This is a genomic window from Herbihabitans rhizosphaerae (assembly GCF_004216555.1).
Lineage (GTDB): Bacteria > Actinomycetota > Actinomycetes > Mycobacteriales > Pseudonocardiaceae > Herbihabitans > Herbihabitans rhizosphaerae.
Window position 1 is genome coordinate 1 of the sequence record NZ_SGWQ01000016.1, and the last position, 111722, is coordinate 111722.

Below are 111722 nucleotides of genomic sequence, written 5' to 3' on the forward strand. Positions count from 1 at the left end.
CGCGGCGTGTTCAACATTCCATGGAACCAACAAAGCTTAACTTAGTGGTATTGACCAGAATGGACCGACGCACACCACATCATCCACTGGATCGAAGGCGGAATAACCTCGGCAGAACTCATGACACTGCTCTGCCGATTCCATCACACCACCATCCACCAACAAGACTGGGAAATCATCATGCAAGACGGGATTCCCTACTACATCCCGCCCGCGTGGATCGACCCGGCACGCAAAGCCATCCGCAACACCATGCACCACGTCGGCGTGGCCTGATTCGACGTCAGGGCTTGCCGGGAAACGCCGTGAACGTCGGCGCGATCCTGCCGGTCTTGCGCCACCGCGTGCCGCGCACGGCCGCGTTGGTCAACGCCTCCAGTGCGGCGCGGCGCAGCTCGGCGTCGTCGGTGCGCTCCAGCACCGCGCGCCAGGCGACCGTCGCGTCCGTCTCCGCCGCGACCACCGACGTGATCGCCGTCGCCTGGTCGGTCACCGGCTGCGGCAACCGGTACCCGGGCTCGGCCGGCCTCGGGGTCGCACCCGACGCGGCGAGCGCGCGCTCCGTGGCGTCCCTCCGCGCGCGGTGCGCCGTCGTCCCTTCGCGCAACGGAGCGTCGAACGACGGCGGAAGGAACGCGCTCACCAGGCTGTACACCCACAACGCGGCATGCTCCGCACCGAGCGCGCGCTGCACAGCCTCCACGCTGTCGGCCGGCAACGGCTTGGGCTGCCCGCTCACGCGAACACCTCCCGCAACCCCGCGCACCCGGCCACGACCGACCCGAGCAGCCCGGCGCGATGCCTCGGCACGGTCGGCACCAGCGCGGCCGCCTGCTCCTCGGCAATCCGCAGCGACTCCAGCAGGTGCGCCCGCCCGTTCGGGGGCGCGGCGACAGGCGGCGCCGGCGATGGCGCCGACGACGGCGGGCGCGCCCGATCGACTTCGGCTTGCAGTGCCACCGCGTGCTCTGTGCGCAGCCGCGCGATCTCGCCGGCCGGCGCCGCCAGTTCCGGCGCGGCACCGGCGACCGCCTGCGCCGCCGCCGCGTCCGCACGGGCCCGTGCGGCCAGGTCGGCGAGCGGATCCGGTGGCGGGGGAGCCGCCGGCTCGTCGGTACACCCGCTCGCGATCAGCGGTGCCGCGACCGCGGCGAGTGCCCCCGCGCGCAGCACCGATCTCCTGTCGTGCGGTCGACCCCGCTGAACTGGCACGGTTCGCCATCCTGCCAAACGGCCGGCGACACAGCCCGACACGGTCGTCGTTGCTGATCTCCCGTGCCGCCGGGGTCCTCCCGAGGGGATACGCTGAGCCACCACACTCGATGAGTGCAGCGCGAGCGTGGTGGTTGTCCTCTGCACCAGACCATCCACGGAGCGTTGAGTTGTCCAGCCAGGAGCGCGCCCGCGCGGCGCTCGAGCCGGTGGTGGCCGAGGCCGTCGCCGGCGCCGGTTTCGAGCTGGAATCGCTCGACGTACGCCAGGCCGGTCGCAAGCGCGTGGTCAAGATCGTCGTCGATAACGACGCCGGCATCGGCCTCGACGAAGTGGCCGAGGCCAGCCGCGCCATCTCCGCCGCCCTGGACAGCGACGACACGGTGGACGGCCCGAATGACGCTTTCGGCGGTCCGTACACTCTCGAGGTCACCTCGCCAGGCGTGGATCGCCCGCTGACCAAACCCCGGCACTGGCGCCGGGCCCGGTCGCGGCTGGTCGCCGTCAAGGGCACCGACGGCACGTCGTTCACCGGCAGGGTCGGGCGCGTGGACGACGACCCGGCCGGCGGCGTGCGGATGCTCGTCGACGGCTCGGTGCGCACGGTGCGTTACGACTCTGTCGAGCACGCCGTGGTCGAGGTGGAGTTCAAGCAGGCACCCGATGAGGAACTCGCCCTCTTGCGGGAGGATTCGGACACCGAGGAGGGGTCAGGGTGAACGTCGACATCGCCGCACTCCGGGCGATCGAACGCGACAAGGACATCCCCTTCGACACGGTGATCGAGGCGATCGAGTCCGCATTGCTCACCGCGTACAAGCACACCGACGGCCACCAGTCGCACGCCAAGATCGACATCGACCGGCGGACCGGCATCGTGCGCGTCATCGCCTACGAGATCGGCGCGGACGGCGACGTCACCCAGGAATGGGACGACACTCCCGAGGGCTTCGGCAGGATCGCCGCCACCACCGCCCGCCAGGTCATCCTCCAGCGCCTGCGCGACGCGGAGCACGAGAAGACCTTCGGCGAGTTCTCCGCCAAGGAGGGCGAGATCGTGGCCGGCGTCGTGCAGCGCGACGCGCGGGCCAACTCGCGCGGCATGGTCGTCGTCGGCGTCGGCGACACCGAGGGCGTGCTGCCGCAGGGCGAGCAGGTCCCCGGCGAGCGCTACGAGCACGGCACCCGCCTCAAGTGCTACGTGGTCACCGTCGCCAGGGGAGCGCGCGGAACCCAGATCACTCTCTCGCGCACCCACCCGAACCTGGTGCGCAGGCTGTTCGCGCTCGAGGTCCCGGAGATCGCCGACGGCACCGTCGAGATCCCCGCGGTCGCGCGCGAGGGCGGGCACCGCACCAAGATCGCCGTGCGGTCCACCGTGCAGGGCGTGAACGCCAAGGGCGCCTGCATCGGCCCGATGGGCGCCCGGGTGCGCAACGTGATGAGCGAGTTGCACGGCGAGAAGATCGACATCATCGACTACTCCGACGATCCGGCCACGTTCGTCGGGAATGCGCTGTCCCCGGCCAAGGTTGTGTCGGTCAGGGTCATCGACGAGCGGGCCAAGACCGCGCGGGTGATCGTTCCGGACTTCCAGCTGTCCCTCGCCATCGGCAAGGAGGGCCAGAACGCCCGGCTCGCGGCCCGGCTGACCGGCTGGCGGATCGACATCCGCAGCGACGCGGCCCCCGACGAGAACCCGCAGACGGCCGCACCGACATCCGGTTCGGCCGACTGAGCCGCACAAGATAGACTCGGTAGTGGTTCAGCGCCAGGAACCGGTTTCCGCACGTCTCCAGGGTGAAGGCCCCGTGAGGACATGCGTCGGATGCCGGCGACGATCGCTGGCCGGCGAGCTGGTGCGTGTGGTCATCGTGGATTCGCGGCTTCAGGTGGATCCACGGCGGCGGTTGCCGGGGCGCGGGGCGTGGATTCACCCCGATCCCGACTGCCTCCGCTTGGCCGAGCGGCGGCGAGCGTTTCCGAGGGCCCTACGGGTCCAGGGGCCGCTCGAGATCGACGCCGTGCGCACGTGGCTCGAACAGGCGACGCGGGAGGCTCCCGCGTCCGGAAAGACAGGAAAGCAGGTCGACCCGTCATGAGTCAGCCGTGAAGCTGAAGACATGAACGCGCGACAATAGACGAGGTCGAGCGGGGATCTTGCCCGGCCCGGCCTCATCAGACGAGGAGAGCAGTGGCAGGCAAGGCCCGCGTGCACGAGCTGGCTAAAGAGCTCGGTATCACAAGTAAGGAAGTACTCGCCAAGCTGAAGGAGCAGGGCGAGTTCGTCAAGTCCGCGTCCTCGACGGTCGAGGCGCCGGTGGCCCGCAGGTTGCGGGACGCGTACCCCAAGTCGAACGGTGACGCTCCGGCGAAGTCGAAGCCGAGGAGCGCCCCGAAACCGGCCGCGAAGGCTCCGGCGGCGGCCCCCGAGGCACCGGCGGCGGCCCCCGAGGCACCGGCGGCAAAGCCCGCGCCCAAGCCGGTCGAGCAGGCGCCCGCGCCGGCCGCGGCCAGCAAGCCCGGCCCGAAGCCGGGTCCCAAGGCGCCCGCGAAGCCCGAACCTGAGCCCGAGCCCGCGCCCGAGCAGGAGAAGCCCGCCGCGGCGAAGGGCGCTCCGGCGCCCGGCCAGTCGGTCGTCCCGCCGAAGCCGCAGACCAAGCCGCACTCGCCGAAGCCGCGCGCGCCGCGGGTCGGCAACAACCCGTTCGGCGTCGGCGGCGGTGGCGCACCCAGCCCGGCTCCGCGCCCGAGCGGCCCCCGTCCCGGCGCGCCCGGTGGCGGTGGCGGCGAGCGTCCGGCACGGCCCGGTGAGGGTCGCCCGTCCGGCACGCCTCGTGGCGAGCGCGCACCCGGCGGTCCCCGTCCGAGCCCCGGCAACATGCCGCCTCGGCCGAACCCCGGCATGATGCCGCCTCGGCCTGCCCGTCCCGCCGGTGGCGGACGCGGCGGACCTGGCGGTGGCCCCGGTGGCGGTCGTGGTGGACCTGGCGGTGGCCCCGGTGGCGGTCGTGGTGGACCTGGCGGCGGTCCCGGTGGCGGTCGTGGTGGACCCGGTGGCGGCGGTGGCGGCGGCTTCCGCGGCGGTGGCGGCGGTGGCGGAGGCGGCGGCTTCCGTCCCGGTGGCGGCGGCGGTGGCGCACCGGCCGGCGGTGGCGGTTTCCGCGGTGGCGGCGGTCGTCCCGGTGGTGGCGGCGGCCGTGGTGGCGCGGCCGGCGCGTTCGGCCGGCCCGGCGGACCGTCCCGCAAGGGGCGCAAGTCCAAGCGCCAGAAGCGCCAGGAGTACATGGAGAACATGCAGGCGCCCAGCGTCGGCGGTGTTCGCCTGCCCAAGGGCAACGGCGAGTCGATCCGGCTGCCGCGTGGTGCCTCGCTGACCGACTTCGCGGACAAGATCAACGCCAACCCGGCCTCGCTGGTGCAGGTGCTGTTCCACCTCGGCGAGATGGTCACCGCGACGCAGTCCGTCTCCGACGAGATCCTCGAGCTTCTCGGCACCGAGATGAACTACGCGGTCCAGGTCGTCAGCCCGGAGGAGGAGGACCGCGAGCTGCTCGAGTCCTTCGACATCACCTACGGCGAGAACGAGGGTGGCGACGAGGAACTGGCGGCCCGTCCGCCGGTGGTGACCGTCATGGGTCACGTCGACCACGGTAAGACCCGCCTGCTGGACACGATCCGCAAGACCAACGTCCACGAGGGCGAGGCTGGCGGCATCACCCAGCACATCGGTGCCTACCAGGTGGCGACCTCGCTCGAGGGCAACGACCGGCTGGTCACCTTCATCGACACCCCGGGTCACGAGGCGTTCACCGCCATGCGTGCCCGTGGTGCGCAGGCCACCGACATCGCGGTGATCGTGGTCGCCGCGGACGACGGTGTCATGCCGCAGACGGTGGAGGCGATCAACCACGCGCAGGCGGCCCAGGTGCCGGTCGTGGTGGCGGTGAACAAGATCGACAAGGAAGGGGCCAACCCGACCAAGATCCGCCAGCAGATGTCCGAGTACAACGTGGTGCCCGAGGAGTACGGCGGCGAAACGATGTTCGTCGACATCTCCGCGAAGAAGGGCGTCAACATCGAGGGTCTGCTCGAGGCGATCCTGCTCACCGCGGACGCGGCGCTGGACCTGCGGGCGAACCCGAACATGGAGGCGCAGGGCGTCGCCGTGGAGGCGCACCTGGACCGCGGTCGCGGCCCGGTGGCCACGGTGCTGGTGCAACGCGGCACGCTGCGGGTCGGCGACTCGGTGGTCGCCGGCGACGCGTACGGCCGCGTGCGCCGGATGCTGGACGAGCACAACGAGGACATCAAAGAGGCAACGCCGTCCCGGCCCGTCCAGGTCATCGGGTTCACCTCGGTGCCGGGCGCCGGTGACACGTTCCTGGTCGTCGACGAGGACCGGATCGCGCGGCAGATCGCCGAGCGGCGCAACGCCCGTGCGCGCAACGCCCAGTTCGCGCAGTCCCGCAAGCGGATCAGCCTCGAGGACCTGGACACGGCCCTCAAGGAGACCAACGAGCTGAACCTGATCATCAAGGGTGACAACTCGGGTACCGTCGAGGCACTCGAGGACGCGCTCACGAAGATCGACGTCGGCGAGGAGGTCGACCTGCGGGTGATCCACCGCGGTGTCGGCGGCATCACCGAAGGCGACGTCAACCTGGCGACCGCGTCGGACGCCGTCGTGATCGGGTTCAACGTCCGGGCCGAGGGCAAGGCCACCGAGCTGGCCAACCGCGAGGGCATCGACCTGCGGTACTACTCGGTGATCTACCAGGCGATCGACGAGATCGAGCAGGCGCTCAAGGGCATGCTCAAGCCGATCTACGAGGAGGTCGGGCTCGGCCGCGCGGAGGTTCGCGACGTGTTCAAGTCCTCCAAGGTCGGCACGATCGCCGGTTGTCTGGTCACGTCCGGCGTGATCACCCGCAACTCGAAGGCTCGCCTGCTCCGCGACAACGTCGTGGTCCAGGAGAACCTGTCGGTGGGCACGCTGCGCCGGTTCAAGGACGACGTCACCGAGGTCCGCGACGGCTTCGAGTGTGGTCTGACGCTCGGCAACTACTCCGATCTCAAGGTCGACGACGTGATCGAGACCTACGAGATGCGGGAGAAGCCGCGCAGCTGATCGATCCGCCCGGCGGGGGTTTGCCGGTCTTCAAGACCAGCAAACCCCCGCCCGGTGAGTCTTCAACGACGACAAACCCGGTGGTGCCCGTTGTACGTCGGTGCGCTCGAGTTGGACGTGTTGCTCGGTGACGTCCACTCGTTGAAGCAGAAGCGGTCCGCGGTGCGGCCGGTGGTGGCCGAGCTGCGACGGCGGTTCGAGGTGGCGGTCGCCGAGGCCGGTCACCGCGACCTGCACCGGCGCGCCCTCATCGGGGTGTCCGCGGTGGCCGCCGACGCGGCTCATGTGCAGGACGTGCTCGACGCCTGCGAGCGGCTCGTCGCGGGTCGCCCGGAGTTGGAGCTGCTGTCTGCTCGCCGTCGCTGGCTGGGCCCCGACGACGATTAGTGCCCGCGTGAAGGTGAACGAGGTGGACGCGAGAATGGTTCAGCCGCGAAACACCGGTCGAACACGTTCTGCAGCACACTGCTGACCTGCGCCTTTTGTGCGGCCTGTGGACTTTAGCGGGCTAAAGTACGCAGGCAGGCACGGGTGCGTTTGTCAAGCTAGGAACACGAAGAAGGAGGAGCGCCGTGGCCGACCCGGCCCGCGCGAAGAGGTTGGCGAAGCGCATCGCGCAGATCGTGGCGTCGTCGCTGGAGCACGAGGTGAAGGACCCTCGCCTGGCGCGTGTGACGATCACCGACGCGAAGGTGACCGCCGACCTCCGTGACGCCACCGTCTACTACACGGTCCTCGGCGACCGCATCGACACCGCGCCGGACACCGCCGGCGTGGCCGCTGCGCTGGAGTCCGCGAAGGGCGTGCTGCGCACGACCGTCGGCCAGCGCACCGGCGTGCGGTTCACCCCGACGCTGACGTTCGTCGCCGACACCGTGCCCGAGGACGCCCGCCGCGTCGAGGACCTGCTGGCCAGGGCGCGCGAGGCCGACGCCGAGGTGGCCCGCCAGGCCGCCGGCGCCCGCCCCGCCGGCGAGCCGGACCCGTACCGTGAGCCGCGCGCGAGCGAGGACGATGAGGTCTGACCCGGCCGTCTCGCGGCGGACAGTGCTCGGCGGAGCGCTGTCCGGCGCGCTGACCATGGCCGGCTGCGGCGGTTCCGATCAACCGACGCGGCAACCCGTTGCGGCGCAAGGGAAGACGTCGCAGGATCTGCCTCCGCCGGGCTCCCCGCCGCCCCCGCCCTCGGTCACCGCGGAGCGGGTGCGCTCCGCGGCGCGCGGCACCGACGTCGGGCTGGTGATCGTGCGCCCGGAGGGTGTGCCGGCCGCGAACCTGCCGGTGTGTCTCGCCCTGCACGGCCGGGGCGGCAACGCGCGAATGTTCCACGACCTCGGGCTGCCCCGGATGCTGACCGAGGCGGTGCGCGCGGGTGTCCCGCCGTTCGCCGTGGCCGGGCTGGACGGGGGAGACGGCTATTGGGTCGGGCGCGACCGGCGCGACGATCCGCAGCGGATGTTGTCCGAGGAGGTGCCGCGCTGGCTCGCCGAGCGCGGCCTGCGCCCCGAGCCGTTCGCCGCGATGGGCATCTCGATGGGCGCGTTCGGCGCGCTGAACTACGCGCGATCGCACCGCACGGCGGCGGTGGCGGCGATCAGCCCGGCGTTGTTCGCCAGCTGGCCGGAGGCCAGGACGCGCAACGTGTTCGGCACCCAGGCGCGCTGGGAGGCCGTCGAGCCGCTTCGGCACACCGGGGAGCTGGACCCGAGCCGGCTCGGAATCTTTTGTGGCACAAAGGATCCGTTCATCCCGGGTGCGCGGGCCCTGGCCGAGCGCACGCGGCCGAAGGTGGCCAGCATGACCGCCGGGGCGCACGACGTCGGCTACTGGCGGCGCGTGCTGCCCGAGGTGTTGCGCTTCCTCGGCGGCTATCGCTGATCGGGCGGTTCGATCTCGTCGGACAGCACCGCCTCGGCGGCGTCGAGCAGCATGAGGTTCTGTTGCCGCGCCCGCTCCCGCAGTGTCGCGAACGCGTCGTCCACCGTGGTCTGCATGCGCTCCGCCAGCACGCCCTTGGCCTGCTCGATCCGGATCTTGCTGCTCAGCGTGCCCTTCAACTGCTCAGCGGTCGCCGCCTGGCCGCGCAGCGCGCGATGGTGCAGCAGGCCCAGCGTCGCCGCGGTGGCCAGCGCCCCGCCCAACTCCGTCATCGACGCGGTCAGCTCACCGGGACGGTTGTCGAACGCGAGGAGCGCGCCGACCTTCTGCTCGCGCAGCCGCATCGGGAACGCGTGCGCCGCCGAGTAGTCGAACTCCCTGGCCGTCGGCGCGAAGGTCGCCCACCGCTCCGGTGCGTCGGCCAGATCCGAGCACGTCACGGGCGCGCCGCGGTCGAACGCCTCGATTCCCGGTCCCTCCGAGTACCGCACCTGGAGCAGAGCGGTCAGCCGTGCCGCCTCGGAGCTGCCGACGGCCAGCTCGACCGTCGCCGTCTCCCCGGTCGCGATCACCGCGGCCGCCGTGACCTCGAGGAATTCGGCCGCACGGCTCGCGAGCATGCCGAGAAACTCCTCCCGGTCGAAACGATCGACGAGTGTGTCGGTCAGTTCGAGGAACGTCTCGCGAATTCGTTGCTCTGAAGCTGGAATGATGACCTCCCGCCGCCCCTGGGACTGGTCGCCCCGATTCTTTCCCGCCGAACACGCTCTGGAAAGGCCCGAACGCAGTCAGCGGTGTCAGCCCAGTCGGACGCGCCTGGCTACGACGTCCTCGGCCACCGCGGTGACCGGCATGTCGGTCGAGAACGCGTGCGCGCGAATCAGCGCGAGCGCGTCGGACGCGCCACACCCATTCTGCTCGGCCACCATGCCGACCGCCTGGTGCACGGTGGGCCGGACGTCGACCTGGCCGTACAGCACCATCGATTCCGGGATCGCCGAATCCATCAGCAGTGTGTCGGCCAGCGCGTCGGCGAGCCGCTCGAGTCCGCTCAGCTCCGTGGGTGCCTCGGTGGAGGAGTCGAACACGGTCAGTGCTCCGATCGGGCGGTCGACGACCAACAGCGGGGTGGCGGCCACCGACCGCACGCCCAGCTCGGCGATCGCCGGCCCGTAGTTGGGCCACCGCCGGCATAACGCCTGCCCGTGTCCGGCCATGGTCAGTCCGAAGCGGACGGCGTCGCGGCCTGGGCCCTCGCCGTAGGTGTACTCCAGGTCCTGGGCCGCCCCGGCGGTCGTGTCCGAGGTCGCGAACACGGACGCCTCGGGGGTCTCCCCGACGAGGGTGACCGCCGCGCCGGTCGAGCCGAGAGCGGTCGCGACGGACGCCATGAAGGACGGGATCGCACAGGACCGCGAACTCTGATCGGCCTTGTCGCACAGCGCGAGCCGGTCGGCGTACGTCTGGTGCAGTGTGGCGGTCACGGTGTGCCGCTCCTCGATCCTGCGATGCGTCGCGGCGATCGCGGCGTGGAACGAGCGCAGCGTGTCGTTGTCCGTGGTGGCGGCCAGATTCTCGTGTCGCGCGGCGAGAGCGGCCGCCCGCTGCGCCCGCTCCACCTCGGCTCGACCGCGTGCGCGGCTCAGTCGTGCCTCGATCGGCCACGTCACAATTCGACCCTACGCCCGTCGCGGTCTTATGCCACCGATTAATTCGCTGATCACCGATTGGTGATGTCCTCCATCAGGAGCACCACGCCGTCGGTCGAGCCGTCGAGCGGTGAGCAGACCACCGTGCAGGTGATCGTCCGGCCGATCCGGTTGACGGCCCGCAATTCGACCGGCCCGGTCCGGCTCTTGACGGCGACGCATTCGCGGACCAACTCCCGGAGATCCGAGGTGGGTAGTCCGAAGTCGAGCGAGAAGAAGTCCTCGAGACGCACCTCGTGCTGGCGCAGCCCCCACAGCTCCTCCGCGCCACGGTTCCAACTGCGCACCTGGGTGTCCGCGTCGAGCACGACGACACCGGCGCCGACACTGGACAGCACGCCCTCGAGGAACGCGCGCGCCTCGTCCAACTCGGCGGTCTGGATGCGCATCTCCTCGTTGGTCGTCTCCAGTTCCTCGTTGCCGGACTGGAGTTCTTCGTTGGTTGTTTCGAGTTCTTCGTTGGTCGTCTCCAGTTCCTCGATGCTGGACTGGAGTTCTTCGTTGGTTGTTTCGAGTTCTTCGTTGGTGGACTGCAGCTCTTCGTACGCCGTTTCCAGGTCCTGCCTGCTGCGTTTGACCTCGATCTGCAGGCGGGTGGCGAGTGTCGTGTCCACGAATACGACCGCGAAACCGGCGACCAGATCGTTCTCGGTGGTGAGCGGCTGAATGATGATGTCGAAATACTGCACGTTTTCGTCGGAGACCCGCCGCGCTGACCTGGACATTGCGTTGCTCGGAGTGCGCCTGTTCGATCAGCGAGCGCAGTTCGATGGGGCGGTAGGAGACCTCGAGGTCGCGGAACGGACGGCCGATGTCGTGTGTTGTGAGGTTGAACTGGGCGCGGGCCTGCGAGTTGATCAGGATGACCTTGCCGTCGGTGTCGACGCAGAGCACCGCGTTGGGCGAGGTCTCGAATACCAGGTCGCGGAGCAGGTGCCGGCTGTCGCTGTCCCGCAATTCCGGGCCGCCATTCGAGTCGAGCTTAAAGGTGCTCGGCTTGCGGGTGGCACCGTTGTTGTCGCCGTGGCGGCGAATGAAGATTCGTTGCCGCTTGTTCGCGATCTCGAAACGCTGGCTGTCGGACAGCAGCATCTCGGCTTTGCCGAGGAAGAGGTGACCGCCGCTTCGGAGGGCATAATGAAATCTGTCGATGATGTGCGACTGGGTCTCGACGTTGAAGTACATCAGCGTATTCCTGCACACCAGCAGGTCGAGCCTGGATATGGGAGCGTCCCGCGTGATGTCGTGCCTGCCGAAGATCACCCGGCGGCGAAGGTCGGTGCGGAAGCTGAATTGTCGCCCGCTCGGCTCGAAATACTTGGCGCGCATCGCCTCGGGCACGGCCTCGATGGCGCGGGTGGAATAGGTCGCCGTTCTGGCTTCCCGCAGTGCCTCCTCGTCGACGTCGGTGCCGTAGATCTTGACCCGCGCGGCGCACTCCGGTTCGCCGATCACCTCGGCGAACGTCATCGCCAGTGAGTACGCCTCCTCGCCGCTGGAGCAGCCGGCGCTCCATACTCGGATCTCGCCGTCGTCGCGGTCGGCGAGCAGCGCCGGCAGGATGACCTCCCGGAGATGCGTCCAGGTCTCCTCGTCGCGGAAGAAGCTGGTGACGTTGATCAGGATCGTGTTGAACAGCTGCACGAACTCCTCGGCGCTGGTCTCCAGCAGGTCCCGGTAGTCGCGGTAGGAGTCGGTCCGCACGTTGGACATCCGCTTGCGGACCCGCCTGGCGAGCGAGGAGCGCTTGTATCCGGTGAAGTCGAACCCACGCGCGTCCCTGATGAACTCGAGCAGTTCCTCGAGGTCGGTGTCGTCGGATCTGTCGGATGTCATTCGGGTGCCCCCTGCTTCTCCACGAGTGTCAGAAGGACCGCGGCGATTTCGTCACCGGGCACCCGGAAGTCCACCGAGCCGGTTTTCACCGCCGCCTGGGGCATGCCCGTGAACTGTGCGGTGTCCGGATCTTCGACGATCACCGTGCCGCCGCACGCCTTGATCGCGCTGACACCCTGCGCGCCGTCGCTGCCCGACCCGGTCAGCACGCAGGCGATGACCCTCGGCCCGAGCGCACGTGCCACCGACTCGAACAGCATGTCGGCCGAGGGCCGCACGAAGTGGACACGCTCGCCGTGCGACAGCGTGAGACGGCCGCCCGGCCGCATGACCAGGTGCTGATCAGGGGGCGCGACGTAGACCACGCCGGCCTCCGGCTTGGCGCCGGCTTGTCCGAAGCGAACCTCGAGCTCGCACCGCCTGGCGAGTACGTCCACGAGCGTCGTGTCGTGCTTGGGGTCCAGGTGCTGCACGACGAGGACGGGCACCGGGAACGTCGCGGGAAGCCCGCCGAGCAGCGTCGTGAGCGCGCGGATGCCGCCGGCCGACGACGCGACGGCCACGATGTCGAACTGTTGCCCGCGGTCGTCGGTCCGGTCGTCGTCGTGCCGCGCGGTCATCGTCACTCGCAGTCGGTTCGTGGAGAGCTGTGTACATCGGAGCCTAGTCCTCGCGGCCGTTCACGCTGTGACACGCGACCGATGGGTGTCGTGCCGGGCCCGGAAAATGCGAGGCTGTAGCCGTGACCGGTGTGGATGCGCGCGAGGCGGCCGAGCTGCTGCGCGCCGCGACCGACGTGACCCTGATCGCGCACGTGAACCCGGACGCCGACGCGCTCGGCAGCGCGCTGGCCCTGGGGCTGGGGCTGCACCGGCGCGGTGTGCGGGTGCGGGTGTCCTTCGGCGCGCCGCGGGAGGCGCCGAACTCGTTGCGCGCCTTGGATTTCGAGGGCCTCATCGTGCCGGTGGAGGAGGTGCCGCACGCGCCGGAGCTGCTCGTCGCGGTGGACTGCGGATCGGTGGACCGGCTCGGCGGGCTGGCCGACCGGGTGGCGGCCGGCGGCCCGGTGCTGGTGATCGATCACCACGCGTCGAACACCCGGTTCGGCACGCACAATCTCGTGGACGAGCACGCGGAGGCGACCGTGGTGCTGGTGCTGGACGTGCTCGACGAGTTGGGTGTGGTGATCGACGAGCCGATCGCGCGGTGCCTGTACGCGGGGCTGGTCACCGACACCAGCTCGTTCCGCCGCGCGCGGCCGCGCACGCACGAGATCGCCGCGCGGTTGCTGGAGTCCGGCGTGGACAGTGACGCGGTGTCGCGGGAGCTGATGGACACGCACTCGTTCGCCTGGCTGCGCATGCTGTCCGCGGTGCTCGGGCGGGCGGAGTTCGAGCCGGACGCGGTCGGCGGTCTCGGCTGGGCGCACGCGGTGGTGCGGCTGTCGGACATGGACGGCGTGCGCTGGGAAGAGGTGGAGAGCGTCGTCGACGTGGTGCGCACCGCGGCGGAGGCGGAGGTGACCTCGGTGCTCAAGCAGGTCGCCGAGCGGCGGTGGTCGGTGTCGCTGCGGGCCACCAGCAGGGTCGACGTGCGGATGGTCGCCAACAGCCTCGGCGGTGGCGGGCACCGGCTGGCCGCCGGCTTCACCACGGACGGGAGCGAGCAGGACGTGCTCGCCGCGATCCGGGCCGAGCTGCGCGACCCGACGTTGATCTGAACGCGCGCGGGGACTACTCCTTTTGCCGGATTACGGCTGCATGAAAGTGTGCGACCGTGCTTGAAGTTTGTCAGTTTCGAGCACGATCTGTCGGGAGAGCGCATGACAACGCAGTCAAACGAACCCTCCGGCCTGTCCCGTCGAGCCATCCTGCGCGGTACCGCGGCCGCTGGTATCGGCGCCGCGGCACTCGGCGCCGGCACACCCGCCTCGGCCGATCCGCGGGCCGTGGACGAGGACACTCGGGTGCCGCGCAGGCGTGGCGACACCATGATCGGCGTGCCGTTCGAGAAGCGCGCGAACCCGAGGTTCGCGCTGATCGGCCTGGGCAACCGGGGCGCCAGCATGCTGCCGCTGTTCCTGGCCGTGCCCGGCGCGAAGGTCACCGCGCTGTGCGACGTGGATCCGGCCAGGGTGGCCGAGGCGGCGAAGGTGGTCACCGACGCCGGGCAGCCGGAGCCCGCGCGGTTCTCCGGCAGCGAGCACGCCTTCGAGCAACTCCTCGCACGCGAGGACATCGACCTCGTCTACATCGCGACGCCGTGGGAATGGCACCACCCGATGGGAATCGCCGCGATGAAGGCCGGCAAGCACGTCGGCCTCGAGACACCGTTCGCCACCACGATCAAGGAACTCTGGGATCTGGTGGACACCTCCGAGCAGACTCGCAGGCACTGCATCCAGCTGGAGAACTGCAACTACGGGCGCAACGAGCTGCGGGCGCTGCGCGTGGTGCACGCCGGCAAGTTCGGCGAGGTGCTGCAGGGTTCCGGCGCGTACGTGCACGACCTGCGCGAGTTGCTGTTCTCCAAGACGTACTACGCCGGCCAGTGGCGGCGGGCGTGGCACACGAAGGTCAACGGTGACCTGTACCCGACGCACGGGCTCGGCCCGGTCGCCGCGTACATGGACATCAACCGGGGCGACCGGCTGGTGTCGATCACCTCGACCAGCACGCCGGCGCGCGGGCTCGCCGAGTACCGCGCGGCGCACATGCCGCCGGGCGATCCGACCTTTGGCGAGACGTATGTCAAAGGTGACACCACGACCAGCCTGATCCGGACCGAGAAGGGCCGGGTCATCCACCTCGTGCACAACGTGTCATCGCCGCACCCGTACTCGCGGCTGAACCACATCATCGGCACCAAGGGCACGTTCGAGGACTACACACCGAGGGTGTACCTGGAGCCGGAGCACACCGACCACAAGTGGCGGAACTGGGACGACTACAAGTCGTTCGATCACTGGCTGTGGACCGATGTCGGCCCTGGCCCCGGCGGGCACGGCGGCATGGACTACATCATGCTGTGGCGGCTCAACCAGTGCATGCAGCTCGGGCTGCCGCCGGACATCGACGTGTACGACTCGGCGGCGTGGAGCGCGCCGTTCCCGTTGAGCGCCAAGTCGATCGGCCGCAAGGCGTCCACTGTGGACATTCCGGACTTCACGCGCGGCAAGTGGACTGTCCCGCACCCGGGAACCGATTCACCCAAACCGTCCTAAGTAGACGGAGTCCAGTTCGGGTCCCGCCCGGTGAGCGCGATGGTGCGATCGAGCAGCGGCGCGTCGTCCGCCACCGGGACCGGGGCCTTGAACAGGCCGGGCACGTCCTCGCCGGTGACGAACGGGGCCACGGCGGAGTGCAGCACCTCCACGGTGAGCGCGTCGGGCGTGAACGGTTGACCGGTGGCGCGGGCGAGGTCCCACCCGTGCACCGTCAGCTCCTGCAGCGCGACGCCGGCGAGCATCTCGGCGGGCAGGCGCACGCCGCCGGCCTCCGACTCGCCCTCCCAGGCGGCGGGTTCGCGCCACGCCGGCACCAGCTCGTCGAGATGGCGGGGGATCAGCTCGCGCCAGCCGTCGACCGGGCCGGACCTGCTGATGGCTTACTCGAACCGTTCTGACCTGCTGGTTGACCTGCTCAAGGCGGTGGATCGGTTGCAGCGGGCGGGCGCTGCTCCGGTCAGTGAGCGTCGAAGCGTCCGATGTGAGCGTGTTCCGCGGGTCTGGCGGGTCCGTGATCGGTTGAGCGAGGCGGACGTGCGGGAGCTGGTGTCGGCCTACCTGTCAGGGGTGACGGCGCGAGAGCTTGCCGACCGGTTCGCGATCGGTCTATCGAGCGTCAAGCGGTTGCTGCGTGAGCATGGCGCGCGACGAACCGCCACAGCGTAAACACCGAGCTTCCCCCGTAGCTCGGACACCGACGCAGTCAACCGCCGCTATGCCTGTTTCTTTGGTCTGCCTCGCGGCGCGGGACCGGTCAGGAACGGCCCGACTCTCCGAAGCGCGCCCTTGGGGTCTTCGGCAAGCCACCGAACACAGGCCACGAGGTACGTGTTCATGTCGAGATCACGTGCTGTGGCGTGTGTGGCGGCTTGTTCCCATATCGGCGGTGGTGGACGTAGGGCACGGGCCGGATACCGGTGTTGATTAGCCATAGCCCACAGCCTCCCACAAATGGTTGACCACTTCACAATTCAGTGCCACAATAAAGTGGTCAACCACTTATGGTGGTGGCACCTCGGGGACGGCAAACCCTCGGGACAAATCACGATTCACACAGGAAGTGTTTTTCCATGACCATCTACATGAATGATTTGGCGCGGCAATTGCCGCCACTGCCGTACGACGACTCGGGCGGAGACGGTTACGACTGGATGGACCAACTACCTCACTACGGGTGGTGCGAGATTCCGTTGTGGGGTGCGCATGGTTGGGATCTCGGAGACTGGCCCTACGTCATCGTCGCCATTTGCCGCGAGAGCGATGACTTGTGGGGACTGGTCACCTACGTCGAGCAAGACCTCACTCTGTGGGGATTCTCCAGCAGACGCGAACTCTACGCCCAAATCGACACCATCGCTGAGTTTTACTGGCGCTTGTGCGACAACGACGGGCCGTCGGACCTTCCACCCGAGGGGCTCGAACAACACCACCAAGGCCCACCCCGACGTCTCAACCCTGTCACATAAGACAGTGGGGGCGCGCAGAAATCCTGCGCGCCCCCACTATGGCTAGAGCGACGGCCGACCGGACCCGCACACGGCGGGGGCAAACCCGGCCGGCCGTCTCAGCCCCCAACCCTCAACAGGTCCACGATTCACCACAAACCCGCGCAAGCCAGGAACCTACACAGAAGCCTAGAACCACCCAGGGCGGCCACGGAGAGGGGGAGCGGCAGGGGAGGGCAAACACGCGCACCGCAGAGCAGAGAGAGCACGTGACCGGTCGAAGCCGCGCGGCGACCGGTCACGTGCTCTCTCTTGATTCATGTCACATCGAGGGTGCTGTCGGTTACAGGGGTAAGTCAGCGCCCCACAGCACCGCCACGCACCCGCTCACCAGCGACAACACCAGGCCGTGCTCGACGCGACCGGACAGCCGAACGGACACCCGTGGCCCGGCTGACCGGTTCGTTCGCAGCAGCAGTCAATGACCGGCAGGGCCACCGCTTCGAAGCTCGTCGTGGAGTGTCCAGGTGTAGGTGATGCCGGTCTTGGGGAGTATCCAGCCGTCGTGGCTGAGACTGATCACTGAGGTCGACGAGGTCTCCGGGCTGCGGTGCACCCAGGGATCACGAGGGCTGCCGAGGAAATCGGGAACGTTGACGTACCGAATACCGCAGTCATGGTGGGTGAAGTCGGCGCGGATGCCGTGGGTGGGTCTGTCGATATCAATGTAGAACAGGTGCCCGTGCCGCGGCGTCAACGCCCGATACGTGTAGCTGACATGACGTTCCCCACCGCCCACGTCCGGGCTCTCAGCCGAGAAGACCTGCCCGCCGTCGCGCCGCCGATGCTCGATCCGTTGCGAGACACCATTGATCGTGAACTCCACCAACTCGAACACATCCGCAGCGCCGGGGTCCAAGCCTGTTCGCGGGTCCATGTGAACGACCTTGGTGACAGTCGGATCACGCAAAAGCTGCCTGTATTCGCCTGCGTCTCCGACGCAGGCGAACCGGTGTACACCGGTTCGCCCGGTCACGCGGTAATCCCATCGCACGGTGGCAACGAACATCGCGCCCTCACCCTCGGCGGGACCGTTCTGCCAGGGTGTCAGCGTGATTGACACGTGGGTGTCATACCGGCGCTCGTCGACATCGATGACGTGCTCTCGCAGATCGGTGTAGAGATCGCGAGCCAGAACGGGATCGTTCAGGCGAGAATCAAGACCGCTTTCGATGATCCGGTCCACCATGTCTGGTGACGCTATACGGTTCATCGCATCGGGATCGGCAAGAAAAGCCATGATCAGGTTCCGCGATATGAGGTAATCGACAACCAGAATGACAAGCCCTGTCGTGAACAAACCACCGCCGATGTCCTTGACCGGCAGCACCGCGACATCTTTCACCCCAGGTAGTTGCGAGACCGCCGACAGCCCCAACCCTACCGCAGCCATAATCGTGGCGAATAACGCCAACCTCGCACGATACAAGCGATTCACTAACGTCCGGCGATCCACACGAAAGCACGATACCGGTAAACACTATTCAGAATCGACCAGGCCAGCCATCGAGAAAACGAAAAGGAACGCGAGGGCCACAAAGAGGGCGGGGTGGGCTCCAACCTCGGAGCCCACCCCGCTACACGGTCGAGTGATGATCTGCTACTTCTTCTTCGGATCGGCGCCCGTGCCACCGACCCCATCGAAGCGTCGCGTCATCCGCCGTGACCTCCTCCCGACCTGCCGAAACCTGTCTCACACACCCCGACCAGACGGGCCGAAGCCCGACCACCATAGGACGTATCGTCATGCAACGTAAAGTCATGGGATGTATCGTCTCTGGATCTATACGCATGGGACGTATGGGGTTGAGCCGTCATGGCAGCCCCACTCTCACCAGCAACCCGCGAGCTCGGCGAACGAGTCCGTAACCGTCGTCACGAACTTGAGCTATCCCAAGAACGCCTCGCCGAACACGCCGGTCTGCACTGGAGCTTCCTCGGCCAGGTCGAACGCGGACAACGCAACCTCACCCTCCACAACATCCTCAAAATCGCCGCCGCCCTCGACATCGACCCCGGCGAGCTGGTCCGCGGCCTGCACGCACCCACACCCTGATCAGCAAGTCGGCCTGAGAGGCTGCTTGGCCGTCGCCTGACAGCGAAACGCGCTGATGGTTCGGTGCGACCTGGAGGGCATGACCGAGGACATCAGGGTGCCGATCACGCCCGGGGACACCATGGACGACGTCATGCGCCGGTTTGTTGGTGCTCCTGCCGGGGTGGCGGTCCCGATCGTGCCCGGTTGGGACTGGCACCTGGTCCTCGACGGACTCGCCGGAGCCCGTCACCGCTATCTACAAGCCCTCGGGACCGAGAACGGCATGGCCGCCCGCCGCGCCGTCGGCGAAGCCCTGTGGTGGGTCAGCGCCGCAGACGAATATCTGCGCGAACGTATCTCAGGCATGAAAAACAGCGACTATTACCGCGAACTCGTAAAAACCGTCGGCGGTGCACGCCTAGCCGGGTTGGTGTACGCACGCAACCGCGCCGGCCACCAACTCGCCCGTTTACTGCTGTTGCGCCTCACTCACGTTGAGCCGATCACCGTCGTCGCGACCGACGGCAGCCAACGCCAGGTCCACACCCAAGTTCAGGTGCACTACGGCCTACGGCCCTTCGACCCCGCACCCCAGGACGGCTACTACTTCGCCGACAACAACAACCTTCCCTCAGCGAGCGCCGCTCACCGGGAACGATTCGACCGAAACACCTGCTACATCAACCACGTCGCTCTGCAACCAGTCAACGACATACTGGAGAAAACAGAAACCGCCCTCCGCAAAACCCTCCAATGGAACCAAACAGGCCCCGACCGCTACAACATCGCGATCAACACCACCATCTCACCACTAACCTGACACATCAGCGATCCGGTAGCCTTTTAGGCACGCCACTCGCAGGAAGTCCAGGCGGTTCTCTTGATACGAATCGCCGGGAGTTTATTCGTCGTCTTCACCGATCACTGCGGGCGCGACGGGTGGGTTGTCGTCCCACAGGTCGTCATCGCGGCGTTTGAGGAACGACGGCATCTCGTGCTCAGTGTCGTCCTCACCTGACCGGCCAGCGCCCGCGCCAACGGGCATGCCACCCACCGGGCCAGCGCCGCCGCGGCCGGCCACACCGGACCGGCCAGCAGCATGGCCCTCGGTTGCGGCCGTACCGGGCACACCGGCACCAACACCGGGACCGCCACGCACACCACCCTTACCGGGCTCCGCACCAGGCGTGCCCAAGGCACCACGACCACCAGAGCCCGCGGGGCCGCGGCCATCGGAGTTGCCAGATCCGTAGGGGCCGGTGGGCAGCAACCCGAGGCCGGTGCGCGGCTGATCGCCACCACCAACCGGCACACCGCCCTGCACAGGGTTAACCACCTGACTCGGTGGCGTGCCCACCGGATTCGGGCTCAGACCCTCCGGCGTCGTCGTTCCGGCCCCGCCCACACCAGGCACCGGGCTCACGGCAGAACCAGGCACACCGCCCGGCGGTGGCGGTGTGCCCGTAGTGGGGTTGACCGTCGGCGTCGGTGCCACCGACCCGCCGGTGGGGGTGCTGCTGCTGCGGCTGCCCGTCGTGCTGCTACCCGTTGGCGTGGTCACGCCGGGAGATGAGTAACCCACGTCGCCGGTGCGCGGTGGCTGTGCGCTGACGTCAACGGTCACCACTGGTGTGTCGGCGTACTGCGGCATCCCGGACGACGCTTGCGTTACTCCGTTCCAGTAGGTCTTCCCGAGTTCTCGAGCCCGCTGTTCGGCTTCCCGTGCCGCTGCGGCCTGTGCCTGCATATCCGGCGTCGCGAGCACGTCGGTGCTGCGCCCTGTTGGGTTCACCACGTTTGGTGCGGTGGTCTTCGGTGGTGGTTTCTCGATCCGGTGGGAGGTGTCCACGGCCATCTGCTGCTGCGCCTGCACACCCTGCGCGATCGCTGTTGCGGCGTCACGGGCACCGACCGCATGCGTGGCGAGCGGAGCGGCGCTGCCTTTGGCTCCGTCGGCGGCCATGCCCTGCCACGACGCGCCGATCTCCCGCATCCCATTCGAGATCAGATCAGCCGCCTTCTGACAATGAGCCGCGACCTCACCAGTCCACGTTTGGTGGGCGGTGCCCAGCCCTTCAGCTTGTGCGACTGAGAGCTTGCCATAGAGCCATTCGTGGGTGGCGGTATCCCAGTTGACATCGATCTCGCCCGAACTCGGGTCGGCCTCGTGGCCCATCTGTTCCCCTCCAGTAGTCGTTAGGCCGGCGGCAGGTTTTGCAGCACCATGCCCACGATCTTCTCGACATATCCACAGGCGTCGGTGAACTCAGGTTTCTTACCGGAGAATGAGACGGTAAAAGCCTGATCGTCGGCCACACCGACCGTGGCTGTACAGGACCGGATCTGCGGGGTCTCTTCCGTGCGGACGGCTGGGTAGCCGTGTAGCTGCATCGGTTGGAACTTCTTCACCGTGCTCTGTGCCCGGTAGATGCCGTCCAGCCCGTTGAACTTCGTATACGGCGACAGGTCAAAGATCACGTTGGAACTGGTCCAGGCGCACGCTGGCTCACCCCACGGACTCGGCGCGGTTCCGAACACCCTAGGCGACGTGAGTTCAGCCAACTGCTGCGGCGTCAGCATCTGGCACGGGTCCAGTCCACGGACGCGTTTCGGGTCCTTCTCTACCGGTGGCGATAGCCGAGGTGGCCCGGTGGACGTCGACGCCGACGTGGTGGACGTGCCGGTAGATGACGCGTTGTCCGAGCCTGAGTTACACCCGGCAAGACCAGCCACAATCATCACAGCAGCCGCACCAGCGATCAGGGAACGTAGCACCGGATTGGTCACCCGACGGCCCCGTACGTCTTGGCGTGGGCGCGATCGCGGTTGGCGTAATCAGCCATCGACCGGTCAATCTGGGCAATCAACCCATCGAGTTGGACGATCATGCTGTCGGCAAACCTCTCGAACGAGCCGACAGTGATCGCCCCGGTGGCCTTACTGTGCTGCCAGTTTACGGCCACTATCATTCCCGGGTTCGTGTCGGGAACCGGGATTTCTCCGATCTTCAACGCTGCGCGCTTCGCCGCCCACATCTCGTCACGGGCTTGTTCGAAGGTGGCTTTGAGTTTGGGTGCGTTCTCGGGTGTGACGTGAATGTTCGTCCCACTGCCGGGGGCGGGCGGGCCGACAGGCGGTGGTGGCATGGCTGGTGTCCCCCTTGTCACTTCGTGTTCGACGTAACCTCAGGTTCGTCGTTGTCACTACGCGTGTGCGTTTGAACGTAGCAGGTCACTGCGGCGGTGGTCTACAGGTCGGTCAGCTACCCGGTCCGAGTGGTCGTGTGTTGTCGAGGAGTTCGTGGACCATAGTGATGATCCGGCTGGTGTCGGCGGGTGCGACGGTGGTGTAGCCGGCGCGCTGGTGGATGGTGTAGCGGCCGAGATCGGTGTCGAGGACGGTGATGGTCCACGGGCCGCGGGCCGAGCGGCCGAGCCGGTCGTTGATGGTGACGCCGACCTGACCTCCCCGGTGGCGGGGTGCTTCTACGACAGTGCGCAGTTGCCCGGCGTCCTCGCTGGAAACTCTGTTGCGGCGCAACGAGTTCTCAAACGCGCGGCCACTGCCCGTTTGGGTGTGGCGTGCTTGGTCGAGGAGGTCGGTGGGCAGGCTCACCGACGAGCCTTCCCCGCGTGGGTGGTCGCCGAGGACGGCGACGAGTTCGGTGATGTGGCCGCTGGGCCGCAACGTATACAAGGTGACCGTGTCGCCGTCGTAGACGCCGCCCACTGCGCGTTCACCGCGCCGTACAGCCAGCGCACCGATGTCGAGACCGTCGCCGGCCCACCGCAGATCGACAGCGACCTCTGGTCGCGCCAACAGGCGTAGTGCCTTGGCGATGTCGTCGGCGACGGTGGTGCCCAGCAGCAGCCCGCGATCAAGCAACGCCTCCGTGGCCCGCTCCCGCGCAGCAGCGACCTCGGACCGAGTAACGCCTTGCTCGGGCGGGTCAAGCGGCAGCGGCTTCTCATCGAGCCCAGCCAGCCGCCACAACACGTTGAACTCGTCGGCCTGTAGCACCGTGTTCATGCACTCCCCAGTGGATGCCCCAGTCAGCGAAGCAGGCTAGCACCAGCCTGGCTCACCGTCGGGGGTTGTGGTGTCGTTCACGCGGTGGTTACGCCAACCAGGTGACGCCCATCGTTCCCGTGATGTCGGTGGTGGGTTCGTGTCAGGATGAGGCCGCCATTGAACGAACCGGGGGGTGGCTGTGGCTGGCGACGAAATCGAGGACCTGTTGCAGGAGCTGGAGGGGCTGCGGCAGCACCTGCCGGAGGTCCCTGCCGATCCGCAACGCCTCACCGGTTTACGGGAGCAGCTCGCCGAGCTGCGCGCCACTGCGGTGTCGCCTGATGGCGGGGTGAGGGTGGTGGCTGGTCCGGGTGGGTCGATCATCGACATCCAGGTCACCGACACGGCGTTGAAGAAGGGCGCGGCAGCATTGTCGAGCACGATCATGGTGACCCTGCGGAACGCTGTGGCGCAGAGTGCGCGTGATCAGGCGATGTTGGTTGAGGAGGTCACCGGCCGCAATACCGGCGTGCTTGATGAGGTCCTACAAACCCAGGCGGAAGCCCTCGGCGTCTCCGTAGAGGAACTTCGCGCCGATCATGACGAGCGCCAAGCGGGCGGCCTCCAGGCCGGCGAGGTGGTTGAGGAGGATTTGGGTGAGCGCGGGGTGTTGCGGACGCGTCCCCGCCACGACCCGTCTGCGGAGGCACCGCCCTCGCCACCTCCACCACTGTCGCGCCCGGCCCGTCGCCAACGGCCGGTTGAGGTGGATGAGGTTGAGGATTTCAGTGAGCATGATCCGCTGCGTAAGCGCAGGACCTAACCACCACGGCGTCAAGGAACAGGGCTATGGCTGAGGGATATCACGCAGACGGCGGTCGGCTCGCAGCGACCGGGAAGCTTGTGGGCGACTTCTCGCGGGTCGCCACAGCGACACGGGAACGCACCGCGGCCGCTGACGTTCCGGCCGATGCGTTCGGGGTGATCGGCGCCGGCCTCTACAACGACTACACAGCAACGAGGGATGACCTCACCAGGCTGTTGGACAAGCTGGCTGGCAGTGTCGGGTCGCTCGGGGACGCCCTCGCGGTGACGGGGGTTGAGTACGGCCGTACCGAGGACGAGCACACAGCGAAGTACACGAGCATCGGCCGGGACCTGGACCGGGTCGCCGAGAACATGCGCTCTAGCTACGGCGGCTGGGAACCCGGGAAGTCGTGGGGTGAGGGCGGCTACGCCAAAGCCGCCGGCGGCGCACTGCCCGGCCCCGCCGGTCCGTTCGCGAAACTCGTCTATCACGGTAAGGACGCCGCCTCCGCCGATGGCACGGCGTTCGATGTCGCCGCCGTCACCGGCGATGCCGTCAGTCTGGGTTACTCGTGCACCTCGACGGCGGCGACGATCATCGCCGACCCCCTCGGCTGGTTGCTGAGTCAGGGCATCAACTTCGCCATGACCGCGATCCCACCCTTGAAGGATTTGATCAACGTGGTGTCCGGGAACGGGGACGTCCTGGCGGCTGCGGCGAAGGAATACGGCGGTGTCGCCACAGACCTCGACACCATGGGCCGCGACCTCGTAGACACGTGTCGGAAGGGTGTGCCCGAGTGGGACGGGCAGGCTGCCGAAGCCGCCGAGCAGCGGGTTGCGCGGTTCGCGACCGGCACGGGTGGGATCGCGGGGAAGGCCGGCAACGTCGGCCAGCTCTTGCAGATGTACTCGATCGTGATGAAGCTCGTCGAGGACTTCATCAAAGGCATCCTGTCCGACCTTGCTGAGTGGATGGCGCTGACCTGGATTCCCGCCCTGGTGGCGGGGCCGTTCACCCTCGGCGGCTCGATCGCCGCAGCAGCCAGCGCCACCGTCATCAAAGCCACCACCGCCATCAGACGCGCACTGGAAAAAGTCACCGTTCTGAAGAAACTGATCGACAAAGTCCGCAAGATCCTGGGCCGGTTGAAAGAGGCGCTCAAGCGCGGTGGCGAGAAGTTCACCAGTGAGGCCGGCAAAGGCGGCCAGGCCGCCACCAAAGCACAACAAGCCCTCCACGACCGCATGAAGAAAGACCTCGCCACGCCCGAGGCGGACAAACCTTCGCAGGTGGCGCAGTCGCTGGAGACCGCGGGGACGATGCTGAAAGACGCCTCCGTCAACTCGGCAAAGAAGATGACCGGTCTGGACAAGACGAAAATCCCCGGCGCGGCCGCGGACGGTGGGACGGCTGAGGTCTACGACCCGGGAAAAATCACGTCGAAGCTCGCCGGCTACGGCAAGGACGCGCACAACGCCACCAAATACGGGACTCCAGGCGAGGAACGCTCCAGTGAGCAGATCGAACGAGACCTGGACACCTAACCCATGAGCTGGCTCACCTGGATCATCTCCACCCTCGCCATCTGGGCGATCACCCGCTACCTCATACGTCCCTGGCTACGAGCCAAAATCCTCCTGCCCCGCACCATCACACGCCACAACTGGAGGCTGGAAACCGGGCGGTTCGGGCCAACCGGGACCGGGCGGCAGATCACCGGAACCATCCACGGTCACCGGTTCACCGCCCGCGAAACCACCGGCACCACCCTCCTCACGGTCCACGGATTCACCCTCACCGACGCCCCACCCCACGTCATCGACATCGACGCCCTCAGAACCAAGGTCACGGTTCACGGACCCTCTCGCGCACAACACGCCATCGATAACGCGTCGACGAAGCACTGGTTCACGTGGACCACGCTCACCAGCGCCACCGAATACGCCATCGACGGTGACTCAATCTCGATCATCTGTGACAGCACGCTTCCACAACTGCCCATCGAACGCAGAGTCCACACCATCATCGACATCGGGCGAGAACTCGAACACCTCGACTGGAACCCACCCACCACCAACGAAGACAACGATGAGGCTGGCGGTTCCCCGGAGCCCGATGAGGCACCCGAGCGTGTCCTACGCACAGTGCACCTCGGCAAGCACAGCGGCGCGGAATCATGCCTTGGGTGCGGCTGGGTCATCGGGTTCTTCGGCCTCCTCGCCATCGGGCTCGTGCTGTTCGGGCTTCAATTCACCATTAACGCCACCGGAGCCCTTCTCGGGCTCGGCGAACCCGTCACCCTCGAAATCACCAGCCCACCCGACCCCGACGGAAACGTCCAAGCCGCCTACCAACACGACGGGCAACGACACACAACAGAACTAGAGGCCAACGCCAATGTTGGCGACCGGATTCAAGCCCACATGCCCCTCTGGCCCGGAGACCTCTGGATCAGCCTCCCCTGGACCCAACCCATCCCCACCGGCACACCAGGAATGCTCAACACAATCCTCGCCCTCACCGCCGGCCTCACCGCACTCACCATCCCCACCGGGATCTACCTCCACCTACGGAAACGCTCACAAGACCTCCATACACGTGATCGTGATTGAACACGAAGAGCGCCTGATTAAGAGAACCGAGCAGCTACTCGGTCAACAAGTGGAGCTAGTCGCTAACCTCTCATTCAGCAGCAGAGCTACGGTATTGAGGCTACGCGTCGCAGGCGGCAGCACAGTTATCGTCAAACAGCACGTTTCAGAGGCCCGGTTTCATAACGAGAAGTTGGCACTAACTTCACTACCAACATCCATATCACCGGAGTTGATCACAGCTTCCAACGGCATCGTCATCATGGAAGATGTTGGCGATGGCCCATCGGTAGCTAACCTACTTCTCGCGAACGACGCCGCCGCTGCACGAAATGCACTTCAGTCTTGGGCAAGTAGTCTCGGAAAAATCGCTTCACACACTGCGGATGAGCCCTTTGGCAGCGCCGTTAGCAAAGACTTCGAACACTGTATGAGAGCACACGCAGACTTATCGAAATTGTGGGAGGTTCCACTTGCTGGTGCGCAAATCAACGAGCTTCGGAGAATAGTGACCTCGCTCAAAACGCCGGGCCCGTACCACATACTGACCGTATCCGACGCCGCTTGCCCCGACAACAACCGAGTCACAGCCGATGGAACTGTTCGACTATTTGACTTTGAATACGCGCAAAGGGGACATGCAGCAGTTGACGCTGCCTACATCCTTGCACCTTTCTGTAGCTGTTGGTGCGTAGCACCAATGCCGAGCCCTGTCACAGATCACATGTACGCGGCGTACAGCGCAGAGTACCCCAAGGCGCAATCACAAGAATTTCGCAACTTGTCAATAGCAGCTGCGGTCGTGCTGATCTTGCCTGGCCTGTTGCGCTCGTCGATAAAGGCCCTTGAGGGTGTGACTACTCCGCAAAGCCAGCCGCCGTACTCTGCCCTACAGCGGTGCTACTTGCGGCTTGATTGGCTTAGCAACCAGGATGCTGTTGCACCCGAGTTCGCCTACTTCGCCAGAAGATTGCAGGAAAGAGTCGCGCATCGAATTGCAATACCAGACATTTCGACCTATCCCGCGTTTGTTGATTGCTAATCTCATTGAATAGCCACAACCCCAGCATTCAACAAGGTATAGACGACGTCCGCAGCTTGCTCGGGACCAAGATGTGGCGATGACTCGACTACTTGCTGCACCGTAACGCCATCGCCAGATATGAGCATATCGATGATTGGTCGAGCCGCTTCAGCAAACATCCATCGCCGCCCTAGGGCGGTAAGCACAAACCCATCGCCGTCACGATTCGGCCGAGATGTTGCCTTTGGCGCCAGCAACACCACCTCTGCGGTAAGGTTCTCAAGGATAGTATTCTGTTCGCCAATATCTGGCAGTTTGAAGAGTGGGCGACCAGGACTAACACCGTCCGAATACTCAACAAATCGATCCAAGACACTGTCCGAATTCATTAATTCATTCAATTGACCACGGATGGACGCAAGGTACTTGTTTCGTGCCGAATCTCCGCCAAGTAGGGGAACTCGTTGACGGAAGATTTCGTAATCTCTCGCGATACCTGTAAGCCATTTGACAAAGTCGATACCGTTTTGATGCGCAACACCGACGCTCAGATGTAGAGAAGGCTGGCCGCATGGGCTCGCCGCATGCCACCAGCCATGCGGGAGATAGAGGACATCCCCGGCCATGAGATCAAACTCGGCAATCGGGGGAGACTGCGGTTTCGGCGTTTCTGCTGTTTCGTCACGCAGCGGCCACATACGCGTTGGCTCGAATATTTTCCACCGTTTATGCCCATCGAGTTGCAACACAAAAACATCGTGATCATCCCAGTGCGTGCCGAAGCCCTCGGCAGCTCCCCAACTAGCGTAGAGATTAACAAACACCCGTGCACGCATTTCCGATTCCAGCGTCGAAGCTAACTGGGCAAGTGGTTGATGCGCCTGATCTACGCGGTCAATTACGAGAGTTGCCCCGTCACGAAGCTGCTTGACCAACTGTCCTGTTAGGATTCGCCTGTAGAAGGCATGACCGCTGGTATCAACTTGTTCGGTGTACAGCTCCTCCGGGACAATATCTCCTTGCTTGGCAAGTCGAAGTCTAGGAAATGCAAAGCGTTGCGTTGCAAGCAGGTTATTCAGGGCCCCCCAATCGGCCAGCGAAGCAAATCGACCAGCTTCACCGGAAAAATGTGCATAATTACGACCGTAGATGGTGCGGATAAACTCAACGGCCGACTGGGGGGCAAGCAAATGAGCGAGCCGAACTACCATCCTATTTTGATCACTTCAAGTCACTTATCTCCGTTCTCTGCAAGCGAAGACGACCTAGCTGACGTCAGCTCAATCGGATCAATCTCGAAAATTAGCTCATCTTTGCCGATGTTAGTTTCGCAAACTTCGACATCACTCATGGTCTATCCTTTCGTTTGTGCATCCTCGTTCGTTCGACACGCGATGTCGCGGATCAGTACGTGCCTGACTTTTCCGTCCTTCCTTGACGTCGTAGTACCGACTTTCTGATACCCCCAATGTCGCCAGATCGGGTATGCGGGATAACGTTCGTTCGAACACTGCAACGTCACTCGTGCTTCGATACGCCCGCGCAATAGACTCGCATGGAGTAGGCTAGCTAGCCCACGTCCCCTTGCATCTGCCTTGACACAGATGTCAAACAAGGCCAGCGTGCGCCGCCCGTCCTCCTGCGTAAATTCGGCGGATAGGCTCTCATGGATATTGGCCCACCAACGGGTCGTATACGACAATGCTGCGCCGTATACGAAGCCGAGGATCTCGTCTTGATCTGACCAGACAGTCACAATACGAAACGTTGGATCTGGGACATTCTCTCCTTTGAAGCGCGGGTCCGTCGAGTAGTCATCAAGCAGCTTCTTTCGAATACGCTCTTCGTTGGCAGAATATTCTTGTAGCGATTCTGAAGCGGAAAAGTCACTAGCGTAGAGGGCTGCTACCCGATCCACGTAGGATGGCAAGCTGCTTGCTCCATCAACCCTGACACGGACCGCATTGGCGACCACTGATTGTCCGGAGAAATCCGAATTGTCCATTTCTACGCACCTAGTCTTGGAAACTCGTCTGATGCAGTCCGCTGGAAAAATTCCTCTATATTTGAAGCTAATTGCCTGCCCTGACTAGAAACTGCGAGATGGTTATTTCGCCGTAACGTTGCACTAAAATCCTTCAGTCTGAGGCCGACCCATTCGAGCCTTCGAGCTGGTTCAAGCTCGAATACCGGGTACAGTGCGTTCCGTGCACCATCGAGGTCCCCCTCGAGTAGCCGAGCATGTCCCAGGTCGATTCTTGCCGATGTTTCGTTACCTAGCGCGCGCCGCTCCGACGGACCACTTTCATACATCTCTATTGAGGTCACCGCGCATTCTTGCGCTGAGCGAGGGTCGCTAAGTCGGATGTACGTTTCGGTAGCCACTTGCAAGAGCTTGGCGCGCGAATAACTGAAGGCCCCGCCTAGGTGATCAAAGAGTTCACTATCGCCTGGCGATGACTCATGCTCCCGAAAGGCACGTACGAGCGATTCTCGCGCCGCATCGTATCGAGACGTACGTGCTGAGTACGCTGCGATAGCGTTGTTGAGTTGCGCTTTAGCGATCGGCTCTGTAGCCCACTGCCCAGCAGAGATGGCAAGGTCTAACGCCTGCTGTGGACGATCATCCCAATCAACGAGAGTCGCTTGACGCATTCTCGCCTTAAACCTCAACGAATTGTGTCCGATTATCTCGGCGTAGGTCCAACTTGCACGCGCCTGCTCCATTGCTGCGCGTGGAAAGCCGACGCTGGCGCTCGAGCCCGCAAGCAGCGCACACACCACTGACGCAAGGAAATACAGCTGCTCTTGTTGCCGCGGATATTGCCGATACTCAAGGAGTCGATAGATGCGATCTCGAACATTGACAAGGTCTGGAAACAGGCTTAGTGAGCTGGTGTGGAGCTTCGCCTTCACGAGTCTCTCAACTTCAGCGGTTAGCTCGTCGATAGTCATATCCGACATCAAACCTACCTGCGCATTCTCGGCATGTCGCCGTGATTCGAATGCAGCTACCTTGATCAAATCGAAGACCGCTTGCGTTTCACCGTACCTGTTCGATGCAGTGCCATCATTGATGTGAGCAACCGGCTCACTGCGTGCCGGCACCGCAAGTTGTCCAAGTTGTGTAATTTCATACTCAGACGACTCAAGGGCAGCCCGTTCTTGTCTGCTGAACCGCTCGCGATCATATTGGTCAATAAGCTTCACAGGCTGTGTGTCGTAAATACGTGCAAGAACCAAAAGTGCAGTGAGGCTCGGCTTGTTTCCACCTTTGGGCCAAGCTTCGTAGCCACTGATGCGTTTACCGGTCATGGCGGCGCTGGAGTCGCCAACGACTTGGCTGTAACGCGCGGCTACTTCGTCTTGGGTCCATCCGTGGGCGTGCCGCCATGCCGGCCGCGGCCGGTACCCCCAGCGCGTCGCCATCTCAATGGCGATCTCCTCGACCGTGTGACCTTGCTCCAGCATGGCACGGCGCAACCGGTCACGCTGGGGCTTGCTGCCACGAGCCTCACGTCGCGCCACGTCCTGTCACCACCCCGCTCCGCCTGGTGATCGCCTGAGTATAGGTACGACCTGAGACGTCACACCACCCCATCCGGCTGGAGTTTTGACCGGAAAATTCGCTATTTGGCCTGGTCAGAGCTGGGAGAACAGTTAGTGTAAGTCTCCCAAGTTCTGACCGGGAGTTCTGTGACCTTCGCTGCCATGCTTGATCTTGGGAGCGCTCCCTTCCCCGGATGGTCGGTGAAGGGACCTGGTGATGGAGCCGTTGTTGTTGATCTTTCTGATCGTGGCGGGCGGTACGTTCGCTGTCGGTGCCTGTGTTGGTGCCGAGTTGCATGGGTATGTGGTTCGTCGGCAGGAGGCGCGGCATGTGCGGGAGCGGCGGGCACTCAATGAGGCGTGGCGTCGGGTTCACCGTGACCTTGGTGTTGAGCGGACCCCGCAGCTGGTGAGTGCGCGTGACGACGAACTGCACGGGAGCCGGCAACGGCTTCCTGAGGAGGTGTCGCTTCGTCGGATCGGGCCGCGGCCGGAGGCTGAGGGGAATCGGTTCCTCGACTGAGGCCGGCGGGTCTGGATTGTGACCTGTTTCATTTAGGCCATGCGTGTGGTTAAGGGGCGAGACGCCTTGCCTTTGTTGTTTTGCGTCTCTTAGTGTTTCGGGCGCACGGAACCGCATGTTTGTGTCGGGGCGTGTCGCACGGTGTCGGGGAATGTCAAGATCTTTGAAAGGAAAGGTCGTGCCCTATGGATCGACCCCAAGGTATGTGGAGGTTCAGGGTTCGATGAGAGGTTTCGGCGATGACGGACAAGGATCAGCTCGACGTCAGTACCGACAATAAACCGCATGCCGATGATGATGTGGTGCGGGCGTGGGCGCGGTTGACGGTGACTCGTCTGGAGCAGGTTAGCCATGCTGTGAACGATTTGACCGAGCGGGCTCGCGTGTACGAGGGTTCATGATTTTTTGGAGGTCTCGTACGGTTTTTTCGAGTGTGTCGATGCGTCGATTGAGGTCGGTGAACATGCCCACAACGTCGGTGTGGTTGTGGGGTGTGGTGGCGATGACGTAGGTGGCTTGGCCGTTGATCGATTGGACGAGTCCTTCGTCGCGGAGGACTCCGATGGCTTTTTGCGCGGTGGACAGGGCAACGTCGTGGATGCGGGCGATTTTGTTGTAGGACGGCATTTTCTGTCCCACTCGTAGTTGTCCGCGGGTGATGCGTTGCCGTAGTTCGTCAGCGATACGTCGGTAGGGCGGTATTCGTTCGTCGGCTCCTGTTTCATCGGACATTCCTCGACCTTACGAGCCTAACGCCCGTTAGGTCCATAGACTTTATGTCTTGAGCTGGGGTTTTCACCCGCTTAGACGGCTCACCTAATGCGTCGTGTGCGTAACGTCCGAGACACGGGTCATTCGCCAACAGGGGCGAGGGCCAGGTCTTGGAAGAGGTGAACCAGTGATGTCGGTGTCTCGATATGTGGTGGTGGAGCTTGCCGCCCAGGTGCGTCATTTGTTGACGAATGTTCCTGCTGCGGCGGCGCCGGAGGCGCAATGGGCGGACTGGCACGTGCGCAAAGCGGCGCTGTTGGAGATGCTTGGTGCGGTGGAACCGTCCCTAGCGATCCACACCAAGGATCAAGCATCCTCGGCCCGCTACGAAGCCAGTCGCCTGTCGCGCACGACCACCAGCCCGTACTAGGCGGGGTGATCGGTGATGAGCAGGTGTTATCGAATTCGAGTGTGGGGCCGTCAGCGGAGAGAGATTGATGCGCACGTGCTGGCCCATGTCGTGATCAGGGTGAGTCGGCGGTTGGCGCGGCAACGCGCAGAGATCGATGCGGCGCGCATCAAGGCCGCTCGTGGCAGGATGCGTCGTGAGTCCATTGTGGACTCGATTCCGCAGCCGCGTAAACCCGAGCCGGATTCTGGCGCTGGGCCGGGAATCGACGGGTGATCGTGGTGGATCGGGTGTGGTTCTGGCCGGTGCTGATTCTCGCCGGGTGGCTGTTGCTGGTGTCCATTGTGCACAGTGCCGCCTCGTGGTGGTGGCAACGGACGTTGGTGGCCTACCGGTTGGACACGCCGGCCAGAACCAGCCCGGTCGAGGTCGCCGCATGGGTTGGGGCGCTGCGATCGCTGCTACGCCCCACCCGGGCCGGTGGCCTGGTTCCAGGGTGGCCGATCGGGGTAGAGATCACCGGCACCCATTCCGGGATTGAGCGGGTCGTGGTGGTTCCTCGCCGCTGGTGGCCGGACGTGCAGGCCGCCGTGACCGCAACACTCCCGGGAACCCGCGTCACGGAGCTGCCCGGCTACCCACGCGCCCGGTTCGCGCGGTGCCGTCTCGCGGGTGAGGCCCGGAACCGGGCCGGCGGGAACATGCTCGCAACCCAGCGGGCACAGGAGGCGAGCCGCTATCTGCTGGCCGCGTTGCAGCCCCTGGGACCGGGTGAGATGGTCCGGGTGCAGTGGCTGCTGTCTGGTGCGCGTGCTCCGCGTGCCGCGTTCCGCACCACCCCGCCCGCGGACGTGCGGCGGGCGTTGGGGCCGCGCTGGAGCGGCACAGATCCGGTGCTGCACGGCGTCTGTCGTGTTGGTGTCGCGGCCGGGTCGTGGCGACGGCGCCGGAACCTGTTTCGGCGGGCGTGGTCAGCGCTACGCGGGTTGAACACCCCGGGCGCGGTGGTGCGTCGCCGCTGGTGGCTGCCCAGCCTCCTGGTAGCGCATCGCCTCCGACGCAGGCGAACACCGTGGTGGCGGTGGCCGTTGACGGTGACTAACCGCGAGGTCGCTGGGCTCCTCGGCCTGACCACCGGGGCGAGCGGGTTACCCGGTTTGCCGGCCGGTGTCACGAGGTCGCTTCCCCCACCGGTTCGGCTTCCTCGCACGGGTGTCGTTCTCGGTGAGAGCACGTATCCGGGTACGCGGACGCTGTTGCGGTTGCGGGCGGAGGATCGGTTGCGGCACGTGTGGGCGGTCGGGCCGACCGGTGTCGGCAAATCCACGCTGTTGGGCAACATGATCATCCCCGGAGCGCGCGGGTGACGGGGTGATCGTGATCGACGCTCGCGGCGATCTGGCCACTGACGTTCTTGACCGGATACCGGATCATCGTCGTGAGGATGTGGTGGTGATCGATCCGGCCGCGCCCGGCCCGGTGGTCGGATTCAACCCACTGCACGCGGCCGGATCCCCGGAGCGCGCGGCGGGGTTCGTGTTCCATGTGCTGCACTCGATCTACGCGCCCTCGTGGGGTCCCCGGACGGCGGACCTGTTGCGCGCCAGCCTGTTGACCCTCGCCTCGAGCCGTCCCGTAGACGGCGTGGGCTCGGGGTTCACGGTGTGCGAGGTGCCAGAGCTACTCACTAATCCGGGGTTTCGCCGATCGGTGACCGGTCAGCCGTTGCCGCATGGGCTTGCGGGGTTCTGGCGGTGGTACGAGGCGCTGTCGAATCCCGAACGGGTGCACGTCATCGGGCCGGTCCTCAACAAGCTGCGCCCCTTCATCTTGTCGACCCCGCTGCGGCTCATCCTCGGCCAACCAACCGGTGTCGATCTAGCAGGCGCGTTGACTCACCGGCGGATTGTGGTCGTGACCTTGAAACGCGGCCTCCTCGGGGCTGAGGCGGCGATGCTGTTGGGGTCGCTGGTGATGTCCAGCGTGTGGCACGCCGTCCTGACCCGCGCGGCACTGCCGCCGTCGGCGCGGCGACCGGCGTGGTTGTACGTGGACGAGTTCCACGACATCGTGCGGCTGCCGATCGATCTGGCGGACATGCTCGCCCAAGCCCGCGGGCTCGGTCTCGGGTTGACGTTGGCACACCAATACCTGAACCAGCTCGCCCCAGCGGTGCGCTCGGCGGTGCTGTCCACCGCACGAACACAGGTCGCGTTCCAGCCCGACTACGCCGACGCTCGCGAACTCGCGCACCGATTCGGTCCACTGTCCACAGAGGACCTCATGGGGTTGGGCGCGTTCGAGATCGCCGCCCGCCTCTGCCTACACGGCACCACCCTCACCCCCGTCACCGGACGCACCCTCCCACTCCCCGACGCGACGACCGACGGCAGCCAGCTCGCGAAAAACAGCCGCGCCCGCTACGGCCTCCCCGCAGCGGAGATTGACAAGCAGCTCATCGCCCGCACCACCCCAACACCCACCGGCGACGGTCGGCATAACCGGATGCGCAACACCGCGAGCCAGCCATGACCACCAACACCAATCCGGCGCGCTGCCGGTTGACGAGTGTGTATCTGCGGGAGCTCGCCACGACGCTGCCCGGCCGCTACACGGCTGTCCTGCCACATCTTGAGCGGGTGCCGATGCTCACCGGCGCACAGCTCGACCGACTCCTTGCAACCACCGCCACGGATCGACAGACGACGGCGCGGGTGAGGCGGCGGATCATGGCCCGCCTGGGCCGGCTCGGGCTCGTGGCGACGCTGGATCGCCGTGTCGGGGGCGCTCGGGCCGGCTCGGCCGGACACGTCTACACCCTCACGACAGGCGGGCACCGGTTCCTCGCCATCAGCCGCAACCAACCTCCACCTGGGCGTGTCCGCCGTTCGCGGGCTCCCGGCGTGATGTTTCTTGATCACACCCTCGCGATCAGCGACCTCTATGTTGATCTTGTCTGCGCCAGCCGCACCACCGAGGTCACAGTGCGACAGTTCGCGACTGAACCCGACTGCTGGCACCCGACCACCAGCGGCGGATGGTTGCGCCCGGACGCCTACACCGTCCTCGCGGCGAACGCGTACGCGGATTGCTGGTGGCTGGAGATCGACCGCGCGACCGAACCGTTGCCCCGCATCCGGACCATGTGCCACGCCTACCTTGACCACGCCACCAGCGGCGGCACCGGCCCCGATCAGGTTCTGCCGCGTGTCCTGATCACCACCCCCGACCAACGCCGAGCCGACGCCATCGATACGGGTGTGCTCACCAGACTCCGCGCGGACGCGACACACCCGGATACGGGGTTGATCACCGCCGTGACACACCACGAGGCGGCAGAATTCCTCATCACAGAACTCCACACACACAACCCCCAAAGTGATGCGCAGACGCATCACTTTGGGTAGGATACGAAGGAGAACAGAACACATGAAGCGACCAGCAACGTTCGGCGAGTACGTCACCATGACCAGGCAGCAACGCGGCTACTCAGAACGGCACGTGGCCCGACAAGTGGGCGTGGCGAACACGACTATTAGCCGCATCGTCAACGGCAGCGTCCCGCACCCCGAGTTGTTTCTCGCACTGGTGGACACGCTCGACCTTGACATCGTGCTCGCCGTCACTCTGGTCGAACCCTATAGGCGCATCGTAGACCGCGTCATGGTGGCACAGAAAGGAAAACCCGGCCATGCCCCCGACCAAGGACCCTAGCCCTGACACGGTGAAACGGGCCGTGTATCTGTTGCGGGTCTCCACACCTAGGCAGATGCGCACGGCGACCGATATCGACCCCGAGGGCAACTCGATCCCCACACAACGCGAATCCTGCGACAGCAAATGCAAAGACCTGCGCGCGGTGAAGGTGGACGAATACGTCGAACCGGGATACTCCGCCCAGTCGATCGAGAAACGCCCCATCTTCAAAGACATGCTCCGGCGGATTGATGAACAAGGCGACGTCGATTACGTCATCATCTACGCACGGTCCCGTGTGTTCCGCAACTACATCGAAGCCGCCGTTGTCAAGCAACAACTCGACAAGCGTGGCGTCAAACTCGTCTCCGCGAACGCCAACGAAGACTTCGGCGAGGGCTACATGGCCGAAGCGATGGAAGCTATCGTGGACGTGTTCAACTGGGTTCAGATCCGCCAAAGCGGCGACGACATCAGCAAGAAAATGCTCAACAAAGCCCGAAACGGCGGCACCAACGGCGTCGCGAAACTCGGCTACCTCAACACCACAACCACGATCGACGGATACAAGGTCAACACCGTCACCACAGACCCCGAACGCAGCCACCTCATCACGATGGCGTTCGAACTGGTCGCCACCGGCGAATACCCCAACGTCGAACAGATCCGCGACATCCTCACCGACGCTGGACTACGCATGCCCCGCACCGGCCGCCCTGTCTCCGTTCAAACCCTCTGGCTCCGCCTGAGGGACCGCTACTACTGCGGCTACGTCACCTTCAAAGGCATCGAATACCCCGGCCGGCACCAACCGCTCATCAGCGAAGAGCTATTCGACCGCGTTCAACGCGTCCTCGATACCCACAGCGGCAGCGGCACCCGACAGGGCACGCACCCCCATTACCTCAAAGGCACCATCTGGTGTCGCCGCTGCACACAACGGTTCATGGTCCAACGCGCCCAAGGAAACGGCGGAACCTACTACTACTTCTTCTGCGGCGGACGCCAAGACCGCGTCTGCGACCAGCCCTACATCCCCGTCGACGTCATCGAAGACGCCGTTACCCGCCACTACGCAACCATCACCCTGCCCGACGATGTTCAGACCCAGATGCGTGAAGCGATCAACGACGCGGCCGCAACCGCCACGACCCTGCCCGAGCAGATGCGCACCGAATACGCGAAACGACTCGACAAACTCGACGCCAAAGAACGCTACCTACTCGACCTTGCCGCCGAGGAAGGCTGGCCCAAAGACACGCTCCGCGACAAGATCGCCGACATCCGAACCGAACGCACCCGCATCACCAGCACACTCCGCAAGGCCGACACCCAACTCGACGACGGCAAACAGATCCTCACCCTTGCCCTCGACATACTCGCAGACCCCCACACCATCTACCTGCACGCCACCGACACCGACAGGGCCATCCTCAACAAAACGATCTTCAGCAAGATCTACATCGACGGCGGCACCATCACCGGCCACGAACTCAACGAACCCTTCAACCACCTCATGTCCACCACCAGCAGCAGCCCGGTACCCCAACCCCGGACAGGCCAAGAAGACGACGATGACGCCGCACCCCCACAAGGGCACGACGCCACCAACACGTCACAGCCACCCGAACCGACCCTTTCGGGCCAAGGTTCGAGTAAGACTCACGTGGTGGGCTCGGGCGGGGTGGAACCGGTGACCTTGTGCGCCGTCTTGGTGAACGCGCTGGTCAGGACGGTGATGTGGCCGAGAAGATCGGCGACGGTCATCCCGTCGCACGGTGTCGGGTGAGAGAGCTGGCCGTCGTCGACCCTCGCGACGAGTGCGCGCATCTGGTCGGCGGGCGGCTGAAGATCGAACTTGATCGTCATGGCCGGCACGGTACTCCCGGCGGGCGCACGGCGACCACTTGTCCTCTGTGGACGGTGCGAGGAGTAGCCTCACGGGCCTTCACGTGCGATCGGTTGGAGGTCTCTCGATGGACGGCCCTGATCTTCCCGAGGCCGATCAGCCGTTCACGGTCGAGGTGTATCTGCACCGGTGGCCGAGCGGCGCGGAGAAGGTCGAGCTGATCGAGGGGGCGCTGTGCTTCCAGGGCAGCTTCGATCAACGTGACGTGGAGATCGCGGAGCGCGCGTATCCGGGGCGGATCGTGTTGCTGGACGAGTCCGGCAGCCTCGAAGTGCACCCGAACGACGGCGGCCCACCGCGCACGAGCTACCAGAAACTCCTCGACCGCCGCGGCGGCTGACTGTTCTACTTGAACAGCTGCAGCGCGTCGAGATCGATGGTCAGCGGGCACGGTTCGGTGACCGTGAACGAATGCTCGGCTCGCTGTGATTCCTCGTACTCGCCGTCCACCAGCGTGAGGATGGTCGCGGTGACCGGCGGCTCCGGGTCGATCAGCCAGTACTGGGGTACGCCGGCCTCGGCGTACTCGCTGGCCTTGTGCTCAGTGTCGTCACGGGCCGACCCCGGTGACAGGATCTCGACTACGACGAGCAAGTCGGATGCCGCTTGCAGACCAGGCTGCTTGATCTTGTCGAACGGAATAATTACCAGATCGGGAACCCGCGTTCGCGCCCTGCTCAGTTGAAGGTCGACGTCGACCTCCTGGAAGGCGGCAAGCTGTGCGGGCAGCTGCCCACGAACTTGCACATATAGCTCAGCCAGTGCGTACTGGTGCCTGGGGACGGGGCGAGGGCTCACGACGATGACACCGTCCTGCAGTTCGTACCGGAAGGAGTTGTCTTCCGGCAGCCGCGCGAACTCCTCCACCGTGTAGTGGCGACGAGGATCGAACGGCAGGGTGACCGTATACCTCGGCCCTGGCTCGTTCGATGCTGCGGTCACTGGGATCCCCTCAAGCTTGCGCGTTAGTTGAGACGTGCGCACAAGCATACTGCCGGGGGAACGAGGGCGGCTCGGACACGCCGTCAGTCGCGGTGGCGGGCTCGGTGGGCGGCGACGTGCATCCGGTTCGCACAGCGCGGGGAGCAGAATCGCTTCGTGCGCGTGGTCGACGTGTCCAGGTAGTAGTTCTCGCATTCCGTTGCGGCACAACGGCCCCAGCGGTCCAGTCCATAGTGGACAATGCCGTGCGCCATGCCCCAGGCCGCGGCGGCGGCGACCTCGGTGGCGGGTGGCGCGTCGGTGTCGGCGACGTGGATGTGCCAGTTCGGCTCGGCGCCGTCGTGCTCGTGCGCGTGACCGGCGGACAGTGTCGGCCGCAGCGGGTGCTTGGCCAGCAGCGAGTTCACGGCCCCCTTGGCCGCCCGCGCGTCGGACTTCATCGCCGCGTCGAGTACGTCCGCGATGCCGGCGCCGACCGGACGCAGTGCCCGCACGTCCCTCTCGGTGAGCCGGTCGGCCCACCACGGCTCCTCGTGCAGTGCCGCGCGCACGGTCTCGACCTCGGAGAAGTCGGCGTTGGCGAGCCGCAGCGCCACGTCGAGGTAATCAGCGTTGTCCATTGTCGGTCCTTACCCGTATGGTGACGGCTGTCAGGGGCGTGAAGAAAGTATGCACCTTACCGAGAGGAGTGGCCATGCCGGACACGCCGGAGCGCACGCAGGCCAGACGGTTCGTCAGGCTCGCGTTGCCCGCGCTGGGCGTGCTCGCCGCCGAGCCGCTCTACCTGCTGGTCGACACGGCCGTGGTCGGACACCTCGGCGCGATCCCGCTGGCCGGCCTGTCCGTCGGCGCGATCGTGCTGGCGCAGATCTCCACGAACCTCACCTTCCTGTCCTACGGCACCACGGCGCGCGCCGCCCGCCTGCACGGCGCCGGCCGCACGCGGGACGCGGTGGCCGAGGGTGTGCAGGCCACCTGGCTCGCGCTGGCCGTCGGCACGGTGCTGCTCGTCGCCGGCCAGATCTTCGCCGAACCGATCGCGCGCCTGCTTTCCGGTGACGCCGTGGTGGCCCGGGCTGCCGTCGACTGGCTGCGGGTCGCACTGCTCGGCGTGCCGTTCATCCTCGTCACGATGGCCGGCAACGGCTGGATGCGCGGCGTGCAGGACGGTGTGCGTCCACTGCGATTCGTGTTGGCCGGCAACGGAATCTCCGCGATCCTGTGCCCGATCCTGGTGCATGTCGTGCACATGGGGCTGGTCGGCTCGGCCATCGCGAACGTGATCGCGCAGGTGATCTCGGCGAGCCTGTTCCTGCGCGCGCTGGCCGTCGAGCGGGTGCCGTTGCGTCCACAGTGGACACTCATGCGCGCACAGCTCGGAGTCGGCCGCGACCTGGTGGTGCGCAGTCTGGCGTTCCAGATCTCCGCGCTGTCGGCCACCGCCGTCGCCGCGCACACGTCCACCCACGCGGTCGGTGCGCACCAGATCGTGCTGCAACTGTGGATCTTCATCGCGCTGGTGCTCGACGCGATCGCGATCGCCGCGCAGTCGCTGGTCGGCGAGGCGCTCGGCGCGCACGACGAGCGCAGGGCGCACGCGCTTGCCCGGCAGGTCGCCTGGTACGGGCTGGTGTTCGGCACGGCGCTCGGCGTGGTGTTCGGCGCGCTCGCCTCGGTGATCCCCGGCCTGTTCACCACGGACGGCGGGGTGCTCGCGGAGATCCCGAACGCCTGGTGGTTCTTCGTTGTGCTGCAACCGATCGGCGGCGTGGTGTTCGCGCTGGACGGCGTGCTGCTCGGCGCGGGCGACTCCAAGTTCATGCGCAATGTCACGATCGCCGGCGTGATCGGCGGGTACCTGCCGCTGATCTGGGCGTCACTCGCGTTCGGCTGGGGGCTGGTCGGGATCTGGACCGGCTTGGCACTGTCGATCGTGATCAGGTTGGTCGGCATGGTGGCGCGCACGCGGTCCGGCAGATGGGCGGTGGTGGGCGCGGTCCGGGCTTGAGACACATCGGCCAGGGCCGACATATCCGCCCGTTAGCGTCGCGGTATGCGCATCACCGAACGCGACGACGTGCTCGCCATCCTCTCCGACCCGCGGTTCATGCCGCCGCCACCGGAAAGGGCGGGACCGGTCGGCACGATGACCTGGCTGCGCGCGACGGTCGCGCGGTTCAGCGCGGGGGAGACGCACGAGCGGCGGCGCGCCATCGCGGAGTCCACTGTGGACGGTCTGGATCCGGCCGAGCTGCGGTACCGGGCGGCCGCGTGGACCGATCCGGCGGTCGAGCCGCGGTACGTTCCGGTCGCCGTACTCGCGGGCGCGCTCGGCATCACCGACGTCCCGCGTGCGGTGGCCGCCGTGCGCGAGGTTTCCGTTGCCTACCAAGGAGTCTACGACGTCGCTCCGGACGAGGCGGTCGCGACGCTGGTGTCGATGCTGCCCGGTGAACCGGAGGTCACCGCGAACCGGATCGGCCTGCTCGTGCAGGCCTGCGACGCGACCGCCGCCCTCATCGAGGGGGCGGACCCGCCGGTACGGATCACCCGCCGGACAGCGCTCGTCGACGCCCGGGGAGTGAGCCAGGGGGAGACGGTCGAACTGGACATCGGCACGCTTCCGTTCGGCGCCGAGCTGCGTGCCTGCCCGGGGCGCGACCTGGCGCTCGCGCTCGCCGAGGGAGTGCGGAAACCGTTCCACAGCCTGCATTCCGGGCCGGCGCCGCTGTTGTTGCCGAACGCGTGGGACTTCGCGTCGGCCGCCATGCTGGTGGACGCCGGGTTCCCCGCGATCGGCACGACGAGCCTCGGTGTGGCGGCCGCCGCCGGCCTGCCGGACGGCACGGGGGTGGCGCGGGCGGAGACGGTGGAGCTGGCGCGGCGGCTGGTTCGCCTGCCGAGGCCGATCACCGTGGACATCGAGGGCGGGTTCAGCGACGATCCCGCCGAGGTCGCCGCGCTGGTCGAGGAGTTGGCCGAGATGGGTGTCGCCGGCGTCAACATCGAGGACGGCCGCGCGGACGGATCCCTTGTGCCGCAAGAACATCAGCGACGAGTGATCAAGGCCGTGAAGCACGCGGCACCCGATCTGTTCGTGAACGCGCGCACCGACACGCACTGGCTCGGCGCCGCCGGGATCGACGAGACGCTGCGCCGCGTGCGGGCGTTCGCCGACGCGGGCGCGGACGGCGTGTTCGTGCCGCTGCTGAACGATCCGCAGGAGATCACGGCCGTGGTGCGGGCGGTCGACGTGCCGCTGAACACGCTGCTGTGCGCCGCCGCGCCGACGGTGGATCAGTTGGGCGAGCTGGGAGTGCGCCGGGTCAGCACCGGTTCACGGCTGTTCCGCGCGGCACTCGGCGCGATGCTCGCCGCCGCGCGCACCCCGGACCAGGACCCGGCCGACATCCCGAGCTACGCCGAGGTGGTGCGGCAAGGCGACATGTTTCGCGCCGCCAGAACTTGACAACCGCACGGGCGCCCGTTCGCGTACTTTAGCCCGCGAAAGTACGCGAAAGAAGACGAAAGACCAGGTCACACAAGATCAACAGGCGGCGGGCAACGTGAAGGTTATTGCACGCAGAGACGTGCGCGCCGGCGAGTCACACTCACAACCCCAGCCGCGTCACCCGAAGGGGCGCTATGCGGAAGTCCAGCGGTTGAACGACGTGTAGCCCGAGGCGGGAACCATCAGCAACGGGCCGCTTGGGTTCTTGGAGTCGCGCAGGGCGGTCATGTCGCCGGCAACGGCGACCTCGACGCAGTCGTGGTTGCTGCCGTCGCTGCTGCGGCTGCTCTTGCGCCACCGGAGGTCGGTGAGATCCATCGCGGGCATGCGGGTCGCCTCTCGTCGCGTCTCAGAGGTCGGCCGCCAAGTCCTCGATGAGGTCCAACGAATCGTCCGGGGGCAACGCGAGCTTGGCGAGGCCGTCCAATCGAAGCTTAGCAAGCGCGACCTCCGCCACGCCCCGCACCGGCACGGTGGCGAAGGCGTGCTCGGCGTAGAGCATTTCCGGATAGCGCTCGTCGGGAACGTTGAGGATGAGAAAACTGCCGTTCTGGCCGTCGTTCAGTCCCGCTGATTCGGGCAGGACCTGCAGGACGACATTGTCGAGCACTGCGGTTTCGATGAGCCGGTTCAATTGGTCGCGCATGATTTCCGGCGCTATCTTCTGGCGCAGGATCGGCTCGTTGACGACGGCATGCAGCTCCAAAGGAACGGCGGAGCGCAGCCGCTCCTGGCGGCGTAGCCGCACCTCGATGTCGTCCTCGATTCTCTTTTCTCTACGCAGGATCCACGAGTTGGCGAAGACGGCCCGGGTGTAGGCGGCGGTCTGTAGCAGACCAGGTACGTATCCGAGGCAGAACTGCCGGACGTGGGTTGCTTCGACCTCATGCGCGATATAGCTGTAGTCGTCCAGGTCGTATTCGTCCCACCAGCCTCGTTCCTGGCCGACTTCCCACAGCTCCAGATACGGCTCCCAATTGTTGACGGCCACACCATAGAGGTCGAGCATGGCGCGCAGCTCGTGCCAACCGGGTATTTGATTCTCGCTTTCGATTCGATTCATCTTGTTCTTGCCGAATCGGAGGTGTTCGCCGGCCGCTCCTTGCGTGAGGCCGGCCTCTTGTCGCAGCCGGCGCAGTTCCCGCAGAAGCTGCCGCCCGTGGAAGTTCAGTCTCCTTGACATCCCCAGTGCCTCTCGTAACGGATCAGGCACACAGCGTACGAGTGGTGGCACCGCGAGCGGGTTTCCCGATCGGTGGATCGCACGCGGTCGGGAAGATCGCTACGATGGGGAGCACGGCGTACGCGGTACGTGGTAACGGCCTTGGGGGGTTGATGACGCACACACTGCCGACCGCTCGTGACTGTCCCTTCGATCCGCCCGTCGAGCTGCGAGAACGCGCCGAGCGTCCGATCAGCCGGCTGCGGTTCGCCGACGGTTCGCTCGGCTGGCTGGTGACCGACTACGCCGCGGCTCGCCACGTGCTGAGCGATTCCCGGTTCAGCACGGACCCGGCGCGCACGCGTTCACCTCTTCGTATCGATCACCAGGCGGCGCCTCCCGGCATGTTCCTGTTCATGGACCCGCCGGACCACACGCGCTACCGGCGGCTGCTGATGGGCTTCTTCACCTTGCGGCGCGCCAGGGACATGGAGCCTCGCATCACGGCGATCGCCGAGGAGTTGGCCGACGATCTCACCTCGCCGGCCGATCTGGTGGAGTCCTTCGCGCTCCCGCTGGCGTCGCGCGTCGTGTGCGGCCTGCTCGGCGTCCCGTACACCGATCACGAGTTCTTCGAGTACCAGACGCGGAACATGGTCGACCCGGCCCGGTCCTTCGAGGAGCGGCAGGCCGACAACGGCGTGATGTTCGAGTATCTCGGGAAACTGGTGCGGCACAAGCGAACCGAGCCGGCCGACGATCTGCTGAGCGGCCTGCTGGAGCTGACCGACGATGAGCTCGTCGGCATCGGCCTGCTGCTGTTGTTCGCGGGGCACGAGACGACCGCGAACATGCTCGGGCTCGGGACGTTCGCGTTGTTGCAGCACCCTGATCAGTGGGCCGCCCTGCGCGCCGATCCGGGCCGCCTGGACGGCGCGATCGAGGAGCTGCTCCGGTACCTGAGCATCGTGCAGTACGAGGTGAACCGGGCCGCCCTGGAGGACGTCGAGGTGGCGGGGCAGGTGATCGCGGCGGGCGAGCCCGTGCTGGTGTCCCTGCCGCTGGCCAACCGCGATTCGGCGCACTTTCCCGACGGCGAATCGTTGGACGTCGGCCGATCCGCCTCCGGGCACCTCGCGTTCGGGTTCGGCGTGCACCAGTGCCTCGGGCAGCACCTCGCGCGGATCGAGATGCGGGTCGGGTTCTCCACCCTGCTGCGACGATTCCCCGACCTGCGGCTGACCGTCCCCGCCGACGAGGTGCCACTGCGGGCCGGGCGCGGGATCTACGGCGTCGACCGGCTCCCGGTGGCCTGGTAGGTGCCGCGCGCGGTGTGCGCGCCGAGCCAGTAGCTGCCGGCCGAGCGGTCCAGCTGTCGGCTGAGCGGATCGCGCACCGCCCGGATGATCAGCCCGACCGGGACGATCACCACGACGTACACGATCGCCAGCAACACGTTCCTGAGCACCGCGACACCTCTCTCAGTCCAGCGGAATGGCCGCACGCCAGTCCTCGTCGTCCGACCACTCGGGCTGGTCCGATTTTCGCAACAGGAAGTCGCCGAGCACGAGAATGTCGATGTTCGTGCGCATGAAACACCGGTAGGCGTCCTCCGGTGTGGCCACGATCGGCTCGCCGCGCACATTGAACGACGTGTTCACCAGAACCGGGCAACCGGTGCGTGATTCGAATTCCTTCAACAGTTCGTAGGATCGCGGATCGTCGTCGCGGGACACCGTCTGCACCCGCGCGGAATAGTCGACGTGGGTCACCGCGGGAATGGTCGACCGGCCGACCTGCAGCAGATCGAGGCCGCGCAGTCCGGCTTCGGAGATCTCGTGCCGCTGCTTGTCGGTCAACTGCGCGACGATCAACATGTACGGGCTGGCCTGCCCCAGCCGGAAGTACTCCTCAGCCGCTTCGGCGAGCACCATCGGCGCGAACGGGCGGAACGACTCGCGGAACTTGATCTTCTGGTTCATCGTCGACTGCATCGCGGGATCACGCGCGTCGCCGAGGATCGATCGCGACCCGAGTGCACGCGGCCCGAACTCCATGCGCCCCTGGAACCAGCCGACCACCTTGCCGTCCTCGAGTTCGGCGGCGACCCGGGGTGCCACCTCGTCAGCGGCCAGGTATTCGTGCGGAAGTCCTTTCGTGTCAACGAATTCCTGGATCTGATGCTCGTCGTAGCCCGGGCCGAGGCGCGCGCCGGACATCGCGTCCCGGCCGGTGCCGACCTGCGGGCGATCAGTGCCGGCGGCCAGCAGCGCGGCGCCGAGCGCGCCGCCGGCGTCACCCGCGGCCGGCTGCACCCACAGCTCGTCCACGATCCCGGTGTCCACGATCCGTCCGTTCGCGACGCAGTTCAGCGCGACACCGCCGGCCAGGCACAGGCGTCGCTCGTCGGTCCGCTCGCAGGCGAACGCGGCCAGCCGCAGCATGATCTCCTCGGTCACCTGCTGCACCGAGGCGGCGAGATCGAATTCGCGCTGGGTCAGTTCGCCTTCCGGTTCCCGCCGAGGGCCGCCGAACAGCTCCTCGAATCGCCGGCCGGTCATCACCTGGCCGTAGAGGAATTCGAAGTATCGCGTGTCCAGCCGGAACGATCCGTCCGGCTTGATGTCGACCAGCTTGTCCCGGATCGTCGAGGCGAATCGCGGCTCGCCGTAGGGTGCGAGGCCCATCACTTTGTATTCACCGGAATCGACCTTGAACCCGCAGAAATACGTGAACGCCGAGTAGAGCAGTCCGAGAGAATGCGGGAATCGAAGCTCCGTGACCGGCTCGATCCGATTGCCGACGCCGTGCCAGATCGACGTGGTGGTCCATTCGCCGACACCGTCGACGCAGAGCACGGCGGCCGATTCGTACGGGCTGGGCAGGAACGCCGACGCGGCGTGCGACTCGTGGTGCCCGAAGCATTCCACCGCCGGCACCGCGCCGAGATCCAACTCGCCGAGCCGCTCGCGCACGGTGTCGGCCGTGCGCCGCTTCCAGCTCAGCCACTGCGGCACGACCTGGCGAAACGACGTCCAGCCGCGCGGCGCGACGCTCGCGTAGGTGGCCAGGATTCTGCGGAACTTCAACTTCGGCTGTTCGTAGTAGGCCACGACGTCCAGGTCGTCCAGCCGCGCGCCGGCCTCGTCCAGGCAGTACCGGACGGCGTGACCGGGGAACGACGGATCGTGCCGGCGCCGGCTGAACCGCTCCTCCTGCGCGGCCGCCACGATGCCGTGCTCACCGACCAGGGCGGCGGCACTGTCGTGGTAGTACGCCGAAATACCCAGAACGGTCATGAGCGTCGACTCCTCGGAACGCGGGTGCGCAGCGCGGCGTAGGTCCGCGCGGCCGCACCGGTCGGTGGGCGCAGCGACCGGTAGCCGACTCTGATCCGCTCCCAGATGTCGCACCGCTGGTCGGATCCGCCGAGGCCGGCCAGATGGCTGTCGATCGCGTCCACCGCCCACGCCGAATGCCCGGTCGCCACGTTATCGATCGTGTTGTGCAGGTCGACGAACTGCGTGCTGAACCCGTAGTGCTTCAACGCGATCCGCGCGCTGCGATACCCACCGCCGACGCCGGACAGCTCCATCGCCAGGTTCAGCCCGAGGATCTCCGGCATGAACGTCTGCGGGAACCGCGAGATCGACAGCCAGTAGACCGGCAGCGCGAACGACTCGGCGCGGAAGCCGGCGTACTCGGCGAAACTCGGCGACACCGTCGGCGGCAGGTCGATTCCCATGTCCCGCAACAGGTTCCGGTAGATCCGGGGATGGTTGATGTCCATCTCGCCGTTGCCCAGCTCGTCCCAGTAGGTCTGGAACAGGAAGTGCCCGGCGGCCGAGGAGGCGAGTCGATAATCGGTGAAACCCTGCAGCCAGCCGCCGTCGATCATGATCAGCGGAGCCAGTTGCAGGGTCGAGTCGATCAGCTCGTCGCGGGTCGGCAGCGGAGTGTCGCTCTCGTCGAACTCCCGTCCGTGGCGATCGTGCTCCTGCTCCAGCCAGGTACGCAGTCCGCTGTCGCGGTCCCACTCGCGCGGGAGCTGGTGCGCGTGGTCGAGCCGGTAGCGGGAGCGGGCCAGCCAGCGGGCGACGTAGCCGCGCGCGAACCGGCGCAGCGGCTCGGAACCGTCGCGGCTGAGCAGCGCGGTGTAGGCGGCGCGGAGGTTCGCCGGCTGCTGTCCGGTGGCCGGCGCGGGGGCATGGCCGGCCACCGGACGATCACCATGGCGGTGCCACGAGCGCTGGGCTTCCCGCAACGGTTCCGCTTCGCCGTCCGCGCGCGGCAGGGCGCTGATCCACCGGCGGATGACGGCGAGCTCGTCGTCGGTGAAGATCCGGAACATCGGGCCTTTCGGGCCGATCAACCCGCGCAGCAGCGGGCTCCGGTCCGGCTCTCCCGGGCGCACCAGCGGGCTGTTGGCCAACGCGGCGAGGAACTGGCTGGGGCCAGAATCCACGTTGGCGAACCATTCGGCGAGTGGGCGACCGTCGAGTTTGTATCGGGCGTGGTAGACCGCCGCCTGGCGCGCCCGCGCGTAGATCAGGCGCCACATGTCGTAGTCGGGGGAGGTGCTCAGCCCGGCCTCGCGCAGCAGGCTCGCGCACCATCGGCGCAGTTCGCCGGCGGCCCAGTGGAATCCGGTGCGCACGGTCGTCTCGTCGAACGCGCGCACGGCGTCCCGCGCCCGGTCCAGCGCGGGCCGCGGGTCACCCTCGCGTGCCGCGCCGAGGTCCAGGTCGCGGCGCACGTCCTCGCCGAGTTCGATCGCGGCGAGTGGTGGCGGCAGGCCGACCGCGCGCAAGCACAGGTCGGCACCGAGCAGTTCGCCGGAGAACCGGTCGGGCAGGCGGCTCATCGCGAGCAGCAGTCCGGGGAACCGGAAACTGAAACCCTCGATCCGCTCGTGTCCGGTGAGCTGGAGATCCGTCTCGTGGTCGCCGATCCGGTGCCGCCGCAGCACTTCGCGGAACACGCTGCCGCGGTCGGCGAACGCGTGACCGACGCCGATGTCGGACGCGTACAGCGACAGCACGTGCAGCGCCGGCTCGGTCTCCGCGTTGCCGGCACTGGACATCCACTGCAGCCACGCGCCGGCCGACAGCGCCAGCGGCGAGCAGTTGAGCAGCGTGTAGCGGACGGTCGGGTCGCCGCCGTCACGCAGAACCTCGGCGAACCGTGCTGTTTCGTCGGTGCACCAGGACCGGACTTCGGCGATCAGGTCGTCGATGTCGGCCGGCTCGTCGGCCGCGTCGGCGAGTGCGGCCGCGACGTCGGCGGCCGATGGCGGACTCTCCGGGTCCAGCGCCCGCAGATATCTGGTCCGATCGTCGAGAATCGGTTCGGCCGTGGTCGACATCGGTCAGAACATCGGATAGATCGAGCTTTCCTTGCCGCGCTTCTTCTTCTTTTTGCGCCCCTTGAAGAAGGCGATCAGCTTACGGAACATCGTTCCACCCCCTACAAATCGAGCTCGGCCGTGATGATCGCCGCGACGAGTTCGTTGCCGTCGTCGGTGAGGTGCACCTTGTCGAAGAAGATCCACTGTTCGGCGGTCACCTTCTCCGCGACCGCCTTGTTCGTGTCGATGAACGGGATATCGCGATCGGCGCAGAACTTCTCGATCAGGCCCGCGTATTCCTTGTGCACCGCCGGATCGACGGCCGCATTGAACAGCGCCCACATGGCGGCCCGCTCTTCGTCTTTCTCGTCCGCTTCGATCAGCAGTTTCTCTTCGGTGGAGTAGGGCTTTCCGGTCCACGGCAGAGTCGGCTGCAACGCGAAATGCAGGCGCGCGCCGGTCGGCGTGACGACGTCTCGGAGAACGTCCAGATCCCGCCGTAGGTTGCGAATGGCGATGTCGATCCGTTCCTCGACGGACGGCGTCTTCGGCTCGGGCTCGGCTCGCTTGCCGCGCAGTCCGACCTTCTCGGCCACCCTGGCCAGCGCGCTCTGTCCCCACTGCGGGTGCGCCATCTCCGGCACGCCGAGCTGGGTGAAGAACTCGCCCGAGAAGAAGAACTGGCCATAGCCTTTGTCGGAGTTCGGCAGGCCGGCGGTGATCAGATTGTTGAGCCCGGAGAAGACGACGACATCACGCGGCTGCGGCAGTTCGTGCCGGTGCAGCATGAACAGGATCAGCTCTTGGGTCGAATTCAAGGCGGGTGCGCCGAAGTTGAGCCACGGCGTGCCGGAGGGGCCGTTCGAGAGGAACGACGAAATCGTCTTGTGGTCGCTCGACGAACCGAAGCCGAATGCGGGGGACGCGCCGAGCAGCACGTTCACCGGTCCGTCGGGAAGTGCGTCCAGTGAGGCGGGGCCGGCCGGGCCGTGGGTGACGCGGAATCCCGCTGAATCGGTGTTGAGAGCCGATGACGTGAAGTCGGTGCGGTTGAAGAACATCACGTACGGCAGCCAGCGGATATCGCCGGTGGTGAACTCCTCGTAGCATTCGATTTCAGGTATCAGCCGCTTTCGCTGCTCCATCGAGAAGCCCCCACTTGTTCACGCACGTCGTTGGTTCTTCACCGAACGGTAGGGCGGGTGTGCGAGCTGTGAACACGGTCGGCTGAGACAACTGGGGTCGGACAGGGGATCGGTACTGGCGTAGGGGTGTATCCGCCGGCGTGGCACGATCGCGGAATGGCAGAAGCTGGCCTGGTCATCGTGGACAAGCCGGGCGGGATGACGTCGCACGACGTCGTGGCCCGCGTTCGGCGGATCATGCGCACACGCAAAGTCGGTCATGCCGGCACGCTCGATCCGATGGCTACCGGTGTTCTGGTGCTGGGCATCGAGCGCGCGACGAAGCTGCTTGGTCACCTCGCGCTGGATCGCAAGAGCTATCTCGCGACGATTCGGCTTGGTGCGTCGACCACGACTGATGACGCTGAGGGTGAGGCGTTGTCGGTGATCGACTCGGTGAAGCTGGACGCGGTGCGGGACAACGACATCGATGACGGTGTGGCGGCGCTGACGGGTGGCATCGAGCAGGTGCCGAGTGCGGTCAGTGCGGTGAAGGTGGACGGGGAGCGGGCGTACAAACGGGTGCGCGCGGGGGAGACGGTGGAGTTGGCGGCGCGTCCGGTGACGGTGCATCGGTTCGACGTGTTGGCGCGGCGGCGTGGTTCTGACGGGTACGACCTGGACGTGATGGTCGACTGTTCGTCGGGGACGTATGTGCGGGCGTTGGCTCGGGATCTCGGGGCGGCGTTGGGGGTTGGCGGGCATTTGACGGCGTTGCGGCGGACGACGGTGGGGCCGTTCGGTCTTTCTGTGGCGCGCACGTTGTCTGCTTTGGAGGAGCGGGCGGAGTTGTCGCTGGATCTGGATTCTGCGGTGGCGGCGGCGTTTCCTCGGGTTGATGTGGATGCACGGGTGGCGGCGGCGATTGGGTATGGGCAGCGGGTGCCGGCTGCTGGGGTGAGTGGCACGTATGGGGTGTTTGGGCCGGACGGGGTGGCTATTGCTCTCATGGTGGACTCTGGGGAGAGTGCACGGTCTCTCGTGGTGCTTCGGCCTTCTTAGGTGCACTTTCTGTCGTTTGGCTGCCGCGGCGGTCGCCGGTTGCGGGTGGCACATTGCGCGGGTGTTCCGGCGACCGCCTTGCCAACGGGATTAGGGCACGCCTTTTGCTTTGTGGGTCACCTTTAATGGGTGACGTTTTGGGGTTGGGCGGCGGTAATATTGGGGTATGGAAGACGTTTTGCTCCTGGGGAGATGTTGGGTTTTGTGGAGCGGAAGATTGCGGGGCTTCAAACGCAGCGGGTGCGAATGCTGGATATGTTCGCGAAGCGGCGGAATACGGAGAACGCGCCCGAAGAGGTTGGGATGTGTTTGAAGTGGGCGCCTGGGTACGCGGGGAACCATCCGTCGTCGGGAATGGTGACCGATGTTGGGCGGAAACGGTATCCCCGGCTGCGATGGCGGAGAATGTGCGGATGCGACATCCGCGATGTACCTATCCCGGGTGTAACCGCCCGTCGACCCGCTGCCAGCTTGACCACACCGCTCGACACGCTGACTTCGGGCGCACGTGTGTCTGCAATCTGAACCCGCGCTGCGAGCGGCACAATCTGTGCAAGGAGAAGCCCGGCTGGGTTGTCGAACAGCCCGAACCCGACGTGGTGATCACGACCAGTCCACTGGGCGACACCGTGGCCGTCCGGGCCGAACCGATCGCCGAACCTGGTCCGCCGCCGTTCTGATGGCGTCGGCTCGTCAACTAGGGTGATTCCGTGCAACGGTGGCGCGGTCTGGAGAACCTTCCCGGCGGATGGGGTCGCTGCGTGGCGACCATCGGCGTGTTCGACGGCGTGCACAGAGGCCACAGCGAGCTGATCGGCCGTGCCGTGTCGCTCGCCGAGCAGCGCGGTGTGCCGAGCGTGCTGATGACCTTCGACCCGCACCCGTCCGAGGTGGTGCGGCCGGGCAGCCATCCCGCGCAGCTCACCACGTTGCGGCGCAAGGCGGAACTGGTCGAGCAACTGGGCGTGGACGTGTTCTGCGTGCTGCCGTTCACCCCGGAGCTGTCCAAGGTCCCGGCCGACGAGTTCGTGCACGAGGTGCTGGTCGACCGCCTGCACGTCGCCGCCGTCGTCGTGGGGGAGAACTTCACCTTCGGGCACAAGGCTGCCGGCAACGTGGACCTGTTGCGGCGCTTGGGAAGTCGGTTCGGCTTCACTGTCGAGGGAGCCAAGCTGGTGACGGCCGCCGGTGCTGGCGAGGCCGATGCTGGTAGCGAGATCACCTTCTCCTCCACCTACATCCGGGCTTGCATCGACGCCGGTGACGTGGCCGCCGCAGCCGCCGCACTGGGGCGGCCGCACCGGTTGGAGGGCATCGTCGTTCGTGGTGACCGACGCGGCCGGGAACTTGGGTTTCCCACCGCGAACCTCTCCACTCCACGGTTCGCAGCCATTCCCGCTGACGGGATCTACGCCGGCCGCTTCACCTTGCTCGGCTCGGACCGCACCCTGACCGCCGCGATCTCCGTGGGTACCAATCCCACGTTCTCCGGGCGGGAACGCAGGGTCGAGGCATACGTCCTCGACGTGGACGAGGACTTCTACGGCCAGCGCGTCGGGTTCGACTTCGTCACACACCTGCGCGGCATGGAGAAATTCACCTCCACCGACGCCCTCATCGCGACGATGCACGAGGACGTGCGCCGCACGCGCGAACTCCTCGACGACGCGTGACCACCCATCTCACCGAGGTGAGGTGGGTGGCACTCGCGGGCCTAATTGATGAACGAGGTGTTGAGGATCTTGTTGGGGGAGCCGTTGCCGGGGTTCTGGATCTTGCCTTCGGTGGCATTGCCGGTCAGTTGATCCGAGATCTGCTGCGGGGTCAGGTTCGGGTCGGACTGCCGCAGCAGCGCGGCCGCTCCCGCGACGTGCGGGTGGCCATCGAGGTGCCCTGCATCGACGTCGAGCCGCCCTGCATGGAGGTCGACTCGATCTGGCTGCCCGGCGCGAAGATGTCCACGCACGTGCCGATGTTGGAGAACATGGAGCGGCGGTCGCCCTGGTCGATGGAGGCGACGGTGATCGCTTCCGGTACCCGGGCGGGGGAGTAGCCGCAGGCGTCGGCGCCGTTGTTGTTGCCGGCGGCGACGGCGTAGGTGAACCCGGCCGCGGCCGAGTTCTTCAGCGCCTCGTCACCGACTCCGACGTCGTACATGTACAGGCTCATGTTGACGATCGAGCCCTTGACGCCGTTCTTGGTCACCCAGTCGACCGCTTCCACGGTGACCGAGTCGGGGCCGGAGTTGCCGCAGTCGAACACTCGCAGTGAGACGAGCTTCGCCTTCTTGGCCACGCCCCAGGTCTTGGAGCCGACAGTGCCGGTGACGTGCGTGCCGTGTCCGTTGCAGTCGGTCGGGTCGTCGTCCTTGTCGATGAAGTCCGGGCCATAGGTGTTGCGGCTTTCGAAGTCCGGGTGGCCCTTGGTGCCGCCACTGTCGATCACGTAGACCGTGACGCCCTCACCGGTCTTGTCGTAGACGTACTTCTTGTCCAGCTGGGTGGCCTCCTGGTCCACGCGGTCCAGGCCCCAGGTGGGGTTGGGCTGCTCGTCGGCCCCACGCGCGGTCCCGTCCTCGTACACCGTGCGCACGCGCGGATCAGTCGCCATCCGCTTGGCCTGCTGGTCGGACATGCCGTGCACCGCGAACCCGTGCAGCGCGGCGGTGTACGTGACGGCCACCCTGCCGCCGTGGTCCGCGGCCACCGATCGCGAGGTCTGCTCGATCGCCGTGGCGTTCGACGTCGCCTGCTCGCTTTCCTTCAACACCACGATGTACTGGCCGGCGTAGTGCTCCTTGGCCTGCACGACCGCGCCCTCCGGTGCCACGGCGTTCGCGGGCGCGGCGACGCCGACGATCGCGATCGCCACGCCGGCCGAAACCGCCGCGGCGATGAGTTTTCTCTTACTCATTCGACTGATCCCCTTCATTGCTTTACGCAATCGTTTGGTAACAGTGCGCCCGCTGTCGACACTAACCACGCGCATCGCCCCGAAGACAGATCACTTAAGGCAACCGGAAACAGACGGCCGAATAGACGGTTAAGCCGCGGCAGACTGTTAAGGGCGTGCCGATTCCCTGAGCTGGCAAGGGAAGTACGTGCTGCGAGGTCGCCACAACCACTGCGGGGCGGCCGCTCAAGAAGACGATGTGAACGCGCTGGAACTGGTCGAACGTCGCCTTCAACGAATTGGTGTCGGTATCAGGCCGGCTCGCGCCACATCGGCCACATCGGCGGCCCGCCCTCCGGCAGGATGAACGGCCCGCCCGCCACCACGCGATAACCGTGCCGCAGATACAGATCACGCACCCGTTCGCTGCTGGCCTCCAGGTAGGCGGGCAGGCCGGCACGGTCCAGGTGCTCGTGGTGCCGATCCATCAGCCGTGACCCGAGACCACCGCACCGCGCGTCCCGGCGCACCGCCAGGAACGCCAGATGGTGGTGCTCCACGTCGTGCGGATGGTGCGCCTCGAACGCCTCGTCGAGCATCCGGAACCGCGGTGTCCACTGACCACACGCGGCGGCGAGCCGCTCGTCGTAGTCCTGCGGCGGCGGCGGTTGCGGCGCCGTCTGGTGAAACCACACCGCGGCCGCCACCGGATCGCCCTCGGCGTCCGGCAGCACGTGGATGGTTCCGTGTTCCTGGGCGTGCTCCACGAGGATCGCGAAGTTCGCCGACAGAACCTCGGTGCGCACCGACGAGTCCGTGATCAGCCACGCGGTCACGTCCAACTCGCTGAACGCCCGCCCGATCAACGCGGCGACGGCATCCGTCTCGATCCGAATCATCACGCCTCCACTCGCTCGATCTCGATGCCTGCCTCGGTCGCGGCAGCCTTCGCACCCAGCCCGATCGCGGCGTACACCTCTGGCCGGCCCGATTTCAGCACCAGACCCCAGATGACGCCGAGCACGGCGATGGCGAGATACCCACCCGGCACGATCCAGCGCAGCGGCGAACTCGGCTCGACGCCCAGGACCGTGGTGAAGTTGTTCAACACCAGAACGACGATCGTGATCACCGCAGCCGAGGCGAGCAGCGGGGCCAGGAGCCGGCGCCACACCCCTTCACCGGACGGGTTCCTGGCGAAGAACGCGATCACCGCGATCGACGTCGCCGCGATCAGCAGCAGCACACCCAACCCGCCGGACGTGCCGCCCCAATAGAACAAGTGCACCAGCGGGTCCCACCCGGCGCCGGCGTACAACACGATCACCACAAGGCCGAACAGGCTCTGCAACACCGAGCCGGCTCTCGGCGAGCCCGACCGCGGCGACGCGCGACCAATGAACGCCGGCAGCACCCGCTCCCGGCCGAGCGCGAACGCGTACCGGGCGGTCGTGTTGTGGAAGGAGATCATCGCGGCCAGGATGCTGGTCACGAACAGCACCCGGCCCGCGGTCAGAAAGCCCTCGCCCAGGTGCTGCCCGGCCAGCGTGAACAGCAACTCCGTCGACTGTGCGCGCGCCTCGTCCACGATCCGGTCCGGCCCGGTCGCCACGCTCAGCGACCACGAGCCGAGCGTGTACAGCGCCGCGATCAACCCGACCGACAGGTACGTGGCGATCCGCACCGTGCGGCCAGGGTCCTTCGACTCCTCGCTGAACACCACCGCGCTCTCGAACCCGACGAAACCGAGCACGGCCAGCGCGAGCAGCGCGCCGACCCCCGAGCCGAACAGGTTGGCCGGGTTCAGCGTGTCGAAGGTGATCCCGCCGCCGGCCGGGTTGGCCAGGTTCGCCCCACTGAACACCAGGATCACGGCGACCTCGGCGAGCAGCAGCACCGCGAGTACCTTGCCGTTCACGTCCACCTGCTGCACGCCCAGCACGGCCACCAGCGCCCACGCCACCAGCGCGATCACCCACCAGGACACCGACCACCCGAACCACTGCGCCAGCAGCGGAGCCGTGGCCGCGCCGATCGCGCCGTACAGCCCGACCTGCAGCGCGTTGTAGGCCAGCAGTGCGATCCACGCGCCGGCCACGCCGAACGGCCGGCCGATGCCGCGGCTGATGTAGGCGTAGAACGCTCCGGCGTTGGCCACGTGCGGTGCCATCGCGACGAAGCCGACCGCGAACAGCGTCAGCACGACCGCGACCACCACGAACGCGATCGGGATGGCGGTCAGGCCGGTGGTGGCATAGCCCGTGGTGACCACTCCCGCGATCACGGTCAGCGGGGTCGCCGCCGACATCACGAAGAACAGCACCGACGGCACGCCGAGCCGGTTGCCGCGCAGCGTTGTGGCCAGCAGGCTCTGGCGTCCGGGGGACCGTGTCGACATCTCTCTCCAAACGATCTCTTGGCAGGGGGAATCTCAGCGACGGTGGCTCAGCACCGCGTCACCCACGGCGGTCTCGGTCGCGGCGACCAGCTCGCGCAGCGGTGGCGGCAGCCGGCCGACCAGGTCGGGGATCAGGCGGTGGGCCGGCACCGGGGCGTCCCGGGTGACCTCTTTCTCCAGCCCGGTCGCCGCCATCAGGCCGATCAAGGTCGCGTCCAGCAGCGACAGCGGGTGCCGCGCGTGGAGCCGGCTGGACAGGCGCGCGACCGGTCCGGCGGCGGTGTTGGGGTCCACGAGGTCGAAGACGGTCACCGTGCGCAGCAGGCGTCTGGCCTGCCGGCGGTGCGCGTGGCCGCTGTGCACGAGCCGAGTGCCGACCTGGTCGTAGGCGTCGGCGGCCAGATAGCGCAGCCACGGCGTCACGCTGCTGACGTCGTCCTCGTTCATCAGATGGCTGAGCACCGAGTGGCTGAGCACGTCCTCCGGCGGACGGGTGTCGGACACCCACAGGTGCCCGCGCTTGACGGCGATCCGTTCGGTCAGGACCAGTTCGCCGAGCAGGGCGCCGGCCAGCCCCAGACCGAGATTGACCCGATGTAGCCGCAGTTTGCCGCCCAGATCATCGTGAGCAGCCAAAAAGAACTCGTCGCCGAGTAGCACGTCCCCCGAAGACCTCCCTGTCACGATGTGCACCCGACGAGCTACCACGAACGGGGAACTCGTTCCGGCGACTGTATTGGAGGCAATCACGCGCACGTTTGGTTGCGGGGGATAATCACCCTGTTACCAACCGGTGTCGCTCGAACAGAGCAGCCGCGGCAGAGGTTGACCACCCTGGGTGGTCTAGGTCGAATCGCTGTTCACCGGGTCGGCCGCGACGCTGGTCGGCGCGTCTGGCGAAACAGGCACCGGCGGGCATGGAATGCTGGCAAGATGCTGTGGGGCTCGCGTCCGGCAACGGGGTCGGATGCTTGAGATAGGGGCAGCGGGGAGAGGCAAGGTGGACGAGCAGAGCACCGTCCAGCGCAATCTGGCGCTCCAACGTGAGTGGTATGGAGAACCGCTCGGCGACCGCGTACGGCGGCTCGTCGTGGCGTTCGACGTCTCCCAGGCGAACCTGGCGGACGTGCTCGGCATCAGTGCGCCCATGCTCAGCCAGGTGATGAGCGGCCGGCGCGCCAAGATCGGCAACCCGGCCGTGCTGGCCAGGCTGATCATGCTCGAGCGCACGATCCTCACGCCCGAGGTGGCCTCCGGCAACCGCGAGGCACGCAAGCGCGCGCTGGAGGACGTCCGCAACTCCAAGCCCTCGGTCACCAAGGACACGCTGCCGGTCGAGCACGGCCGGCACGACCGGGTGGCGATCACGGCGCTGCGCCGCATCGCCGATGCCGACGACCTCACCGGGGCGGCGCGCCTGCTCGACTCGAAGTTCCCGGTCCTCGCCGAGCTGCTGCGCCGTGCGGGGGCTGTCACGTAGTGGCGCGGCTGTTCAGCGCGATCGTGCCGTCCCCGGAGGCGGTGGCCGATCTCGCCGAGCACGTTCCCGGGCACCTTCCGGACGGCGCTGCCGAGATCAAGCTGCGCTGGACGCCGCCGGACCGGTGGCACCTCACGTTCGGGTTCTTCGGCGACGACGACTCCGAACAGCGCAGGACCAAGTGGTTGCACCGGCGCGCGACCGGCCTGCGCGCGCCCACCCTCAGGTTGGCCGGCGCCGGCAGCTTTCCCGGCGTGCTGTGGATCGGGGTCGTTGAGGAGACCGCTGGAGAGAGTGCCGACGCCATGCGCAAGCTCGCCGTGGCCGCCGGCGCGGGCCGCCGCCCGTACCGGCCGCACCTGACCGTGGCGCGGTATCAGCGCGGGCAACACGCCAAGCGGGTGATCGGCGGGCTCGTCGACCAGCTCGCCGACTACCGGGGACCAGCGTGGACGCCGTCCGACTTGGTGCTCTTCCGCAGCGACCTGAGCAGCGGCTCGCCCGTGTACGCGGCTGTCCACAGGGTCGAATTGGACGCCTGATACCCTCGATAGTTGGGTACGGCTGCGGTCCGTGGCGGCCGGTACCGACTTCGGGGTTTTCCCGACAGCACGGCACATCGAACAAGGAGTTGACGAGTGGCGCTGTCCACTGACCAGAAGAAGACCATTCTGGCCGAGTACGGCCTCAAGGACGGCGACACAGGTTCGCCGGAAGCCCAGATCGCGTTGCTGACCAAGCGCATCAGCGGTCTGACCGAGCACCTGAAGACTCACAAGCACGACCACCACTCGCGTCGGGGTCTGCTGCTGCTGGTCGGCCGTCGCCGCCGGCTGCTCAACTACCTGACCAAGGTGGACGTCGAGCGCTACCGGTCGCTGATCAAGCGGCTCGGCTTGCGCCGATAGACAAGCTGACGAGGGGGAGCGGTTCGCCGCTCCCCCTTGCCACATAAGGAACACACAGAGGACAGCGCGTCGCGCGTGCGGGTTGGTTCGCCGGTCCTCGGTAGTGGTTCCCGGGCAATCAAGCCCCGGGGGCTTCGATCGAAGACCGGCCTCGTCACCGGACGTGACCGCTTCCCGCGGGTAGACGCGCATGTCCGTGAACGAGGAGAAACAAACGTGACTGAACCCGGTATCGACGGGGTGCACGAGACAACCGCCGTCATCGACAACGGCAAGTACGGCAAGCGGACCATCCGCTTCGAGACGGGACGGCTGGCCAAGCAGGCCGCCGGCAGCGTCGTGGCCTACCTCGACGAGGAGACCATGATGCTGTCCGCCACCACGGCGTCCAAGCACCCGAAGGACCACTTCGACTTCTTCCCCTTGACGATCGACGTCGAGGAGCGGATGTACGCCATCGGCCAGATCCCGGGGTCGTTCTTCCGGCGTGAGGGTCGCCCGTCCACCGACGCGATCCTGACCTGCCGGCTGATCGACCGCCCGCTGCGCCCGTCGTTCGTCGACGGCCTGCGCAACGAGATCCAGGTCGTCATCACGGTGCAGAGCCTCAACCCGCAGGACCTCTACGACGTCGTGGCGATCAACGCCGCGTCGGCGTCCACCCAGCTGTCCGGCCTGCCGTTCTCCGGCCCGGTCGGCGGCGTGCGGGTGGCCCTGATCGAGGGCCAGTGGGTCGCGTTCCCGACTCACGAGCAGCTCGAGAAGGCCGTGTTCGACATGGTCGTCGCCGGCCGTGTCGTCAAAAGCGGTGACGGCTCTGCTGACGTCGCGATCATGATGGTCGAGGCCGAGGCCACCGACAACGTGATCGACCTGATCGGCGAGGGTGCGCAGGCGCCGACCGAGCAGATCGTGGCCGAGGGGCTCGAGGCGGCCAAGCCGTTCATCAAGGCCCTGTGCGACGCGCAGGCCGAGCTGGCCGCGTCCGCCGCCAAGGAGACCCGCGAGTTCCCGCTGTACCCGCCGTACCAGGCCGACGCCTACGAGGCCGTGTCCGCCGAGGTGTCCGACGAACTGGCCACCGCGCTGACCATCGCCGGCAAGCAGGAGCGCGAGTCCAAGTTGGACGCGCTCAAGTCCGGCACGCTGGACAAGCTGGCCGACCGGTTCGAGGGCCGCGAGAAGGAGCTGGGCGCCGCCTTCCGCTCGCTGAACAAGAAGCTGGTCCGCCAGCGGATCCTGCGTGACAAGGTGCGCATCGACGGCCGTGGCCTGACCGACATCCGGTCGCTCTCGGCCGAGGTCGCGGTCATCCCGAGGGCGCACGGCTCGGCGCTGTTCGAGCGCGGCGAGACCCAGATCCTGGGTGTCACCACGCTGAACATGCTGCGCATGGAGCAGCAGATCGACTCGCTGTCCCCGGAGAAGCACAAGCGCTTCCTGCACCACTACAACTTCCCGCCGTTCTCCACCGGCGAGACCGGTCGCGTCGGTTCGCCGAAGCGGCGCGAGATCGGCCACGGTGCGCTCGCCGAGCGGGCGATCCAGCCGGTGCTGCCCAAGCGTGACGAGTTCCCCTACGCCCTCCGTCAGGTCTCGGAAGCGTTGGGCTCCAACGGTTCCACCTCCATGGGCTCGGTGTGCGCCGCGACCCTGTCGCTGCTCAACGCCGGTGTGCCGCTGAAAGCTCCGGTGGCCGGCATCGCGATGGGCCTGGTGTCCGATGACGTTGATGGGGAGACGCGCTATGTCGCGCTGACTGACATCCTCGGCGCCGAGGACGCGTTCGGCGACATGGACTTCAAGGTCGCCGGTACCAAGGAGTTCGTGACCGCGCTGCAGCTGGACACGAAGCTGGACGGCATCCCGTCCGACGTGCTGGCCGCCGCGCTGGCGCAGGCCAAGGACGCCCGGCTGACCATCCTCGAGGTGATCGCCGAGGCGATCGACGCGCCGGACGAGATGTCGCCGTTCGCGCCGCGGGTGACCTCGGTGAAGATCCCGGTCGACAAGATCGGCGAGGTGATCGGGCCCAAGGGCAAGATGATCAACTCGATCACCGAGGAGACCGGCGCCGACATCTCCATCGAGGACGACGGCACGATCTACGTCGGTGCTGCCGACGGCCCGTCCGCCGAGGCGGCGATCGACAAGATCAACGCCATCGCGAACCCGCAGCTGCCCAAGGTCGGCGAGCGGTTCCTCGGCACCGTGGTGAAGACGGCCGCGTTCGGCGCGTTCGTCTCGCTGCTGCCGGGCAAGGACGGCCTGGTGCACATTTCCAAGCTGGGCAACGGAAAGCGCATCAACAAGGTCGAGGACGTGGTCAAGGTCGGCGACAAGCTGCGCGTCGAGATCGCCGACATCGACCAGCGCGGCAAGATCAGCCTGGTCCTGGTCAGCGAGGACGAGCCGGCCAAGGAGCAGGAGCCGGCGGCGGAGGCGGGGACACCCGCTTCGTGACCACTGGTTCGTTGAGAGCTGGACACCAGCAGACGCCGGGTAGTACCAAGGTCCTGGACCGCGCGGACAACGGTCTCGCGGTCCGCAGGACGGTGCTGCCCGGCGGCCTGCGGATCATCTCCGAGCAGATCCCCGGGGTGCGTTCGGCCAGCATCGGCATCTGGGTCGCGGTCGGCTCGCGGGACGAGCGCGCGACCGTCGCCGGAGCCGCGCACTACCTGGAACACCTGCTGTTCAAGGGAACCGCGCATCGCACGGCGACCGACATCGCCGAGGAGATCGACGCGGTGGGCGGTGAGCTGAACGCGTTCACCGCCAAGGAGCACACCTGCTACTACGCGCACGTGCTCGACGAGGATCTGCCGCTGGCCGTGGATCTGCTCACCGACGTGGTGTTCGACGCGCTGTGCGAGCCGAAGGACGTGGAGACCGAGCGGGGCGTGGTGCTCGAGGAGATCGCCATGCGCGACGACGATCCCGAGGACCTGCTGCACGACGCGTTCTGCTCGGCCGTGCTGGCCGACCATCCGCTCGGCCGGCCGGTGCTCGGCACCGAGAAGTCGATCACCGAGATGACCCGCACCGCGCTGAACGGCTTCTACCGGCGGCGGTACACGCTGCCGAAGATGGTCATCGCGGCGGCCGGCAACGTCGATCACGGCGCGGTGCTTCGCTTGGTGCGCAAGGCTTTGCGTGATCGGCTCGGCGGTGACTCGGCCCCGGTGGCTCCGCGTCGCGGCCGGGTGCGCGGGGTCGGCACGCGGCGGCTCGTGCTGCACACCGACGACACCGAGCAGGTGCACATGATGCTCGGCATGCGCGCGCTGGACCGGCACGACGAGCGCAAGTACGCGCTGAGTGTGCTCAACGCGGCGCTCGGCGGCGGTATGAGTTCGCGGCTGTTCCAGGAAGTGCGCGAGCGGCGCGGGCTGGCCTACCAGGTGTACTCGTCGGTCGCGTCCTATTCGGACACCGGGCACCTGTCGGTGTACACCGGCTGCCAGCCAGGTGCGCTCGGCGAGGTCGTCGGCCTGATCCGCGAGGTGCTGGCCGACGTGGTCCGCGACGGGCTCTCGGATGCCGAGGTCGCGCGGGCCAAGGGCCAGTTGCGCGGGGGACTGGTGCTCGGCATGGAGGACACCAACTCCCGCATGTCCCGGCTGGGCAAGAATGAGCTGAGCTACGGCGAGTACACCAGCGTGTCCGAGACGCTGGAGCGCATCGACAGGGTGACCGGCGACGAGGTGGCCGTGCTGGCCCGCGAGCTGCTCGGCAGGCCCGTCGCGGCCGCGGTGGTCGGGCCATACGATCACACCGACGACGTGCCGGACGAGGTGCACGAGGTGATCCGATGATCAAGGTTGGGGTGCTGGGCGCGCGCGGGCGCATGGGCGCCGAGGTGTGCCGCGCCGTGGAAGCCGCCGACGGCATGGACGTCGTCGCGGCGCTGGACGTGGACGACCAGCGCTCCAGCCTGGTGGACTCGGGCACTCAGGTGGTCGTGGACTTCACCCACCCGAACGCCGTGCTGGACAATGTGCGGTTCTGCGTGGACAACGACATCCACTGCGTGGTCGGCACCTCCGGGTTCGATCAGTCCAAATTGGACACCGTGCGGGATTGGTTGGCGCACAAGGAGAATGTCGGCGTGTTGGTCGCGCCGAACTTCGCGCTCGGCGCCGTGTTGTGCATGCGGTTCGCGGAGCTGGCGGCGAAGTTCTACGACACCGTGGAGATCGTCGAGCTGCACCACAACCGCAAGGCGGACGCCCCGTCCGGCACCGCGGCGCACACCGCCCGGCTCGTCGCGGCGGCGCGCGCGGAGGCCGGGCTCGGCGAGGTGCCGGATGCCACGACGTCCACAGTGGACGGTGCGCGGGGTGCGGAGGTCGACGGCGTGCGGGTGCACTCGGTGCGGCTCGGCGGGCTGGTGGCGCACCAGGAGGTGCTGTTCGGCGGCCAGGGCGAGACGCTCACAATCCGGCACGATTCGCTTGACCGCACGTCGTTCATGCCCGGCGTGGTGCTTGGCGTGCGCGGCATCGTCGATCGTCCGGGCCTCACCGTAGGACTCGACAAGCTGCTGGACCTGTGAATCCTCGTACCGCCGCGATCCTGGTGACCGCGGCCCTGGTGGTCTACTTCGTGCTGCTCGGCGGGCGCGCGGTGGCGCTGCTGCGTGACGGCGGCACGACCGCGGTGCTGCTCGGCGTGGCCGTGCTGCTGTTGCCGCTGCTCGGCGTGTGGATCGTGGTGGCGACCTGGCGCTTCGGCATCCGCACCGACGCGCTGGCCCGCAAGCTGGACGCCGAGGGTGGGCTGCCGGACACCTCCGACCTGCCGCGCCGGCCGTCCGGTCGGGTGGAGCGGGACGCCGCCGACGTGTGGTTTGACGAGCGCAAGGCCGAGCTGGACGCCGATCCCGAGAACTGGCGCAACTGGTTCCGCGTCGCGCAGGCCTACGACCTGGCCGGCGACCGCCGCCGCGCCCGCGAGGCCATGCGCCGCGCACACGACCTCGCCGAGTGATCGAGCCGGCCCGTACTCGCGAGTCCCGCGCTGTGCACCGGTGAGTCCCGCGCCCCGCATCCGCCACCTGCTCGGGTCACACGCCGTGCCCGCGAGGCCGCGCGGTGAAAGACATCTGACAGCGATCCCCTTTAGCCTGGTGCCACTATCAAGTTCCACGACGGGGAATTCACTGATGGGGAAGTTCACGCCGCGTTCCGGCGGCCTGCTGGTCTGCGTGGTCGCGGCGATCGGTTTGTCGATCAGCGGCTGCCAGTCCGATCAACAGCCGACCGCGCCCAGTTCGAGCAGCACCGCCGCGCGGCCAACCACCACCGTGCAGCCGACGACTCAGCCCACCACGACGCCCTCGCCCGCGCCGCCTTCGGCCGGCAAGACGATCGGCTCCGACGGCATCGGCAAGGCCAAGCTGGGGATGACCAAGGCGGCGGCGCTGGCGACCGGAGCGGTCAAGGTGGGCACCAGACAGGTCGCCCCGTACGAGCTGGCGGGCTACCCGTCGGACCAGTCGTACCCGGTGTGCATCAGCGAGAAATTGGGCGTGGCTTTGATAACCGTGCCTGACGACATGCGGACGAGGGAAGGGATCCGCAAGGAGGCCACCCAGCAGCAGGTCGAGGCCGCGTACCCGAAGCTGGAGAAGAAGCACAATGACTATTTCGCGGCCCCGGTGCCGGGCAACCCCAAGGCGATCTATCTGATCGAGATCAGCGGCGGCACGGTCGCGCAGATCATGATCGCTCTGGCCGACCAGGACTGCCTCACCGGGTAGACAGCGATGCGAAGACTTCCGGCCGTCACTGGCGGCCGGAAGTCTTCGTCTGTTCGATGCGTGGTCAGGCGGTTTGGTGGCGGCGGCTGCCCTGTCGGACGTGGTAGGCGATCGCGAAGCCGACGGCAGCGGCGACGACGATCGCGGCGAGGGCGGGGTGCATGTCCTTGGACAGGCTCGGCGCGCGGTCGGGTCCGATCGCCCAGAGAGCCAGCGGAGTGGCGTAGGCCGCGGTGAGTGCGCCGGCCCACCAGCGCAGCGCGTGGAGGCGGGCATCGCGCAGGGTGCCGACCAACACGAGTGCCACCGGAATGGCGGCGACCAGGGCGAACTGGCCGATGATCATGGCCGCTGCGGCCCAGGCCGAGATGATGACGGTGCGGGACATCGTTTGCTCCTTCTGGTCGCTGTGTGTCAGTGCTCGGCTTCGGCGGTCTTCTTGAGCTCGTCCAGCCACATCTCGAGGCCCATTCCGAGGAACTTGGTGGAGGTGGGCACGTCGCCCTCGACCTGATCGCCGGTCCAGGTCTCCTCGGTGCGGACGAGGACGCCGCCGCGCACCTTGGTGAAGGTCCACACGTGCACGCCGTTGTCGATGCGCAGTCCTTCGCCGATCGCGGGCCCGGTCCAGCGGATGCACTTGCCCTGCTGCAGCTGCTGGACGGCGGACGTGATGACCAGCGTGGTGGCCGGAGTCGTCGGCGTGGCGGGCACCGGGGTGGTCCAGCGGAACCGCGAGCCCTTCCGGAACGGTCCCGGGTCCAGGCGCTTCATGCTGGTGACCGGCGCCTGCCAGGCCGGCCAGCGCTCCACGTCGGTCTGCAGTCTCCAGATCGTGTGCAGCGGCGCCTCGATCAGACGCTCGGTCCGGTACCGGATCTTGGCGGCCGGGTCGACGCCCTCTCCCCGGCAGGTCAGCGCGGGCGGTTGAGCACTCTGGCTGGTCGTGGCCTGAGCAGGTGCGGCGGCGAGGACGCCGGCCGCGATCAGCGGAATCGTGAGCAGGGCGGCACGCGCACTGGTGCTCATGGGTTCTCCTCGTTGGTTAGTGGAACTCGCTTGAGTTAGAAGCTATAACCAGACGAGCGTGAGTGTCAATAGTGAAAGTGATAGCCTCTAACCATGGATGCTGGAACGAGCCCTCGCGAGCGCTACCGGGCCCAGGTGCGCGCGGAGATCAAGCAGCACGCGTGGGAGCAACTGGCCACCACGGGCGTGGCCGCGCTGTCCCTGAACGCGATCGCCAAGCAGTTGGGCATGAGTGGCCCGGCGCTCTACCGGTACTTCGCCAGCCGCGACGAGCTGATCACCGACCTCGTCCGGGACGCCTACCGGAGCCTCGCCGACACCGTCCGGTCGGCCTTCGACGCCGGTGCCGACGTGGCCGGGCTCGCCCACGCCATCCGGAAATGGGCGCTGGACGACCCTCAGCGGTACCTGCTGATCTACGGCACACCCGTGCCCGGCTACCACGCGCCCGACGACACCACCACGATCTCCGACAAGGTCATGGTCGTGCTGATCGACGCCTTCGCCGCGCAGCCGCGAAACGGGCCGGTGTCCGCTCCCGCCTCTCGCCGCGCGCTGTCCTTCTGGACCCGGGTGCACGGCGTGCTGTCGCTCGAACTCGCCGGCCACTTCGCCGGAATGGACGTCGATCCCGCCCAGCTGTTCGCCGACGAGGTGGACACCCTGCTCTGATGGTTCAGTCGAGGACCGCGGTGGCCTCGATCTCGACCAGGTGATCAGGAATGTCCAGCGCCGCGACGCCCAGCAGCGTGGCCGGCGGGACCGGTGTGATCCCGAGTCTCGCGGCAGCACGGGCGATGCCGTCCAGGAGCGCGGGCATCTTGTCCGGGGTCCAGTCGACGACGTAGCAGGTCAGCTTGGCCACGTCGGCGAACGAACCGCCGACCTCGGCCAGTGCGGTGCCGATGTTGAGGTAGCACTGCTCGACCTGCGCGGCGAGGTCTCGTTCGACGCCCCAGGCGACCTGCCCGGCGACGAAGACCAGCTTCGTCCCCGTCGCGATCGACACCTGTCGGTAGACGTCGATCTCGGGCAACCCGTCGGGGTTCACCAGGGTGATGGCCATGCCTTACCTCCGTGCTCTCTTGTGGTTACTGGGAAACCGTAGGAGAGTGTGCGCTGACGTGGAAGAACGCACCTTTTAGTGACTGGGGAACCCGATGGTGACCAAGCAGTTCGAGGGCTTGCCCGAGGACGCGGATCTGCGCCGCGCGGACTCCCTGGCGCGCGAGATCTTCTCCGACATCGCCAACAAGTGGGCGTTGTTGATCATCGAGGCGCTCAGCGAGCGAACCCTGCGCTTCAACGAGTTGCGCACGGAGGTCCAGGGCATCAGCCACAAGATGCTCACCCAGAACCTGCGCATGCTGGAGCGCAACGGCCTGGTCGAGCGCGAGGTGTACCCGACCGTGCCGCCGCGAGTCGAGTACACCCTCACCGAGCCGGGCCAGGGCCTGCGAGCGACGGTCGACGCGATGTGCGACTGGACCCAGCGGTACCTCCGCGACATCGAGGCCGCCCGACGCCGATGAGTTTCGCCGTCTCATCGTGTCCATACCTCTGGGGGCGGTGACGGAAGGAGCGAGTATGACGAGCACGCTGACGGTCGACCTGTTCATCTCGGCTGACGGCTGGGCCGGCTCGGAGGGCCTGCCGGGTTACTTCGGCTATCTGGGACCCGACCTCGAGGAGTGGATCGCGGCCGACTCGGCCGCACCGCAGGTCGTGATCATGGGGCGGCGAACGTACGAGGCGCTGGCCGCGCTGCCGGTCGAGGCGCACGGCGACGCGTGGGACCGCGTGGCGGCGCTGGACAAGGTCGTGTTCTCCAGGACCCTTCGTGAGGCGACCTGGCCGAACACCCGGGTCTGCGCCGACGACGCCGTCGACGAGATTCCGAAGATGAAGGCGGGCGGCGACGTTCCGTTGCGCACGTGGGGAAGCCTCTCCCTCGCCAAGCAGCTCGTCGGCGCCGGGCTGGTGGACCGGCTGCGGCTGATTACCTTCCCGCTGTTCGCCGGCCCGTCGGGTCGCGAGCCGGCGTTCGCGGGCATCGCCTCAACCGATCTCGAACTGGTCGATCACCGGGTCCTGGACGGCCGGCTGCTGCTCGTCGAATACCGGCCGACGGGCAAGGACATCCCGAGGGCCTGATCCACGCGCTCTACCGAGGGTTGTGTGAAGTTCGTGCTAAATGCACCGAATGGCCGAGTGCATGGCGAATTTCACGCAGTAGCGTGCTGCTGTCCATGACCAACTAACTCCGTCTGTTCGCGCCGTACCCAGCTGATCGGCGATCGCGCGAAGAGGGCCAGACGAGAGTCGGGCGGGCTCGCCGCGGCATGCGCTCGGCGAGTCCGTCCGGCATGCGTTCGGTCCCGGTACGCGGTCGTTGCCAGCGGGGTCTTTCCCCCGAAGTGGAGCGATCGATGACACCGAATTCCGACCCGAGAGCACCCGCCACCGGCGAGACGAGCTGGTTCTGCTGCGGCAACGCGTGGGGCCCGTGCGACACGGCCGGCCACGGCGCGTGCGGCACCTGCAACTCCGGCAGCCGGCACTGCGCGTGGCCCAACACGTCCGACGCCTGCTACGCGATCACCCGGCCGGACAAGTGCGGCGAGGACCTGCTGCGCCGTACCTGCGGGCACACGTTCTACGTGCGAAACCTGTGTCGTACCACGGAGATCGCCGTGAAGATCACCGACTGCGGCCCGCAGACCGACCTGTGGTGCGGCGAGAAGTCGTGCTGCAGCGGCAAGTGCGCCACCAACCGCATTCTCGATCTCACCCCGGCCGCGTACTCCGCGATCGGCAACCTGTCCTCGGGCGTCATGCCCATCGCGATGAGGAGTTGAGCACCATGCCCGCAGAGTTAGACCCGTTGGGGCGCAGACGTTTCCTCACCGCCGCGGTGCTCGGCACCACGGCCACCGTGGCCGGCGCGACCGTACTGGGCTCGATCGGCCCCGAGGCGGTCGCCGATCCCGCCACCCCGATCGACCCGGACGCGCCTGACCCGAACTTCGCCGAGGGGCGGATCACCGGAATCGACGGCACGCTGCTGCTGGTGACCGGATCGGACGGCGTGTTCCACCGCATCCAGGTCACCAACGCGACCAGCGTGTGGAAGCTGCGGCCGACCGTGTTCGGCGACGCCAAGCTCGGCGACGGCCTGTACGCGCGCGGCGTGCGGCTGGCCGACGGTGTGCTGGCCGCGGACGCGGTGTGGCTCAACATCGTGAACATGACCGTGCACATCACCGCGATGGCGCGGGACCGGATGTACCTGGACCACCACGGTCACCGGGTCGTCGGACACGTGGTCTCCGGCACCACGGCCGCCGTGTACAACAGCACGCCCGCCGTCGCCGACCTGTCGCTGCTGCGGGTCGGGCAGCACGCGCGGGTGATCGGCGCGTGGCGGCCGGACACCAACGAGGTGGACGTGGCCACCGTGTACGCGTCCGCGGCGTAGGGGATCGTGATGGTCGAATTCCTTGCCGCACAACAGTTTCTGGTCGGCGCCGTACTGGTGTGGGCCGGCGTGTTCAAGGTGACGTCGTCCTCGGTGCCACTCGTGGCCCGGCGCTCCGCGCTGCGACGGCTGGTCGGTGCCGAGCGGGTGACCGGGGCGTTCCGGGCGCTCGGCGCGGTGGAGTTGGTGCTCGCCGCGCTGCTGCTCATGCCACCGTCACACCCGGTCGAGCCGATACTCGCGGCGGGTGCGTTCGCCGGCATGCTCGCCTACCTGGTCTACGTGCGGCGGGTCGCTCCCGACTCGTCGTGCGGCTGCCTCGGCGAGAGCACCGTACCGGTGCGCTGGCGGGCGTTCGCCAGGGCAGGGTTGTTGCTCGCGGCCAGCGCGCTGGCCGCGTTCGCCGACTCGATCATGACTCCCGTAGTGGCCGCCGTGCTGCTGGTGGAGCTGTCCGTGGTGGCAGCGTTGTCGCCGGAGCTGGACCGCTACTGGCTGGTGCCGCTGCGCCGGGCCCGCGTGCGGGTGTCACACCCGCTGGCCGGTACGCCGGACACGGTGCCGCTCGCGTCCACAGTGGACCAGTTGCGGGCCAGTGACGTGTTCAAGGCCAACGAGCGCGCGCTGCGTTCTGATCTGCTCGACACGTGGGACGAGGGGGAGTGGCGCATCCTCGCCTACACCGCGACCGGCGGCACGGCGGTGTTCGCCGTACCGCTGCACCGGTTCGCACCTGAGGAGATCAGGCTCGCCGTCGTCCCGAGTGAACCGATTTCCGTGTGACACAACGCAAAGGAGCGGTCTCCACAATGGAAACCGCTCCTTTGCGTTGGGTCGTTTCTAGTCCGAACCCGAGTCCCCGCCGCCGCCCATGTCCATGCTCGCGCCGGCTCCCGTCTCCGTGGCGATATGGATGGGCTTCGCCTTGGGCGCCTTCTTGCGCTTCGCCAGCTTGCGTTCGAGCCAGCCGGCGAACCAGGTCAGCAGGCTGTTGATCATGATGTAGATGGCCGCGATGATCACGAACGACGCGATCACATTGGACCCGAAGTTGGCGGTGATCTTGCCGACCGAGTCGAGCAGGTCGGGGAACGACAAGATCGCGCCGCCGAGGGCGGTGTCCTTGAGCGTCACCACGAGCTGGCTCACGATCGCCGGCAACATCACCGTGATCGCCTGCGGCAGCAGGATCAGCGTCATCAGCTGGGTCTTGCGCAGCCCGAGCGCGCTCGCCGCCTCGGTCTGCCCCTTGGGCAGCGACAGGATTCCGGCCCGGAACACCTCGGCGAGCACCGACGCGTTGTACAGCACAAGGCCGGTCACCACGGAGAACAGCGCGAGGTTCTCCTCCGGAAGCGTGGTGAACTCGAAATAGATTACCCGTGCGAAGACCATGAGGATCAGAACCGGAACGGCACGGAAGAACTCGACGATCGTGCCGGCTATCGCGCGAATCCACAAATGTTGCGACAGTCGGGCGATACCCAGAATCGCACCGAGGGGCAATGCGATGACGATCGCGAGTGCTGCCGCGATCAGTGTGTTCTGCAGGCCGGGCAGGATGTATGCCGTCCACACGCCGGAACCGTTGACGAACGGCTCCCACCGCGGCCAGTCGAGTTGCCCGCTGTCGAGCAGTTCGGAGATGACGTACCAGGCGATCGCACCGATCACCACGATGAAAGCTGCCGTATAACCGTGGTTGCGCGCCTTGGCTTTCGGCCCCGGCGCGTCGTACAGAACCGAGGGTGCGCTCATCGTTTCACCGCCACCTTCTTCGCGACCTGACCGAGTATCAGACCGGTCGGCAGGGTCAGAATGACGAATCCGAGCGCGAAGATCAGGAACACAACCATGATCCGGTCGGACTCGAACTCGATCATCGCGCGGAGGATGCCCGCGGCTTCGGCGACACCGATCGCGGTGGCCACCGTGGTGTTCTTGGTCAGTGCGATCAGCACGCTGGCCAGTGGGCCGACCACGGACCGGAAGGCCTGCGGCAGGACGATGATCCGCAGTACCTGGGCGAAGCTCAGGCCAAGCGCTCTGGCCGCCTCGGCCTGCCCGACGGGGACCGTGTTGATACCGGACCGGATCGACTCGCACACGAACGTCGCGGTGTACGCGGTCAGGCCGAGTATGGCGAGCCGGAAGTCGAGGATCGCGAAGAAGTCCTGTGACTGCTCGTCGGCGAACATCGTCACGCCGAGCGTGTTCTTCAACACGATCGACGTCGCGACCAGGATCAGGGTCAGCGGCGTGTTCCGAAACAGGTTCACATAGAGGGTTCCGAAGGCTCGCATCGCGGGGACCGGGCTGACCCGCATCCCCGCGAGGATCGTTCCCCAGATCAGGGAGAGGATCGCGGCATAGAACGTCAGCTTGATGGTGAGCCAGAAAGCGTCGAGAACGTTGTACTTCTCGATGAGATCGAACATTGGCATTCCTCGCGGGGACGCGGTGGCCAGCGAAGCGAAGGTGGGCTGAGCGAGTTGCTCAGCCCACCGTCGTCAGTTCGTCACTTGTCGGTGAACTGGGCCGGCGGAGCGGCCGGAATGGTGTAGCCCTCCGCGCCGGCGAAGTGCTTCTCCATCAGCTTCTTCCACTCGCCGGTGTCCTGAAGCTTCTTCAGTGCGTTGTAGATCGCCGTCTTGGCCTCGGCGTCCTTCAGCGACAGGCCGATACCGATGTTCTCGGTGGTGAACGGCCGACCGACCACCTTGTACTTGCCGGGGTTCGCCTTCGCGTAGCCGGCGAGGATCGTGTTGTCGGTGGTGGCCGCGTCGAGCAGGCCGGAGTCGATGCCGGTGAGGCACTCGGAGTAGGTGGTGTACTCCTGCAGCTGCACGGTCTTGGCGTACTTGTCGGCGACCGACTGTGCCGACGTCGAGCCCTTCACCGAGCAGAGCTTCTTGCCGTTCAGCTTCTCCGGGTCGGTGATGTCCGTGCGGCCGGCCTTGACCAGAAGATCCTGGCCGGGCTGGTAGTACGGGCCGACGAAGGCGACACGCTTGCGGCGGGCGTCGCTCATCGAGTACGAGGCGGAGACGAAGTCGACCTCGTTCTTCTCGATGAGGTTCTCGCGCTCGGGCGTCTTCGCCTCCTTCCAGGTGATGCCGCTCTCCTCGACGCCGAGTTCCTTGGCGATGTACCGGGCCACGTCGACGTCGAAGCCCTCGTACTTGCCGTCCGGCGTCTTCAGACCGATGCCGGGCTGGTCGTACTTGATGCCGATGGTGAGCTTCTTGTCGTTCTTCGCCTTGGCCACGATCCCGCCACTGGCGCCGGAGTTGCCGCTGTTGCCGCTGTCGGCATTGCGGTCGCCACACGCGGTGACGGCGAGCGCCAGCGCGGCCGCGACCGCGCCGACACGGGCCACACGGTTGATTCGCATTGTTGTCCCTTTCCGATAGCCAGCCCGCGTCCTCCGACACCCGGCGGGCATTTCCACTCAGTGAGTCAGAATCTTGCCGAGGAAGTCCTTCGCGCGGTCGGATTTCGGCGCGGTGAAGAACACGTCGGGCGTGGAGTCCTCGACGATCTCGCCATCGGACATGAAAACCACCCGATTGGCGGCGCGTCGCGCGAAACCCATCTCGTGGGTCACGACGAGCATCGTCATGCCCTCCTTGGCGAGGTTGGTCATCACGTCGAGCACTTCCTGGACCATCTCCGGGTCCAGCGCCGAGGTCGGCTCGTCGAACAGCATCACCTTCGGCTTCATCGCGAGCGCCCTGGCGATCGCGGCGCGCTGCTGCTGGCCACCGGAAAGCTGCGCCGGGTACTTCTCCGCTTGGTCGGTGATGCCGACCCGCTCAAGCAGGCCCATCGCGTGCTGGCGCGCCTCGCCCTTGTTCATCTTGCGCACCTTCACCGGCGCAAGCGCGACGTTGTCCGCGATCGTCTTGTGCGCGAACAGGTTGAACTGCTGGAACACCATGCCGACGTCGGCGCGCAAGCCGGCCAGCGCCTTGCCCTCGGCGGGCAGCGGCTTGCCGTCGACCTCGATGACGCCCTGGTTGATCGGCTCGAGGCGGTTGATCGCGCGACAGAGCGTCGACTTGCCGGAGCCGGACGGCCCGAGCACGACGACGACCTGGCCGGCGGGAACCTCGATGTTGATGTCCTTGAGGACGTGCAGATCACCGAAGAACTTGTCCACACCTTCCATCCGGATCATCGGTGGTGCGGGTGTCGCTGCGGTCATCGATCCTCCCCAGGATCAGTCGTCACAACGTCGGGCGGGAGCGAAGTGAGCACGTTGATGGCGGAAACTTAGGTGCCAGCCGCCCGTCAGTCCAGGCGATCAGGCAACACTTAGGATTGCAACTCTGTCACACCCGGGCCACGACTGATCATGGGATCGCCGAATTCGCGGGAGCAACTGTTTCACGATCGGCGGAACCGGCCGCCCTTGTCGGCACTCTGACACGCTGACGTTGCAGGCGGTGACGAGGGGATGCGATGAGTCCCAAGGGAAGCTCGCGAGACGGCTTCGAGATCGACAAGAAGGGCCTCGACGGCCTCGCCGACGACGTGCACGAGGACGCCGGCCGCGTTCGCGGCTACGTCAAGACGATGCGCGGCATGCAGTGCCCGTCGCAGGAGTTGCTCGGCGAGTACGGGGACGTGGCCGGCGCGTACGGCAAGTTCCTCGAGGCCTGGACCAGCGAGCTGACCGTCACCGCGGGGGCGATGGACGAGGTCGAGGTCGGGTTCCGCAAGTCCGCGGGCACCTACAAGGCGATCGACACGCACCACGCGGACAACTACGACCGCGGCATGCGGCCCAGGTAGGGGACATGGCACCGAATCGAGAAGCCCTGAAGAAGTGGCGCGCGCTGGTGTCGAGCGACGGGCTGGTCGGCCTGATGTCGGTCGAGACGGCCATCGACGCGTTCCTGTCCGCGGAGCGGCCCAAGGGTGAACCCGCGGTCCTGCGCGACATGGCGAAGGCCTACGCCAAGATCGCCTCGGACGCGGACCGGCTGTCGGTCGACGTCGAGGCGGTCGCGAAGAAGCGGCTGCCCGAGGTGTGGCGCGGCCAGGCCGCGGAGAACGCGTCGGACGTGGTCACCGCCGTCGGCCACGAGCTGGACCACACGGTCACCGTCAACAAGAAGGCCAGTGCCGAGCTGGACAAGCTGGCCACCGCGATCCAGACGGCGCAGACGATGCACGGCAACGCGCAGGACCCGCTGCACCGCGCCAAGCACGAGGTCGGCGATGCCGGCTTCTTCGACTTCGACAAGCGCAAGCGGGCCCGTGACATCGCGCTGCCCGGCATGGACCAGATGCTCGCCGGGATCGAGAAGGCCAAGCTCGCCGGGGAGGCGGCCGGCCGCCAGTTCACCGACTTCGCCAACCAGGCCACGGCGAGCAAGATGAACAGCGGCCACCTGTCCAACTCCGAGCGGCTGGTGCTGTCCCAGGCCGCGGTGCCGGGCGGGCCGCACGACGCGAACCTGATCCTCAGTGCCACCGAGGCGCAGCGCGCCAGCCAGCGACTCGACCAGTTGCCGCCGGGGGAGCGCGCCCGGTTCGAGGGGCTGCTGGCCAACGCGAAGTCGCCGGAGGAGAAGGCGTACCTGATGAGTGCGCTGGCCGCCGGTCACCCGATCGACAAGGTGGAGAACTTCGGCAAGCAGATCAACGGTCGCAGTCCGGAGTGGCTGCGTGACCACCTGCAGCCGATCTACCAGCGGACCGGGCCGAACGGCAAGGTCGAGCCGGTCATGTACGGCAAGCAGCAGTGGAGCCAGGAGGGCGGCACCTGCGTGTCGATGTCCACGCTGGCCGCGCGCGCCCAGGTGGACCCGCTGTACTCGATGTACCTGACCACCGGCGGTAACCCGGACGACCCGAACCAGACCAGTCCGGAGGCGTTCGAGCGCCGGCTGCGGGCCGAGGAGCAGCGGCTGCACAACGACCCGGACACCGATTGGGTCGGCAAGCCCGACCAGGAGCTCGGGCCGGCGACCGGCGTGGACTACGAGCGGCACGACCTGACCGACTCCAGCCCGGACCAGAAGCGCGAACTGGTCGACGAGGTCACCAGGGCGGTCGACGAGGGCAAGCCGGTGCCGCTGCAGGTGGACGGCCCGCCGGACGCCAACGGCGATGTCGCCTACCACCAGATGATGATCATCGGACACCAGGACGGGATGCTGCAGATCTACAACCCGTGGGGCACCACCTCGTGGGTCAGCGTGGACGACTTCGTCAACGGGAACATGAGCCACGCCTCCGACGGCCGCATGCCCAATGTCGAAGGCGTGCACATCCCCAAGTAGGTGTCCACAATGGACGGTCGAGACCCTGAGGTGCGTGACGAGATGACCAGCCACACCAGCAAGACCGACGCCGAGCTGGCCCAGCTCGACCTGCCGAGCCTGGTGCGCGAGGGGCTCGCCGAGGCCGATGCGGAGAGCCCCGTGCGCAAGGAGCTGTTCGGCGAGGGCGCGGTGGCCGGCGCGGTCCTGCTGGACCGGGTCGACACGCAGCCGAGGTCGGTGAGCTTCCTGGCGCCGATCGCCCGCAGCGGTGGCGCCCGCTACGTCGCCGACCTGCCCGAGCCGCTGCCCACGCCGGCGCAGACCGAGATCATCCGGCCGTGGCTGACCGCGGCGGCGGACACGGTCAGCGGGTCCGACGGCGACGAGCAACTCGCGCGGTGGCTCGAGGCGGTGGCGGCGATCCTGGCGGTGCGCATCGGCACCCGCGACGGCACCACCAGCAACCAGCCTCATTCCTGAGTACTGCGGGTCGAGCCCGCTGAACCCGTTAGCTGGCCTAACGGGTTCAGCGGGCTCGACCCGTTAGCGCGGCTAACGACAAGCCGGGGCGCAGTGTCGGGTAGTGGTGGTCGGGGCGGCGCGCCGAATTCAGGACACGTCGATCCGCAGCAGATGGGTCGTCGACTCCGCCTGGTCTTGCGGCGAGTCGCAGCCGCGGAAGCAGTTGAACAGCTCGGCGGTCGTGCTGCCCTTCTCCTTGGCGGTGAACACGAAGAACACCCGACCACCCTGGCCTGGCATCGGCTTCTGGCCCGGCTCGGCGTCGGACACGAACTCGCCCTTGCCGCCCTCGGCGATCCGTGGGTCGGGCGCGCGGCGAACGGACCACCGGTCGCCGACCGAGGCGTTGGACCGCACCACGACGCTGAACTTCTCGCCCGGCTTGACCGTGATCGCCTGCGTCGGCGTGAACTCGGTGCCGAACTTGGACGCCGGGGGAGCCGGCGCGGGTGACTCGCCGTCCGAGCCGCCCGAGCACCCGGCGGCGAGCAGCGTGACGGCGCACGTGGCGACCAGCGTGCTGACGGTGCGCGGCACAGTGTTCTCCGATTCGCTCGAGCAACCACGTTGATCGTCCGGGGAACCAGTCGACCACACACAGCCTCTCAGCCCGGAGCCGGTCGGACCCCTCGAGGAGCACATCGTGTCACCAAACCGCGAAGAACTCGGGAAATGGCGCGCACTCGCCGACACCGGGGGAGTCCTCGGCATCACGTCGCTGCCGGACGCGATCGATGCGTTCCTCGGCACCCCGGCACCCAAGGGCAACCCGGCGACCCTGCGCACGATGGCCGGCGAGTACCGCAAGATCGCCACCGACGCGGACCGGACGCAGGCCGACACCGACAAGCTCGCCACGCAGTGGCTGCCCGAGGTGTGGCGCGGTGAGGCTGCGTGTAATGCGACCGACGTGGTGACCGCGGTGGCGCACGAACTCGACCACACCGTCGACGTGTACAACAAGGCCGGCGGCGAGCTGGACAAGCTCGCGGCCTCTGTGGAGGACGCGCAGCGCAAGCACGCCGGCTCGCGGGATCCCTTGCACCGCGCGAAGAACGAGCTGGGCGACGACTTCGACTGGGCCCGCTACGAACGCGCCCGCACGATCGCGCTGCCCGGCATGGACGCCGTGCTCGCCGGCATCGACACGGCGAAGTCCGCCGAGGAGACGGCCGCCCGCCAATTCACCGACTACAGCACCCAGGCGCGGGCCAACCAGCTCGGCAGCGGCCACCTGTCCGACTCCGAGCGGCTGGTGCTGTCCCAGGCCGCGGTGCCGGGCGGCCCGCACGCGGACAATCTGATCCTGAGCCACAACGAGGCGGCGCGCGCCAACAGCCGGCTCGACGAGCTGCCGGCCGGCGAGCGCGCGCGGTTCGAGGCGCTGCTCGACAACGCGAAGTCGCCGGAGGAGAAGGCGTACCTGATGAAGGCGCTGGCCGCCGGTCACCCGATCGACAAGGTGGAGCAGTTCGGCGGGCAGATCAACGGCCGCGACCCGGTCTGGCTGCGCGACCACCTCACCCCGGTGTACACGCCCGACGGCGACCGCAAGCCGGGCGAGGAGACCGAGGTGACCTACGGGTGCAGCACCACGCAGTGGGAGCAGGACGGCCCGACCTGCGTGGCGTCCTCGACGGTCACCGCGCGGGCCATGACCGACCCGCTGTACTCGATGTACCTGACCACCGGCGGGCACCCGGACGACCCGGCCCAGACCTGCCCGGACGCGTTCAACCGGCGCCTGGAGGCCGAGCAGCGGCGGGTCTACGACGACAACCGGCCCTGGTACGCGGACAACCCCGAGTGGGCCGGCGGCTACGACGGCATGAAGCGCGACGAGGGCCTCGAGGCCGCCAACGAGGAGATCGGCCCGCCGACCGGCATCGAGTACGAGCACCGCGAGCTGGAGGACGCCGGCGACCGGCGCGACGTGCTGGACGAGGTGGAGCGCGCGGTCGACGAGGGCAAACCGGTGCCCGTGCAGGTCACCGGCGACGACGGCGGCCACCAGATGATGATCGTCGGCCACGAGGGCGACATGCTGCAGATCTACAACCCGTGGGGCGAGCTGGTGTGGGTCACCGAGGACCAGTTCGTCAACGGCGGCATGGACGCGGCCGCCGACGGCCTGCCCAATACCGACGGGGTGCACATTCCCAAGTAGCGCGGTTCTACCCTTGAGGCATGAGCCGGAGTTATCAGATTCGCACGTTCGGGTGTCAGATGAACGTGCACGACTCCGAGCGCCTGGCCGGTCTGCTCGAGGACGCCGGCTACGCGCCCGTCACCGGCGACGCCGCGCCCGACGTGGTCGTGCTCAACACCTGCGCGGTGCGGGAGAACGCGGACAACAAGCTCTACGGCAACCTCGGGCACCTGCGTCCGTCGAAGTCGGCGAACCCGGACCTGCAGATCGCCGTCGGCGGGTGCCTCGCGCAGAAGGACCGCGGCGAGATCGTGAAGCGCGCGCCCTGGGTGGACGTCGTGTTCGGCACGCACAACATCGGCTCGCTGCCCACGCTGCTGGAGCGCGCCCGGCACAACGCCGAGGCGCAGGTGGAGATCCTCGACTCGCTGGAGACGTTCCCGTCCACGCTGCCGGCCAAGCGCGACTCGGCGCACTCCGGCTGGGTGTCGATCTCCGTGGGGTGCAACAACACCTGCACGTTCTGCATCGTGCCGTCGCTGCGCGGCAAGGAGAAGGACCGCCGGCCGGGCGACGTGCTCGCCGAGGTCCAGGCGCTGGTGGACGAGGGCGTGCTGGAGGTGACGCTGCTCGGGCAGAACGTCAACTCCTACGGCGTGGAGTTCGGCGACCGGTTCGCGTTCGGCAAGCTGCTGCGCGCGGCCGGCGAGATCGACGGGCTGGAGCGGGTGCGGTTCACCTCGCCGCATCCGAAGGACTTCACCGACGATGTGATCGAGGCGATGGCGCAGACGCAGAACGTGTGCCACCAACTGCACATGCCGCTGCAGTCCGGCTCGGACACGGTGCTGCGGGACATGCGCCGCTCGTACCGGTCCGCGCGCTTTCTGTCCATTGTGGACAAGGTGCGCGCGGCGATGCCGGACGCGGCGATCACCACCGACATCATCGTCGGGTTCCCCGGCGAGACCGAGGAGGACTTCCAGTCCACTTTGGACGTCGTGCGGCAGGCGCGGTTCTCCGGCGCGTTCACCTTCCAGTACTCCAAGCGGCCCGGCACACCGGCCGCCACGATGGCCGATCAACTGCCGAAAGCCGTTGTGCAGGAACGGTTCGAGCGGCTGGTGGAGTTGCAGGAGTCGATCTCCTGGGAGTTGAACAAGGAGATCGTCGGCCGCACCGTGGAGGTGCTCGTCGGTGCGGGCGAGGGCCGCAAGGACGCCGACACGCGACGGATGAGCGGGCGCGGGCGGGACGGCCGGCTGGTGCACTTCACGCCGACGGGCGACGCCGTGGAGGGCTCGGTGCGGCCCGGCGACATCGTGCACGCGACGGTCACCTACGCCGCGCCGCACCACCTGGTGGCCGACGGCCCGGTGGTCGCGCACCGGCGCACGCGCGCGGGGGACAACGCGGAGGCGGGCGTGCGGCCGAAGACCCCCGGGGTGACCCTCGGGCTGCCGTCGTTCGGCGCGCCCCCGACGACACCCCAGACTGTGCCGGCGGCGAACGGATGTGGTGCCCAGTGAGCGGGGAGGCCGCGGTGGACGGCGATCGGGAGCCGCCGGAGATCGCCGAGCTGCGCGAGGAGATCGACGCCGTCGAGCGCCGGTCGGCGCGGCACGTCGAGCTGGGCGGCCGCGCGGTGGTGATCGCCACCGCCGTGCTGGTGCTGCTGGTCGGCCTGTCGCTGCAATGGCTGAACGGTTCGAGCGGCTGGGAAGTACTGCTGGGCCAGGGCGACAGCGGCGGCAAGGCCGGCGTGGTGCCCCGGCTGTTCGCGGCGACCGCGACCGGCTTCGGCGTGCTCGGGTCCATGCTCGCGCTGATCACCCGGCGCTGGGCGCTGACCTGGGTGTGCGCGCTGGGCGGGTGGTTCGCGTCCGTGGACGGCGTGCTGGCCATCTGGACCCGCCAGTCCTCCAGCGGCGCGGGCGCCTCCGGTCCCGGCATCGGGTTGATCATCGCCGAGATCGCCATGGTGCTGATCGCGACCTGCTGGTTCCGCACCGCCTGGTCCACCGCCTACCCTCGGCGGGCCGACTAGGCCCGCGGCACCGGGACCGCGCGCAGCTCGTTGGCCAACAGCAGTGGGAGCAGGAGCACGGATCGCCTGCGGTCGACGGAGAAGTCCGCGATCCCGGACGGCACGACGAGCCCGGGAACGAGGGCGGACGCGGTGCCGTCGTCGGGCAGGTGCCACAGCCCCGGCTGGTTCCACGTGCTGGCCGCGACGCGCCCGTCCGGAAGTACCCGCACGCCGTCCACCGTCGACGCCGGAACGGTGCGGCTCCCGGTGACCGTGCCGCACAGGTCCAGGGTGAGCACCCGGTCGGCGCCCCTGGTCGCCACGAGCAGCGAGTCGCCGTGCAGCACGATGCCGTTCGGCTGGCTGAGATGCGTGCCCCGCGCGACGGTGTGCACCCGGCCGTCGCGGTCGATCCGGTAGACCGCGTCGGTGCCCACCGGGACCAGCGTGCCGCTCGGGTCCGGGGCGATGCCGCTGTCGGTGACGAACAGGTCGCCGTGCGGGCCCACGGTGATGTCGTTGAGGAACGAGGCGCCTCTGATCGGGATCTCGGCCACCGGCCTGCCGGTTCGCCGGTCGAACCCGCGCACCGTGTCGATGTCGGCGGTCCACAGGACCTGCGGGGTGAGCGCGAGCCCCTTCGGCGCGTGCAGGGTCACGCCGTCGTGGCCGCTGCGCACCCACGGCACGGCGGCGCCGCCCTTCGGGTCGAGCCGGGCGATGAAGCCGTTGCCGTCCTTGGCCGCCGGCGGGCCGTTGAGGTTGCTCACCAGGTAGGTGTCGGTCCGCTCGTCGTGCAGGACCGATTCCGGGGAGGCGAGGCCCGTCCACACCACTGATGGGTCGCCGTTCGCGGCGACCGCGAATCCGGTTAACACAAGACTCAGCGCGGCGACGGCCGCGGCGATTCGAATTCTCACAGTTTCACCATTCCGTCGAAAGTCTTTCCCGGATACCACGGAACCGAGTCGATCTGGTCGAACCCGGGAACCGTCTTCATGTACTCGACCATTTCTCCGCGTGTGGATTCGTCAGGCAGCCGGCCGCGCATCGCGCCGAGATTCTCGGCCATGTGGTCCGGGTTCGTCGTGGCCGGCAGCACGCAGGTGACCGCCGGATGCGAGATCACGTACTTCAGGAAGAACTGCGACCAGTTTTCACAGTCGAACCGCCGCGCGAACGCCGGCAGCCGCCTGCCCTCGACGATCCGGTGCAGGCGGGCCTTCTCCAATGCCATGTTGACCAGGACGGCGACCTTGTGCTCCGCAGCGAGCGGAAGAATTCGCTCCTCGGCCGCACGCATGAATATCGAGTAGCGCACCTGCACGAAGTCGACGTCTCCCGTGCGAATCCACTGGTCCAGTGCGTGATAGTATGAAATGACATGGTGTGTGACTCCAACGAATCGAATTCGTCCTTCCTTCTTCCAGTTCCGCAGAATGGGTACGTTCATCTCCGCATTCGTCAGACTGTGCACCTGCATGAGATCGATCTTGTCCCGCCACAGCCGCCGTCGCGATTGCTCGAACGCGCCACTGATGTGACTGGTGTCGCTCAGGTACTCGCCGGTCGACCACGCCTTGTTCGCGATGAACAACTGGTCTGCCACGCCCATCGAATTGATGAAGTCGCCGATGTTCACCTCGGAGTACCCGTACAGCGGCGACGTGTCCAGCAGCTTTCCGCCGCCCTCCACGAACCGCCGCAGCACCTCGGCCAGATGGGCTCGCGGCGCGCCCGCTTTCTTGTCGAACGTCATGAACGAGCCCACGCCGACGACGGGCACCCGCTCGCCGGTGCGCGGAACCACCCTGGTGATCACGTCGCGCTGCCGCGGCTGGACGGCGGCCGCTGCCGGGGTCGGGCTCGCGGTGCCGGCGGCCGCGGCGGCACCGAGGCCGGCGGCGGCTTTGATCACGGTTCGGCGGGACGGCTGATCGCTGGATGTCACGGCCACTCCTCGGGTCTCGAAATCCGTTGCGGCACATGGTGTTCCGTGACAACGGCGGTGTCTTTCAGGTTTGTGCGGTTACACGTTCTCGCTGCCTTCACGCGGCACACACGCGCGTCGCGGACACTCGGGCACATGCCGGCGCCCCCTTCGCTCCGCAAGCACGCCGGGCGCCACCTGTCGAAGGTGGCGCGCGACTGGAACGGGCTGCGCTTCGAGGTGGGCACGTGGCGGGCCGACCCGCCGGGGGAGGGCGTCGTCCGGCAGGCGGACGAGCACGTGGTGTTCGTGACCTTCTCCGGGGTCACCAGTCGCACCAGGACCTGGCTCGACGGCGGGCAGGACTACGTGGGCGCGGACTTCCCCGGCGCGGTGTCGCTGATCCCGGCCGGGCACGACCGGCGGGCGTGGCACGAGGGCGGCATGATCGAGTACGCCACGATCCAGCTCAGCACGCATCTGATGCCGCACGGCCACCCCCGGTTGCGCGGCTTCACCAATCAGCAGGACCCGTTCGTGCTGCAGTTGGCAGACGCGCTGCGTACCGAAGCGAGGGCGGCCGACACCGCGGGCCGGCTGTTCGCGGACAGCGTGGCCACCACACTGGGGCTGTACCTGCTGCGCCGCCACACCGATACGCCTCTCGAGTTTCGGGCAGTCAACCTCACCGGGCGGCGACTGCGGCTGGTGCTCGACCACATCGCGGAGAACCTCGCGGGCGACGTGTCGCTCGCCGACCTGGCCGAGGTGGCCGGTATGGACGTGCACCGGTTCGCGCGGGCGTTCAAGGCGGCCACCGGTCAGCCGCCGCACCGGTACGTCGTCGCGCGCCGGGTGGATCGTGCGGCGGAGCTGCTGACGGCGACCGCACTGCCCATCGCGGAGATCGCCCACCTGGCCGGATTCTCCAGCCAGAGTCACCTGACCACGGTGTTCCGCAAGGTCCTCGGCGCGACCCCGCACGCGTACCGCCGCGCCTGCTAGGAGTGCGCTGAACAAGTGGTGGCCCACCTCCTCGTTGGGCCGTATGTGCATCACCCTCACGTTCTCCGCGCCCTGATGATCTCGGTTGACCTGGGCTTTCTCCGTGGCTGACGGACTTTAGCGGGCTAAAGTACGCAAAACATGAACGGAGCGGTCGCTAAGTTTCGGACAGCACTACGTTGTTCAGCAGCCGCCTGGCTAGCGATGCGCGCGGCTCCACAGGGCGGGCCAGCCGCCGTTGCCGAGGAGCCTGGCCGGCACGAGTAGGCCGCGCTCGGCGGACAGCTCGACCGGCGCGCCCAGCTCGATCGCCGCCGCCCGGGCGCGCTGCCACGGGCCGTTCTCGTCGAGCAGATCGGTGGCGGGGAAGCCGGGTACCTCGGTGCTCGTCGCCGGCACGACCCGCACCAGATTGTCCACAGTGGACTGATCGGCGCAGGTCACCGTGATCGCCAGCGCGCACACCAGCTCGGGTGACGGCCGGCGCGTCACCGACTCGATCAGCGCCGTGTCGTCCGCGCGGACGAGATCGCCGACGGCCGCGCGCACCGTCCGCGCCACGACGTCCATCGTGCGCGCCGGCGTGATCTCCGGGCGGCGTACCAGGGCGCGCAACGTGCGGGGGAGCGACGCGTCCTCGGTGAGCGGGCCGAGCCGGTGCCGCTCGCGCACCTCGGGATCGATGGTGCCGACCGCCGTGGCGAGCGGGCGCACCCCGGTCGCCCGCCACAGCGTCAGCGCGTCCAACCCGGCGTCCAGCGCGGTGCGCACCAGCTCTGCGTGCCGTTCAGGGCCGAGGCGCCGCAACGCGGTCACGGCCGCGTCCGGCTCGTGGTCGGCGGGTCGGCCCGGCTGCCCGAGCCCACGGGCCAGGTGCACGTAGACCCGCCGCGCGGAATCGGCCCGCGTCGCGCGCAGCTCCCGTTCCACCCGAGCGGTCAGCTCTTCGATCAGGGCGGACGGCAGGCGCACGGCGGCCGGGCGGCGGGCCGGGCCCCGGGTGCGCACGCGCACCGGCGGCAGTGTGCTGGCCGGTGCCGCCGCCGGAGTCTCGGGCGGCGCGAGACCGGCTACCCAGCGCTCGATCGCGCGCGTGCGGTCCTTGTCCAGCTCGTCGTTGAACCGCGCGCGGATCTCGTTGATCCACCAGCCGCCGGCGCGCTTGCGGATGTCCAGGTTGGCGGCGATGCGGCCGTGGCCGTCCCGCAGCGCCATCAGCACGCACTGGCCCTCGCGCGCGTCGTCGGCGTACCACGTGGTGCCGATGCAGTTGCCCATGTAGCTCGACCAGTCGGCGAGCTGCCTCGGCTCGCGCCCGACCTCGACGGTCAGCCCGGTGCCGGGGATCACCGACTTGTCCACTGTGGACAGTTCGGCGGGGACCGGGAACGCGCCGACGCTGGCCTCGGTGACCGCCGCGTCCGCCGCGACGCCGTCCAGCAACTCCGTCCAGGTCTTGCCGCGCGGCGGTGGGGTCGCGCCGAACGCGACGAGCTGGGCCACCCCGGCGGCGGCCAGCGGCACCGAGTCGGCTCGCGGCCGGCGGGTCTCCGGCGGTGGTCGCGGCTCGCGGTAGTCGATGCTGGGCGAGTGCCGCTCGTACAGCACGGTCGCGGACTCGTTGCCGTAGAACGGAGCCAGCGCGTCGGCGAGATCGGCCAGCCACAGCAGATCGTGCGGCCGTTCGACGTCGGCCGGCTGCTCGTCCGGTGCGTCGGCCAGCCGTTGCGCCAGCGTCCGCGTCGGGCCGTGCTCGTTCGCGTCGGCCAGCGGCGGGTTCTCCCAGGTGCGCGCCGGCCGCGAGAACCCCGCGGTCGTGCGCCACGAGTGCAATGTCGGCGTCTCCCACGGTGTGCAGGCGTCCCAGCAGCCGCGCAGCCGCACGTCGTACAGCTCGTCGTCGACGATCTTGGTGATCGCGTCGAACACCACGACGCCGTAGTTGCGCGCCATGCCGATCCGCTGCTTCACCTGCACCTCGGCCTTGGTACTGACCGTCCGTCCCGGGCGCAGCATCTGAACCAGGTCGTGCACGTAGCAGCCGGGCCTGGCCGGATGGCTGTAGGCGCCCTTGTCCCGGCGTGCCGCGACATTGCGCGCCTCCTTGGACAGGCACTCGTTCGCCGCGTGCAGCTCCGCGTAGTGGATCTTCGCGGCCGTCTCCAGCCCCAGGTCGGACACCGCCTTGGCGAACCGCAGCAGCGCGGTCGCGCCGATCGCGTCGTTCAGCAATCGCCTCAACTCGTTGGCGGTCCAGTCCGCGGGCGGGCGCCAGCGCGCGGCGGCGCCGATCGTCGGGTTCTCGCCGAGGTCCCAGGCGATCCGCTGCAGGATCGGCGCGTCGAAGTGCGCGCTGAACCGCTCGCGCAGCTTGTCGATCCGCTCGATCCTCACCTGCGTGCCGGGCAGGCGGGCGGCGCGCAGCCGGCTCGTCCGCTCGGCGCACACCTGCTCCCAGAGGCCGGTGATCAGCGCCAGCCGTCGCGGTCTCGGGTAGCGGGTGAGCACCGGCGACAGGTGTTCGGCCACGGTGGACGCGGCGCCGTGCGGGAACGGATCGACCTCTTCGGGGGCGCGCAGGGCGAGTACCCGTTCCACCTGTTCCGGCCCGAGGAGATCCGACGCGGCCGAGGCCAGTTGCAGTGCGGCCCAGCGCTCCTCGGCGATCGCCGTCCGCGCGGCCGCACCCACCGGTTTGGTCGCCGACGGGCCGAACAGCGCGACCAGCGTGCCGGTGCGGTCGCCGAGCCGGTGCGCGCCGTCGGCGCCGAGCACCCGCATCGCGGCGAGCACCGCGTCCCGCCGGTCTCCCCGCGCGCCGGCCAGTCGTGCGGAGCCGAACCCGCCGCCGAGATCGACACCCGCGCCGGCCGCCACATCGCCGTCGGCCACGAGCGCGGTGAGCTGCTTCGTCGCGGCGAGCACGGCGTCTGGGGCGGCGTCCGCCGGTCCGACGGCGACCGGGGCGCCGGGCGGGTGCGCGCCGGTCCGCTCCTCGGCCCTGCGCGGCGGGTCACCGGGCAGCCAGCAGCCCAACTCCGGCCCGGCGACGACGCCGAAGGCCAGGTGGACCGACATCAGCGTGAGGCGACGGCGTTCTCCGCGGCGGCGAGCCACTCCCGCCACTGCGCGGCCTGCGCCTCGGCCTGCTTGGCCCGCTTCTCGTCACCGGCCTCGTGTGCCTTGGCCGCCTGCGCCTCGAACTGCTCGACCCGGTCACGGAACTGCTTGGCCCGCGCCTCCGCCTCGGGGTCGGTGCGCCGCCACTGCGCGTCCGCCGCGCCCCGCACCTTCTCCTCCACGGCGCGCAGCCGGCCCTCCAGCTCGCGGATCCGCTCGCGCGGCACCTTGCCGACCTGCTCCCAGCGCTCCTGGATGCGGTTCAGCGCGGCGCGCGCGGCGTCCAGGTCACCGCGCGGGTTGATCTTCTCCGCCTCGGCGAGCAGCTCTTCCTTCTTCTTGGCGTTCTCGGCGAACTCGGCGTCCCGTGAGTTGAACACCTCCGACCGGCGTGCGAAGAACTTGTCCTGCGCGGCGCGGAACCGCTGCCACAGGTCGTCGTCGGCGTCCTTCGGCGCGCGGCCGGCGGCCTTCCACTCGGCCATCAGCGCCTTGTACCGCCCGGCGGTCGGGCCCCAGTCCTCGGAGTCGGACAGCGACTCGGCCTCCTCGACCAGCTCCTGCTTGCGCACCTTGGCACCGGCGCGCTGGCGGTCCAGGTCGGCGAAGTGCGCGCCGCGCCTGCGGTTGAACGTGTCCCGGGCCTTGGAGAAGCGCTTCCACAGCACGTCGTCGGTTTTGCGGTCGACGCCCTTGATCGTCTTCCACTCGTCCAGGATGCCGCGGATCCGGTCGCCGGCGACCTTCCACTGAGTGGACTCCGAGGCGATCTGCTCGACCTCTTCGGCGAGCTTCTCCTTGCGCCGCACGGCATCCGTGCGCGCCTGCTCGCGCGCCTTCTTGACGTTGGCCAGCGCCTGCTCGGCGTGCGCCAGCACGTGGTTCAGCCGTGCCTCCAGCGCGGCGAGGTCGCCGACGACCGCGGCGGTGGCCAGCGACTCCTTGATGTGCTTGGCGTTGGACGCGGCGTGCTTCGGGTCGCCCGATCCGGAGGTCAGCCGCGTCTCCAGCAGTTCGACCTCGGTGCGCACGTCGTCGAACCGGCGGGCGAAGTGGGCCAGGCCCTCCTCGGGCGCGCCAGCCTGCCAGGAGCCGATCGCGCGTTCGCCGTCGGCGGTCTTGACGTAGACCGTGCCCTCGTCGCCGACCCGCCCCCACGCGCCGGGGTTGGACTCCGCGGCGGGGACCGGCGGCGCTTCCTTGCGCATCGGCGCCGGGGTCGGGGCGTGGCTCACCACCTCGGGCGTGACCTGGGGACTTGTGGGTTCGGTCGACTGGTCCGCCACGCTGCCGGGGCCGGGCTCACCGTCGTTGTTCGAGGTCACCGGGATCCTCCCTCTCCACGCATGCGTGCCCGAGGCATGCTCGGGCGCCCCGCGTCCGGGGCCAAGCACAGTAGGCACCGAAAAGTGTTCGGTGCCACCGGCGCATTCAAACAGGTCACGTCGCTTCTGGGTAGGAGAGGGCCGAAAGGTAGCGTCGACTGCCGTGATCGTTCGTGCCGCGGTGAACCCTCGTCCGGTGGCCGTGGTCGGGCCGACCGCGACCGGCAAGTCCGACCTGGCCGTGGAGTTGGCGCTGCGCCTGGGCGGCGAGGTGATCAACGCCGACGCGATGCAGCTCTACCGGGGCATGGACATCGGCACCGCGAAGATCACCACGGCCGGGCGGCGCGGCGTGCCGCACCATCTGCTCGACGTCCTCGACGTGACCGAGACCGCCTCGGTCGCCGCGTACCAGCGCGACGCGCGCGCGTGCGTGGAGCGGCTGCTGGACGCCGGCCGGGTGCCGGTCGTGGTCGGCGGATCGGGCCTGTACGTGCAGTCCATTGTGGACGATCTGGACTTCCCCGGCACCGATCCGGATGTGCGCGCGCGGCTGGAGTCGGAGCTGGCCGAAGCCGGCGCGGACGTGTTGTACCGGCGCCTCGCCGAGCGGGATCCCGTTGCGGCACAAGCGATCCTGCCGAGCAACGGGCGGCGGATCGTGCGTGCGCTGGAGGTGATCGAGCTGACCGGGCGCCCGTTCTCGGCGAACATGCCGCGTCCCGGCCCGGCCCGCTACGGCACCGTCCTCATCGGACTCGACCGCGAGCCGGGCGCGCTGGACGAGCGGGTCGACGAGCGGGTGCGGCGGATGTTCGAGGCCGGGCTCGCCGACGAGACGCGGGAACTGGAGAACCAGGGTTTGCGGCTCGGGCGCACCGCGTCCCGCGCGCTCGGCTACCAGCAGGTGCTCGACGAGTTCGACGGTGACCACGACATGGACGCCGCCGCTGCCGCGACCGCCAAGGCCACCCGCCGGTTCGTGCGCCGCCAGCGGTCCTGGTTCCGCCGCGACAAGCGGATCACGTGGTTGGAGGCGGCCACGCCCGGTCTGGTCGAGCACGCGGCCGCGATCGTCGCCGACTAAGAGGTTGCGCGGATTGGGGCCCGCGCAGCAGGCATTCGCCCAATTCGCGTGACCTCTAGGCTGGGCCACATGGGTATCTCGTTCGTCAAGGGGCACGGCACCGAGAACGACTTCGTGCTGCTGCCCGACCCGGACGGACAGCTCGACCTGACGCCCGAGCGGGTCCGCGCGCTGTCCGACCGGCACGGCGGGATCGGCGCGGACGGCGTGCTGCGCGTGGTGCGTGCGTCGCAGGTGCCGGACGCGCCCGAGGGTGTCACCCCCGACGTGTGGTTCATGGACTACCGCAACGCCGACGGTTCGATATCGGAGATGTGCGGCAACGGCGTGCGGGTGTTCGCCCGCTACCTGGTCGACTCCGGGTTGGCCGAGCCGGGCGAGCTGGTCGTCGGCACCCGCGCGGGCGACCGTCCGGTGGTGGTGCACGGCGACGGCTCGGTCACCGTGCAGATGGGGCCGGCGACACTGCGCGGGCGCTCGTCGGCCACGGTCGGCGGCACCGCGTACTCGGGTGTGGCGGTGGACGTGGGCAATCCGCACCTGGCCTGCATCGTGCTCGGCGGCCCGGACGAACTGGCCGGGCTGGACCTCGCCGTGCCGCCCGGTCACGACCCGGTGCTGTTCCCGCACGGCGTGAACGTGGAGTTCCTCGCCGTGCTCGACAGTGGCGACAGTGGGGACACGCTGCGGATGCGGGTGCACGAGCGCGGTGTCGGCGAGACCCGGTCCTGCGGTACCGGCACGGTCGCCGCCGTGACCGCCGCGCTGCACGCCCGCGGTGACGACGCCGGCGCGATGACCGTGGAGGTGCTCGGCGGGCGCGTCTCGGTGACCGTCGGCGACGGTCAGAGCACCCTCACCGGGCCCGCGGTGTTCGTGGCACACGGTGAGGTCGCTCCGGCACTCTGGGGTTGACCGCCGCTAATCGTTCGTCTGTTCGGCCGAACCGTGGGACGATGGACCGGTAAGGACAGGCACGACTCGGTGCGCGGACGGGTGGAGACACGCAGTTTGACCACGGACTTCAGTAAAGACGACCTCCTCGCGGCGGCGACCGGCGAGACCGACGAGTTCGACGTGGAGGACGCCACCGCACCGTCCACCGGCGATATGGAGCTTGCCGAACGAGCCGCGCTGCGGCGTGTCGCCGGCCTGTCCACCGAGCTCGCCGACGTCACCGAAGTCGAGTACCGGCAGCTGCGGCTGGAGCGGGTGGTCCTGGTCGGCGTGTGGACCGAGGGCTCGGCACAGGAGTCGGAGGCCTCGCTCGCGGAGCTGGCCAGGCTCGCCGAGACGGCCGGCTCCGAGGTGCTCGAGGGCCTCGTGCAGCGCCGCGACCGGCCCGACCCGGCCACCTACATCGGCTCCGGCAAGGTGCGCGAGCTGTTCGACGTCGTGCTGTCCACCGGCGCGGACACGGTGATCTGCGACGGTGAGCTGTCGCCCGGCCAACTGCGTCAGCTCGAGGACAAGCTCAAGGTCAAGGTGATCGACCGGACCGCCCTGATCCTGGACATCTTCGCCCAGCACGCGCGCTCCCGGGAGGGCAAGGCGCAGGTCGAGCTGGCCCAGTTGCAGTACCTGATGCCGCGCCTGCGCGGTTGGGGTGAGGCACTGTCCCGACAGGCGGGTGGCCGGGCCGGCGGGGCCGGCGGCGGCGTGGGTACCCGTGGTCCCGGTGAGACCAAGCTGGAGACCGACCGGCGGCGCATCCGCGCGCGGGTTTCCAAGCTGCGCAAGGAAATCCAGGCCATGGGCAAGGTGCGCGAGACCAAGCGCGGCCGCCGGGTGGCCAACGAGGTGCCGAGCGTCGCGATCGCCGGATACACCAACGCCGGCAAGTCCAGTCTGCTCAACGCGATCACCGGCGCGGGCGTGCTGGTCGAGGACGCGCTGTTCGCCACCCTGGACGCGACCACTCGTCGGGCCACCACCTCGGACGGGCTGGACTACACGCTCACCGACACGGTCGGCTTCGTGCGGCACCTGCCGCACCAGCTCGTCGAGGCGTTCCGGTCCACGCTGGAGGAGGTCGCCGAGGCCGATCTGCTGGTGCACGTGGTGGACGGTTCGGACCCGATGCCGGAGTGGCAGGTCAAGGCCGTGCGCGAGGTGCTGGTCGAGATCGGCGAGCGGATCGGTACCACGATGCCCAAGGAACTGGTCGTGGTGAACAAGATCGACGCGACCGGTGAGCTGGCCATGGCGCGGCTGCGGCACCTGCTGCCGAACGCGGAGTTCGTGTCCGCCAAGACCGGCGCCGGCATCGACGAGCTGCGCGAGCGGATCGCCAAGGAGATACCCGGCCCGGACCACGAGATCGACGTACTGCTGCCGTTCGCGCGCGGCGAGCTGATCGCCAAGGTGCACTCGCAGGGTGTCGTCCTCGACGAGGAGCACACCGACGAGGGCACCCGGATGCGTGCCAGAGTGCACGCGGATCTGGCCGGTGCGCTGGCCGGGTTCTCCACCAACGGCAGCCACTGATCGCATGCGGCGGCGCGTCGGGGCGGTTCTGGGTGCGTTGGCGATCGTGTTCGCGCTGCCGGGTGTGGCCCAGGCCCGCACACAGGCGCAGCCGACGCCCGTTGAACAGTGCCGGCTGGCCGACCCGAAGCTGAACGAGCTGTCCGGGCTCGGCGCCGACGGTGATCGCTGGTACGCCACCAACGACGGCGGCACCAAGGTCCAGGTGTTCGTGATCGCCAAGGACTGCAAGACCGAGCGGGTGGTCACCGGGCCGATCGACCCGTACGACGTGGAGGACATGGCCCGCGCGCAGGACGGCACGTTCTGGCTCGCCGACACCGGCGACAACGACGAGAAGCGCCCCAACGTCGCGCTGATTTCCCTTACCCCGCAAGGGAAAACGACGGTGTACCGGCTGACCTACCCGGACGGCCCGCACGACACCGAGGCGCTGCTGCTGGGCCGCGACGGCGTGCCGTACCTGGTGACCAAGGACAAGTTGGGCAGCTCGAACGTGTACAGGCCGGCCGGGCGGCTGGCCGCACCCGGCCCGACGCCGCTGCAGCACGTCGGCGCGCTGAAGATCAGCAGCACCGATACGCGCGGCGGCCCGGTGCCCGGCATGTTCGGCTCGATCATGATCACCGGCGGTGCGGTGAGCGCCGACGGGAAGGTGGTCGCGCTGCGCACGTACACCGACGCCTATCTGTACGCCGCGCCGGACGGCGACATCGCCGAGGCGCTGCGTCGCTCGCCGGTTCGGGTGCCGCTGCCCGACGAGCCGCAGGGCGAGGCGATCGCGTTCGAGCCGGACGGCGCGCTGGTGTCGGCGTCGGAGGGCACCGGCCAGCCGGTGCGCGTGATCTCCGGCGCGGCGGACCTCGCCAACCAGAAGGCGCCCACGGCGAACGGCGAGGCGCCGGCACCCGGTGGCGCGTCCGGTGCCCCGAGCGATTCGGGTGACAAGGGCGGTCTGAGCACCCTGCCGGCGATCGGCATCGTCGCGATCGTGGTGCTGGTGCTCGGCCTGCTGATGAGCCGCCGCCGCTCGCGCGGGTGATCGCGTTTTCCGTTGTGTTGTAACGACGTTCGTGCCAGGCGGCACATTGTCGGTGTGCGGGTCTACTGTGCCCGCGAACACACACGGCGCGGAGGTATACAGATGGTCACGCGGAGCACACCCTGGCCCGACGGCACCCCTTGTTGGGTGGACGCCGGGTTCGACGATCTCGGTAAGGCGCGGGCGTTCTACTCCAGCCTGCTCGGCTGGGAGATCCCACCGGGCGCCGAGGACTTCGGGAATTACAGCACCTGTGTGGTCGACGGCAAGGCGGTCGCCGGCATCGCCGACAAGATGCAGCCGGACATGCCGACGGTGTGGACCACCTACATCGCGACGAGCAACGCCGACGACGCCGCCGCCAAGGTCAAGGAGGCCGGCGGGCACGTCATGTTCGGCCCGATGACCGTGGGCGACTTCGGTCGGATGGCCGTCGCGACCGACTCGCTGGGTGGCGTCTTCGGTCTGTGGGAGGCGGCGTCGCACACCGGCTTCCAGGTGGCCAACGAGCCGGGCACGGTCACCTGGAACGAGTACATGAGCCGCCATTTCGATGCCGCGAAGTCCTTCTACGGCAAGGTTTTCGGCTACGAGTACGCCGACATGGGCGGCGAGGACATCACCTACGCGACGTTCAAGGTGGACGGCGCGGACGTCGGCGGCATGGGTGTGCTGGGCAGCCAATGGCCGCCGGAGGTGCCGGCGAACTGGGGCGTGTACTTCAACGTCGAGAACGCCGACGCGTCGATCGCGAAGGCCGTCGAGCTGGGCGGGACGGTGGTCAGCCCGGCGTTCGACACCCCGTTCGGCCGCATGGGCTTCGTGAACGACGACCAGGGCGCGGGCTTCTGGCTGATGCAGGCGCCCCAGGCCTGACGGACGGGTTGGTTGCCCGCCGGCCGCGCTGGCCGGCGGGCAACCACCATGCCCTCAGAGCCTCCTGAGCACCGCGACGACCTTGCCCAGGATGGTGGCCTCGTCGCCGGGAATCGGCTCGTAGGCCTCATTGTGCGGCAGCAGCCACACGTGCCCGTCGCGGCGCTTGAACGTCTTCACGGTGGCCTCGCCGTCGATCATGGCCGCGACGATCTCGCCGTTGTCGGCGGTCGGCTGCTGGCGCACCACGACCCAGTCGCCGTCGGCGATCGCCGCGTCGATCATCGAATCGCCCGCCACGCGCAGCAGGAACAGCGAGCCCTCGCCGACGATCTCCTTGGGCAGCGGGAACACGTCCTCGATCGCCTGCTCGGCCAGGATCGGCCCACCGGCGGCGATCCGGCCGACGACCGGGACGTAGGCCGGCTTCGGGTGCTGTTCCTCGATGTCGGCGACCTCCGGGTGGTCAACCGGAACCTGCGACGGGTCGACGTCCGGCGGCAGCACGCCGATCGCGCGCGGGCGGTTCGGGTCGCGCCGCAGGAAGCCCTTCTGCTCGAGCGCCTTGAGCTGATAGGCCACCGACGAGGTGGACGTGAGGCCGACCGCCTCGCCGATCTCGCGCACGCTCGGCGGGTACCCGTTCTTGTCGACGTGCGCGCGGATCACCTCGAGCACGCGCCGCTGCCTCGCCGGCAGGGTGGAGCCGTCGGGGCTGGCGTTGGCCGCCGTGTCGGGGAAGGCGCGCACGTTGTCGCCGACCGCCTCGACGGCCTTCTTGCCGGCCGCACGGCGACCTTTTCCGCCGGTCTCTCGTGTGCCGTCTTCGCGTGCCACCGCTGTGCCTCCCCTGTGCCCGGGAACCCTCGTGACTCCCGGTGATACGACCTGGTTGTCGGGTGTGTATCCGTGGTCTTCGTTGCTGTCGACGTTAGCCCTCACGCGGCTCTCGATCAAACGTCTGTTCGAACGACACGCCGGGAACTCTCGATTTTGTCGGTGGGAGGTGGTACAAAATCGCACGAGCGTTCGATCGAACGACTGTTCGATCTCGTCGGTTGTCGAGGAGGCACGTGATGACGGTTCTGGCGTTCAAGGGTGTCGAGCCCGTGGAGCACGACCACCGGCCTTCGCACGCACCCGAGCGTCGAAGGCCGGTCGAGCCGACGCGTCCGCCGACCCGGGAGCGGGCCGCCTCGGCGCCGCCGGTCCCGGCGGGCACGGTGTGCGGGCAGCGTCCCGGCCGGCTCCGGATGCGCTGGCTGGTGATGCTCGGCGCGGCGGTGTTCGCCGCCGTGGTGGGTCTCGGGTTATTCGCCGACGCCGTGGTCGGCTCCCCGGAGGACGCGCTGCCGCAGACCACCGCCGTGGTGCACGTCGGCGCGGGGGAGAGCCTGTGGGAGGTCGCGTCGCGCACCCTGCCGGACGCGGACACCTCGGCCGTCGTGGAGCGGATCAAGGAGCTGAACCGGCTCGGCAACGCGGCGGTGAGCCCCGGCCAGCCGCTCACGGTCCCGGTCCGCCGCTGAGGAACGCGAGCCGGTAGATACTGCGGCATGGAGTTCTTCTGCTACCACCGTGATCGGCCCGGTTCCGTTGCGCTGCGCGAAGAACTGCTGGAGGAGCACTGGTCCTACATGGACCGGTACGCCACGCAGATGATCGCCCGCGGCCCGACCCTGGACGGTGACACGCCGACCGGCAGCGTGCACATCGTGGACCTGCCAAGTCCCGCCGCTGCCCGCGCGTTCGCCTTCGACGAGCCCAACTACCAGGCCGGCGCGTACCGGGACGTGCTGCTGCGGCGGTGGAGCAACACGCTCGGCCGTACGATGTGGGACTTTCCCGGCGGCCGGGCCGGGGGCAATCGATACCTGGTGCTCGGTCTGGGTGCGGGCGAGGCTATCGATCTTGCCGTGCCGCCCGGGCGGGACGAGCTGATCGCCTATGGGCCGCTGCTGTCCGACGACGGCGCCGCCTGGCTGGGCACGGCGGCGTTGGTGCGGGCGCCGGATCCGGATGTGGCACGCGCGGTGCTGACCGTCGGTCGGTACGCCAGTGTCGAGGTTCACCACTGGCGGTTCGGCGGGCGGCCGTCGTAACGCGGAGCCGTCGCGGTTCGGAGTTGGGTGATCGCCCAGAGGGGTCTCCGAACCGGTCGTGGGGAGCACTCGGACACCACTGCGTATCGCGCCGGTAGCACCGCGTTGATCAAGCCCCCCGAACGGGTAAGTCGAGTCGTGTCGCCTTGCATGATCTGGGTTTGAGGCATACCGTCGACCCCAACATCTAGTAGTTACAGCGCTGTAGTTAGTCCACAGGTTGGGGATGGCTCGCCAGAGTTGTCCACCGGCCATCCACACGAATTCCACAAGTGGATCCACCTGCGGCGGTCTGTTTTCGGGGAGGCGAATCGGGATGCGGTGCCCGTTCTGTCGACACTCTGACTCGCGGGTCGTCGACTCGCGAGAGGTCGACGAGGGCCAGGCGATCCGGCGCAGGCGATCGTGCTCGAAGTGCAGCCGCCGGTTCACCACGGTAGAGGAGGCCGTGCTCGCCGTGGTGAAGCGCTCCGGCGTGACCGAGCCGTTCAGCCGGGAGAAGGTCGTGCTCGGTGTGCGCCGTGCCTGTCAGGGGCGCCCGGTCGAGGAGGACCAGCTGCAGCAACTCGCGCAGCGGGTCGAGGAGTCGATCAGGTCGACCGGTGCGGCGGAGATCCCGAGCCACGAGGTGGGGCTGGCGATCCTGGGGCCGTTGCGCGAGTTGGACGGGGTGGCCTACCTGCGGTTCGCCAGCGTGTACCGGGCGTTCACCTCGGTGGAGGACTTCGAGAAGGAGATCGCCGATCTCCGTGCGGTCATGGCGGCCGACGAGAGCGGGGACGGCGGCGGATGAGCGGGCGGCGAAAGCCACGGCACGGTGCCAAAACCGTTGCCACGCAAGGCAAGCACGGACAAGGCAGGACAAAGCAGGGAAGGTCGCGACGGGCGGGGAGCGCACGGCGGACCACCGGGACTGATGTCACGCGAGTGAGTCACGAGGGAGAGGGACTGGTCATGACGGAGACGGTCGGGACAGCGGCGACCGGTGGGGCCGCCGATGGGTCCGTGAACGGCAGCGGTGGCGGCCTGCGAGTGCGGCGCGTCTACACCACCGAGGGGGTGCACCCCTACGACGAGGTGACCTGGGAGCACCGCGACGTCGTGATGACCAACTGGCGCGACGGGTCGGTGAACTTCGAGCAGCGTGGCGTGGAGTTCCCCGAGTTCTGGTCGGTCAACGCGGTCAACATCGTGACCAGTAAGTACTTCCGCGGCGCCGTGGGCACGCCGCAGCGCGAGCACAGCCTCAAGCAGCTGATCGACCGCGTGGTGAAGACCTACGTCGGCGCCGGCGAGAAGCACGGCTACTTCGCCACGCCCGAGGACACCGAGATCTTCGAGCACGAGCTGACCTGGATGCTCATGCACCAGGTGTTCAGCTTCAACTCGCCGGTGTGGTTCAACGTCGGTACCAGCTCCCCGCAGCAGGTGTCCGCGTGCTTGAGCTATGACACGCTGGTCAGCACGCCGGCAGGTCTCATCCCGATTGGCAGGCTGGTCGAGGACGACGCGGTTGGCACCAAGGTCTACGACGCGCACGGTGTCACCCGCATCCTCGCCACCAAGGCCAACGGGGTGAAGGACGTCTACCGGCTGCACGCCAAGGCCGGCTACACGCTGGACGTCACCGCCGACCACCTGGTGTGGAAGGCGACTGGCGACGGCACTGGTCAGTTCGTGGAGGCCGGTACGCTGCGCCCTGGAGACCAACTCGAGTGGCACCGGCGCGAATCCTACGGCGAGGGCGAGTTCACCTTTAACGACATGTGGGAGGCCGCCCTCGCTGGCTGGCTGCAGGCTGACGGTTCGGTCGCCTGTTACGACGGCAGGCTCCGCATCGAGGCGATCACCGTCACCGACGCCGAGCTGGATTGGGTTCGTGGCACCATCGACCAGGTCTTTCCCGGCGCCTACTGGAGCGAGACCAAGGTGCCGACGCAGAGCACCGAGTTGGACTGCCGCCGCACCAAACTCTACGGCAAGCAGCTCCGGCCATTCGTGGAGAAGTGGGATCTGCTGCGCCGAGGCGTCGACATGGAAGTGCCGCCCGCGTTGTTCACCGCGCCGCTGCCAGTGGTGACCGCCTATCTGCAGAGTCTCTTCCAGGCCGAGGGGTATGTCAGCGCACGCGAACGGTCCACGTTGGTCGGGCTCGACATGGTCGGCGAGAAGCATGTCCGTGGCGTACAGAGCCTGCTGATGCGCTACGGCATCTTTTCCAGGGTGCGGTTCAAGCGCGACGTGCGGGACAACCGGCTCGGCTGCTGGTCGCTGGGCATCCAAAACGCCGGTGACCGGCTGACCTTCGCTACCGAGATCGGCTTCATCGACCCGGTGAAAGCCGCCAAGCTTGAGTCCAGCTTCGACAAGCCGGGCCGCGCCACCCGGCCGACCAAGCGGCTGGAGATCGATCGCATCGAATCCCTCGGCGCGATGGATGTCTACGACATTCAGACCGAGAGTGGCGAGTTCCTTGCCGGAAACCTGCGGGTGCACAACTGCTTCATTCTCGCGGTGGACGACACGATGGACTCGATCCTCAACTGGTACAAGGAGGAGGGGCTGATCTTCAAGGGCGGCTCGGGCGCCGGCCTGAACCTGTCCAGGATCCGCTCGTCCAAGGAGCTGCTGTCCTCGGGCGGCACCGCGTCCGGCCCGGTGTCGTTCATGCGCGGCGCCGACGCGTCCGCGGGGACGATCAAGTCCGGCGGCGCCACCCGCCGTGCGGCCAAGATGGTCGTGCTGGACGTCGACCACCCCGACGTCGAGGAGTTCATCGAGACCAAGGCGCGCGAGGAGAACAAGATCCGCGCGCTGCGTGACGCCGGGTTCGACATGGACCTCGGCGGCACCGACATCACCTCGGTGCAGTACCAGAACGCCAACAACTCGGTGCGCGTGTCCGACGAGTTCATGCACGCCGTCGAGTCGTCCGGAGAGTTCGGGCTGCGCTCGCGCACCACCGGCGAGGCGATCGAGACGGTCGACGCGAAGAAGCTCTTCCGCAAGCTGGCCACGGCCGCGTGGGAGTGCGCCGACCCGGGCATCCAGTACGACGACACGATCAACGCATGGCACACCTGCCCGGAGTCGGGCCGGATCACCGCGTCCAACCCGTGCTCGGAGTACATGCACCTGGACAACTCCAGCTGCAACCTGGCGTCGCTGAACCTGATGAAGTTCCTGCGCGAGGACGGCACGTTCGACGCGGAGACCTTCGCCAAGGCCGTCGAGATCGTGATCACCGCGATGGACATCTCGATCACGTTCGCGGACTTCCCGACCGACCCGATCGGCGAGACCACCCGCAAGTTCCGCCAGCTCGGCATCGGGTACGCCAACCTCGGCGCGCTGCTGATGGCGACCGGCCACGCCTACGACTCCGACGGCGGGCGGGCACTGTCCGCGTCGATCACCTCGCTGATGACCGGCACCGCGTACCGCCGCTCGGCCGAGCTGGCCGCCGTGGTCGGGCCGTACGAGGGCTACAAGCGCAACGCCGACGCGCACCAGAAGGTCATGCGCAGGCACGCCGCGGCGAACGACCTGATCCGCACGTACCACTCCAACGACGCCACGGTGCAGCAGTTGGCCACCCGCGAGTGGCAGGCCGGCCTGGAGATCGGCGCGCGCAAGGGGTGGCGCAACGCCCAGGCGTCGGTGCTCGCCCCGACCGGCACCATCGGCCTGATGATGGACTGCGACACCACGGGCATCGAGCCGGACCTGGCGCTGGTCAAGTTCAAGAAGTTGGTCGGCGGCGGCTCCATGCAGATCGTCAACCAGACCGTGCCGCGCGCGCTGACGTCGCTGGGCTACCAGGACGAGCAGGTCGAGGCGATCGTGGAGTACGTGGCCGAGCACGGGCACGTGATCGACGCGCCGGGCCTGCGCCGCGAGCACTACGACGTGTTCGACTGCGCGATGGGCGAGCGGTCGATCCAGCCGATGGGGCACGTGCGGATGATGGCGGCGGTGCAGCCGTTCCTGTCCGGCGCGATCTCCAAGACGGTGAACATGCCGGAGGCGGCCACCGTCGAGGAGGTCGAGGAGATCTACTTCGAGGGCTGGAAGCTCGGCCTCAAGGCGCTGGCGATCTACCGGGACAACTGCAAGGTCGGCCAGCCGCTGTCGGCGGGCAAGGGCGGCACGAAGGAAGCGGAGCCAGAGAAGATCGTCGAGTACCGCCCGGTCCGCAAGCGGCTGCCGAAGAAGCGCCCCTCGCAGACCGTGTCGTTCACGGTCGGCGGTGCTGAGGGTTACCTGCACGCGGGTTCGTACCCGGACGACGGGCTCGGCGAGATCTTCGTCAAGCTCGGCAAGCAGGGCTCGACGCTGGCCGGTGTGATGGACGCGTTCGCCACGTCGATCTCGGTCGGTCTGCAGTACGGCATTCCGCTGGAGTTCTACGTCTCGAAGTTCCAGAACCTGCGCTTCGAGCCGGCGGGCATGACCGACGACCCGGACGTGCGGATCGCGACCAGCCTGATGGACTACCTGTTCCGTCGCCTCGCGCTGGACTACCTGCCGTACGAGAAGCGGGCGCAGCTCGGGATCTTCACCGCCGACGAGCGCTCCGCCCAGGTCGCCAGCGACTACGGCGACTTCGGGGGCGACAGCACGGACGTGGATCTGGAGGCGCTGAGCACCTCGGTTGACGCGAGCTCGACCGCGCGCCCCGCGGTCGAGTCCACTGTGGACGCCGAGCCGGAGGTGCGGGAGGCGCACAGCTCCACCGAGTTGCTGGAGCTGCAGCTCGGCAAGGCGGCCGACGCGCCGCTGTGCATGACCTGCGGCACGAAGATGCGGCCGGCCGGCTCGTGCTACGTGTGCGAGGGCTGCGGCTCCACCTCCGGCTGCAGCTGACGTGACACCCGGGATGGGAGCCGGTATCGTGCCGGCTCCCATCCCGTTGCCGCGTAAGGAAAGTAATGGCTGAACACCAGAGCGTGGCCGACGCCGTGCGGAAGTCGCACGCGCGGCTGTCGACTGTCCTCGGTGGACTCGACGACGGTGCGGCACGCGGGCCGTCTCTGCTGCCGGGGTGGTCGCGCGGGCATGTGCTGACCCACATCCAGGACGTGGCGCGGGCGTTCGCCAGGCAGGCCGAGTACGCCAGGGCCGGCGAGCTGGTCGAGGTGTACGACGGCGGCCGGCCCGCTCGCGACGCGTCGATCGAGGCCGGTGCCGGCCGGCCCGCCGCCGAGCTGGCGACCGCCGTGACCGAGGCGATCGGCGAGCTGGAGCGGGTCTGGGACGGCCTGGACGGTGAGGACTGGTCGCGCCCGGTGCGGTACCGCCATGGCACCGTGCTGGACACGGTGTACGCGCAGTGGCGCGAGGTGGAGATCCACACCGTGGACCTCGCGCTCGACTACTCGCACACCGAGTGGACGCCCGAGTTCTGCGCGCACACGCTGGACTTCCTGGCGCCACGCGCGCCCGCGGGTGTGACCCTGCGGCTCGAACCGGAGGACTCCGCGCGGACGCGGGCGTGGGGGAGCGGCCCGACCGTCACGGTGCGCGGGCGGCTCACCGAGATCACCGCGTGGCTGGCCGGGCGGCCCGCCGACGGTGTCAGCTCCGACACCGGCACACCGCCGGAGCTGGGTCCGTGGCCGCCGCACCCGTCGCCCCGATGACCGGGCAGGCCGTCGCGGACCTGTACGACGCGTTCGCCGGGTATCCGCTCCGGTCCACGATCGAGGGGTGCGCGCACTGCGTGACCGAGGCCGACCAGGCCGCGCTGCGGTCCGCCCCGTTGCCCGAGCTGACCGCGGAATCGTTGTCCCGCTTCGGTTTCAAGGCGCTCACCACTTGGGGCGACGTGGACGATCTGCGGCACTTCCTGCCCAGGATGCTCGAGATCGCCGTCACCGACGACGGGTGGGACCTGCACGCGACGTTCGTCAAGCTGGCCACCGCGCGGTGGTGGGACTGGCCGGACGGGGAGCGGCGCGCGATCGAACGGTATGCCGACGCGCTGTGGCTGCACGTGCTGACGTTGATGCCCACCAGCCGGTCCGCCGCCGATGTGCTGGACGCGTTCGGCACCGCGTTCGAGGACCTGACGCCGTTCCTCGTGATCTGGCGTGCCGAGGCCACCGAGCCGGCTCGGTGCCAGCTTGCCGACCTGCTGCTGAACAGACCGTCCGGTTTGGACAGTCACCTCGCCGACTGGCTGGCCGAGCCGGAGACCCGGCAGGCGATCGAGGCAGGCTTCTTCGCCGCCGGCTCGCCCGACGCGGCGCGGCTGCTGTCCGATGCCTACGACGTGCTCGGCCGGTAGTAGCCCTCGACCGGTACCCGCGCCTCGTCGAACAGGGCGGGGCCTTCCTGTGGCACGGCAGGGAATCCGGTGCCCGGTGGCTTGAGCGTGGCGAGCTGATCGCCGGACAGTGCGAACACCACGCGGCCGAGCCCCGAGCGGTCGATCGCGCCGGCGCACATGCCGCACGGCTGGCAACTCGTGTACATCGTGGTGGCCGCCGCCGTCTCCGCGTCCAACTCGCGGGCCGCCCACCTGGCCAGCTTCTGCTCCGGGTGCGCCGAGATGTCCCCGTCGGTGATCGTGGTGTTGCGCTCCTCGGCGAGCACGTCACCGTGCGGTCCGACGAGCAGCGAGCCGAACGGCGGGTTGCCCGACGCGTGCGCTTCGCCGGACAGCTCGATCGCCCGGCGCAGGAACGCCTCTTCTGCCGGTGTCATGATCGCTCCGTCCGTAGAATGCCTTGCGCCGCAACGATTTCCAGTGCGCGCCAGGCCTGCTCGGGGTGCCGGGTCTCTTCCGGATCGCCGTGGAAGGGGTCGAGCAGCACGTCGGTCGCATCGAGCAGCCGCAGCCGATCGACGTCCTCGACGACCTGCTCGAGCGAGCCTTCGCCGGCCAGCCGCTCGTGGTCGTCCAGCGGCGTGTCGGTGATGCGCAGCATGATCCTCGGCGTGAGCGCCGGCACCGGTCGCGCCTGCTCGTCGGCGGCGATCTTGAGCCGGTCGACCCGGTCGGGCAACCAGGTCGCGCCGAACCGCAACGGGTGCCAGGCGTCGCCGACCCGCACCGCCCGGCGGATCCCCGCGTCGCTGTTGCCGCCCACCCAGATCGGGATCCGGCCGGCGCGATAGTCCCGCTCGTCGAGCCACGCGGCGCGCACCGCGTCCAGGTACTCGTCGGTGATCGCGCCGCGCCGGGTGAACGGGACGCCGAGCGCCTCGTACTCCTGGCGCGCCCAGCCGATCCCCACGCCGAGCACCAGCCGTCCGCCGGACAGGTCGTTCAGGTTGGCCGCCATCCGCGCGATCAGCAGCGGGTGCCGGTACGGCACGATCAGCACGGTGGTGCCCAGCCGCACCCGGTCGGTGATCCCGGCCAGCCACGCCAGCGTGGTGAACGGCTCGTAGAACGGTGCCGGGTACTGCTCGGCCACGTCGGGCGTGATCGCCACGTGGTCGGAGATCATCAGCAGGTCGTAGCCGAGGCCCTCCACGGTGCGCGCCCACTCGCGCAGCACGCCCGGGTCGGTGCCGGGGCCGAAGTTCGGGACATTCACGCCGATTCGCACGCCGTTCAGCCTATGCGGCGAGCTTGCCGCCTTGAAGAGACTCCTCGCGGTAGTCGCCCGTCACAGCCGTGGATCTGCCGGTAGTTTGGCGATATGGCCGAGACTCTTGATTCGACGGACTGGGCGATCCTGGCCGAGCTGCAGTGCGACGGCCGGCTGCCGTTCACCGAACTCGCCAGGCGGGTGAGCCTGAGCGCGTCGGCCGCCACCGAGCGGGTGCGGCGGCTGGAGTCGATCGGCGTGATCACCGGCTATCGCGCGACCGTCGACCTGGAGAAGGTCGGCTACCCGGTGCTCGCCGTGGTGCGGTTGAAGTACCCGGGAAGCAAGCACCAGCCGCTGCATCGCTTGCTGGACAAGCGTTTCGAGATCCTGGAGTGTCTGCGCACCACCGGCGAGGACTGCTACCTGTTGAAGATCGCGGCCGGTTCGATGTCCGAGCTGGAGCGGGTGGTGGACGAGCTGGCCGCGTTCGGCAGCACGACGACGAACATCGTGTACGGCCAGACTCTGTCCTACCGCGGTCCGCGTCAGAACATGCCGTGCGGAACCTGATCCGGCTCAGGGACCGGTTGCACCACGTCCCAGTGCTCCACGATCTTGTCGTCGACGAACCGCAGGATGTCGACCACGGCCATGCCGCGCTCCTCGCCGGGCGGCACCAGGTTGTAGTGGACCACGACGTGGTCGTGGTCGGCGATGGCGCGCTTCATGTCCAGCCGCGCCTCGGTCATTCCGGAGTCGGCGATGAACTGGACGAAGGCGTCCCGCCCGGACGGGTTTCCCGGGCCGTGCTCCAGGAAGTCCTTGTGCAGCAGGGCACGCAGCGGTTCGAGGTTGCCCTTGTCGACCTCGGCGAAGCAGTGCAGGACGAGTTCTCGGTTGCGCTCGGCGCGCTCGTTGTCGTTCATGCCTCGACTAGACCCGCCGCGGCACGTGCTGTCGATGACCTGACAGGTAATGGCGGCGCCGCACGGCGACGGGCGAGACTGCGGGTATGAACGGTGATCGTCCGGTCGGCGAGCTGTTGCGCGAGTGGCGACACCGGCGCCGGCTCAGCCAGCTCGACCTGGCCATCCAGGCCGGCGTGTCGGCCCGGCACGTGAGCTTCGTGGAGACCGGCCGGACCGTGCCGAGCCGCGAGATGGTGCTGCACCTGGCCGAGCACCTCGGCGTTCCGCTGCGCGAGCGCAACCGGCTGCTGGTCGCCGCCGGCCACGCGCCGGTGTACCGCCAGCGGCCACTGGAGGATCCCGATCTCGCCACCGCGCTGGACGCCGTGCGGCAGGTGCTGGACGGCCACGAGCCGTATCCGGCGCTCGCCGTGGACCGGCGGTGGAACCTGTTGCTGGCCAACTCCGCGATGGAGGTCTTCTTCGACGGCGTCGAGCCCGCGCTGCTGGCGTCGCCGGTCAACATGATGCGGCTCGCCCTGCACCCGAAGGGCCTGGCGCCGAGGCTGCGCAATCCTGATCAGGTGCGCGCGTTCCTGCTGAGCCGGCTGGCCCGGCAGGCCGGCGCGTCCGGCGATCCCGTGCTCGCCGAGCTGTACGCGGAACTGGTGGTCTTCGGTGACGGGGAACCGCCGCCACCGGACCCGGCCGAGGTCACGTTGCCCATCCGGATCGAGCACCGTGGCGCGGAGCTGTGCTTCTTCAGCACGATCACGACGTTCGGCGCGGCCTTCGACGTCACGCTCGACGACATCGCGGTGGAGGCGTACTTCCCGGCCGACGAGCGGACCGCGGCGTACCTGCGCGACGGGTAACGGGTCGCCCGCCGTGCCGATAACGCCCGTGTCGGGGGACCTGCCGGAAGGGGTGCCGTCGTGCGCAAACTCCTGGTCGTTCTGGCCGCCGTGCTGCTGTCCGTGCTGCTCGCGCCGACAGCCGTGGCGCAGCGGTTCCCGGACCGGATCCCGCTGCCGAACGGGTTCTTCCCGGAGGGGATCGCGATCGGCAAGGGCACCGCGTTCTACGTCGGATCGCTCGCCACCGGGGCGATCTATCGCGGTGATCTGCGCACCGGCCGGGGTGCGGTACTGGCTCCCGGCGATTCGTCGCGGCCGCGGCGCAGCACGATCGGGCTGGAGGTGGACTCTCGCGAGCGGGTGTGGGTCGCCGGCGGAGTGTCCGGCGACGTGCGGGTGCACGACGGCCGCACCGGCGCGCTGCTCGCCGTCTATCCGGTGACCGCGCGCCCGAACCCGTTCGTCAACGACCTCGTGGTGACCGACAACGCCGTGTACGCCACCGACTCCGCCTACCCCGAGCTGCACGTGATCCCGCTGCGGCACGGCGGCGGGCTGCCCGATCCGAGTGCCGCGCACACCGTGCCACTGTCCGGCCCGGCGGCCGACCCGGACTTCAACAACGGCGTCGAGTCCACAATGGACGGTCAGCTGGTGATCGTGAACCGGGTGGGCGAGTTGATGAAGGTGAACCCTCGCACCGGGGCGAGCGCGCTGGTGGACCTTGGCGGCTACCTGGTCACCAACGGCGACGGGCTGGTGCGCCGGGGCAACACGCTGTACGTGGTGCGCAACATGGTCAACACGGTGTCCGTGCTGCGACTGGACCCGCACGCCACCCAGGGCACGCTGCTGTGGGAGGTCACCAGTCCGGCGCTGCGCATCCCGACCACCGGCGACCTGTTCGGCTCCTCGCTGTACGTGGTGAACGCGCGGTTCGACACGCCGCCCGGTCCGGACGTGGACTACGACGTGGTTCGGCTGCCCGCCTAGGGTCGACATGTGCGGGTCATCCGCTGCTCGGCGCCTTCGCGGTGGTGTGCCGGCTCGGTGACGCCCAGAGACCCTGGTGACGCCGGCCGGCGAGCCGGTGCAGGTCTGGGCCTGGCTCGACGAACGAGCGGGAATGGTGCGGGCCCGCCAGTTCGCGCCGAGCGAGGGCAAGCCGGACGACGAGGCGTGCGGATCGGCGTCGGCACGGGGTCGGTGATCAAGGTGCGTCCCCGCGGCTCCGGCATCGACCTCGGCGGGCGGTGCCTGATCACCGGGTGAACCGAGCCTCGACCGCGTCGATCTCCGCGAGGAGCGTGGCGCGCAGCTCGTCGTCGCAGAACGCGGCGCGCACGCCGGCACGGGCCAGGTCGGCCAGGTCGCTTCGGCCGAGCCCGAACTCGGTGTGGCACAACAGGTATTCGCCGTTGAGGTCGCAGTGGAACATGCCGGGGTCGTCGGTGTTGATGGTGACCGGCACGCCCGCGTCGAGCAGCCTCGGCAGCGGGTGGCTCGCCAGGTCGGCGACCACCCGAGTGCGCAGGTTCGACGTCGGGCACACCTCCAGCGGGATGGCGTGCTCGGCCAGGTGCGCCAGCAGCTTCTCGTCTTTCACCGCGCTCGTGCCGTGGCCGATCCGCTCGGCACGCAGGTCGTTCAGCGCCGACCAGATCGACTCCGGCCCGGTGGTCTCGCCCGCGTGCGGCACGCTGTGCAGCCCGGCTTCGCGGGCGATCGCGAACGCGCGGGCGTACCGGCCGCGCGGTTGGCCGATCTCCGGCCCGCCGAGGCCGAAGCCGACCGTCCCCTGTGGACGCCGGCGCACCGCGAAGTCGACGGTGACCATGCCGTCCGGCTCGTCGCCCGGCGCCGGAATGTCGAAGATCCAGGCCAGGTGCACGCCGTGCTCGGCGAGTGCGGCCGCCCTGCCGCCCTCGAGCGCCTCGGCCAGTTCGTCGACGTCCATGCCGCGGCACAGGTGGCTGTGCGCGCTGACGGTCACCTCGGCGTAGCGCACGTTGTTGGCGGCGAGATCGGCGGCGAGCCCGTCGATCAGCGTGCGAATGTCGGCTCCGGTGCGCACCAGGCCGTTGACCGTCACGTACACGTCGATGAAGTGCGCGAAGTCGGTGAACTCGTAGAACGCGCGCAGTTCGTGCTCGTCGACCGGCACGCCGCATTCCGGGTGCCGCCGCGACAGTCGCAGCACGGTGTCGGAGGATGCGGAGCCGAGTAGATGCACGTGCGACTCGACTTTGGGCAGCGCGGCGACGAACGACCTCATATCGCCTTTCTACCCCGTGGACACGAACGCATTCCCCGTGGGCGAAAACCCCTTGCGTGGTCGCCGAGGCGTCTGTATGGTCGGAGCCATGTTCATCAGCTGACGCACTCCCGCGCTCTTCAGCGCCGCGCCTGCCGCCTTCTCCGCGGTGGCGCCAGCCATTCAGATCCAGCTGTTTCGCAGCCATTCGTATTCGCGCCCAGCGGTCTATTCGCCGTGCGCGAAATACGCGAGCCGAAACGGCTATCTCGCTATTCGCAAAATCGGGGAGGCGGCATGAAGACGAACAGCGCGCATTTCACGAATCTGATGTCCGAGGCACCGTACGAATTGCGTGCCGGCGGTTTCCCGCAGGCGCCGGAGGGGACGACCATGAATATCCCGATGAACACGCCGAAGCCGAGCCGCCGCGAGCGTCGTGGCGGCAAGCAGGTCAAGGCCAACGGCCGGATGCACCTCGCCGCCCAGCACGGCGGCATGGTGAAACAGCGCCAGCACGCCGTGCGCAGGCGCGGCTGAGAATCCGGCCGACCGGGCGGGGGTCAGTCCACAGTGGACTGGCCCCCGCTGTCGTCGCTGAGCTGCTGCCAGAGGAACTCCAGCACCAGTGCCCACTTGAAGGCGAGCTGCGCGTTGTCGGCCGCGGCGCCGTGCCCGCCCTCGATGTTCTCGTAGTACCGCACCGCGTGCCCCAACTCGCGCATCCTGGCCACCATCTTGCGCGCGTGACCGGGGTGCACCCGGTCGTCCCTCGTCGACGTGGCGAACAGGGTCGGCGGGTACGTCCGTCCACTCTGGACACTGTCGAGGTTGTGATACGGCGAGAACTCACGCATGAACTCCCAGTCCTCGCCGTCCGGGTCGCCGTACTCGGCCATCCAGGACGCGCCGGCGAGCAGCCGGTGGTAGCGACGCATGTCCAGCAGCGGCACCTGGCTCACCACCGCGCCGAACAGCTCCGGATACCTGGTCAGCATCACGCCGGTGAGCAGCCCGCCGTTGCTGCCGCCCTCGATGCCCAGCCGCTCCGGCGCGGCGACCCCGCGTGCGGCGAGATCCCGTGCCACGGCGGCGAAATCGGCGTACACGTGCCGCCGGTTCTCCCGGATCGCGCCGTTGTGCCACTCCGGCCCGTACTCGCCGCCGCCCCGGATGTTGGCCACCACGTACGTGCCGCCGCGGGCCAGCCAGCCGCGCCCCATCACCCCGCTGTACCGGGGCGTGAGCGACACCTCGAACCCGCCGTACCCGGTCAGCAGCACCGGCCCGGTGCCGGAATTTCGCCGCGCCACGACGAAGTACGGCACCCGCGTGCCGTCCTCGGAGATCGCGAAGTGCTGGGTCACGTCCAGGCCCGTCGCGTCGAAGTACGCCGGGGCCTGCTTGATCGTGTCCACAGTGGACTCACCGTCGAGCGCGCCGTGCCGCAGCGCCGTCGGCTGCGCGTACCCGGACACGTCCACGAACACCTCGTCGCTGTCCGGGTCGGTGGCCACCACGTTCGCGGTGACCGTGGCGCCGATCCCGCCGAGCGGGCGCCCGCGCCAGCCGTCGTCCGGGTCGAGCACCCACAACGCGGTGCGCACGTCGGTCAACGTGTTCAGCAGCAGGCGATTCCTGGTCCAGGTGTAGTCCTCCAGCGAGGTCCGCTCGTCCGGCTCGAACACCGCCAGCAGCGACCGCTCGCCGGCCATGAAGTCGTCGAACCGCGCCGCCAGCAGCGAACCGCCCGCGTGGGTGGTGCCGCCGATCGTCCACGGCGTGCGCAGCCGGACGAGCAGCCAGTCGCGGTGCACCCCCGCCTCGGCGTCGTCCGGCACCTCCAGGCGGCGCAGCCCGTCGGGGGTGCGCAGGAACTTCTCGGTGCGGTAGAAGTCGATGCTCCGGGCGACGAAGTCCCGCTCGTAGCCGGGCGTCGGGTCGTGGTAGCCGTACACCGCGACGTCGTCCGGCTTGCCCTCGAAGACCGTGACCGCCTCGTCCAGCCGGGTGCCGCGGCGCCACTCCTTCACGATCCGCGGGTACCCGGAGGTGGTCAGCGCGCCGGGGCCGAAGTCGGTGCCGACGTACACCCGGTCCGCGTCGATCCACCCGACGCTGCTCTTCGCCTCGGGCAGCGCGAACCCGCCGTCGGTGAAGGTGAGCGTCTCCAGGTCGAACTCGCGCACCACGGTCGCGTCCGCGCCGCCACGGGACAGCTCGACCAGGGCCAGCCGGTGCCCGGGCCGCAGCACCTGCGCGCCCTCCCACACCCAGTTCTCGCCCTCCTGCTCGGCGAGCGCGTCCACGTCGATCAAAACCGTCCACTGTGGACGATCGCGGCGGTACTCGTCGAGCGTGGTGCGCCGCCACAGCCCGCGCGGGTGCGCGGCGTCGGTCCAGAAGTTGTAGAGGAACTCGCCGCGCCTGCGCACGTACGGGATGCGGTCCTCGGCGTCGAGCACTTCACGCAACTGGTCGCGCAACCGGGTGAACTCGTCGGTGGCGGCGATCTCCGCGACGGTCTCCTCGTTGCGGGCCCGCACCCAGGTGAGTGCCTCCTCGCCGGTGACGTCTTCCAACCACTCGTGCTCATCGTGCTCCTCCATGGCGTCCAGCCTGCCAGCAGTCGCCCGCGTAGGGTCGCGGGCGTGGAGATCGGATTCGCCGTCCCGCTTTCCGGCTCGTGGGCGAGGCCGGAGAACGTGGTGCACGTCGCCCGTCGCGCCGAGGAATTGGGCTACTCCACGCTGTGGACGTTCCAGCGGCTGCTGTCCCCGCCGGACGGACACTGGGGCGAGACGTACCGCAGCGTGCTGGACCCGATCGCGGTGACGGCGTTCCTCGCCGCGCACACCTCGCGGGTCCGGATCGGCATCGCCGTGCTGAACATGCCGTTCGTCACGCCGGCGGTACTCGCCAAGCAACTGTCCACAGTGGACATTCTGTGCGGCGGGCGGCTGGACGTCGGACTCGGCAACGGCTGGGCGGACGAGGAGTACGCGGCGACCGGCGCGGACCCGGGCGGCCGCGGCCGGCGGGCCGACGAGTACATCCCGCTGCTGCGCGCGCTGTGGACCGACGACGTGATCGACCACGACGGCGAGTTCTACCGGGTGCCGGCGACCACCATGGACCCCAAGCCGGCCCGGCCGGGTGGCCCGCCGATCCTGCTGGGCGGCGCGGCCGAGCCCGCGCTGCGGCGAGCCGGGCGGCTGTGCGACGGCTGGGTCAGCAGCAGCCGGGCCGACCTCGGCACGATCGGCGACTCGGTGCGCACGGTCCGCGCGGCCGCCGAGGAGGCCGGGCGGGATCCGGACGCGCTGCGGTTCGTGTGCCGCGGCTCGGTGAAGGTGCGGCCGGCGGGTGCGCCCGACCGCCGGCCGTTGACCGGCGGCGTCGAGGAGATCCTGTCGGACTTCGCGGCGCTGGCCGAGCAGGGGATCACCGAGCTGTTCGTGGACCTGAACTTCGATCAGGAGATCGGCTCCCCGGACGCCGACGCGACCGCGTCGATGGTGCGCGCCGAGGAGGCGCTGGAGGCGTTCGCCCCGCGCTGACCCGTTCGGTGCATCGCTACCCACCCGCGCGGGTCGGGGCCTCCCCCGCGAATCCAAGCCCTGCTGCGCGGGGCCGGCGCGGCGCCTCGCTGCGTTGTCGGACAAGGCAAGTACAACACCCGGTACGAGCCTTGCCCTCCGCCTTGCGCGGCATCCACGCCGTTCCCCGCTCGCGACGGGCGGGATCCACGGGGCAGGCCCTTGGGTGATTTGTTCGCTCACAAGACGCTAAGAAGATCTTCCACTGTCGTGGCGCGCCGTGGTCGGATCACCACACTCTCGTCGAGGAGGTGGCAGATTGACCAGGTTACGACTCGCCATCGGCGTGCTGGTCGCGACGGTGGCGTCGACTGTTGTGCTGGTTCTCACCGCCGGGGAGGCGTCGGCGGCACCCAGCTTCCAGATGCCGTTCCCGTGCGGGCAGGTGTGGGAGGGACAGACCAGGTCGGGGCACAGCCCGGCCAACGCGGTGGACTTCAACCGCGCCGGTGACGACGGCGACCCGGTACTGGCCTCGGCGGCCGGTCGGGTGTCCAGGGTGGAGAACGAGGGCGACACGAGCTACGGCCGCTGGATCGAGATCGACCACGGCAGCGGCTGGCGCACCAGGTACGCGCACCTGTCCCAGCAGCGGGTCGGCGTCGGGCAGAACGTCGCGCGGGGCGCGCTGATCGGCAACGTGGGCAACACCGGCGGATCGAGCGGCGCCCACCTGCACTTCGAGGAGATCCTCAACGGCAGTGCCGTGAAGATCAAGTTCAACGGCGCGCAGATCTTCTACTGGGGCACGCGCAACTACACCAGCCAGAACTGCGGCGGCGGCAGCACGAATCCCTATACGCCGCAGGAGGTCTGCGGCAGTGGCTTCAGCGTGATCGACGAGGCCGCACTCGGTGACGCCGGCCGGGCGTACCTGCTCTACAACGGTTCGAGCGGGACCAACTGCGTCGCCACGATCAAGAGCAAGTCGATCGGGTCGGAGTCGGCGGTGTCCGCGTTCCTCGAGGTCCAGGGCGGAGCGAGGACGACGGACAGCGGCTCGTTCAAGTACTACGCCGGGCCGGTGAGGAAAGCCGCCGAGCGCAAGTGCGTGAAGTGGGGCGGATCGGCCGGATCGGCGTCCTACACCAGCCCGTTCGAGCACTGTGATTGACCGACGGCGCTGATCGCGAAGACCGGGGTGCGGTGACCCGCCCGGTTCGACCGTCCATCGTGGACGGACGAGCCGGGCGGTTCGTTATCCGACGCTTCCGTTGTCCGCAAGGGATTTTCGGCGAGTTATCCACATGGTCCGTGTTGTCCACAGATTCGTGGACGGCCTCCCGCGCCGCGTCCGGCGGGGACACAGTGGCCTCATGACGACTTCCCCCGCGGCCCCAGCGCCGCCGACGACAACACCGACCACAGCACCCGAACCTCAGCTCAGCTTCACCGAACCCGGCGAGCTGATCGCGGCCGTGCCGCACCTACTCGGGTTCACCCCGTCCGATTCGATCGTGTTGATCACGCTCACCGGGCCCGACCTGACCATGATCGGCGCGACCCTGCGCGCCGACCTGCCACCGCCCGATCAGGTGCCCGCGATGGCCCGGCGGCTGCTCGTGCCGGTCCTGCGGCACGACACGACGGCCACCGTGCTGATGGTGGTCGGCGGTGCTCTGCAAGACGAATCGGGCCCGCCGCACCGGGATCTCGTGGACGCCGTCGCCGACGAACTCGCCGAGGGCGGCGTGGCGGTCGCGTGGGCGCTGTGGGTGGCCGCGATCGAGGACGGCGCGCCCTGG

General features: G+C 68.0%; 116 protein-coding genes and 2 pseudogenes (1 of these 118 running past the window's edge). 70 read left to right on the forward strand and 48 right to left on the reverse strand.

All coding sequences use genetic code 11. The features are described from left to right. The first annotated feature begins 120 nt into the window (after positions 1-120). Positions 121-276, forward strand: a complete 156-nt coding sequence (locus tag EV193_RS33560; RefSeq protein ID WP_165401558.1) for a hypothetical protein — start codon at positions 121-123, stop codon at positions 274-276. A 7-nt stretch (positions 277-283) separates the two neighbouring features. On the opposite strand, the gene EV193_RS34305 is transcribed toward EV193_RS33560, so the two are convergent. Together EV193_RS34305 and EV193_RS34310 are read right to left on the reverse strand one after the other, a co-directional pair. After that, on the reverse strand, positions 284-739 hold the full coding sequence (locus tag EV193_RS34305; RefSeq protein WP_242613780.1) for a ferritin-like domain-containing protein: 456 nt from the start codon (positions 737-739) through the stop codon (positions 284-286). Next, positions 736-1173, reverse strand: a complete 438-nt coding sequence (locus EV193_RS34310; protein ID WP_242613781.1) for a hypothetical protein — start codon at positions 1171-1173, stop codon at positions 736-738. Before EV193_RS34310 ends, EV193_RS34305 begins: the two co-directional genes overlap by 4 nt. Before the next feature lie 209 nt (positions 1174-1382). Here EV193_RS34310 and rimP point away from each other — a divergent pair, with 209 nt between their 5' ends. From rimP to EV193_RS30515, 7 genes are all read left to right on the forward strand, one after another. After that, on the forward strand, positions 1383-1931 hold the full coding sequence (rimP, locus tag EV193_RS30485; protein WP_242613782.1) for a ribosome maturation factor RimP: 549 nt from the start codon (positions 1383-1385) through the stop codon (positions 1929-1931). Further along, positions 1928-2950 (forward strand): transcription termination factor NusA, encoded by a 1023-nt coding sequence (gene nusA, locus EV193_RS30490; RefSeq protein ID WP_130348418.1) that lies wholly within the window; start codon positions 1928-1930, stop codon positions 2948-2950. The genes rimP and nusA overlap by 4 nt, the downstream gene beginning before the upstream one ends. A gap of 136 nt (positions 2951-3086) precedes the next feature. Then, positions 3087-3314: a YlxR family protein gene (locus EV193_RS30495; protein ID WP_242613793.1), complete on the forward strand. Its 228-nt coding sequence runs from the start codon at positions 3087-3089 to the stop codon at positions 3312-3314. Between the two features lie 92 nt (positions 3315-3406). Further along, a complete protein-coding gene (infB, locus tag EV193_RS30500) occupies positions 3407-6343 on the forward strand; it encodes a translation initiation factor IF-2 (protein ID WP_130348420.1) in 2937 nt (978 codons plus the stop codon). 90 nt (positions 6344-6433) lie between these two features. Further along, positions 6434-6730, forward strand: coding sequence for a DUF503 domain-containing protein (locus tag EV193_RS30505; RefSeq protein ID WP_130348421.1), 297 nt, complete (start codon positions 6434-6436; stop codon positions 6728-6730). Between the two features lie 185 nt (positions 6731-6915). Beyond that, a complete protein-coding gene (gene rbfA, locus EV193_RS30510; protein ID WP_130348422.1) occupies positions 6916-7368 on the forward strand; it encodes a 30S ribosome-binding factor RbfA in 453 nt (150 codons plus the stop codon). Further along, a complete protein-coding gene (locus tag EV193_RS30515; RefSeq protein ID WP_130348423.1) occupies positions 7358-8221 on the forward strand; it encodes an alpha/beta hydrolase in 864 nt (287 codons plus the stop codon). Before rbfA ends, EV193_RS30515 begins: the two co-directional genes overlap by 11 nt. Here EV193_RS30515 and EV193_RS30520 read toward each other — a convergent pair. From EV193_RS30520 to EV193_RS30535, 5 genes and pseudogenes are all read right to left on the reverse strand, one after another. Next, positions 8212-9009, reverse strand: coding sequence for an ANTAR domain-containing protein (locus EV193_RS30520; protein WP_341273215.1), 798 nt, complete (start codon positions 9007-9009; stop codon positions 8212-8214). The genes EV193_RS30515 and EV193_RS30520 overlap by 10 nt on opposite strands. Before the next feature lie 9 nt (positions 9010-9018). Further along, positions 9019-9891, reverse strand: coding sequence for an ANTAR domain-containing protein (locus tag EV193_RS30525; protein WP_130348425.1), 873 nt, complete (start codon positions 9889-9891; stop codon positions 9019-9021). A gap of 50 nt (positions 9892-9941) precedes the next feature. After that, complete coding sequence (locus tag EV193_RS34635; protein WP_341273213.1) at positions 9942-10619, reverse strand: PAS domain S-box protein; 678 nt, start codon at positions 10617-10619, stop codon at positions 9942-9944. A gap of 7 nt (positions 10620-10626) precedes the next feature. Then, positions 10627-11766: pseudogene (locus tag EV193_RS34640) on the reverse strand (CheR family methyltransferase); the annotation flags it as partial. After that, complete coding sequence (locus EV193_RS30535) at positions 11763-12386, reverse strand: chemotaxis protein CheB (protein WP_130348426.1); 624 nt, start codon at positions 12384-12386, stop codon at positions 11763-11765. The gene EV193_RS30535 and the pseudogene EV193_RS34640, both read right to left, overlap by 4 nt. A 122-nt stretch (positions 12387-12508) precedes the next feature. Between EV193_RS30535 and EV193_RS30540 the strand changes: the two genes are divergently transcribed. Then, complete coding sequence (locus EV193_RS30540) at positions 12509-13486, forward strand: DHH family phosphoesterase (RefSeq protein WP_130348427.1); 978 nt, start codon at positions 12509-12511, stop codon at positions 13484-13486. 102 nt (positions 13487-13588) lie between these two features. Further along, positions 13589-14989, forward strand: coding sequence for a Gfo/Idh/MocA family protein (locus tag EV193_RS30545; RefSeq protein WP_130348428.1), 1401 nt, complete (start codon positions 13589-13591; stop codon positions 14987-14989). Here the strand turns inward: EV193_RS30545 and EV193_RS30550 are convergent. Beyond that, positions 14986-15306, reverse strand: coding sequence for a TIGR03086 family metal-binding protein (locus EV193_RS30550; RefSeq protein WP_242613783.1), 321 nt, complete (start codon positions 15304-15306; stop codon positions 14986-14988). The genes EV193_RS30545 and EV193_RS30550 overlap by 4 nt on opposite strands. 61 nt (positions 15307-15367) lie before the next feature. Between EV193_RS30550 and EV193_RS30555 the strand changes: the two genes are divergently transcribed. Both EV193_RS30555 and EV193_RS30560 read left to right on the forward strand, forming a co-directional pair. Continuing rightward, complete coding sequence (locus EV193_RS30555; protein ID WP_130348430.1) at positions 15368-15658, forward strand: hypothetical protein; 291 nt, start codon at positions 15368-15370, stop codon at positions 15656-15658. Positions 15659-16062: 404 nt separating this feature from the next. After that, entirely contained in the window at positions 16063-16458 is a 396-nt protein-coding gene (locus EV193_RS30560; RefSeq protein WP_130348431.1) for a hypothetical protein, read from the forward strand. 457 nt (positions 16459-16915) lie between these two features. On the opposite strand, the gene EV193_RS30565 is transcribed toward EV193_RS30560, so the two are convergent. Then, positions 16916-17911: a hypothetical protein gene (locus tag EV193_RS30565; RefSeq protein ID WP_130348432.1), complete on the reverse strand. Its 996-nt coding sequence runs from the start codon at positions 17909-17911 to the stop codon at positions 16916-16918. A 402-nt stretch (positions 17912-18313) separates the two neighbouring features. Between EV193_RS30565 and EV193_RS30570 the strand changes: the two genes are divergently transcribed. Then, a complete protein-coding gene (locus EV193_RS30570; RefSeq protein ID WP_130348433.1) occupies positions 18314-18553 on the forward strand; it encodes a helix-turn-helix domain-containing protein in 240 nt (79 codons plus the stop codon). A gap of 79 nt (positions 18554-18632) precedes the next feature. Next, the gene (locus EV193_RS30575) at positions 18633-19355 is read left to right on the forward strand and encodes a hypothetical protein (RefSeq protein ID WP_130348434.1); all 723 of its coding nucleotides are present in this window, start codon (positions 18633-18635) and stop codon (positions 19353-19355) included. Between the two features lie 81 nt (positions 19356-19436). On the opposite strand, the gene EV193_RS30580 is transcribed toward EV193_RS30575, so the two are convergent. The 4 genes from EV193_RS30580 to EV193_RS30595 all read right to left on the reverse strand — a co-directional run bounded on the left by EV193_RS30580 (position 19437) and on the right by EV193_RS30595 (position 22555). Beyond that, positions 19437-20711: a hypothetical protein gene (locus EV193_RS30580; RefSeq protein ID WP_130348435.1), complete on the reverse strand. Its 1275-nt coding sequence runs from the start codon at positions 20709-20711 to the stop codon at positions 19437-19439. A 20-nt stretch (positions 20712-20731) separates the two neighbouring features. After that, positions 20732-21274 (reverse strand): DUF3558 domain-containing protein, encoded by a 543-nt coding sequence (locus EV193_RS30585; protein ID WP_242613794.1) that lies wholly within the window; start codon positions 21272-21274, stop codon positions 20732-20734. Positions 21275-21318: 44 nt separating this feature from the next. Continuing rightward, entirely contained in the window at positions 21319-21681 is a 363-nt protein-coding gene (locus EV193_RS30590) for a hypothetical protein (protein WP_130348437.1), read from the reverse strand. A gap of 112 nt (positions 21682-21793) precedes the next feature. Then, positions 21794-22555 (reverse strand): ESX secretion-associated protein EspG, encoded by a 762-nt coding sequence (locus EV193_RS30595; RefSeq protein WP_207222872.1) that lies wholly within the window; start codon positions 22553-22555, stop codon positions 21794-21796. Positions 22556-22745: 190 nt separating this feature from the next. Between EV193_RS30595 and EV193_RS30600 the strand changes: the two genes are divergently transcribed. The 3 genes from EV193_RS30600 to EV193_RS30610 are packed head-to-tail and all read left to right on the forward strand — an operon-like array spanning position 22746 to position 25969. Then, on the forward strand, positions 22746-23369 hold the full coding sequence (locus tag EV193_RS30600; RefSeq protein ID WP_165401559.1) for a YbaB/EbfC family nucleoid-associated protein: 624 nt from the start codon (positions 22746-22748) through the stop codon (positions 23367-23369). Positions 23370-23395: 26 nt separating this feature from the next. Beyond that, positions 23396-24901: a WXG100 family type VII secretion target gene (locus EV193_RS30605; protein ID WP_130348440.1), complete on the forward strand. Its 1506-nt coding sequence runs from the start codon at positions 23396-23398 to the stop codon at positions 24899-24901. A gap of 3 nt (positions 24902-24904) precedes the next feature. After that, entirely contained in the window at positions 24905-25969 is a 1065-nt protein-coding gene (locus EV193_RS30610) for a hypothetical protein (protein ID WP_130348441.1), read from the forward strand. A gap of 1023 nt (positions 25970-26992) precedes the next feature. Here EV193_RS30610 and EV193_RS30615 read toward each other — a convergent pair. The 3 genes from EV193_RS30615 to EV193_RS30625 all read right to left on the reverse strand — a co-directional run bounded on the left by EV193_RS30615 (position 26993) and on the right by EV193_RS30625 (position 30500). After that, positions 26993-28183, reverse strand: coding sequence for a cupin domain-containing protein (locus EV193_RS30615; protein WP_130348442.1), 1191 nt, complete (start codon positions 28181-28183; stop codon positions 26993-26995). A 143-nt stretch (positions 28184-28326) separates the two neighbouring features. Then, positions 28327-28977 (reverse strand): GNAT family N-acetyltransferase, encoded by a 651-nt coding sequence (locus tag EV193_RS30620; protein ID WP_130348443.1) that lies wholly within the window; start codon positions 28975-28977, stop codon positions 28327-28329. A 2-nt stretch (positions 28978-28979) separates the two neighbouring features. Beyond that, positions 28980-30500 carry a hypothetical protein gene (locus EV193_RS30625; RefSeq protein WP_130348444.1) on the reverse strand — a complete coding sequence of 507 codons (1521 nt, stop codon included), beginning with the start codon at positions 30498-30500 and terminating at the stop codon, positions 28980-28982. A 238-nt stretch (positions 30501-30738) separates the two neighbouring features. Between EV193_RS30625 and EV193_RS30630 the strand changes: the two genes are divergently transcribed. After that, on the forward strand, positions 30739-31044 hold the full coding sequence (locus EV193_RS30630; RefSeq protein ID WP_130348445.1) for a hypothetical protein: 306 nt from the start codon (positions 30739-30741) through the stop codon (positions 31042-31044). A 345-nt stretch (positions 31045-31389) separates the two neighbouring features. On the opposite strand, the gene EV193_RS30635 is transcribed toward EV193_RS30630, so the two are convergent. Beyond that, a complete protein-coding gene (locus tag EV193_RS30635; RefSeq protein ID WP_130348446.1) occupies positions 31390-31776 on the reverse strand; it encodes a GntR family transcriptional regulator in 387 nt (128 codons plus the stop codon). Positions 31777-31945: 169 nt separating this feature from the next. Here EV193_RS30635 and EV193_RS30640 point away from each other — a divergent pair, with 169 nt between their 5' ends. The 6 genes from EV193_RS30640 (at position 31946) to EV193_RS30665 (ending at position 37649) form a co-directional block, all read left to right on the forward strand. Further along, on the forward strand, positions 31946-32185 hold the full coding sequence (locus EV193_RS30640) for a hypothetical protein (RefSeq protein ID WP_130348447.1): 240 nt from the start codon (positions 31946-31948) through the stop codon (positions 32183-32185). Positions 32186-32436: 251 nt separating this feature from the next. Beyond that, positions 32437-33531 (forward strand): hypothetical protein, encoded by a 1095-nt coding sequence (locus tag EV193_RS30645; RefSeq protein ID WP_130348448.1) that lies wholly within the window; start codon positions 32437-32439, stop codon positions 33529-33531. A gap of 4 nt (positions 33532-33535) precedes the next feature. After that, positions 33536-34696: a type IV secretory system conjugative DNA transfer family protein gene (locus EV193_RS30650; protein WP_130348449.1), complete on the forward strand. Its 1161-nt coding sequence runs from the start codon at positions 33536-33538 to the stop codon at positions 34694-34696. Continuing rightward, positions 34693-35571, forward strand: coding sequence for a replication-relaxation family protein (locus EV193_RS30655; RefSeq protein ID WP_130348450.1), 879 nt, complete (start codon positions 34693-34695; stop codon positions 35569-35571). Before EV193_RS30650 ends, EV193_RS30655 begins: the two co-directional genes overlap by 4 nt. A 22-nt stretch (positions 35572-35593) precedes the next feature. Further along, a complete protein-coding gene (locus tag EV193_RS30660) occupies positions 35594-35878 on the forward strand; it encodes a helix-turn-helix domain-containing protein (RefSeq protein ID WP_165401560.1) in 285 nt (94 codons plus the stop codon). Continuing rightward, on the forward strand, positions 35856-37649 hold the full coding sequence (locus EV193_RS30665) for a recombinase family protein (protein WP_130348452.1): 1794 nt from the start codon (positions 35856-35858) through the stop codon (positions 37647-37649). The genes EV193_RS30660 and EV193_RS30665 overlap by 23 nt, the downstream gene beginning before the upstream one ends. On the opposite strand, the pseudogene EV193_RS34860 reads toward EV193_RS30665, so the two are convergent. Next, positions 37604-37729, reverse strand: a pseudogene (locus EV193_RS34860) (maleylpyruvate isomerase N-terminal domain-containing protein); the annotation flags it as partial. The gene EV193_RS30665 and the pseudogene EV193_RS34860 overlap by 46 nt on opposite strands. A 107-nt stretch (positions 37730-37836) precedes the next feature. Here EV193_RS34860 and EV193_RS30675 point away from each other — a divergent pair. Then, positions 37837-38109 (forward strand): hypothetical protein, encoded by a 273-nt coding sequence (locus EV193_RS30675; RefSeq protein WP_130348454.1) that lies wholly within the window; start codon positions 37837-37839, stop codon positions 38107-38109. A 5-nt stretch (positions 38110-38114) separates the two neighbouring features. On the opposite strand, the gene EV193_RS30680 is transcribed toward EV193_RS30675, so the two are convergent. Next, positions 38115-38711: a Uma2 family endonuclease gene (locus EV193_RS30680; RefSeq protein WP_165401562.1), complete on the reverse strand. Its 597-nt coding sequence runs from the start codon at positions 38709-38711 to the stop codon at positions 38115-38117. Between the two features lie 83 nt (positions 38712-38794). Then, complete coding sequence (locus tag EV193_RS30685) at positions 38795-39331, reverse strand: CGNR zinc finger domain-containing protein (protein WP_130348456.1); 537 nt, start codon at positions 39329-39331, stop codon at positions 38795-38797. A gap of 74 nt (positions 39332-39405) precedes the next feature. On the opposite strand from EV193_RS30685, the gene EV193_RS30690 reads away from it, so the two are divergent. Beyond that, positions 39406-40719, forward strand: coding sequence for an MATE family efflux transporter (locus EV193_RS30690; RefSeq protein WP_130348457.1), 1314 nt, complete (start codon positions 39406-39408; stop codon positions 40717-40719). Between the two features lie 45 nt (positions 40720-40764). Next, the gene (locus tag EV193_RS30695) at positions 40765-42180 is read left to right on the forward strand and encodes an isocitrate lyase/PEP mutase family protein (protein ID WP_242613784.1); all 1416 of its coding nucleotides are present in this window, start codon (positions 40765-40767) and stop codon (positions 42178-42180) included. 174 nt (positions 42181-42354) lie between these two features. Here the strand turns inward: EV193_RS30695 and EV193_RS30700 are convergent, their stop codons facing one another. After that, positions 42355-42549, reverse strand: a complete 195-nt coding sequence (locus EV193_RS30700) for a DUF397 domain-containing protein (RefSeq protein WP_130348458.1) — start codon at positions 42547-42549, stop codon at positions 42355-42357. Between the two features lie 22 nt (positions 42550-42571). Further along, positions 42572-43405 carry a helix-turn-helix domain-containing protein gene (locus EV193_RS30705; protein ID WP_130348459.1) on the reverse strand — a complete coding sequence of 278 codons (834 nt, stop codon included), beginning with the start codon at positions 43403-43405 and terminating at the stop codon, positions 42572-42574. Between the two features lie 152 nt (positions 43406-43557). Here EV193_RS30705 and EV193_RS30710 point away from each other — a divergent pair, with 152 nt between their 5' ends. Then, positions 43558-44703, forward strand: coding sequence for a cytochrome P450 (locus tag EV193_RS30710; RefSeq protein ID WP_130348460.1), 1146 nt, complete (start codon positions 43558-43560; stop codon positions 44701-44703). Here EV193_RS30710 and EV193_RS30715 read toward each other — a convergent pair. From EV193_RS30715 to EV193_RS30730, 4 genes are all read right to left on the reverse strand, one after another. Continuing rightward, on the reverse strand, positions 44670-44852 hold the full coding sequence (locus EV193_RS30715; RefSeq protein WP_130348461.1) for a hypothetical protein: 183 nt from the start codon (positions 44850-44852) through the stop codon (positions 44670-44672). The two genes, EV193_RS30710 and EV193_RS30715, sit on opposite strands and share 34 nt — an antisense overlap. A 13-nt stretch (positions 44853-44865) precedes the next feature. Continuing rightward, positions 44866-46683: a carbamoyltransferase family protein gene (locus EV193_RS30720; protein ID WP_130348462.1), complete on the reverse strand. Its 1818-nt coding sequence runs from the start codon at positions 46681-46683 to the stop codon at positions 44866-44868. After that, positions 46680-48749, reverse strand: coding sequence for an iron-containing redox enzyme family protein (locus EV193_RS30725; RefSeq protein ID WP_130348463.1), 2070 nt, complete (start codon positions 48747-48749; stop codon positions 46680-46682). Before EV193_RS30725 ends, EV193_RS30720 begins: the two co-directional genes overlap by 4 nt. A 101-nt stretch (positions 48750-48850) precedes the next feature. Continuing rightward, on the reverse strand, positions 48851-49876 hold the full coding sequence (locus EV193_RS30730; protein WP_242613785.1) for an SGNH/GDSL hydrolase family protein: 1026 nt from the start codon (positions 49874-49876) through the stop codon (positions 48851-48853). A gap of 156 nt (positions 49877-50032) precedes the next feature. Here EV193_RS30730 and truB point away from each other — a divergent pair, with 156 nt between their 5' ends. Beyond that, entirely contained in the window at positions 50033-50917 is an 885-nt protein-coding gene (truB, locus tag EV193_RS30735; RefSeq protein WP_130348528.1) for a tRNA pseudouridine(55) synthase TruB, read from the forward strand. A gap of 710 nt (positions 50918-51627) precedes the next feature. Continuing rightward, on the forward strand, positions 51628-52590 hold the full coding sequence (locus EV193_RS30740) for a bifunctional riboflavin kinase/FAD synthetase (protein ID WP_130348464.1): 963 nt from the start codon (positions 51628-51630) through the stop codon (positions 52588-52590). 151 nt (positions 52591-52741) lie between these two features. Here the strand turns inward: EV193_RS30740 and EV193_RS30745 are convergent, their stop codons facing one another. The 4 genes from EV193_RS30745 to EV193_RS30760 all read right to left on the reverse strand — a co-directional run bounded on the left by EV193_RS30745 (position 52742) and on the right by EV193_RS30760 (position 56963). Next, positions 52742-53830 carry a S8 family peptidase gene (locus EV193_RS30745; RefSeq protein WP_165401563.1) on the reverse strand — a complete coding sequence of 363 codons (1089 nt, stop codon included), beginning with the start codon at positions 53828-53830 and terminating at the stop codon, positions 52742-52744. Positions 53831-54120: 290 nt separating this feature from the next. Then, positions 54121-54708 (reverse strand): GNAT family N-acetyltransferase, encoded by a 588-nt coding sequence (locus EV193_RS30750; protein WP_130348466.1) that lies wholly within the window; start codon positions 54706-54708, stop codon positions 54121-54123. Next, entirely contained in the window at positions 54708-56207 is a 1500-nt protein-coding gene (locus tag EV193_RS30755) for an APC family permease (protein ID WP_130348467.1), read from the reverse strand. Before EV193_RS30755 ends, EV193_RS30750 begins: the two co-directional genes overlap by 1 nt. Before the next feature lie 33 nt (positions 56208-56240). Continuing rightward, on the reverse strand, positions 56241-56963 hold the full coding sequence (locus EV193_RS30760) for a GOLPH3/VPS74 family protein (protein ID WP_341273214.1): 723 nt from the start codon (positions 56961-56963) through the stop codon (positions 56241-56243). A 244-nt stretch (positions 56964-57207) separates the two neighbouring features. Between EV193_RS30760 and EV193_RS30765 the strand changes: the two genes are divergently transcribed. The 8 genes from EV193_RS30765 (at position 57208) to EV193_RS30800 (ending at position 64359) form a co-directional block, all read left to right on the forward strand. After that, positions 57208-57687, forward strand: coding sequence for an XRE family transcriptional regulator (locus EV193_RS30765; protein WP_130348468.1), 480 nt, complete (start codon positions 57208-57210; stop codon positions 57685-57687). Continuing rightward, complete coding sequence (gene thpR / locus EV193_RS30770) at positions 57687-58229, forward strand: RNA 2',3'-cyclic phosphodiesterase (protein ID WP_130348469.1); 543 nt, start codon at positions 57687-57689, stop codon at positions 58227-58229. Before EV193_RS30765 ends, thpR begins: the two co-directional genes overlap by 1 nt. Positions 58230-58325: 96 nt before the next feature. Then, entirely contained in the window at positions 58326-58595 is a 270-nt protein-coding gene (rpsO, locus tag EV193_RS30775; RefSeq protein ID WP_130348470.1) for a 30S ribosomal protein S15, read from the forward strand. Between the two features lie 216 nt (positions 58596-58811). Beyond that, positions 58812-61058 carry a polyribonucleotide nucleotidyltransferase gene (locus EV193_RS30780; RefSeq protein ID WP_130348471.1) on the forward strand — a complete coding sequence of 749 codons (2247 nt, stop codon included), beginning with the start codon at positions 58812-58814 and terminating at the stop codon, positions 61056-61058. Continuing rightward, positions 61055-62413, forward strand: coding sequence for a M16 family metallopeptidase (locus EV193_RS30785; RefSeq protein WP_242613786.1), 1359 nt, complete (start codon positions 61055-61057; stop codon positions 62411-62413). Before EV193_RS30780 ends, EV193_RS30785 begins: the two co-directional genes overlap by 4 nt. Beyond that, positions 62410-63153, forward strand: a complete 744-nt coding sequence (gene dapB / locus EV193_RS30790) for a 4-hydroxy-tetrahydrodipicolinate reductase (RefSeq protein WP_130348472.1) — start codon at positions 62410-62412, stop codon at positions 63151-63153. Before EV193_RS30785 ends, dapB begins: the two co-directional genes overlap by 4 nt. Next, a complete protein-coding gene (locus EV193_RS30795) occupies positions 63150-63587 on the forward strand; it encodes a hypothetical protein (protein ID WP_130348473.1) in 438 nt (145 codons plus the stop codon). Before dapB ends, EV193_RS30795 begins: the two co-directional genes overlap by 4 nt. A 175-nt stretch (positions 63588-63762) precedes the next feature. After that, positions 63763-64359: a hypothetical protein gene (locus EV193_RS30800; protein WP_130348474.1), complete on the forward strand. Its 597-nt coding sequence runs from the start codon at positions 63763-63765 to the stop codon at positions 64357-64359. A gap of 64 nt (positions 64360-64423) precedes the next feature. Here EV193_RS30800 and EV193_RS30805 read toward each other — a convergent pair whose 3' ends face one another. Beyond that, positions 64424-64747: a hypothetical protein gene (locus EV193_RS30805; protein ID WP_130348475.1), complete on the reverse strand. Its 324-nt coding sequence runs from the start codon at positions 64745-64747 to the stop codon at positions 64424-64426. Positions 64748-64773: 26 nt separating this feature from the next. Continuing rightward, a complete protein-coding gene (locus EV193_RS30810) occupies positions 64774-65388 on the reverse strand; it encodes an SRPBCC family protein (protein ID WP_130348476.1) in 615 nt (204 codons plus the stop codon). 93 nt (positions 65389-65481) lie between these two features. Between EV193_RS30810 and EV193_RS30815 the strand changes: the two genes are divergently transcribed. Further along, on the forward strand, positions 65482-66060 hold the full coding sequence (locus EV193_RS30815) for a TetR/AcrR family transcriptional regulator (protein ID WP_130348477.1): 579 nt from the start codon (positions 65482-65484) through the stop codon (positions 66058-66060). Between the two features lie 4 nt (positions 66061-66064). Here the strand turns inward: EV193_RS30815 and EV193_RS30820 are convergent, their stop codons facing one another. Next, positions 66065-66454: a RidA family protein gene (locus tag EV193_RS30820; RefSeq protein ID WP_130348478.1), complete on the reverse strand. Its 390-nt coding sequence runs from the start codon at positions 66452-66454 to the stop codon at positions 66065-66067. A gap of 94 nt (positions 66455-66548) precedes the next feature. On the opposite strand from EV193_RS30820, the gene EV193_RS30825 reads away from it, so the two are divergent. From EV193_RS30825 to EV193_RS30845, 5 genes are all read left to right on the forward strand, one after another. Further along, positions 66549-66920 (forward strand): winged helix-turn-helix transcriptional regulator, encoded by a 372-nt coding sequence (locus EV193_RS30825; RefSeq protein WP_130348479.1) that lies wholly within the window; start codon positions 66549-66551, stop codon positions 66918-66920. A 55-nt stretch (positions 66921-66975) separates the two neighbouring features. Continuing rightward, positions 66976-67542: a dihydrofolate reductase family protein gene (locus EV193_RS30830; protein ID WP_130348480.1), complete on the forward strand. Its 567-nt coding sequence runs from the start codon at positions 66976-66978 to the stop codon at positions 67540-67542. A gap of 275 nt (positions 67543-67817) precedes the next feature. Continuing rightward, the gene (locus EV193_RS30835; RefSeq protein WP_130348481.1) at positions 67818-68246 is read left to right on the forward strand and encodes an RlpA-like double-psi beta-barrel domain-containing protein; all 429 of its coding nucleotides are present in this window, start codon (positions 67818-67820) and stop codon (positions 68244-68246) included. A gap of 5 nt (positions 68247-68251) precedes the next feature. Then, positions 68252-68866 carry a cell wall protein gene (locus tag EV193_RS30840; RefSeq protein WP_130348482.1) on the forward strand — a complete coding sequence of 205 codons (615 nt, stop codon included), beginning with the start codon at positions 68252-68254 and terminating at the stop codon, positions 68864-68866. Between the two features lie 9 nt (positions 68867-68875). After that, the gene (locus EV193_RS30845) at positions 68876-69649 is read left to right on the forward strand and encodes a MauE/DoxX family redox-associated membrane protein (protein ID WP_130348483.1); all 774 of its coding nucleotides are present in this window, start codon (positions 68876-68878) and stop codon (positions 69647-69649) included. A 57-nt stretch (positions 69650-69706) separates the two neighbouring features. On the opposite strand, the gene EV193_RS30850 is transcribed toward EV193_RS30845, so the two are convergent. The 4 genes from EV193_RS30850 to EV193_RS30865 form a co-directional block, all read right to left on the reverse strand. Beyond that, a complete protein-coding gene (locus tag EV193_RS30850) occupies positions 69707-70624 on the reverse strand; it encodes an amino acid ABC transporter permease (protein WP_130348484.1) in 918 nt (305 codons plus the stop codon). Continuing rightward, complete coding sequence (locus EV193_RS30855; protein ID WP_130348485.1) at positions 70621-71304, reverse strand: amino acid ABC transporter permease; 684 nt, start codon at positions 71302-71304, stop codon at positions 70621-70623. Before EV193_RS30855 ends, EV193_RS30850 begins: the two co-directional genes overlap by 4 nt. A gap of 80 nt (positions 71305-71384) precedes the next feature. Next, positions 71385-72260, reverse strand: a complete 876-nt coding sequence (locus EV193_RS30860; RefSeq protein WP_130348486.1) for a glutamate ABC transporter substrate-binding protein — start codon at positions 72258-72260, stop codon at positions 71385-71387. Positions 72261-72317: 57 nt separating this feature from the next. Beyond that, complete coding sequence (locus tag EV193_RS30865; RefSeq protein ID WP_207222879.1) at positions 72318-73046, reverse strand: amino acid ABC transporter ATP-binding protein; 729 nt, start codon at positions 73044-73046, stop codon at positions 72318-72320. Between the two features lie 284 nt (positions 73047-73330). On the opposite strand from EV193_RS30865, the gene EV193_RS30870 reads away from it, so the two are divergent. Genes EV193_RS30870 through EV193_RS30880 form a run of 3 tightly spaced genes read left to right on the forward strand, consistent with a single transcriptional unit; the run spans position 73331 to position 75621 of the window. Further along, the gene (locus EV193_RS30870) at positions 73331-73663 is read left to right on the forward strand and encodes a hypothetical protein (protein ID WP_130348488.1); all 333 of its coding nucleotides are present in this window, start codon (positions 73331-73333) and stop codon (positions 73661-73663) included. A 5-nt stretch (positions 73664-73668) separates the two neighbouring features. Then, entirely contained in the window at positions 73669-75159 is a 1491-nt protein-coding gene (locus EV193_RS30875) for a hypothetical protein (protein WP_130348489.1), read from the forward strand. Between the two features lie 9 nt (positions 75160-75168). Next, a complete protein-coding gene (locus tag EV193_RS30880) occupies positions 75169-75621 on the forward strand; it encodes a hypothetical protein (protein ID WP_207222874.1) in 453 nt (150 codons plus the stop codon). Between the two features lie 129 nt (positions 75622-75750). Here the strand turns inward: EV193_RS30880 and EV193_RS30885 are convergent, their stop codons facing one another. Next, a complete protein-coding gene (locus EV193_RS30885) occupies positions 75751-76200 on the reverse strand; it encodes a protease inhibitor I42 family protein (protein ID WP_165401564.1) in 450 nt (149 codons plus the stop codon). 106 nt (positions 76201-76306) lie between these two features. Here EV193_RS30885 and EV193_RS30890 point away from each other — a divergent pair, with 106 nt between their 5' ends. Genes EV193_RS30890 through EV193_RS30900 form a run of 3 tightly spaced genes read left to right on the forward strand, consistent with a single transcriptional unit; the run spans position 76307 to position 79859 of the window. Then, a complete protein-coding gene (locus EV193_RS30890) occupies positions 76307-77830 on the forward strand; it encodes a hypothetical protein (RefSeq protein WP_130348491.1) in 1524 nt (507 codons plus the stop codon). 20 nt (positions 77831-77850) lie between these two features. Continuing rightward, positions 77851-79341: a tRNA (N6-isopentenyl adenosine(37)-C2)-methylthiotransferase MiaB gene (gene miaB / locus EV193_RS30895; RefSeq protein ID WP_130348492.1), complete on the forward strand. Its 1491-nt coding sequence runs from the start codon at positions 77851-77853 to the stop codon at positions 79339-79341. A 14-nt stretch (positions 79342-79355) separates the two neighbouring features. Then, positions 79356-79859 carry an Rv2732c family membrane protein gene (locus tag EV193_RS30900; protein WP_242613787.1) on the forward strand — a complete coding sequence of 168 codons (504 nt, stop codon included), beginning with the start codon at positions 79356-79358 and terminating at the stop codon, positions 79857-79859. Here the strand turns inward: EV193_RS30900 and EV193_RS30905 are convergent. Both EV193_RS30905 and EV193_RS30910 read right to left on the reverse strand, forming a co-directional pair. Then, entirely contained in the window at positions 79856-80761 is a 906-nt protein-coding gene (locus tag EV193_RS30905; protein WP_165401565.1) for an SMP-30/gluconolactonase/LRE family protein, read from the reverse strand. The two genes, EV193_RS30900 and EV193_RS30905, sit on opposite strands and share 4 nt — an antisense overlap. Continuing rightward, positions 80758-81792 (reverse strand): aldo/keto reductase, encoded by a 1035-nt coding sequence (locus EV193_RS30910; protein ID WP_207222875.1) that lies wholly within the window; start codon positions 81790-81792, stop codon positions 80758-80760. Before EV193_RS30910 ends, EV193_RS30905 begins: the two co-directional genes overlap by 4 nt. Positions 81793-81927: 135 nt before the next feature. Here EV193_RS30910 and EV193_RS30915 point away from each other — a divergent pair, with 135 nt between their 5' ends. Continuing rightward, on the forward strand, positions 81928-82776 hold the full coding sequence (locus EV193_RS30915) for a helix-turn-helix domain-containing protein (RefSeq protein ID WP_130348496.1): 849 nt from the start codon (positions 81928-81930) through the stop codon (positions 82774-82776). Positions 82777-82974: 198 nt separating this feature from the next. On the opposite strand, the gene EV193_RS30920 is transcribed toward EV193_RS30915, so the two are convergent. Together EV193_RS30920 and EV193_RS30925 are read right to left on the reverse strand one after the other, a co-directional pair. Beyond that, positions 82975-85854 (reverse strand): hypothetical protein, encoded by a 2880-nt coding sequence (locus EV193_RS30920; protein WP_130348497.1) that lies wholly within the window; start codon positions 85852-85854, stop codon positions 82975-82977. Beyond that, positions 85854-87182, reverse strand: coding sequence for a DUF349 domain-containing protein (locus tag EV193_RS30925; RefSeq protein ID WP_423202253.1), 1329 nt, complete (start codon positions 87180-87182; stop codon positions 85854-85856). Before EV193_RS30925 ends, EV193_RS30920 begins: the two co-directional genes overlap by 1 nt. A gap of 202 nt (positions 87183-87384) precedes the next feature. Here EV193_RS30925 and miaA point away from each other — a divergent pair, with 202 nt between their 5' ends. The 5 genes from miaA to EV193_RS30950 all read left to right on the forward strand — a co-directional run bounded on the left by miaA (position 87385) and on the right by EV193_RS30950 (position 92713). Then, positions 87385-88308, forward strand: a complete 924-nt coding sequence (miaA, locus tag EV193_RS30930; protein WP_242613788.1) for a tRNA (adenosine(37)-N6)-dimethylallyltransferase MiaA — start codon at positions 87385-87387, stop codon at positions 88306-88308. A 69-nt stretch (positions 88309-88377) separates the two neighbouring features. After that, positions 88378-89223: a diaminopimelate epimerase gene (dapF, locus tag EV193_RS30935; RefSeq protein WP_165401566.1), complete on the forward strand. Its 846-nt coding sequence runs from the start codon at positions 88378-88380 to the stop codon at positions 89221-89223. A 195-nt stretch (positions 89224-89418) separates the two neighbouring features. Then, complete coding sequence (gene hflX / locus EV193_RS30940) at positions 89419-90795, forward strand: GTPase HflX (protein ID WP_130348535.1); 1377 nt, start codon at positions 89419-89421, stop codon at positions 90793-90795. 4 nt (positions 90796-90799) lie between these two features. Then, the gene (locus EV193_RS30945; RefSeq protein ID WP_130348498.1) at positions 90800-91837 is read left to right on the forward strand and encodes a hypothetical protein; all 1038 of its coding nucleotides are present in this window, start codon (positions 90800-90802) and stop codon (positions 91835-91837) included. A gap of 147 nt (positions 91838-91984) precedes the next feature. Then, entirely contained in the window at positions 91985-92713 is a 729-nt protein-coding gene (locus EV193_RS30950; RefSeq protein ID WP_242613789.1) for a VOC family protein, read from the forward strand. A 54-nt stretch (positions 92714-92767) separates the two neighbouring features. Here EV193_RS30950 and lexA read toward each other — a convergent pair whose 3' ends face one another. Next, positions 92768-93463 (reverse strand): transcriptional repressor LexA, encoded by a 696-nt coding sequence (lexA, locus tag EV193_RS30955; RefSeq protein WP_130348536.1) that lies wholly within the window; start codon positions 93461-93463, stop codon positions 92768-92770. Between the two features lie 326 nt (positions 93464-93789). Here lexA and EV193_RS34315 point away from each other — a divergent pair, with 326 nt between their 5' ends. The 6 genes from EV193_RS34315 (at position 93790) to EV193_RS30985 (ending at position 101104) form a co-directional block, all read left to right on the forward strand. Continuing rightward, on the forward strand, positions 93790-94242 hold the full coding sequence (locus tag EV193_RS34315) for a LysM peptidoglycan-binding domain-containing protein (protein WP_242613790.1): 453 nt from the start codon (positions 93790-93792) through the stop codon (positions 94240-94242). 27 nt (positions 94243-94269) lie between these two features. Next, complete coding sequence (locus tag EV193_RS30965) at positions 94270-94815, forward strand: YciI family protein (RefSeq protein ID WP_130348500.1); 546 nt, start codon at positions 94270-94272, stop codon at positions 94813-94815. Positions 94816-95131: 316 nt separating this feature from the next. Further along, on the forward strand, positions 95132-95608 hold the full coding sequence (gene nrdR / locus EV193_RS30970; protein ID WP_130348501.1) for a transcriptional regulator NrdR: 477 nt from the start codon (positions 95132-95134) through the stop codon (positions 95606-95608). Between the two features lie 161 nt (positions 95609-95769). Next, the gene (locus tag EV193_RS30975; RefSeq protein ID WP_130348502.1) at positions 95770-99681 is read left to right on the forward strand and encodes a vitamin B12-dependent ribonucleotide reductase; all 3912 of its coding nucleotides are present in this window, start codon (positions 95770-95772) and stop codon (positions 99679-99681) included. 65 nt (positions 99682-99746) lie between these two features. After that, complete coding sequence (locus tag EV193_RS30980) at positions 99747-100457, forward strand: maleylpyruvate isomerase family mycothiol-dependent enzyme (RefSeq protein WP_130348503.1); 711 nt, start codon at positions 99747-99749, stop codon at positions 100455-100457. Then, positions 100430-101104, forward strand: coding sequence for a hypothetical protein (locus EV193_RS30985; protein WP_130348504.1), 675 nt, complete (start codon positions 100430-100432; stop codon positions 101102-101104). The genes EV193_RS30980 and EV193_RS30985 overlap by 28 nt, the downstream gene beginning before the upstream one ends. Here EV193_RS30985 and EV193_RS30990 read toward each other — a convergent pair. Next, a complete protein-coding gene (locus EV193_RS30990) occupies positions 101083-101523 on the reverse strand; it encodes a nucleoside deaminase (RefSeq protein WP_130348505.1) in 441 nt (146 codons plus the stop codon). The genes EV193_RS30985 and EV193_RS30990 overlap by 22 nt on opposite strands. Beyond that, complete coding sequence (locus EV193_RS30995; protein WP_130348506.1) at positions 101520-102374, reverse strand: TIGR03619 family F420-dependent LLM class oxidoreductase; 855 nt, start codon at positions 102372-102374, stop codon at positions 101520-101522. Before EV193_RS30995 ends, EV193_RS30990 begins: the two co-directional genes overlap by 4 nt. A 93-nt stretch (positions 102375-102467) precedes the next feature. Here EV193_RS30995 and EV193_RS31000 point away from each other — a divergent pair, with 93 nt between their 5' ends. Further along, positions 102468-102929 (forward strand): Lrp/AsnC family transcriptional regulator, encoded by a 462-nt coding sequence (locus EV193_RS31000; protein ID WP_130348507.1) that lies wholly within the window; start codon positions 102468-102470, stop codon positions 102927-102929. Here the strand turns inward: EV193_RS31000 and EV193_RS31005 are convergent. Then, a complete protein-coding gene (locus EV193_RS31005; RefSeq protein WP_130348508.1) occupies positions 102905-103285 on the reverse strand; it encodes a nuclear transport factor 2 family protein in 381 nt (126 codons plus the stop codon). The two genes, EV193_RS31000 and EV193_RS31005, sit on opposite strands and share 25 nt — an antisense overlap. An 86-nt stretch (positions 103286-103371) precedes the next feature. On the opposite strand from EV193_RS31005, the gene EV193_RS31010 reads away from it, so the two are divergent. The 3 genes from EV193_RS31010 to EV193_RS33875 all read left to right on the forward strand — a co-directional run bounded on the left by EV193_RS31010 (position 103372) and on the right by EV193_RS33875 (position 105334). After that, positions 103372-104142, forward strand: a complete 771-nt coding sequence (locus EV193_RS31010) for a helix-turn-helix domain-containing protein (RefSeq protein WP_130348509.1) — start codon at positions 103372-103374, stop codon at positions 104140-104142. Positions 104143-104202: 60 nt separating this feature from the next. Then, a complete protein-coding gene (locus EV193_RS31015) occupies positions 104203-105117 on the forward strand; it encodes an NHL repeat-containing protein (protein ID WP_130348510.1) in 915 nt (304 codons plus the stop codon). A gap of 76 nt (positions 105118-105193) precedes the next feature. Further along, complete coding sequence (locus EV193_RS33875; protein ID WP_207222876.1) at positions 105194-105334, forward strand: hypothetical protein; 141 nt, start codon at positions 105194-105196, stop codon at positions 105332-105334. Positions 105335-105385: 51 nt separating this feature from the next. On the opposite strand, the gene add is transcribed toward EV193_RS33875, so the two are convergent. After that, complete coding sequence (add, locus tag EV193_RS31020; protein ID WP_130348511.1) at positions 105386-106399, reverse strand: adenosine deaminase; 1014 nt, start codon at positions 106397-106399, stop codon at positions 105386-105388. A gap of 276 nt (positions 106400-106675) precedes the next feature. On the opposite strand from add, the gene EV193_RS31025 reads away from it, so the two are divergent. Beyond that, a complete protein-coding gene (locus EV193_RS31025) occupies positions 106676-106918 on the forward strand; it encodes a hypothetical protein (protein WP_130348512.1) in 243 nt (80 codons plus the stop codon). 23 nt (positions 106919-106941) lie between these two features. Here the strand turns inward: EV193_RS31025 and EV193_RS31030 are convergent, their stop codons facing one another. Next, positions 106942-108987, reverse strand: a complete 2046-nt coding sequence (locus tag EV193_RS31030; RefSeq protein ID WP_130348513.1) for a prolyl oligopeptidase family serine peptidase — start codon at positions 108985-108987, stop codon at positions 106942-106944. 42 nt (positions 108988-109029) lie between these two features. Between EV193_RS31030 and EV193_RS31035 the strand changes: the two genes are divergently transcribed. The 3 genes from EV193_RS31035 to EV193_RS31045 form a co-directional block, all read left to right on the forward strand. Further along, on the forward strand, positions 109030-109938 hold the full coding sequence (locus EV193_RS31035) for a TIGR03619 family F420-dependent LLM class oxidoreductase (RefSeq protein WP_130348514.1): 909 nt from the start codon (positions 109030-109032) through the stop codon (positions 109936-109938). A 298-nt stretch (positions 109939-110236) separates the two neighbouring features. Further along, positions 110237-111091: a M23 family metallopeptidase gene (locus EV193_RS31040; protein ID WP_423202252.1), complete on the forward strand. Its 855-nt coding sequence runs from the start codon at positions 110237-110239 to the stop codon at positions 111089-111091. A 202-nt stretch (positions 111092-111293) separates the two neighbouring features. Further along, a protein-coding gene (locus EV193_RS31045) for a DUF4192 domain-containing protein (protein ID WP_165401567.1) crosses the window boundary here: on the forward strand, positions 111294-111722 show its 5' portion. The gene runs 669 nt beyond the window's last position; only the first 429 of its 1098 coding nucleotides appear in the window; the start codon lies at positions 111294-111296; its stop codon lies off the right edge, out of view.

What these genes read in the sequence shown, in the direction of transcription:
- EV193_RS30705 (WP_130348459.1), bottom strand. Translation starts at nt 43,405, where the DNA reads ATGTCAAGGAGACTGAACTTCCACGGGCGGCAGCTTCTGCGGGAACTG.
- EV193_RS30840 (WP_130348482.1), top strand. Translation starts at nt 68,252, where the DNA reads ATGCCCGCAGAGTTAGACCCGTTGGGGCGCAGACGTTTCCTCACCGCC.
- EV193_RS30800 (WP_130348474.1), top strand. Translation starts at nt 63,763, where the DNA reads ATGGGGAAGTTCACGCCGCGTTCCGGCGGCCTGCTGGTCTGCGTGGTC.
- EV193_RS30805 (WP_130348475.1), bottom strand. Translation starts at nt 64,747, where the DNA reads ATGTCCCGCACCGTCATCATCTCGGCCTGGGCCGCAGCGGCCATGATC.
- EV193_RS30815 (WP_130348477.1), top strand. Translation starts at nt 65,482, where the DNA reads ATGGATGCTGGAACGAGCCCTCGCGAGCGCTACCGGGCCCAGGTGCGC.
- EV193_RS30975 (WP_130348502.1), top strand. Translation starts at nt 95,770, where the DNA reads ATGACGGAGACGGTCGGGACAGCGGCGACCGGTGGGGCCGCCGATGGG.
- truB (WP_130348528.1), top strand. Translation starts at nt 50,033, where the DNA reads ATGGCAGAAGCTGGCCTGGTCATCGTGGACAAGCCGGGCGGGATGACG.
- dapB (WP_130348472.1), top strand. Translation starts at nt 62,410, where the DNA reads ATGATCAAGGTTGGGGTGCTGGGCGCGCGCGGGCGCATGGGCGCCGAG.
- EV193_RS30920 (WP_130348497.1), bottom strand. Translation starts at nt 85,854, where the DNA reads ATGTCGGTCCACCTGGCCTTCGGCGTCGTCGCCGGGCCGGAGTTGGGC.
- EV193_RS30850 (WP_130348484.1), bottom strand. Translation starts at nt 70,624, where the DNA reads ATGAGCGCACCCTCGGTTCTGTACGACGCGCCGGGGCCGAAAGCCAAG.
- EV193_RS30660 (WP_165401560.1), top strand. Translation starts at nt 35,594, where the DNA reads ATGAAGCGACCAGCAACGTTCGGCGAGTACGTCACCATGACCAGGCAG.
- EV193_RS30710 (WP_130348460.1), top strand. Translation starts at nt 43,558, where the DNA reads ATGACGCACACACTGCCGACCGCTCGTGACTGTCCCTTCGATCCGCCC.
- EV193_RS30820 (WP_130348478.1), bottom strand. Translation starts at nt 66,454, where the DNA reads ATGGCCATCACCCTGGTGAACCCCGACGGGTTGCCCGAGATCGACGTC.
- EV193_RS30830 (WP_130348480.1), top strand. Translation starts at nt 66,976, where the DNA reads ATGACGAGCACGCTGACGGTCGACCTGTTCATCTCGGCTGACGGCTGG.
- EV193_RS30750 (WP_130348466.1), bottom strand. Translation starts at nt 54,708, where the DNA reads ATGATTCGGATCGAGACGGATGCCGTCGCCGCGTTGATCGGGCGGGCG.
- EV193_RS30865 (WP_207222879.1), bottom strand. Translation starts at nt 73,046, where the DNA reads ATGATCCGGATGGAAGGTGTGGACAAGTTCTTCGGTGATCTGCACGTC.
- EV193_RS30855 (WP_130348485.1), bottom strand. Translation starts at nt 71,304, where the DNA reads ATGTTCGATCTCATCGAGAAGTACAACGTTCTCGACGCTTTCTGGCTC.
- EV193_RS33560 (WP_165401558.1), top strand. Translation starts at nt 121, where the DNA reads ATGACACTGCTCTGCCGATTCCATCACACCACCATCCACCAACAAGAC.
- EV193_RS30675 (WP_130348454.1), top strand. Translation starts at nt 37,837, where the DNA reads ATGGACGGCCCTGATCTTCCCGAGGCCGATCAGCCGTTCACGGTCGAG.
- EV193_RS30745 (WP_165401563.1), bottom strand. Translation starts at nt 53,830, where the DNA reads ATGAGTAAGAGAAAACTCATCGCCGCGGCGGTTTCGGCCGGCGTGGCG.
- EV193_RS30585 (WP_242613794.1), bottom strand. Translation starts at nt 21,274, where the DNA reads ATGATTGTGGCTGGTCTTGCCGGGTGTAACTCAGGCTCGGACAACGCG.
- EV193_RS30990 (WP_130348505.1), bottom strand. Translation starts at nt 101,523, where the DNA reads ATGACACCGGCAGAAGAGGCGTTCCTGCGCCGGGCGATCGAGCTGTCC.
- hflX (WP_130348535.1), top strand. Translation starts at nt 89,419, where the DNA reads ATGGAGCTTGCCGAACGAGCCGCGCTGCGGCGTGTCGCCGGCCTGTCC.
- EV193_RS30725 (WP_130348463.1), bottom strand. Translation starts at nt 48,749, where the DNA reads ATGTCGACCACGGCCGAACCGATTCTCGACGATCGGACCAGATATCTG.
- EV193_RS30515 (WP_130348423.1), top strand. Translation starts at nt 7,358, where the DNA reads ATGAGGTCTGACCCGGCCGTCTCGCGGCGGACAGTGCTCGGCGGAGCG.
- EV193_RS30620 (WP_130348443.1), bottom strand. Translation starts at nt 28,977, where the DNA reads ATGGACAATTCGGATTTCTCCGGACAATCAGTGGTCGCCAATGCGGTC.
- EV193_RS31005 (WP_130348508.1), bottom strand. Translation starts at nt 103,285, where the DNA reads ATGAACGACAACGAGCGCGCCGAGCGCAACCGAGAACTCGTCCTGCAC.
- EV193_RS34315 (WP_242613790.1), top strand. Translation starts at nt 93,790, where the DNA reads ATGACGGTTCTGGCGTTCAAGGGTGTCGAGCCCGTGGAGCACGACCAC.
- EV193_RS30665 (WP_130348452.1), top strand. Translation starts at nt 35,856, where the DNA reads ATGCCCCCGACCAAGGACCCTAGCCCTGACACGGTGAAACGGGCCGTG.
- EV193_RS30655 (WP_130348450.1), top strand. Translation starts at nt 34,693, where the DNA reads ATGACCACCAACACCAATCCGGCGCGCTGCCGGTTGACGAGTGTGTAT.
- EV193_RS30965 (WP_130348500.1), top strand. Translation starts at nt 94,270, where the DNA reads ATGGAGTTCTTCTGCTACCACCGTGATCGGCCCGGTTCCGTTGCGCTG.
- EV193_RS30810 (WP_130348476.1), bottom strand. Translation starts at nt 65,388, where the DNA reads ATGAGCACCAGTGCGCGTGCCGCCCTGCTCACGATTCCGCTGATCGCG.
- EV193_RS30860 (WP_130348486.1), bottom strand. Translation starts at nt 72,260, where the DNA reads ATGCGAATCAACCGTGTGGCCCGTGTCGGCGCGGTCGCGGCCGCGCTG.
- EV193_RS30580 (WP_130348435.1), bottom strand. Translation starts at nt 20,711, where the DNA reads ATGGGCCACGAGGCCGACCCGAGTTCGGGCGAGATCGATGTCAACTGG.
- EV193_RS31025 (WP_130348512.1), top strand. Translation starts at nt 106,676, where the DNA reads ATGAAGACGAACAGCGCGCATTTCACGAATCTGATGTCCGAGGCACCG.
- EV193_RS30605 (WP_130348440.1), top strand. Translation starts at nt 23,396, where the DNA reads ATGGCTGAGGGATATCACGCAGACGGCGGTCGGCTCGCAGCGACCGGG.
- EV193_RS30575 (WP_130348434.1), top strand. Translation starts at nt 18,633, where the DNA reads ATGACCGAGGACATCAGGGTGCCGATCACGCCCGGGGACACCATGGAC.
- EV193_RS30915 (WP_130348496.1), top strand. Translation starts at nt 81,928, where the DNA reads ATGCCGGCGCCCCCTTCGCTCCGCAAGCACGCCGGGCGCCACCTGTCG.
- EV193_RS30755 (WP_130348467.1), bottom strand. Translation starts at nt 56,207, where the DNA reads ATGTCGACACGGTCCCCCGGACGCCAGAGCCTGCTGGCCACAACGCTG.
- EV193_RS30590 (WP_130348437.1), bottom strand. Translation starts at nt 21,681, where the DNA reads ATGCCACCACCGCCTGTCGGCCCGCCCGCCCCCGGCAGTGGGACGAAC.
- EV193_RS30700 (WP_130348458.1), bottom strand. Translation starts at nt 42,549, where the DNA reads ATGCCCGCGATGGATCTCACCGACCTCCGGTGGCGCAAGAGCAGCCGC.
- EV193_RS30635 (WP_130348446.1), bottom strand. Translation starts at nt 31,776, where the DNA reads ATGTCCGATGAAACAGGAGCCGACGAACGAATACCGCCCTACCGACGT.
- EV193_RS30685 (WP_130348456.1), bottom strand. Translation starts at nt 39,331, where the DNA reads ATGGACAACGCTGATTACCTCGACGTGGCGCTGCGGCTCGCCAACGCC.
- EV193_RS30875 (WP_130348489.1), top strand. Translation starts at nt 73,669, where the DNA reads ATGGCACCGAATCGAGAAGCCCTGAAGAAGTGGCGCGCGCTGGTGTCG.
- miaB (WP_130348492.1), top strand. Translation starts at nt 77,851, where the DNA reads ATGAGCCGGAGTTATCAGATTCGCACGTTCGGGTGTCAGATGAACGTG.
- nrdR (WP_130348501.1), top strand. Translation starts at nt 95,132, where the DNA reads ATGCGGTGCCCGTTCTGTCGACACTCTGACTCGCGGGTCGTCGACTCG.
- EV193_RS30570 (WP_130348433.1), top strand. Translation starts at nt 18,314, where the DNA reads ATGGCAGCCCCACTCTCACCAGCAACCCGCGAGCTCGGCGAACGAGTC.
- EV193_RS31010 (WP_130348509.1), top strand. Translation starts at nt 103,372, where the DNA reads ATGAACGGTGATCGTCCGGTCGGCGAGCTGTTGCGCGAGTGGCGACAC.
- add (WP_130348511.1), bottom strand. Translation starts at nt 106,399, where the DNA reads ATGAGGTCGTTCGTCGCCGCGCTGCCCAAAGTCGAGTCGCACGTGCAT.
- EV193_RS30560 (WP_130348431.1), top strand. Translation starts at nt 16,063, where the DNA reads ATGACCATCTACATGAATGATTTGGCGCGGCAATTGCCGCCACTGCCG.
- EV193_RS30845 (WP_130348483.1), top strand. Translation starts at nt 68,876, where the DNA reads ATGGTCGAATTCCTTGCCGCACAACAGTTTCTGGTCGGCGCCGTACTG.
- EV193_RS30870 (WP_130348488.1), top strand. Translation starts at nt 73,331, where the DNA reads ATGAGTCCCAAGGGAAGCTCGCGAGACGGCTTCGAGATCGACAAGAAG.
- EV193_RS30555 (WP_130348430.1), top strand. Translation starts at nt 15,368, where the DNA reads ATGGCTTACTCGAACCGTTCTGACCTGCTGGTTGACCTGCTCAAGGCG.
- EV193_RS30825 (WP_130348479.1), top strand. Translation starts at nt 66,549, where the DNA reads ATGGTGACCAAGCAGTTCGAGGGCTTGCCCGAGGACGCGGATCTGCGC.
- EV193_RS30730 (WP_242613785.1), bottom strand. Translation starts at nt 49,876, where the DNA reads ATGGAGCAGCGAAAGCGGCTGATACCTGAAATCGAATGCTACGAGGAG.
- EV193_RS31030 (WP_130348513.1), bottom strand. Translation starts at nt 108,987, where the DNA reads ATGGAGGAGCACGATGAGCACGAGTGGTTGGAAGACGTCACCGGCGAG.
- EV193_RS31000 (WP_130348507.1), top strand. Translation starts at nt 102,468, where the DNA reads ATGGCCGAGACTCTTGATTCGACGGACTGGGCGATCCTGGCCGAGCTG.
- EV193_RS30945 (WP_130348498.1), top strand. Translation starts at nt 90,800, where the DNA reads ATGCGGCGGCGCGTCGGGGCGGTTCTGGGTGCGTTGGCGATCGTGTTC.
- EV193_RS30630 (WP_130348445.1), top strand. Translation starts at nt 30,739, where the DNA reads ATGGAGCCGTTGTTGTTGATCTTTCTGATCGTGGCGGGCGGTACGTTC.
- EV193_RS30980 (WP_130348503.1), top strand. Translation starts at nt 99,747, where the DNA reads ATGGCTGAACACCAGAGCGTGGCCGACGCCGTGCGGAAGTCGCACGCG.
- EV193_RS30880 (WP_207222874.1), top strand. Translation starts at nt 75,169, where the DNA reads ATGGACGGTCGAGACCCTGAGGTGCGTGACGAGATGACCAGCCACACC.
- EV193_RS30835 (WP_130348481.1), top strand. Translation starts at nt 67,818, where the DNA reads ATGACACCGAATTCCGACCCGAGAGCACCCGCCACCGGCGAGACGAGC.
- EV193_RS30640 (WP_130348447.1), top strand. Translation starts at nt 31,946, where the DNA reads ATGTCGGTGTCTCGATATGTGGTGGTGGAGCTTGCCGCCCAGGTGCGT.
- EV193_RS30690 (WP_130348457.1), top strand. Translation starts at nt 39,406, where the DNA reads ATGCCGGACACGCCGGAGCGCACGCAGGCCAGACGGTTCGTCAGGCTC.
- EV193_RS30615 (WP_130348442.1), bottom strand. Translation starts at nt 28,183, where the DNA reads ATGGTAGTTCGGCTCGCTCATTTGCTTGCCCCCCAGTCGGCCGTTGAG.
- EV193_RS30720 (WP_130348462.1), bottom strand. Translation starts at nt 46,683, where the DNA reads ATGACCGTTCTGGGTATTTCGGCGTACTACCACGACAGTGCCGCCGCC.
- EV193_RS30610 (WP_130348441.1), top strand. Translation starts at nt 24,905, where the DNA reads ATGAGCTGGCTCACCTGGATCATCTCCACCCTCGCCATCTGGGCGATC.
- EV193_RS30545 (WP_130348428.1), top strand. Translation starts at nt 13,589, where the DNA reads ATGACAACGCAGTCAAACGAACCCTCCGGCCTGTCCCGTCGAGCCATC.
- EV193_RS30695 (WP_242613784.1), top strand. Translation starts at nt 40,765, where the DNA reads ATGCGCATCACCGAACGCGACGACGTGCTCGCCATCCTCTCCGACCCG.
- EV193_RS30535 (WP_130348426.1), bottom strand. Translation starts at nt 12,386, where the DNA reads ATGACCGCGCGGCACGACGACGACCGGACCGACGACCGCGGGCAACAG.
- dapF (WP_165401566.1), top strand. Translation starts at nt 88,378, where the DNA reads ATGGGTATCTCGTTCGTCAAGGGGCACGGCACCGAGAACGACTTCGTG.